This is a genomic window from Alkalimarinus alittae, from assembly GCF_026016465.1.
In the GTDB taxonomy this organism is placed as follows: domain Bacteria; phylum Pseudomonadota; class Gammaproteobacteria; order Pseudomonadales; family Oleiphilaceae; genus Alkalimarinus; species Alkalimarinus alittae.
In genome coordinates this window covers 3,233,872-3,349,214 of record NZ_CP100390.1, presented here as the reverse complement: position 1 = coordinate 3,349,214, position 115,343 = coordinate 3,233,872, and the positions used below count along the sequence as shown (strand labels likewise).

The 115,343-nt window shown below is 43.0% G+C and carries 91 protein-coding genes and 1 pseudogene (2 of these 92 only partly in view); 53 read left to right on the top strand and 39 right to left on the bottom strand.

Annotation, left to right across the window (positions count from 1 at the left end; genetic code table 11):
* A protein-coding gene (locus tag NKI27_RS15125) for an acyclic terpene utilization AtuA family protein (protein ID WP_265046869.1) crosses the window boundary here: on the bottom strand, positions 1-622 show its beginning. The gene continues 1,226 nt to the left of window position 1, outside the view; the window shows 622 of its 1,848 coding nt (coding positions 1-622); the start codon lies at positions 620-622; its stop codon lies beyond the left edge, outside the window.
* A gap of 263 nt (positions 623-885) precedes the next feature.
* On the opposite strand from NKI27_RS15125, the gene NKI27_RS15120 reads away from it, so the two are divergent.
* The 3 genes from NKI27_RS15120 (at position 886) to NKI27_RS15110 (ending at position 5,816) form a co-directional block, all read left to right on the top strand.
* Positions 886-1,491, top strand: a complete 606-nt coding sequence (locus NKI27_RS15120; RefSeq protein ID WP_265046868.1) for a TetR/AcrR family transcriptional regulator — start codon at positions 886-888, stop codon at positions 1,489-1,491.
* Positions 1,492-1,626: 135 nt separating this feature from the next.
* Positions 1,627-5,319 (top strand): 7TM diverse intracellular signaling domain-containing protein, encoded by a 3,693-nt coding sequence (locus NKI27_RS15115; RefSeq protein ID WP_265046867.1) that lies wholly within the window; start codon positions 1,627-1,629, stop codon positions 5,317-5,319.
* A complete protein-coding gene (locus NKI27_RS15110) occupies positions 5,316-5,816 on the top strand; it encodes a hypothetical protein (RefSeq protein ID WP_265046866.1) in 501 nt (166 codons plus the stop codon). The genes NKI27_RS15115 and NKI27_RS15110 overlap by 4 nt, the downstream gene beginning before the upstream one ends.
* A 99-nt stretch (positions 5,817-5,915) precedes the next feature.
* Here the strand turns inward: NKI27_RS15110 and NKI27_RS15105 are convergent, their stop codons facing one another.
* Positions 5,916-7,607, bottom strand: a complete 1,692-nt coding sequence (locus tag NKI27_RS15105) for an amidase (RefSeq protein WP_265046865.1) — start codon at positions 7,605-7,607, stop codon at positions 5,916-5,918.
* A 176-nt stretch (positions 7,608-7,783) separates the two neighbouring features.
* Here NKI27_RS15105 and NKI27_RS15100 point away from each other — a divergent pair, with 176 nt between their 5' ends.
* Positions 7,784-10,540, top strand: coding sequence for a S8 family peptidase (locus NKI27_RS15100; RefSeq protein WP_265046864.1), 2,757 nt, complete (start codon positions 7,784-7,786; stop codon positions 10,538-10,540).
* 3 nt (positions 10,541-10,543) lie between these two features.
* Here the strand turns inward: NKI27_RS15100 and NKI27_RS15095 are convergent, their stop codons facing one another.
* Complete coding sequence (locus NKI27_RS15095) at positions 10,544-11,311, bottom strand: substrate-binding periplasmic protein (RefSeq protein WP_265046863.1); 768 nt, start codon at positions 11,309-11,311, stop codon at positions 10,544-10,546.
* Positions 11,312-11,635: 324 nt separating this feature from the next.
* Here NKI27_RS15095 and parE point away from each other — a divergent pair, with 324 nt between their 5' ends.
* Positions 11,636-13,525, top strand: coding sequence for a DNA topoisomerase IV subunit B (parE, locus tag NKI27_RS15090; RefSeq protein WP_265046862.1), 1,890 nt, complete (start codon positions 11,636-11,638; stop codon positions 13,523-13,525).
* 40 nt (positions 13,526-13,565) lie between these two features.
* Here parE and NKI27_RS15085 read toward each other — a convergent pair whose 3' ends face one another.
* Complete coding sequence (locus NKI27_RS15085) at positions 13,566-14,393, bottom strand: mechanosensitive ion channel family protein (RefSeq protein ID WP_265046861.1); 828 nt, start codon at positions 14,391-14,393, stop codon at positions 13,566-13,568.
* Positions 14,394-14,750: 357 nt separating this feature from the next.
* Between NKI27_RS15085 and NKI27_RS15080 the strand changes: the two genes are divergently transcribed.
* Positions 14,751-15,089 carry a hypothetical protein gene (locus NKI27_RS15080; RefSeq protein ID WP_265046860.1) on the top strand — a complete coding sequence of 113 codons (339 nt, stop codon included), beginning with the start codon at positions 14,751-14,753 and terminating at the stop codon, positions 15,087-15,089.
* Here NKI27_RS15080 and lnt read toward each other — a convergent pair.
* The 4 genes from lnt to NKI27_RS15060 all read right to left on the bottom strand — a co-directional run bounded on the left by lnt (position 15,086) and on the right by NKI27_RS15060 (position 19,728).
* Positions 15,086-16,573, bottom strand: a complete 1,488-nt coding sequence (gene lnt / locus NKI27_RS15075; protein WP_265046859.1) for an apolipoprotein N-acyltransferase — start codon at positions 16,571-16,573, stop codon at positions 15,086-15,088. The two genes, NKI27_RS15080 and lnt, sit on opposite strands and share 4 nt — an antisense overlap.
* A gap of 20 nt (positions 16,574-16,593) precedes the next feature.
* On the bottom strand, positions 16,594-17,658 hold the full coding sequence (locus NKI27_RS15070; protein WP_265046858.1) for a lipase secretion chaperone: 1,065 nt from the start codon (positions 17,656-17,658) through the stop codon (positions 16,594-16,596).
* A gap of 10 nt (positions 17,659-17,668) precedes the next feature.
* Positions 17,669-18,613 carry an esterase/lipase family protein gene (locus NKI27_RS15065; protein ID WP_265046857.1) on the bottom strand — a complete coding sequence of 315 codons (945 nt, stop codon included), beginning with the start codon at positions 18,611-18,613 and terminating at the stop codon, positions 17,669-17,671.
* Positions 18,614-18,882: 269 nt separating this feature from the next.
* Positions 18,883-19,728 (bottom strand): SDR family NAD(P)-dependent oxidoreductase, encoded by an 846-nt coding sequence (locus tag NKI27_RS15060; protein WP_265046856.1) that lies wholly within the window; start codon positions 19,726-19,728, stop codon positions 18,883-18,885.
* 285 nt (positions 19,729-20,013) lie between these two features.
* On the opposite strand from NKI27_RS15060, the gene NKI27_RS15055 reads away from it, so the two are divergent.
* Positions 20,014-21,105 (top strand): MBL fold metallo-hydrolase, encoded by a 1,092-nt coding sequence (locus NKI27_RS15055; protein WP_265046855.1) that lies wholly within the window; start codon positions 20,014-20,016, stop codon positions 21,103-21,105.
* A 55-nt stretch (positions 21,106-21,160) separates the two neighbouring features.
* On the opposite strand, the gene NKI27_RS15050 is transcribed toward NKI27_RS15055, so the two are convergent.
* Both NKI27_RS15050 and NKI27_RS15045 read right to left on the bottom strand, forming a co-directional pair.
* Positions 21,161-22,078, bottom strand: a complete 918-nt coding sequence (locus tag NKI27_RS15050; RefSeq protein WP_265046854.1) for a universal stress protein — start codon at positions 22,076-22,078, stop codon at positions 21,161-21,163.
* Positions 22,079-22,496: 418 nt separating this feature from the next.
* A complete protein-coding gene (locus NKI27_RS15045) occupies positions 22,497-24,272 on the bottom strand; it encodes an ABC transporter transmembrane domain-containing protein (protein WP_265049534.1) in 1,776 nt (591 codons plus the stop codon).
* A 255-nt stretch (positions 24,273-24,527) separates the two neighbouring features.
* Here NKI27_RS15045 and NKI27_RS15040 point away from each other — a divergent pair, with 255 nt between their 5' ends.
* Positions 24,528-24,890 carry a Fis family transcriptional regulator gene (locus NKI27_RS15040; RefSeq protein WP_265046853.1) on the top strand — a complete coding sequence of 121 codons (363 nt, stop codon included), beginning with the start codon at positions 24,528-24,530 and terminating at the stop codon, positions 24,888-24,890.
* 414 nt (positions 24,891-25,304) lie between these two features.
* Positions 25,305-26,837: a fatty acyl-CoA reductase gene (locus NKI27_RS15035; RefSeq protein WP_265046852.1), complete on the top strand. Its 1,533-nt coding sequence runs from the start codon at positions 25,305-25,307 to the stop codon at positions 26,835-26,837.
* 141 nt (positions 26,838-26,978) lie between these two features.
* Here the strand turns inward: NKI27_RS15035 and trmA are convergent, their stop codons facing one another.
* Together trmA and NKI27_RS15025 are read right to left on the bottom strand one after the other, a co-directional pair.
* Positions 26,979-28,079 (bottom strand): tRNA (uridine(54)-C5)-methyltransferase TrmA, encoded by a 1,101-nt coding sequence (trmA, locus tag NKI27_RS15030; RefSeq protein WP_265046851.1) that lies wholly within the window; start codon positions 28,077-28,079, stop codon positions 26,979-26,981.
* A 71-nt stretch (positions 28,080-28,150) separates the two neighbouring features.
* The gene (locus NKI27_RS15025; protein ID WP_265046850.1) at positions 28,151-28,870 is read right to left on the bottom strand and encodes a nitroreductase; all 720 of its coding nucleotides are present in this window, start codon (positions 28,868-28,870) and stop codon (positions 28,151-28,153) included.
* 205 nt (positions 28,871-29,075) lie between these two features.
* Here NKI27_RS15025 and NKI27_RS15020 point away from each other — a divergent pair, with 205 nt between their 5' ends.
* From NKI27_RS15020 to NKI27_RS15005, 4 genes are all read left to right on the top strand, one after another.
* On the top strand, positions 29,076-29,615 hold the full coding sequence (locus NKI27_RS15020) for a hypothetical protein (protein WP_265046849.1): 540 nt from the start codon (positions 29,076-29,078) through the stop codon (positions 29,613-29,615).
* A 49-nt stretch (positions 29,616-29,664) separates the two neighbouring features.
* Entirely contained in the window at positions 29,665-30,123 is a 459-nt protein-coding gene (locus NKI27_RS15015) for an FKBP-type peptidyl-prolyl cis-trans isomerase (RefSeq protein WP_406803166.1), read from the top strand.
* A 90-nt stretch (positions 30,124-30,213) separates the two neighbouring features.
* Positions 30,214-31,467 (top strand): DEAD/DEAH box helicase, encoded by a 1,254-nt coding sequence (locus tag NKI27_RS15010; RefSeq protein WP_265046847.1) that lies wholly within the window; start codon positions 30,214-30,216, stop codon positions 31,465-31,467.
* A 142-nt stretch (positions 31,468-31,609) separates the two neighbouring features.
* Positions 31,610-32,353, top strand: coding sequence for a DUF3313 domain-containing protein (locus tag NKI27_RS15005; RefSeq protein WP_265046846.1), 744 nt, complete (start codon positions 31,610-31,612; stop codon positions 32,351-32,353).
* Positions 32,354-32,428: 75 nt separating this feature from the next.
* On the opposite strand, the gene NKI27_RS15000 is transcribed toward NKI27_RS15005, so the two are convergent.
* From NKI27_RS15000 to NKI27_RS14990, 3 genes are all read right to left on the bottom strand, one after another.
* Positions 32,429-33,064 carry a PEP-CTERM sorting domain-containing protein gene (locus tag NKI27_RS15000; protein WP_265046845.1) on the bottom strand — a complete coding sequence of 212 codons (636 nt, stop codon included), beginning with the start codon at positions 33,062-33,064 and terminating at the stop codon, positions 32,429-32,431.
* Between the two features lie 212 nt (positions 33,065-33,276).
* Positions 33,277-36,336, bottom strand: a complete 3,060-nt coding sequence (locus tag NKI27_RS14995) for an AAA family ATPase (protein WP_265046844.1) — start codon at positions 36,334-36,336, stop codon at positions 33,277-33,279.
* Positions 36,333-37,514: an exonuclease SbcCD subunit D gene (locus NKI27_RS14990; RefSeq protein ID WP_265046843.1), complete on the bottom strand. Its 1,182-nt coding sequence runs from the start codon at positions 37,512-37,514 to the stop codon at positions 36,333-36,335. The genes NKI27_RS14995 and NKI27_RS14990 overlap by 4 nt, the downstream gene beginning before the upstream one ends.
* A gap of 252 nt (positions 37,515-37,766) precedes the next feature.
* Between NKI27_RS14990 and NKI27_RS14985 the strand changes: the two genes are divergently transcribed.
* Entirely contained in the window at positions 37,767-39,053 is a 1,287-nt protein-coding gene (locus NKI27_RS14985; protein ID WP_265046842.1) for an FAD-dependent oxidoreductase, read from the top strand.
* 65 nt (positions 39,054-39,118) lie between these two features.
* Here NKI27_RS14985 and NKI27_RS14980 read toward each other — a convergent pair whose 3' ends face one another.
* A complete protein-coding gene (locus tag NKI27_RS14980; protein WP_265046841.1) occupies positions 39,119-40,228 on the bottom strand; it encodes a sterol desaturase family protein in 1,110 nt (369 codons plus the stop codon).
* Positions 40,229-40,633: 405 nt separating this feature from the next.
* Here NKI27_RS14980 and NKI27_RS14975 point away from each other — a divergent pair, with 405 nt between their 5' ends.
* Positions 40,634-41,737, top strand: a complete 1,104-nt coding sequence (locus NKI27_RS14975; protein ID WP_265046840.1) for a VWA domain-containing protein — start codon at positions 40,634-40,636, stop codon at positions 41,735-41,737.
* Positions 41,738-41,896: 159 nt separating this feature from the next.
* Positions 41,897-43,777, top strand: coding sequence for a tetratricopeptide repeat protein (locus NKI27_RS14970; protein ID WP_265046839.1), 1,881 nt, complete (start codon positions 41,897-41,899; stop codon positions 43,775-43,777).
* Positions 43,778-43,936: 159 nt separating this feature from the next.
* Here the strand turns inward: NKI27_RS14970 and NKI27_RS14965 are convergent, their stop codons facing one another.
* Both NKI27_RS14965 and NKI27_RS14960 read right to left on the bottom strand, forming a co-directional pair.
* Positions 43,937-44,395: a DUF1499 domain-containing protein gene (locus tag NKI27_RS14965; RefSeq protein WP_265046838.1), complete on the bottom strand. Its 459-nt coding sequence runs from the start codon at positions 44,393-44,395 to the stop codon at positions 43,937-43,939.
* Positions 44,396-44,405: 10 nt separating this feature from the next.
* A complete protein-coding gene (locus tag NKI27_RS14960; protein ID WP_265046837.1) occupies positions 44,406-45,896 on the bottom strand; it encodes an FAD-dependent oxidoreductase in 1,491 nt (496 codons plus the stop codon).
* 249 nt (positions 45,897-46,145) lie between these two features.
* Here NKI27_RS14960 and NKI27_RS14955 point away from each other — a divergent pair, with 249 nt between their 5' ends.
* Both NKI27_RS14955 and NKI27_RS14950 read left to right on the top strand, forming a co-directional pair.
* Positions 46,146-47,450, top strand: a complete 1,305-nt coding sequence (locus NKI27_RS14955; RefSeq protein ID WP_265046836.1) for a BamA/TamA family outer membrane protein — start codon at positions 46,146-46,148, stop codon at positions 47,448-47,450.
* 21 nt (positions 47,451-47,471) lie between these two features.
* Positions 47,472-49,292: a DEAD/DEAH box helicase gene (locus NKI27_RS14950; RefSeq protein ID WP_265046835.1), complete on the top strand. Its 1,821-nt coding sequence runs from the start codon at positions 47,472-47,474 to the stop codon at positions 49,290-49,292.
* A 30-nt stretch (positions 49,293-49,322) separates the two neighbouring features.
* Here the strand turns inward: NKI27_RS14950 and NKI27_RS14945 are convergent, their stop codons facing one another.
* Positions 49,323-50,435, bottom strand: coding sequence for a GNAT family N-acetyltransferase/peptidase C39 family protein (locus NKI27_RS14945; protein WP_265046834.1), 1,113 nt, complete (start codon positions 50,433-50,435; stop codon positions 49,323-49,325).
* 199 nt (positions 50,436-50,634) lie between these two features.
* Between NKI27_RS14945 and NKI27_RS14940 the strand changes: the two genes are divergently transcribed.
* The 9 genes from NKI27_RS14940 (at position 50,635) to zapE (ending at position 62,066) form a co-directional block, all read left to right on the top strand.
* Entirely contained in the window at positions 50,635-52,143 is a 1,509-nt protein-coding gene (locus tag NKI27_RS14940; protein WP_265046833.1) for a RimK family protein, read from the top strand.
* A gap of 192 nt (positions 52,144-52,335) precedes the next feature.
* Positions 52,336-53,283 (top strand): acyltransferase, encoded by a 948-nt coding sequence (locus tag NKI27_RS14935; RefSeq protein ID WP_265046832.1) that lies wholly within the window; start codon positions 52,336-52,338, stop codon positions 53,281-53,283.
* Positions 53,284-53,317: 34 nt separating this feature from the next.
* Positions 53,318-54,271 carry a 23S rRNA (adenine(1618)-N(6))-methyltransferase RlmF gene (gene rlmF / locus NKI27_RS14930; RefSeq protein ID WP_265046831.1) on the top strand — a complete coding sequence of 318 codons (954 nt, stop codon included), beginning with the start codon at positions 53,318-53,320 and terminating at the stop codon, positions 54,269-54,271.
* A gap of 441 nt (positions 54,272-54,712) precedes the next feature.
* Positions 54,713-56,614 (top strand): choice-of-anchor D domain-containing protein, encoded by a 1,902-nt coding sequence (locus tag NKI27_RS14925; protein ID WP_265046830.1) that lies wholly within the window; start codon positions 54,713-54,715, stop codon positions 56,612-56,614.
* Between the two features lie 391 nt (positions 56,615-57,005).
* Positions 57,006-57,938 carry a DUF6160 family protein gene (locus NKI27_RS14920; protein ID WP_265046829.1) on the top strand — a complete coding sequence of 311 codons (933 nt, stop codon included), beginning with the start codon at positions 57,006-57,008 and terminating at the stop codon, positions 57,936-57,938.
* Between the two features lie 173 nt (positions 57,939-58,111).
* Positions 58,112-58,621, top strand: a complete 510-nt coding sequence (locus NKI27_RS14915; protein ID WP_265046828.1) for a hypothetical protein — start codon at positions 58,112-58,114, stop codon at positions 58,619-58,621.
* Between the two features lie 184 nt (positions 58,622-58,805).
* Positions 58,806-60,080, top strand: a complete 1,275-nt coding sequence (locus NKI27_RS14910; protein WP_265046827.1) for a DEAD/DEAH box helicase — start codon at positions 58,806-58,808, stop codon at positions 60,078-60,080.
* Positions 60,081-60,116: 36 nt separating this feature from the next.
* On the top strand, positions 60,117-60,809 hold the full coding sequence (locus NKI27_RS14905) for a pseudouridine synthase (RefSeq protein ID WP_265046826.1): 693 nt from the start codon (positions 60,117-60,119) through the stop codon (positions 60,807-60,809).
* Between the two features lie 69 nt (positions 60,810-60,878).
* Positions 60,879-62,066 (top strand): cell division protein ZapE, encoded by a 1,188-nt coding sequence (gene zapE, locus NKI27_RS14900; protein WP_265046825.1) that lies wholly within the window; start codon positions 60,879-60,881, stop codon positions 62,064-62,066.
* Between the two features lie 4 nt (positions 62,067-62,070).
* On the opposite strand, the gene pdxR is transcribed toward zapE, so the two are convergent.
* Positions 62,071-63,543, bottom strand: coding sequence for a MocR-like pyridoxine biosynthesis transcription factor PdxR (gene pdxR, locus NKI27_RS14895; protein WP_265046824.1), 1,473 nt, complete (start codon positions 63,541-63,543; stop codon positions 62,071-62,073).
* 116 nt (positions 63,544-63,659) lie between these two features.
* Here pdxR and NKI27_RS14890 point away from each other — a divergent pair, with 116 nt between their 5' ends.
* From NKI27_RS14890 to NKI27_RS14880, 3 genes are all read left to right on the top strand, one after another.
* Entirely contained in the window at positions 63,660-64,241 is a 582-nt protein-coding gene (locus NKI27_RS14890) for a pyridoxamine 5'-phosphate oxidase family protein (protein WP_265046823.1), read from the top strand.
* Between the two features lie 353 nt (positions 64,242-64,594).
* Positions 64,595-65,635 (top strand): AraC family transcriptional regulator, encoded by a 1,041-nt coding sequence (locus NKI27_RS14885; protein ID WP_265046822.1) that lies wholly within the window; start codon positions 64,595-64,597, stop codon positions 65,633-65,635.
* Between the two features lie 207 nt (positions 65,636-65,842).
* Positions 65,843-68,434 carry a LuxR C-terminal-related transcriptional regulator gene (locus tag NKI27_RS14880; RefSeq protein WP_265046821.1) on the top strand — a complete coding sequence of 864 codons (2,592 nt, stop codon included), beginning with the start codon at positions 65,843-65,845 and terminating at the stop codon, positions 68,432-68,434.
* Positions 68,435-68,449: 15 nt separating this feature from the next.
* Here the strand turns inward: NKI27_RS14880 and NKI27_RS14875 are convergent, their stop codons facing one another.
* Positions 68,450-69,322 carry a helix-turn-helix transcriptional regulator gene (locus tag NKI27_RS14875; protein ID WP_265046820.1) on the bottom strand — a complete coding sequence of 291 codons (873 nt, stop codon included), beginning with the start codon at positions 69,320-69,322 and terminating at the stop codon, positions 68,450-68,452.
* Between the two features lie 185 nt (positions 69,323-69,507).
* Here NKI27_RS14875 and NKI27_RS14870 point away from each other — a divergent pair, with 185 nt between their 5' ends.
* The 4 genes from NKI27_RS14870 to NKI27_RS14855 all read left to right on the top strand — a co-directional run bounded on the left by NKI27_RS14870 (position 69,508) and on the right by NKI27_RS14855 (position 72,821).
* Positions 69,508-70,488 (top strand): DMT family transporter, encoded by a 981-nt coding sequence (locus NKI27_RS14870; protein WP_265046819.1) that lies wholly within the window; start codon positions 69,508-69,510, stop codon positions 70,486-70,488.
* A 62-nt stretch (positions 70,489-70,550) separates the two neighbouring features.
* A complete protein-coding gene (locus tag NKI27_RS14865; RefSeq protein ID WP_265046818.1) occupies positions 70,551-70,958 on the top strand; it encodes a PilZ domain-containing protein in 408 nt (135 codons plus the stop codon).
* 255 nt (positions 70,959-71,213) lie between these two features.
* Positions 71,214-72,272: an RICIN domain-containing protein gene (locus NKI27_RS14860; RefSeq protein ID WP_265046817.1), complete on the top strand. Its 1,059-nt coding sequence runs from the start codon at positions 71,214-71,216 to the stop codon at positions 72,270-72,272.
* Between the two features lie 243 nt (positions 72,273-72,515).
* Positions 72,516-72,821: a hypothetical protein gene (locus NKI27_RS14855; RefSeq protein WP_265046816.1), complete on the top strand. Its 306-nt coding sequence runs from the start codon at positions 72,516-72,518 to the stop codon at positions 72,819-72,821.
* An 18-nt stretch (positions 72,822-72,839) separates the two neighbouring features.
* On the opposite strand, the gene NKI27_RS14850 is transcribed toward NKI27_RS14855, so the two are convergent.
* Both NKI27_RS14850 and NKI27_RS14845 read right to left on the bottom strand, forming a co-directional pair.
* A complete protein-coding gene (locus tag NKI27_RS14850; RefSeq protein ID WP_265046815.1) occupies positions 72,840-73,217 on the bottom strand; it encodes a hypothetical protein in 378 nt (125 codons plus the stop codon).
* A gap of 318 nt (positions 73,218-73,535) precedes the next feature.
* Positions 73,536-75,086 (bottom strand): hypothetical protein, encoded by a 1,551-nt coding sequence (locus NKI27_RS14845; RefSeq protein ID WP_265046814.1) that lies wholly within the window; start codon positions 75,084-75,086, stop codon positions 73,536-73,538.
* 675 nt (positions 75,087-75,761) lie between these two features.
* Here NKI27_RS14845 and NKI27_RS14840 point away from each other — a divergent pair.
* The gene (locus NKI27_RS14840; RefSeq protein ID WP_265046813.1) at positions 75,762-76,202 is read left to right on the top strand and encodes a hypothetical protein; all 441 of its coding nucleotides are present in this window, start codon (positions 75,762-75,764) and stop codon (positions 76,200-76,202) included.
* An 86-nt stretch (positions 76,203-76,288) separates the two neighbouring features.
* On the opposite strand, the gene NKI27_RS14835 is transcribed toward NKI27_RS14840, so the two are convergent.
* The gene (locus tag NKI27_RS14835; protein ID WP_265046812.1) at positions 76,289-76,918 is read right to left on the bottom strand and encodes a LysE family translocator; all 630 of its coding nucleotides are present in this window, start codon (positions 76,916-76,918) and stop codon (positions 76,289-76,291) included.
* Between the two features lie 149 nt (positions 76,919-77,067).
* On the opposite strand from NKI27_RS14835, the gene NKI27_RS14830 reads away from it, so the two are divergent.
* The 9 genes from NKI27_RS14830 (at position 77,068) to NKI27_RS14790 (ending at position 86,811) form a co-directional block, all read left to right on the top strand.
* Positions 77,068-77,526: a hypothetical protein gene (locus tag NKI27_RS14830; RefSeq protein WP_265046811.1), complete on the top strand. Its 459-nt coding sequence runs from the start codon at positions 77,068-77,070 to the stop codon at positions 77,524-77,526.
* Between the two features lie 174 nt (positions 77,527-77,700).
* Positions 77,701-79,050, top strand: coding sequence for a TolC family protein (locus NKI27_RS14825; RefSeq protein WP_265046810.1), 1,350 nt, complete (start codon positions 77,701-77,703; stop codon positions 79,048-79,050).
* A complete protein-coding gene (locus NKI27_RS14820; protein WP_265046809.1) occupies positions 79,047-80,555 on the top strand; it encodes an efflux RND transporter periplasmic adaptor subunit in 1,509 nt (502 codons plus the stop codon). Before NKI27_RS14825 ends, NKI27_RS14820 begins: the two co-directional genes overlap by 4 nt.
* 16 nt (positions 80,556-80,571) lie before the next feature.
* Positions 80,572-80,970, top strand: a complete 399-nt coding sequence (locus tag NKI27_RS14815) for a copper-binding protein (RefSeq protein WP_265046808.1) — start codon at positions 80,572-80,574, stop codon at positions 80,968-80,970.
* 79 nt (positions 80,971-81,049) lie between these two features.
* Positions 81,050-84,166, top strand: a complete 3,117-nt coding sequence (locus NKI27_RS14810) for an efflux RND transporter permease subunit (RefSeq protein WP_265046807.1) — start codon at positions 81,050-81,052, stop codon at positions 84,164-84,166.
* A 2-nt stretch (positions 84,167-84,168) separates the two neighbouring features.
* Entirely contained in the window at positions 84,169-84,750 is a 582-nt protein-coding gene (locus NKI27_RS14805) for a cupredoxin domain-containing protein (RefSeq protein ID WP_265046806.1), read from the top strand.
* A 75-nt stretch (positions 84,751-84,825) separates the two neighbouring features.
* The gene (locus NKI27_RS14800) at positions 84,826-85,476 is read left to right on the top strand and encodes a DUF3047 domain-containing protein (RefSeq protein ID WP_265046805.1); all 651 of its coding nucleotides are present in this window, start codon (positions 84,826-84,828) and stop codon (positions 85,474-85,476) included.
* A gap of 88 nt (positions 85,477-85,564) precedes the next feature.
* Complete coding sequence (locus NKI27_RS14795; protein ID WP_265046804.1) at positions 85,565-86,509, top strand: DnaJ C-terminal domain-containing protein; 945 nt, start codon at positions 85,565-85,567, stop codon at positions 86,507-86,509.
* Complete coding sequence (locus NKI27_RS14790; protein WP_265046803.1) at positions 86,506-86,811, top strand: chaperone modulator CbpM; 306 nt, start codon at positions 86,506-86,508, stop codon at positions 86,809-86,811. Before NKI27_RS14795 ends, NKI27_RS14790 begins: the two co-directional genes overlap by 4 nt.
* A gap of 81 nt (positions 86,812-86,892) precedes the next feature.
* On the opposite strand, the gene NKI27_RS14785 is transcribed toward NKI27_RS14790, so the two are convergent.
* The 6 genes from NKI27_RS14785 to NKI27_RS14760 all read right to left on the bottom strand — a co-directional run bounded on the left by NKI27_RS14785 (position 86,893) and on the right by NKI27_RS14760 (position 94,337).
* Positions 86,893-87,435, bottom strand: a complete 543-nt coding sequence (locus tag NKI27_RS14785) for a hypothetical protein (protein ID WP_265046802.1) — start codon at positions 87,433-87,435, stop codon at positions 86,893-86,895.
* Positions 87,436-89,886: a CHAT domain-containing protein gene (locus NKI27_RS14780; RefSeq protein WP_265046801.1), complete on the bottom strand. Its 2,451-nt coding sequence runs from the start codon at positions 89,884-89,886 to the stop codon at positions 87,436-87,438.
* 49 nt (positions 89,887-89,935) lie between these two features.
* On the bottom strand, positions 89,936-91,351 hold the full coding sequence (locus tag NKI27_RS14775) for a hypothetical protein (protein WP_265046800.1): 1,416 nt from the start codon (positions 91,349-91,351) through the stop codon (positions 89,936-89,938).
* A gap of 34 nt (positions 91,352-91,385) precedes the next feature.
* Positions 91,386-92,747: a transglycosylase SLT domain-containing protein gene (locus tag NKI27_RS14770; RefSeq protein WP_265046799.1), complete on the bottom strand. Its 1,362-nt coding sequence runs from the start codon at positions 92,745-92,747 to the stop codon at positions 91,386-91,388.
* A gap of 87 nt (positions 92,748-92,834) precedes the next feature.
* Positions 92,835-93,422, bottom strand: a complete 588-nt coding sequence (locus NKI27_RS14765; protein ID WP_265046798.1) for a hypothetical protein — start codon at positions 93,420-93,422, stop codon at positions 92,835-92,837.
* 165 nt (positions 93,423-93,587) lie between these two features.
* The gene (locus tag NKI27_RS14760) at positions 93,588-94,337 is read right to left on the bottom strand and encodes an ETEC_3214 domain-containing protein (RefSeq protein WP_265046797.1); all 750 of its coding nucleotides are present in this window, start codon (positions 94,335-94,337) and stop codon (positions 93,588-93,590) included.
* Between the two features lie 112 nt (positions 94,338-94,449).
* Between NKI27_RS14760 and NKI27_RS14755 the strand changes: the two genes are divergently transcribed.
* On the top strand, positions 94,450-95,259 hold the full coding sequence (locus NKI27_RS14755) for an ion transporter (RefSeq protein WP_265046796.1): 810 nt from the start codon (positions 94,450-94,452) through the stop codon (positions 95,257-95,259).
* A gap of 127 nt (positions 95,260-95,386) precedes the next feature.
* Here the strand turns inward: NKI27_RS14755 and NKI27_RS14750 are convergent, their stop codons facing one another.
* Positions 95,387-95,650 carry a hypothetical protein gene (locus NKI27_RS14750; protein ID WP_265046795.1) on the bottom strand — a complete coding sequence of 88 codons (264 nt, stop codon included), beginning with the start codon at positions 95,648-95,650 and terminating at the stop codon, positions 95,387-95,389.
* Between the two features lie 264 nt (positions 95,651-95,914).
* Between NKI27_RS14750 and NKI27_RS14745 the strand changes: the two are divergent.
* From NKI27_RS14745 to NKI27_RS14725, 5 genes and pseudogenes are all read left to right on the top strand, one after another.
* Positions 95,915-96,598: pseudogene (locus NKI27_RS14745) on the top strand (VC0807 family protein); the annotation flags it as partial.
* A 268-nt stretch (positions 96,599-96,866) separates the two neighbouring features.
* Positions 96,867-97,868 (top strand): low-specificity L-threonine aldolase, encoded by a 1,002-nt coding sequence (gene ltaE, locus NKI27_RS14740; protein WP_265046793.1) that lies wholly within the window; start codon positions 96,867-96,869, stop codon positions 97,866-97,868.
* A gap of 105 nt (positions 97,869-97,973) precedes the next feature.
* On the top strand, positions 97,974-98,615 hold the full coding sequence (locus NKI27_RS14735; protein WP_265046792.1) for a TetR/AcrR family transcriptional regulator: 642 nt from the start codon (positions 97,974-97,976) through the stop codon (positions 98,613-98,615).
* 48 nt (positions 98,616-98,663) lie between these two features.
* Positions 98,664-99,740: an efflux RND transporter periplasmic adaptor subunit gene (locus tag NKI27_RS14730; RefSeq protein WP_265046791.1), complete on the top strand. Its 1,077-nt coding sequence runs from the start codon at positions 98,664-98,666 to the stop codon at positions 99,738-99,740.
* Complete coding sequence (locus tag NKI27_RS14725; RefSeq protein ID WP_265046790.1) at positions 99,737-102,880, top strand: efflux RND transporter permease subunit; 3,144 nt, start codon at positions 99,737-99,739, stop codon at positions 102,878-102,880. Before NKI27_RS14730 ends, NKI27_RS14725 begins: the two co-directional genes overlap by 4 nt.
* Before the next feature lies 1 nt (position 102,881).
* Here NKI27_RS14725 and NKI27_RS14720 read toward each other — a convergent pair whose 3' ends face one another.
* Entirely contained in the window at positions 102,882-103,460 is a 579-nt protein-coding gene (locus NKI27_RS14720; protein ID WP_265046789.1) for a cupredoxin domain-containing protein, read from the bottom strand.
* 236 nt (positions 103,461-103,696) lie between these two features.
* On the opposite strand from NKI27_RS14720, the gene NKI27_RS14715 reads away from it, so the two are divergent.
* Entirely contained in the window at positions 103,697-104,851 is a 1,155-nt protein-coding gene (locus NKI27_RS14715) for an alpha/beta fold hydrolase (RefSeq protein WP_265046788.1), read from the top strand.
* Positions 104,852-104,858: 7 nt separating this feature from the next.
* Here the strand turns inward: NKI27_RS14715 and NKI27_RS14710 are convergent, their stop codons facing one another.
* From NKI27_RS14710 to NKI27_RS14700, 3 genes are all read right to left on the bottom strand, one after another.
* Entirely contained in the window at positions 104,859-105,356 is a 498-nt protein-coding gene (locus tag NKI27_RS14710; protein ID WP_265046787.1) for a LabA-like NYN domain-containing protein, read from the bottom strand.
* Between the two features lie 84 nt (positions 105,357-105,440).
* Positions 105,441-106,493, bottom strand: coding sequence for a 3-deoxy-7-phosphoheptulonate synthase AroG (gene aroG / locus NKI27_RS14705; RefSeq protein WP_265046786.1), 1,053 nt, complete (start codon positions 106,491-106,493; stop codon positions 105,441-105,443).
* A gap of 69 nt (positions 106,494-106,562) precedes the next feature.
* Positions 106,563-107,399, bottom strand: a complete 837-nt coding sequence (locus NKI27_RS14700) for a DMT family transporter (protein WP_455168463.1) — start codon at positions 107,397-107,399, stop codon at positions 106,563-106,565.
* 237 nt (positions 107,400-107,636) lie between these two features.
* Here NKI27_RS14700 and NKI27_RS14695 point away from each other — a divergent pair, with 237 nt between their 5' ends.
* Positions 107,637-108,476: a hypothetical protein gene (locus NKI27_RS14695; RefSeq protein WP_265046785.1), complete on the top strand. Its 840-nt coding sequence runs from the start codon at positions 107,637-107,639 to the stop codon at positions 108,474-108,476.
* A gap of 11 nt (positions 108,477-108,487) precedes the next feature.
* Positions 108,488-109,294 carry an AraC family transcriptional regulator gene (locus tag NKI27_RS14690; protein WP_320109468.1) on the top strand — a complete coding sequence of 269 codons (807 nt, stop codon included), beginning with the start codon at positions 108,488-108,490 and terminating at the stop codon, positions 109,292-109,294.
* 7 nt (positions 109,295-109,301) lie between these two features.
* On the opposite strand, the gene NKI27_RS14685 is transcribed toward NKI27_RS14690, so the two are convergent.
* From NKI27_RS14685 to NKI27_RS14670, 4 genes are all read right to left on the bottom strand, one after another.
* Positions 109,302-111,236, bottom strand: a complete 1,935-nt coding sequence (locus NKI27_RS14685; protein ID WP_265046784.1) for a methyl-accepting chemotaxis protein — start codon at positions 111,234-111,236, stop codon at positions 109,302-109,304.
* Between the two features lie 94 nt (positions 111,237-111,330).
* Positions 111,331-112,968, bottom strand: a complete 1,638-nt coding sequence (locus NKI27_RS14680; RefSeq protein ID WP_265046783.1) for a methyl-accepting chemotaxis protein — start codon at positions 112,966-112,968, stop codon at positions 111,331-111,333.
* A 189-nt stretch (positions 112,969-113,157) separates the two neighbouring features.
* Positions 113,158-114,261 carry a putative solute-binding protein gene (locus NKI27_RS14675; RefSeq protein ID WP_265046782.1) on the bottom strand — a complete coding sequence of 368 codons (1,104 nt, stop codon included), beginning with the start codon at positions 114,259-114,261 and terminating at the stop codon, positions 113,158-113,160.
* 107 nt (positions 114,262-114,368) lie between these two features.
* A protein-coding gene (locus tag NKI27_RS14670) for a hypothetical protein (RefSeq protein ID WP_265046781.1) crosses the window boundary here: on the bottom strand, positions 114,369-115,343 show its 3' portion. The gene runs 3 nt beyond the window's last position; 975 of the gene's 978 nt are visible here — the last part of the coding sequence; its start codon lies beyond the right edge, outside the window; the stop codon is at positions 114,369-114,371.

The window sequence follows — 115,343 nt, the reverse complement described above, 5'->3', positions numbered from 1 at the left end:
AATCATCCATAGGCCAGTTGAATTCATGAATCAGTGTGCCAAGTACGACGGCACTATCAACCACTCGACCAGTAATAATAATGTCGGCATCAGCTTCAAGCGCTGCTACCACACCCGGAGCCCCTAAATAGGCATTCATGCTGACGAACATCGGAGGAATCGACGCCCCTGTATTCATTTCGACTATCCCTTGTTCTTGATATTGTTTCTTTTTATTAAGGATGTTATCGCCATTTATAACTGCTATTTTTAGCTCGACACCGGCGTCATCCGCTGCTTGTTGCAGTGCATCTCGACAGGCTTGAGGGTTGACACCTCCAGCATTGCTAATCACCTTTATACCTTTAGCTTTAATATCTGCTAATAAAGGCGTCATGACGGTTTTAACAAAGTCCGTTGCATAGCCTGCCTTGGGGTCTTTCATTTTTTGGCCGGCCATGATTGACATTGTGATCTCAGCTAAATAGTCAAACACGAGGTAATCAATATTGCCTTTTTCAACTAATTGAGCTGCGGCTGTTTCTGTGTCCCCCCAGAATGCCGAGGCGCAGCCAATGCGAACTGTTTTTGCATTGCTATTGAATCGAGAGCTTATGTTTTCAGTTTTGTTTTGAGTGCTCATAGCGTGCTTGTCCTGTTTATCATTTGGCTCTGTTAATAAATTCCCGTTTAGTCTGGCGTTAACGATACAATAGAAAAATAAACCAAGCAAGCGCTTGGTTTGTAAAAATTATGCAATGTCGTTAATATAGCCAGACTGAATACGGTCGAAAAGCTAATAAGACTCTAGTTTGCCGTGCATTTTGGTGTTGAGTGAGAGTGACAAATTTGACGTTTTAACGTAAATTTAGCGCGTGACAATGTGTTTTATAAGGAAGCAATAGGTTGAAGTCAGAAAGAGAAGTATTGGTTGAGGAAGGGTTTGTGACAAACCCTGGCAGCGCACGTGGAAGGCTTTTAGTTAAGGCTGCTCATCTTTTCAAAGTAAAAGGGTATGAGCGAACCACTGTGAGAGATTTAGCCAATGAAGTCGGTATTCAATCTGGCAGTATTTTTCATCACTTTAAAACCAAAGAAGAAATTCTTAAGGCCGTTATGGAAGAGGCCATTCGATACAATACTGAACGCATGAAGCGCGCACTCGAAAAAGCCCCGACAGTTAAGGATAAACTGCTAGAACTGATCAAGTGCGAGCTTACCTCTATTACGGGGTTTACCGGTGAGGCCATGACGGTTTTAGTGTATGAGTGGCGCAGCCTTTCCACAGAAAGTCAGGCACATATTTTATCACTCCGAGATACCTACGAGCAGATGTGGCTAGATACCTTAAATCAAGCAAAAGAAGAAGGATTAGTTAAAGGCGATACATTTATAGCGCGTCGTTTTTTAACGGGTGCACTGAGTTGGACCACCACATGGTTTGATGAGCGTGGCGGAATGAGCCTTGATGAGCTAGCTGAGCAGGCGCTCTTGTTAGTGCTAAAGTCTTGATTTATTAATGACTAGCCGTCTCAATGCGTAACCGTTCGTTAAGAATCGTATAAGAGTGTATAAACCCCTCCAGAATTTTTCTTATTGTCTATACTGAGTAATTAATCTATTTACTTACATTATAGGGGTGGCGCGTTGCAAACGCGGTTACTGGAGTTTTGCCAAGCACGGCTCTCATCTTATTTATCAATCTTGTTTTTTTCACTGACTCTATTGCTTAGTTCTTCAGGGGTCATGTTGGCCTATGGCTCAACATCTATAAAGTTGCAAGATCATACTGAACTTGAGCGTATCGGCTCAAAAGTGTTGTTTCTTAAAGATAGTGAAGGGCATCTTACGATCGATGAGATCATGCAAGGTACTGTCGATGATAAGTTCTTTCAGGTTGATAATAACCACGCCAATTTCGGTTTTGATAAATCAGTCTATTGGATCAAGTTCAGCGTTCAGTATCGGTCGAAAAAATCGGTACTACCTAAAGATTGGTGGCTTGAGTTTGAGTATCAAATGCTTGATCGGGTTGATGCGTATATTGTGTCTTCAGATGGTAGTATTATCAAACGTCAAAGTGGTGATTTGCGACGGTTTGAAAACAATCCATTTGACTTTCCTCATGCGCTATTTCACGTGCCGCTATTACCGCAAGAAACAAAAACGGTCTACATCAGAGTGGATAGTGATAGCTCTATACAATTAGGTCTTAATGTATGGTCGACAAAAGGGCTAATAGATCACATATCTGAAGAGCGCCTGCATCAAGGTATCTTCATTGGCATTATGTTAATCATGCTGTTTTATAACTTGTTTGTTTACTTCTCAATTAAGGATATTGCTTACCTTTATTATGTACTAGCGATTGCAGCATTTGTAGTGGGTCAATCGGCACTCAACGGGTTGGTTTGGCAGTATGTTGACTGGAAAGATCTGACGTGGAACAACACGGTAATGCCGTTCACGCTCAATATAATATGGTCATTTTTAATGTTGTTCTCCCGCTCGTTTTTGCAAACTAAGCAACGAGCGCCCATGATCGATGCCATCATCAAGTTTTGCATTGTTGCGTCTATTTGGTTAGCTGTTATTTCATTGATGACGGACTATAACTTCAGCATACAGTTATCAACGCGCGTCACTATTGTTTATGCCATTGTATTAAGTATTACGGGTATTGTTTTATGGCGTCGAGGCCATAGAGCTGCTCGTTATTATACGTTTTCTTGGGTTGGCTATATGGTGGGCGTTTTAAGCTCCATGCTATATCTGTTTGGTGTTTTGCCTCACAACTATTTTACAAGTAACGGTATTCAACTGGGCGCTTTTGTTAATGTATTGTTACTATCACTCGCATTGGCTGATCGTATTAATACGCAAAAACGGCAAACTGAAGTTGCACGTCGGAAAGCGTTAATTGCCCAGAAACAAGCGGTTGATGCTAATAAGCGCGCTTTGGCTAACCTAAATAAATTTAAGATGCTGTATGAGAATGCATCGGAAAGTATTTTTCAGTGCACGCTAGACGGGCGCTTTATGAGCGCTAACCCCGCGTTGGCTAATATTTTTGGTTATTCCACTGCAGATGAGATTATTGCTAATGTAGAAAACATTGCAACGGACTGCTGTGTAGACCCGAAAGAGCGGGAAAAGTTTGAAGCATTAATCTTAGTAAATGGGCGGGTGAGAGCGTTTGAATCTGAATACAAACGACGAGACGGGTCTTTGTTTTGGGGCAGTAGTTCTGTCCGTTTGGTGAAAAATGAAAAAGGCGAGCCTGCTTACTTTGAAGGGTCATTAATTGACATTACTGAGCGTGTCGAACGTGAACGTGCAGAGCGTGACCGAGAGGCGGCTCAGGCTTCTACATCTGCAAAAAGTGAATTTCTGGCCAATATGAGCCATGAAATTCGTACTCCTATGAACGCTATTATTGGCTTTTCGACACTGGCGCAAAAGACCGACTTGACGGTTAAACAGCGCGATTACATTAACAAAATAGAGAATTCATCTAAATCGTTATTAGGCATCATTAATGACATCCTAGACTTCTCCAAAATTGAAGCGGGTAAGTTAGATCTAGAGTGTGTTCCCTTTGATATTTACGATGTAGTTAATGACCTAGTAACACTGCTCTCTCACCGCGCAGCAGACAAAAATCTTGAGCTAGTGGTGAATGCAAGCCATGGCGTGCCATCAGGTCTGATCGGTGATTCACTAAGGCTTGAACAGATACTGGTTAACCTCACGAATAACGCCATAAAATTTACCGCAGAAGGTGAAGTGGTGGTACGTATTAGTGAGGTGCAGTCCCTTGACGATAAAGTACTACTGCAGTTCTCTGTTCGTGATACCGGTATTGGTTTAAATAAATCTCAGCAGCAAAAGTTATTTAAGCCCTTTAGTCAGGCTGACGGTTCCACTACTAGGCAGTACGGTGGGACGGGTCTTGGTTTAAGTATTAGTAAACAGCTAGTCGAAATGATGGGGGGCGAAATTTGGGTAGAGAGTAAAGAAGGCGAGGGCAGCACCTTTGCGTTTAATGCCTGGTTTGATACCCAAAAAGAAAAGACATACGAAGATATTTATTCATCCAAAGAGCTCAATGAACTTAGTGTGTTGCTGGTCGATGATAAAGACGCAGGTCAAGAAGCGATGCTTGAGATCTTATCGTCATTTAAGTGTAAGGCGCATTGGATACAGCCAGACTATACGTTGATTGATAAACAAATTAGTGAAATAAAATATCAAAGCTTTGATTTGGTGATTATTGATCGACAGCTTAATGCCATGCGGAGTATGGATGCCGCTATTGGCATTCGAAGCATTTCAGAATTTACTGAAGTCCCCATTATGGTGATGGCGCTTTCAAACGAAGAAGATCTTATTGAAGATGCAGAAAATCATCACTTTCACCCCATGATTAAGCCTGTCACGCCGTCATTGCTGCTTGATACGATTCAAGAAATATTAGGCTATACCGGCCCTAAGCATTCTAAAAGGTTAGCGTTAGAGGAAGGCGAAAAGCAATTGGTGTTGCTGCGTGGACATAAAGTATTGTTGGTTGAAGACACACTGTTTAACCAAGAAATAGCGACGGAGTTTTTGAGACAGGTCGATATTGATGTTGCGCTAGTTAATAACGGGCAGGAAGCCGTGGATTTTCTCTCAGACAGTAATAATGTCGCGACCATATCATGTGTATTAATGGATGTTCAAATGCCGATTATGGATGGCTTTGAGGCTACGCGCCGTATTCGAAATCAACTGGGGTTAAAAGACCTGCCAGTTATTGCTATGACCGCGAATGCGATGAAGGGAGATAAGCAGAAGTGCTTGAACGCGGGCATGGATGACTATATTAGTAAGCCTGTCGCTCAGGATGTATTGTTTGGCAAGTTACTTAAATGGATTGCCCCCAATGCGCCTGAGCTGGAGCAAGATCCAGCACAAGCACAAGCAGAGCAGGCACTCAATCAGCCCGGTGAAAATCATGCAATAGACCTGACCAAGGCGCTTGAGCAAATGGGGGGCAATCGAGAAATGCTCAATCGAATGCTGGTTAAATTTAAAGATGAGCACCATGAGGCTGTAGCAGAGATTATAAATGCTTATGACACAGAGGATTTTGCATTGGCCCACCGCTTAGCGCACAGCCTTAAAGGCATGGCTGCAAGTATTGCGGCTGAAGATCTGCGAACCCATGCGGCTGAGTTAGAAGAGGCTATTGAGCGTGGTGCTTTATCTACGCATGTTGAAAAAATGTTTTTTAATACCGAAAACGCACTAGTAGAAACCATTAATTATATTGCCCAGCTTGAAGAGGTGGAGTTATGAACTTAGACGTTGTTGATTCAACAATTGATGAAGATATTGACGAAGTTGACGATACACAAAGGGACGCGTCAAAAGCAGATGAGCAGCAGTTAAGTATTTTATTTGGTACTTATGCAGACATCATGTTTATTCTGTTGCCGTTTTTAGTAGTGGCTATTTTTAAACTATGGCAAAGTGATGTTAAATCAATTTTAACCAGTTATGACCTGTCTATGGCAGCCGCTATTTTGGGTGGGCTCGCCGTGGTTAAGTTTGTGGTGGGGTTGCTGATAGACCCTAAAATGTTGCAATACAAAGAGCGATTAGTATTTCTGATTTCTGGAACGGTGTTTTTAGTCGTGGTACCTGGGTTGCTGTTTGCTGTGTTGGTTATGCTGGCTGACCCTGTACCGCAGTTTGCGATGTTTGTGCAGCCGTTGTTGTTAATATTAGGTGTCGTTGCGTATTCTGGTTCCGTCGTGTCGACGAATGCATTATTGAATAAGAAGGAAGACTGATACAGTTTTGTACCTGTTGCTAGGGCGCCCTAATATTTTTAAGGGCGCAGTGGTTTAAATAGTACGTTATGGTGGTCGATCAGTTATGCTAATTACCCGTCAAAAAAGAGAAAAATGAACCTTAGGTTTTTGTTTTTTAACGCCGTTTTCAATTACTCTCCCCATTCGTAGTAATAAACTTTCCTCCCATGGTCGACCCATTAATTGAACGCCTATCGGCAAGCCTTTCTCAGTGTATCCCGCGTTAATGGTTAGTGCAGGAAAGCCGGTAAAATTTGCTGTAGTTGCAAATCGCATGATCTCAGTTAGATCAGATAAATTGGATTCACCATCAGGTAGTGCTTTACTGTTAATTTCTGGTGCTGGAATTGCCGAAGAGGGAGTGATAATAACATCGACATCTTCGAATGCGTCCATAAATGCTTTGATAGCTAGCCCGCGTATTTTTTGTGCTTTAACGTAGTCTGTTGAACTAAAGGTTGAGGCAATCGCTAGATTTACACGTGTATCCAATGCAAAGCGACTTGCGTCTTTTTTGTATTCTTCTTCGACTGCCGTTAACATTTCGCTCGATATGGTCACCATATGGGCTATTCGCTGAGCATCTAAATTATCGATAGTGATTTCATGTCGCGTAGCACCTTGGCTTTCAAGTATCTTGAGTGCTCGAGTACACCGGTCAACCACCTCTTTGTCTGCATGGTTGAACCAAGGTGTGTATATCCCCACACGTAACCCTGTTAAATCGTTTTTGAGGTAGTCTTTAAGGTGAACATGAGGCTGCTCAAGTGTAACGTCGTCTTGAGTATCTGGGCCTGCTGTTACGCTATAGCCAAGTGCAACATCATCGACTGTAGCGCCTAATGGACCAACATGCGCGACACTCCAGCACAGTGGTGCTGCGCCAAACTCGCTTACTCTGCTCCAGGTAGATTTAAGCCCGACCACGCCGCAAAGAGCCGCAGGAATTCTAATAGAGCCACCACCGTCAGCCCCAATTGAAAGAGGGCAAAGCCCCGCCGCAACAGCAGATGCAGAACCACTTGAAGAACCACCTGTATGATGAAGGGGGTGGTATGGGTTTCGACAAACACCAAAATGAGGATTAGCCCCCGTTACGCCAATGCCGATTTCGTGCATATTGGCTTTGCCTATGAGTAATGCACCTGCCGCACGGAGTCGCGCGACGACGGTTGCATCATGAGGGACTGAGTGATCTTGACCATAGATGTGAGTGCCGACAGTTGTGGCGTATGGCACCATATCAATTTCATCTTTAACTGCAACGGGTACGCCATCGAGTAGGCTCAGCGCTTTACCTTTATCGATTCGTATTTGTGACGCTTTAGCTTGGTTTAAAATATCTTGCTCATTAACATTAATAATCGCGCGTAGAGGTGTTTTACCTTCGTTTGAAACATTAATCGCGTGTATGACTTGCTCTGCAACCAAAACAGGGCTAGTGGAGCCGTCCCGGTAAGCTTTTGCAAAATCAAAAATAGTTTGAAAATGAAACCCTGGCTGCTCAGACATGGGTAGCGGTTGGGTATCGAATATATCAAGGGTTTCTTTGGCATTGGATGCCGAGATAGAGCGCCCCTTGGGGTACTTGGGGGTCATAATTGGCGCGTCGTCTACTGTGAGTGCCCGTAGTTTATCTACGCCTGCTTCTTTAATTAGTGGGCTCTCTAAAACGCTTCGAGAATAGCCGTTTTCAAGCAAGGTTACTAATGTTTTTAAAGGTAAACCCCAGAGGCGGGGTACTCGTAAAGATTTCAGGTCGTAAGGCATGATAAGGCACTGTTTGTTAAATTACAGAAATGGGACAATAAAGTTTGTATTTTGGTTTAGAATAGACGTAATTGTTGAATAATGCTACGAGCATAGACGCGCAAATTGTGTTGAATTATTTGCGCGCGATGCTGTCGAATACAGGTCGGTTGGCCGTGGCAAAGCATGAGGTAGGTATGACAGAATTCAAAAGATTTTCGAGCTTCGTGCTGACGATAGTTTGCACCGTCATTGTGGGCTGTGGAGGGGGCGGTGGTGGTGATTCTGAACCGCTAACTGTGGGTACAGATACGCCCACAGCTGCACCGACCACTTTTTCTGTATCGGGCACCATACAAATTCCTGCCGGTTCTGTTGCAGATAATGATGTCATGCAGTCCCAACTGAGGTTAATACCTAACAATAACGCACCATCAGAAGCTCAGAGTATTAGCAACCCATCGGTTACAGGTGGTTATGTTAGCGCTATTCCGGGAACTTATACAGACGCCCGCTTTACCTATGACTCAGACCCTAGGGACATATTTTCAGTTAAATTACTAAAAGACCAAATCGTGACGCTGGTTGCGTTTCCGGCTGACACGAGTAGCACGGTTGATTGGGAAACCACTTTGGTTGTTAGAGCTGTGGATGGCTCCTCAAGTGGGGACACAGAGGGACCTGATGCAGATGCAAAGTCCATAAAAGTGACTGATAGCAAGGAGTACTTAATAGAGGTTTATGCAAACGAAGGGCCTGTACTGTACCTATTGACTGTTTCTCAGGGCGTTGCAGATGCTAAACATTCTTTGTTGATGGCATATGACTTTGTACCCGGAGAAGTACTAGTAAAGCTGAAAGAAAAACCTTCATCAGGTGCTAGCGCATCAGCGTTGTCTTCATTCAGCGCATTTCAAGCGAATCAGCGAGCTAAACATCAACTTGAAATGATCGAAGGGTTGTCTCATCTAGGGGGTAGTTCAAAGCATGGCATGAAGATGAAAATAGACCTCTCGGCAGCTAATGCCAGAGCGAGTCGGTTATCCACTCAACTTCAAGACTGGCCTCAAGATCAACAAGAAAAATGGCAGACATTGGAATATATTGAAGCCTTAAAAGCACGAGATGATATTGAATGGGCAGAGCCTAACTATATACGCAAAGCGTTTGCTGTATCGACAGGCGATCCGAAACTCGACCCGCTTTATCCTGCTCAATGGCATTATTCGTTAATTGATGTGCCTGCTGCATGGAGTAAGTCACAGGGAACTGGTGTAGTTGTGGCGGTTATAGATACAGGGATTGCAAGTAATCATAATGATCTGAAAGCCAATATCCTTCCTTCAGGTTATGATTTTATTTCTCAAGACTCGATATCTGGAGATGATGAAAGTGGTATTGACAATAATCCAGAGGATGAAGGGGGGAGCTTTCATGGTTCACATGTAGCGGGAACAATTGCTGCTGTAAATAACAGTGTTGGCGGCGTCGGTGTTGCCTATGAGGCGGATATTATGCCTCTGCGAGTGCTAGGTACTGATGGTTCAGGTAATGATGCTGATATCGCTCAAGCCATTTTATATGCAGCGGGATTGGATAATGATAGTAATACTAAGCCAGCAAAAAGAGCAGGCGTGATTAATTTATCACTGGGTGGCCCAGGCTTCTCGAACTCTCTCAAATCAGCCGTCGATGCGGCGTTTAATCAAGGTATTATTTTGGTGGCTGCAGCAGGTAACGAAAACTCATCGGCTCCGTTTTATCCAGCCGCATTTTCCAATGTAGTTTCTGTCAGCGCAGTCGGTCAAACAAAAGAACGCGCCCCTTATTCAAACTTTGGTGACACGATTACTGTTGCTGCACCGGGTGGTGATATGTCGCAAGATGCCAACGGCGACGGAAATGCCGATGGGGTTTTGAGTACGATTAATGCGAGTGTTTACGCTTGGTATCAGGGTACATCAATGGCAGCACCTCATGTCTCGGGCGTTGCTGCGCTGATGAAAGAAGTTGACCCTAGTTTAACGGGGGCGGATTTTATTACGCTACTAGCATCAGAGGAGATTACTGATGATCTTGGCGCTAGCGGTAAAGATAATCAATACGGGTACGGTCTTATCAATGCTTCAAAAGCGATGGAGAAGGCGGGGGCAACAATCCCTGCATTTTTATCAATAAACCCTCAAAGTATCAGTTTTGATGGGTTAAATACCAAAACATCACTATCTATGAAAATGGGCGGTAGCGGGTCAACAATAGCGGTCACATTGGTAACAGATATAGATAACGGCAATATGTTAGATGCTCCTTGGCTAACGGTTAGCGAACAGAGCGTTGATGGTAATAAGCTGGGAAACTACTTAGTATCAATTGACCGAGCAGGGTTAGCTGTTGGCTCCACGTACTCAGGAACGATAAACGTAGCGTATCAAAAAGATGGTGTGCCAGAAACACCCAAAACCATCTCAGTGCTTATGACCGTTCCTGACCCTAATAAAGTCGCTACTGTGGGTGAGCTATATGTAGGACTGATAGAGCGATCAAAGCAAGAGGCTGCAGAAGATGCGATTCTTGAAGGGCAAGAAAACGTCTTAATAGAAATATTTGCTTTTCAGACCGCGCAACAAAATAAAGGCACCTATAGTTATGCTTTTGAAGACGTTCCTCAGGGTGACTACTACGTTTTTGCTAGCACCAATATGGACCAAGATGGGTTAGTGAGTGATGTGGGCGAAGCCCAAGGTGATTATCCTGTCGTCGGTGCTGCGTCGTTGATCGAGGTTCGAAGTGCAGATATTTCAGGTTTAGACTTTAACGTAGGTTATCAGAATGTGGTTGAGGGGGTATCGGTGGGTGGTAACGATAAAAATCGCATTATCAGAAAAATTCCTGATTCATTTATCGTTGTTGATGAGCGAAATGAAGACACTAAGGGCATTCAACGGCAGCAATAATTTTTATTGAATCCAGTCTTTCACCCCATATTTATCGAGTATGGTTTGTAGCTCACCTGATTGACGAAGCTTCTGAGTCCCTTCGTCAATTAACTTGACGAGCGCCTTGCTAGACGCTTTGGCTGGAGAGCAGGCGATATAAATATCAAAGGACTCGCCAAGCTGACCTGCAGGTATAATTTGGTCTACCAGCTCCATTTCTTTTAGTTTAGCCTGCATTACTAGAGGTGACTCAAGGGTGGCGGTTATGCGTTCTGCCATTAATTTTTTAATATTATTCTCTAATGAATTCTCTGCGGTAAGAAGCTGGTAATGCGCTTTGTTCTTTTTTATAAATGCGGTAAATTCATCATTGTAGGCATAGCCACCAATCAACCCGAGTTGGATGGATGTTATGGACTGCAAGTCTGTATAGCGCCATTTCTCGTCTTTTTTAACATAAAAAACGGCGCTATCTACGCCCCAGCTGACATTGGGGAAAACAAAGTCGGGCGTGTCTTTACGGTTTCCGCCTACAACGCAGTCATGTAATCCTTTTCGTACAAATACGATGGCTCTTTTCCAGGGTAATGTCTGATAATCAACGGTATGGCCGGCATCACCAAAAATACGGGTAGCAAGTTCAATCATATAGCCGGGCGTTGCTGACTCTGGGTTGCCATTGATAGGAAACCAGTTGTCCGCCCTAATGGTGACCGTTTCGGCGTGCGAGAAATTTGATAAAAATATTAGGGCTAAAGTGACAGATAGCAACCACCGCTTTGTTTTCATAAGTTCGCTTCCACGGTAGATAATTTAGCGATAGGGTAATGAACTATTATATGGCGCATTTTAAATATGGTTATACTTTATGAATGGCTATAATTGAGTATAGTGAAAAGTCCGATTTATGCGGCTTTTAACGAGGATAATTATAACGCGTAATACGTGTCGTAACGAGAAACAAACTTGATGAATAGCCTGAATGATGAATAACTAGGGCTTCGATATTGCCTTTTCAGCGTAATTCGATAAGCTAGGGGGCAGTTTAATTTCTAAAAGCGGTCTTTCAGACCTGTCTACGTTTGATATCTACAGGGTGCCTGTTCTAAGCATATGACAAACAACAACTACAATGCAGACTCGATTGAAGTACTCAGTGGTCTTGATCCGGTGCGTAAGCGGCCGGGAATGTATACCGACACCACTCGACCTAATCACCTTGCGCAAGAAGTTATCGACAACAGTGTCGATGAAGCGCTTGCCGGACATGCCTCCAAAATTGACGTTGTTCTATATGAAGATGGTTCACTCTCAGCCTCAGATGATGGTCGAGGGATGCCCGTTGATGTTCACTCCGAAGAAGGCGTTCCCGGCGTAGAGCTTATATTGACCCGTTTGCATGCAGGCGGTAAATTTTCAAACGAAAACTATAATTTCTCGGGTGGTTTGCACGGAGTAGGTGTATCGGTCGTTAACGCACTCTCTACGAAGTTAGAGGTGCTAATCAAGCGTGATGCCAAATTGCATCGTATTACCTTTGCCAACGGCGACAAAACCTCAGACCTCGAAGTGATCGATACGGTAGGGAAGCGCAATACCGGTACTACGGTTACCTTTCACCCTGACCCAAAATATTTTGATTCAGCTAAATTCTCATTAAGCCGTTTGCGGCATGTGTTACGTGCCAAAGCCGTATTATGCCCAGGCTTACACGTCACCTTCCTGAACAAAGCAACCGGCGATAAAGATGAGTGGTTTTATGAAGATGGTTTAAAAGACTACCTTCGAGGTGCCACAAATGAATATGAAACCTGCCCAGCAGAGCCTTTTACCGGCTCGCTAGCGGGCAATACCGAAGCTGTTGATTGGGCGGTACAATGGTTGCCTGAAGGCGGTGAGCAGATTCAAGAGAGCTACGTTAACCTGATACCCACCGCGCAAGGGGGAACTCATGTCAACGGCCTTCGTACCGGCTTGCTTGAAGCCATGCGTGAATTCTGTGAATTCCGAAATTTATTGCCTCGTGGTATTAAGTTAGGGCCAGAAGATATTTGGGATAAGTGCTGTTTTGTGTTATCAGCCAAGCTACAAGATCCACAGTTTTCAGGACAAACCAAAGAACGTCTCTCATCAAGAGAGGCTGCAGCCTTTATTTCAGGTGTCGCAAAAGACAGCTTCAGCTTATGGTTAAACCAGCATACTGACGAAGCCGAACGGCTAGCTGAAGTGTGCATTTCAAGCGCGCAGCGAAGACTAAAAGCCAGTAAAAAAGTGGCTAGAAAAAAGATCACCAGTGGCCCCGCACTGCCGGGTAAACTGGCTGACTGCTCGGGCACAGATACCATGCGATCAGAGCTGTTTTTGGTAGAGGGTGACTCAGCGGGTGGTTCTGCCAAACAAGCACGCGACCGACAAGATCAAGCGATCATGCCGTTGCGAGGTAAAATTCTGAATACATGGGAAGTCGATTCAGACCAAATACTAGCTTCTCAAGAAGTTCATGATATATCTGTAGCCATTGGCGTTGATCCCGGTGCAGAAAACCTTGAGTCATTACGCTATGGTAAAATCTGCATACTCGCTGACGCCGACTCAGACGGGCTGCATATCGCAACCTTGCTATGCGCGTTATTCTTAAAACACTTTAGGCCACTTGTTGAAGCGGGTCATATCTACGTGGCAATGCCACCGTTATATCGTATTGATATTGGCAAAGAAGTTTACTACGCACTAGATGAAGGCGAACGACAGGGCATTCTTGATCGAATCGCCGCTGAGAAAAAACGCGGTAAAATTCAAGTTACCCGATTTAAAGGTCTAGGTGAAATGAACCCCTTACAGCTCCGCGAAACCACCATGGCACGAGATACTCGACGCTTGATTCAACTGGGCATCGAAGATGATGACGGCACAGATGAAATCATGGATATGTTACTCGGAAAGAAAAGAGCCTCAGACAGAAAATCGTGGCTTGAATTAAAAGGTGATATGGCAGAGGTTTAGGTCAAAAGCAGGGCAGACACATAGGTCTGCCCCTACGATATTAAGCTTCTTTTTCTATGATCAGCTTTCGGTGTGGGAAGGGGATTTCGATGCCTTCGGCGTCTAGGGCTTTTTTGACCTGCTCTGGTACGGAGTAAAGAATGTCAAAGTAGTGTTCGCCTTTGCAGAACGGTCGCACCAAAAAATCTACTGAGCTATCATTCAATGCTTCAACTTCAACAAAAGGAGCTGGGTCTTTAAGGATGTGAGGGTGGTTGTTTAAAACCATATCAATGACTTTTCGAACGGCTTCGGTATCTTCTTTGTACGCAACACCATAATGCATGTCGACACCGCGAACGTTGTGATGTGAGTGATTAACAATTTGACTGCCCCAGATTTGGCTGTTGGGAATAATAATATGCTTATTATCAAATGTTTTTAGTATCGTGGTGAATAGGTCTATTTCTTCAACGTTGCCAAAGCGATCAGCCGCATCAATAAAATCACCCACCTTATAGGGCCTAAATAAAAGCAGCATAACGCCGGCTGCTAAGTTAGAGAGTGTGCCTTGGAGCGCTAAACCAACAGCTAAACCAGCAGCACCAAGTAAAGCAACGATGGAGGCAGTTTGTACGCCAAAGCGATTGAGAACTGCGATAGCAACAAAGGCAAGAATAATATACTTGGCTAAGCTACCTAAAAAGCGGAATAACGTATTGTCGAGGTTGTCGTATTTCTCGCCTGCTGTATTGATTATCTTACTTGCCTTACCGGCAACAAATAAACCAATCAGCAATATACAAATAGCAAACAAGACATTGGTTGCGCCTGCTATTATATCGGGTAAATATTGGTTTATATTGACTTCTTCTATGAGTTCTTCCATGTTTTCTCCAGCCCACAGGCGCGTTTTTATTGTCTGGTTGAGTGTTTTTTAGAATGGTGTGAATAAGTCACGTCTCGAAATATAACACTCCCCATTTTTTTGGACAAAATAATCCGTTATGTTTTTTATTCTACAAACTTATTAAGTCGAAACGCTCTCCAAGCGACAGTGGTTGACTGTAAAACCAATATCTATTGATTAAAGGGGTCAGACCCGAATGGCACTTACTTTGATTGACCCCTTTAATCCAAAAAGGCTCACTCACAAACATTTTTAGATGTTTGGGTCACTACGGTTATTCATGACGATTATTATTCGCAGCGCTCTTTGGTGGCTCCTCACCCGCGGCAATATTTTTTGCTCCATCCTCGCGCAGTATATGAATTTAATCAGGATGCGATTAAAGGTGATCGTAGTCAGTTAGGGTTAGGTATTGAGTGGTTTGGGGTGAACTTGTGGGATGCAATGATTCCTATCGGTGTGTCTGTAGTCTCGATATATGCAGATTATGCAGACAAACACGCTATCGGCCACGGACTGCAGTTGACTCTAAATAACAGTGCGTCTATCGGCTGGGTTGATCGCGGTGAGAGTAATGGTGAGTTTGTTACGCTAGATTTTCTTAAACTGCGTGAAGATAAACACGAAAAACTAGAGCAGTATAAACAGGACCCTTGGAAATGGATTTCTGGCTAATGGTCGGTGCGAAGGGTGACCTTGTCTCTTTTGAACAGTAGCGACAAACAAAATAGCAGTATGCCTAATAGGTTTAAAATACTGCCATATTGATAAAAAAAAGTGTGTTCCCCTTTGGCTATCTCTAAGCTGAATGATTTTTCCATCTGTGTGTCTAACATGCTTAAAGTATCGAACAATATTTCGCCTTTGTGATTGATGACAGTGCTCACACCACTATTATTAACACGGATTAGCGGGATACGGTATTCGATGGTTCTCAGCAAGGCTAAAGATAGATGGCTGAGTGCGCCTACTCGGCCAAACCAACCATCGTTTCCGGGGTTTATGATGATATCTGCACCGTCATCAACATACGGCTTAACAAGGTCAGAGAAGAGCACTTCGTAACATATCAATGGTGCGAGTGAACGGTCTTTGTAATTGAATAAAATAGGCTCTATACCGGCTATATAGTTTCTCGCGCTAGGAAAAAATGGCGATAAATAATTTTTAAAGGGTAGGTATTCAAAGATGGGTACTAGCTTTTGTTTGCGATACTCCGCAAGACGACTGCCATTATTAGAAATGAAAGTAGCAGAGTTATAATGACCGCCCTCGGCATTTATATTATTCGCATAATGAAAGCCTGAGAGAATAATTAAGTGTGCATCAATCTCTTGTGCTAATTTTCGAATACGGTATCGTTCATATTGGTTGTCATACCAAGAAAAATCGACAGGCACTTCTGGCCAAATAACGAGTTCAAGTTGTTCTGATACTTGCTTGAGTTTGTGGGTCTGTGAAATAAGGTGTGAAAGTTTGTCTTCTGAATGGGCTAGGGGTTGTATGTAGCCAAATGTTATCTTTGTGGTGTTGGTTTTTGCTTCTTCAGAAAGTTTGTATTGGCCATAAGAGAGTACCATCATCGGGATAAAAATAAGCATCACTATCGTGATGTATGCGCGGTCTTTTTTATGGATGAAAATGCTCGCAATACTCGTATTAAAAATGAAATAAAAAAATAATAAAATCGGTAATCCGCCAATATCCGCCCATTGTAAGAGTATCGGGTATTCAAATAAGGCGTTGACTGGCGCGGCAGGTAATACGGTTGAAAATAAACTGATCAGAATGGCAAAACATAAAGGAATTTGAAGCAAGCTTAATGAGCTTTTCCACAGCCTAAAGTAAGCAATCAGAAAGCCAGAAAGTGCATAAGGTATTGCTAAAGTAAAGCAAGCTAGCGTAATGCTTAAAATGCTTATAAATGCTGACGATTCAGAAAAAATAGCCAAAGATGGAATGGCCCACCCTAAAGCGGCTAGCCACCAAATCCACGCCCACACCCCTAAAGCTAACGCTGATTGAATAGGGTTTAAGCTTGCTGTGGCAATGAGTGCGGGGGCAACTGCAATGCAAACCAGTAATGGGAATTCGCCGCCAGGAAAGCTCACTAAAATCAATAGGATTGAAATAGTTATAAGCAGCGATTTACTGATCAAAAGTGATTCCTTTTCGGTATTTAATTCTGAGCTAAACGGTCTTTTGCATTCACTCTTAGAATCTCATTCTCTTTAAACATAGAGGATTTAAGCTGATCTAAAGCCTGATTGTAGGCTTCTTTTGATGCAAAGTTTACACTCATGCGCTCTTTTTTCTGAAGGTATGCTTGATAACGGTTATTCCACTCGTTTCGGGTGGTTTCTAAATTCACAAAACGCTCTACTGTTTCATTGTCATAATGTTTTGACCATTCTTCTTGTAGCGTGTATATATCCGCATTATTTGTTCTTAGATCATCAATTTTGGTTCTAATTGCTTCACGTTCGCGTTGTTTATACATCACCTTTTTATGGTTTTCTGGCAGGGTACTTTCAAGTGCACTTAATTCAGCTTGGCGTTCTGCATCACTGAGACTTGTGTTGGCATTTAAACGTAATTTACCAACGGTGTACCAGTCTCGGGCTTCTTCATCTCCAAAAAAGGCTGATGCGGCTTCGTTCCCTAGGTGAAAAGAGCGTAATTGGCTACGTGTTTGGTAGGAGGCTTCTAAGTCGTCTAAGTTTCCAGGTGTTACTTGATATAAGCCGCTATTAATTTCAGTTTGTAAGGCGGCTTGGTACACCAGATAGTCATCGAATAATTTAAGGGCCTGGCTTTGAGCGGGTTCTGTAAGATAGTCTGCAATGCCTTGCTTTATTTGCATGATAAGTTCAGCTCTAGGCACTTCACCCGATACATTTAAAAAGTAATCAAATAATTGCTTTACAGGTTTTTCTACAATCAGATTTCCGTTGTCATCGATACGTAAATTCCCATGAATCTGGGTCCCTTTTAAGCTTTTTATATTTTTAATAACAGGTATTTCACCTGCGACATCATGCTGTTCAAGACTTGTTTTTTTCGCTGTTTCTAGGCGCTCATCGATGCCTTTTGACAGGGTTAATAATGGACTTTTAAGGGGGCGGTCATTCTTAGAAACGTTCTCAAATGGCGAGTTAGATACTTGGGTCTTGAAAACAAGACCCAAACCTATAACAGCCATGAACAAGCCAAGAATAATACTGCTTTTATATTTCTTGTTCATAGCCTACTCCTTATAGTCCAGCTTCTTTCAGACGATTAGCATGGTTGACAAAGATCTCAACAGGGTCTGTTGTTAAGTCGTTGGTCATACCTAATAAACCGTTAGAGGAGTCTAGATGGTTCAAGAAATAGTCGTCTCTTAGCACTTGCCCTAAGTGAGATGTGCACGTCGCTACTAGGCCATCGTTAGGTCGCGGGTAAAGTGACCCTGTATAGGCAAACAATAGGTCAGATGGGTCAATTAAATCAGTTTGGTGTGCTGTTTGATCTGAACGCCCAGACCAACTGTAATAGTTGATGCCATTAACGGTATAGTCTCCCTCTCCACAGCTATCAGGTGAAATAGAACCGTCTGGATAAGCTGCATTGAACGCATTCATTCCTTCAGTGCTCATGCTGCTAAGAGATGCAGTAACGTCATTTGGATTTTCATTGCCTCCTAAAAATGAAATCAGATTTGCAAGGAAGGGCAATACTGACGCAATGACTTTTTGATCGCCTGCACTAATTGCGTCGGCAAACTCAACACCGTTGTTAACGCCAGCCACACCAGTGACAGATGCCACCTTGCTAGGAATGATAGCTGCTGCATATCGAGAGGTTGGCGAGCCATGGCTATGACCAATCAAGTTTACTTTTTCTGCCCCTGTCTCTGCCAAAATATCTTCAATTTGAACGATTAATTGTTCGCCGCGTTCTTCAGGAGAGTTTGCGGCTGAAACCACGACTACGTGTACATCGGCGCCTTCTTTTTCAAGGGCTTCTGGAATACCGTACCAGTAATCTACAACACCCAGTATTGAGTCAAAGCCCATAAAGCCGTGCACCAATACGATTGGATATTCTGTTTCAGCATAGTCATGTGCACCGCCGCTTGCTAATGCAGCAGTAGATACACCTAGACCAAGGGTTAATGCCGTGGTCGCAAGCAGGGTTGTTGGTTTTAACAATTTCATGTGGATCACCGTATTTTATTTTTGTTTGGTGTGGCTGGTTTTGCTATAGCGTTGAGCGTATATCCTCCTGTGAGTACCCTCTTGGATTGTCATTCCAACAGTTATAAAGGGGCTCATAAAGTGAGTTATCTAACAACGCTAAAGCGACTACCCGAGCCTACTTTTAAATAATGGCACTATTGTTCTGTAAGTGAAATGGCTTTTTGAGGTGAGGGGCGGCGGCGCTATGGTCAATGGTGATATTTACACGAAAGCGCCTGGACTTTGAGTTACTTGGATTGAAATTTTGAGTAAGCTTTGGCTAGTTTGCTATCGGCTATAAGGTGGAATAGGGTGGTAAATTTACGCGCGATTGCGCGTGTCAGCTTTGCTCTAAATCCCGGTGTTATCATGTACTGCCTTGTTTTTAAGCCTTTCATAATGCCGTTTATTGCGTCTTCTACTGATAATACCCCTGCAAAATCGTTCATCATTTCTGTTATAGGGCTGCCATCTATTCTTTCCTGTTTGAGTAGGGGGGTGTCAATTTCTCCTGGGCAGATGACGGAAACCGATATTCCTTTAAGCTTCAATTCTAGCCTGAGCACTTCTGCTAACCCGACGACACCAAATTTAGACGCGGCATAGGCTGCATGAGTATAGCTACCAACAATACCTGCTAGTGATGCGACCAGTATTAAATGACCACCTGATTGCATATGCTGCAAAACACTAAAAGCAAAGTTTCGGCTACCTATTAAATTAACGTTAATGACTTGCTCAAAGGTTTCATAAGACAGCTTTGAAAAGGTAGCGGTTCTTAGAATTCCAGCTGAATTAAGTGCAAAGTCAGGAACGCCTACCTCGCTCACAGCTGAATTCATGGCTTTGTCCAAGGCTTTCGGGTCAGCTATATCAACAATATAACGTTCAATTCTTTGGTCGTTATGCACGATTAGTTGGTTTAAATATTGGACTAAATCATCGCTGCGGCCGTGATCAAATATTGCAATGTTAGCGCCTTCTTGAATGAGTTCTTTGGCGATATTAAGCCCCAGACCACTCCCGCCGCCAGAGATAAAGGCTGTTTTTGGTTGACCGTATTTCCATGTTGATCGCTTATTATTCTTGTTCATTCTTGGTTCCTGATTTGAATATTTCATCGAAAATTGCTGCTAGGCTAATAAGTAATAGTGTAATTCAAAACAAAGGCTGGTCATTGACCAGATACGAATAAAAATTGATATTTTACGAATGATTTTAGAACGAGCTGATGTGAAAGTGTCGCTAGCCTTTCAGCTAGGGGTGAGGGGGCGATGTTCGTAATCAATCAATAAGTTGTCGCTAAATATCAATTATCTGACAATCTGAATACCTATAATAAACTCAACTTAACGACCAGTGATAAAGGCAATTTTTTTATGACGCATCAAGCTGCGACACAAGAACAACTAGAAATGCACGGCATTACAAAGATTAGTCATTTCAATAAAGCTCGAATCGATCTGTCTCCTCGAACCCGTTTAGAAACAGTTCGGAAGTCTTCAGAAGACTTCAGACACTATATGCTGAACCTAGATAAGCCTGTAGCATTTTATCAAAGCATCGATTTGATTCGTGTACCGTATCCAACAAAGTATGGGTTGCTGAATGCATCTAAAGTCTGGAGCCCTTTTATGCACATCATGAACCGCATGTTCGTGGTCCAGTTTGAGACGCCGGTTGGTCTAAAGACGCTATTATTTTCGCCGTCTGACATTCAGGGTAATGCTGAGACGCCTTTCTTTAAGAACTTGGATGCTGCTTGGGGGCCATTAGCCAAACCAATGGGCAAATTTATGGCGCCTATTTATAACGATGTTGAGCAAGCCCTAAGTAAGGTAGGTTTGAGGCCCGAAGATATTGATTTTATTTCTTATGATCACTTACATACACAAGATATTAGGAAGTGGCTTGGTTCCAACAAGCAGAAAGGGTACTTTCCTAATGCTAAGCTGTTGGTGATGCAGCAGGAGTGGACTTCAACCCAGTCGCTTCTACCACCGCAGCAACAATGGTACTGCCCGAATGGCATTGACGGGATAGATCCAGGCAAGGTCATTTTGCTTGATTCAAGTGTCATGTTAGGTGAAAGTGCGGCGTTAGTTCAAACACCTGGACATACCGAGGGAAATCACTCTTTGGTGGCAAATACACCAGATGGCCTATTCGTGACGAGTGAAAATGGTGTCTCAGCAGAAAGCTATTCTCCTCAACACTCTAATATTTCAGGTGTTCGTCAGTTTGCGCGTTCAACAGGCATGGAGGTCGTGTTAAATGGCAATACTCTAGAGGGTGGATTAGATCAATATATTTCAATGGTGATGGAAAAAACGATAGCCGGCCCGTCTAAGCGAAATCCGGATTTTAGTAATATTGCGCCTTCGTCTGAGCTGACTTCGTATTGGGGGTTTCCGGGTTTGAAACCAACCTTTTATGTGGGGCAGATGAAATTCGGTACACTAAGTAAATAGACGCATATATTTGAGAAATCGCGGCTCCACGCCGCGATTAATTTATATATAAATATTATTTAACAGGAGGGCTAAAAGAGTCTGGTTTTATAGCTAGCACTGAGCAGTCTAATTTTGACAGTATTTTCTCTGCAGTATTACCGATAAAGAACCCTTCTATGCCTGTTCTGGCAACCGTACCCATCACGACAGTGTCAATGTCTAGTGTTAAAGCGAGGTCGCTCACGACTTTATCAACATCGCCTTGAATAAAGTGATTTGCAGAGGGCGTGTTATCTAATTCGTACTCGCTTAAAAACGCCTTCCATAATTGCTCTTGTTGAATATGGAGATCTTTCACCGCTGATTCGGCTTTTTCGATAATGGCATGTTGGCCGCTCTCTTTTAGTAAGGATGCGTAGGGTACGTGCCAAGCGTGTACCACGTGGAGTTCGGCGTCAAATGCTTGTGCCATTTCTTTCGCCAGTCCAATAATTCCGCGATTAAGGTCGATGTTTTCTGGTTGGTCTGGGTCTATATCTACTGCCGCTAATAGCCGTTTGCATTGAAAAGACTTAGTCGGCTTATTTATCCAAACCGGAACAGACGACTTTCGAAATAGTTGTTGATCATTACTACCAAAAATTGAAACTCGGTTATGGCCCTTATCATCAGTCGGCTTTATGATTAAATCAAAGTTTTCTTTAACCGCTATGGTGACGACTTCAAGCGCACCTAAGGAGCCAGTAATGACTCTGATTTCGTGGTCTTCTGGGTTAGCGTTAGATTCTTTTAGTTGTCTTTCAATGGTGCCTTCTTGAATATGAATGTATGTCTGTTGCAAGCTGGCGAGTGGCGATGATATAGGCTTCAGAACACTCACGAAGCAAATGGTAGCGTTATGAAGCTTGGCTAACGTTAAGGTTTGTTTGATAGCTGATTTTGCATGACTTATTGGGTCAAGGTAACAGAGTATTTTCTTGATTTCTTTCATGTTAGGGACCTATATCCACGTATACATAATAAAAGCGAACAGGGGTTGAGGGTTACAGGTTAATCGCCATTATTTGTGATGTTAATATGTGGAGCAGCGACGTTTAATGGTGCTATCCTGCGGTTTATTTATATATAGCTAAAGTGTATCGTCATATTGATTACAACATAAATAAAGGATGCCGAGCAAGCGTATTGGAGAGATAAACACTCGAAAAAAACAGGGTTAAAATTTTTTGATTTATATCACTCCAAAACCCAGTGTTTGGGTGCTTTTCTTGCTTTTTTAAAGGCTAAAAAGATTGCGAATCTAGACGTGGGTCATTGCAATTTTAGCTAGTTAACAGGATAACTAGCATTGGAGGCATTTAATCGATAAACGAATCACTATTTGAGTGGCGGAGACCCAACTCTAAAGGTTACATCTGCCTAAATTGCAATTCAACAAGCCGCTGATATAGCTCACTTGTTTCCATTAAATGTTGATGGCTTCCTATATCGATCAACTGGCCATTATCAAGCACTGCAATTTTATCGGCATGTTGAATCGTGGATAAACGATGAGCAATGATGAGCGTGGTCCGGCCTTTCATTAGCGCTTGAAGTGCTTGCTGTACATGATGTTCACTTTCGCTATCTAAAGCACTGGTTGCTTCATCTAACAATAGTATTTTAGGGTCTTTTAGTATCGCTCTAGCGATGGCAATACGTTGTCGTTGACCGCCTGATAGCCTCACGCCTCTTTCGCCTAAAAAGCTTTTATATCCTTCGGGTAGTTTCAATATGAATTCATGTGCATGGGCTTTTTTGGCCGCGTTTATGACGTCTTCATCACTCGCATCGGGGTTGCCGTAACGGATGTTGTGGAATACATCATGGCTAAATAAGGCGGGTTGCTGAGGAACTAACGCCATCTGTTTACGGAGGTCATTGGGGTCAATTTGTCTAATGTCGGTTCCCCCCAGAGTGATTGAGCCTGACTGTGGGTCGTAAAATCGTTGTATTAACTCAAACAGTGTCGTTTTTCCTGCACCTGATGGTCCTACTAATGCGAGTACTTTACCTTGTTCCGCAATAAGCGATAACAATGTCGTGGCAGGTTGATTAGGGCGAGAAGGGTAGTGGAATGTGACATTTTTAAATGTGATCTCAGCAGTGAGGCTAGCCGTTGAGATACTATGGGATTCCGGCGGGAGTATATGGCTTTTTTCTTGTAAAATTTCTACTAGCCGTTCAGTCGCGCCTGCGGCTTGTTGAAGTTGGCCAAATACTTCAGAGATGGTCGCTAGAGAAGAGCCGACTAATATGGCATAGAACACAAATGCTGCTAAATCTCCTCCCGACATTTGGCCAGAGATTACGTCACTTCCGCCTACCCAAAGCATGCCTGTAATAGCACTGAATACAATAAGGATTACCCCCGCTATTAAAGTTGCACGTTGCTTTATACGGTTTTTACCAATAGCAAAAGACTTTTCAACTTCAATAGAAAACGAACGCTTTTCTTCAACTTCACGAGTATAGCTTTGCACAGTTTTGATATGCTCAATGGCTTCACCTGCATAGCTGCCGACATCAGCCATAGAGTCTTGGCTTTTGCGGGAGAGCGCTCGTACTCGCCGGCCATACACGAGTAGTGGAATCAACACAAAAGGAACAGATGCCATAACAATCAGCGTCAATTTAATATTGGTGGCAAATAGCATGGCTAAGGCCCCCAAAAATATTAATGCGCTTCGCATAGCCATTGAAAAAGACGACCCAATAATACTTTGAAGCAGTGTGGTGTCGGTGGTGATGCGAGACATAATATCGCCGCTGCCGTGTGTTTCGAAGTAACTGGGGTGCAAGGTGATAACGTGATTAAAGACAGCAAGTCGAATATCGGCGCTGACTCGTTCGCCTAGCCACGAGACCAGATAAAACCGAAAGAATGTGCCTGTCGCAATCAGTACCGTAATACCTAAAATGAAGAAGATTGCCTCTCTGAGTTGCTCGTATGACTGCTGAGCAAACCCATCGTCTATCAGTATTCGTACACCTTGGCCTACAGACAACATGACGGTAGCGGTGAATATAAGCGCGATAAATGCAGCCATGACGGTGACTTTGTAAGGCTTAATAAATCCAATAAGTTCTAACAGAATAGTTAAACGTTTAGTGCTCTTAGTTGTTGAACTTTCAGTGCTGGCCATAGTTGGCTCAGGCGTTTGGGTATGATTGTGATCGGAGGTCATGTGCGTCCTGATGATTAAGTATGAACAGACGGGCTTAAATCAGCGGTGTTGTCGTTTTGACGCGGTCTGCTGAGTGTTATGAATATTAGCATACAGTATCGTTAGCGTTACTCAATGCTTCTTAGCAGGCATGGTTTGACCAGCATTTATTTAACAACGGGAACAGCCTATACTTTGTACCCTTGAATCCACCCAACAAGGTTGCTTTTTGGCATGCGTAGGACTGATAAAAAAATAGATAACAACGTGAGGAAAGCGCTAACGTTAGCCTGTGAAAGTGCACTAGAACGTGTAGAGGGCTTTAAGTGGCTAACACATACGGCTAAGTATGACTGCTTTCCAGGTAGTCTTTTGGTGGTGTGTGTGTTTGACACTCAAGCATCGCTTACCCAAGCCTGCGAAGAAGGGCAAGATGTGTATATGCGCAAACTCATTCAAGGATGCTTGCTTAAAATAGGCGTAAAATTTAAACACGTTCAGAAACAGGTTAAGTTTGATACCGAAGAAGCTTGTGAGCGAGAACATGATGCTAACTGGAGTGCACGCATTGCGCAGGACTCACTTCGGTTACATTAGGCGTTGCTAGGGCGTTAGAAGGTCAAACTTTAGGCAAAAAAAGCGGTACATGATGCCGAACGTTGATCATGTACCGCTATAGATTAGGGCTAAATGTAGGGGGCCCTGATATGAAACGTTGAATAAAACGACATAAACGGCCTGAAGGTTTATGTCGTATCACTCTTGATTCGATGAGTTTATATTAAGGGAGAGGGGGGCGTAGTGTAATCGTCCGTATGGCGTATTTGTGGTATCCGCCCCCCGTTATACTCATTCGGTTTTATAAACATTGTTAAAATAAATGTACTGCGCTGTTGGTCACGGTAAAATCGTTTAATGTTGCTAGCATTGACCTCAACGTAACAGCTAGTCGAGATATCAGTCGTTATCGGAACGCTGATGTGAATTCCGCTATTTAGATGGTTTGGCCGTATGATGAATAAACGTGAATCAGAGATAAAAAAACAACTCGCGAATAAGCGGCTGCTTATTACAGGGTGTACCGGTTTTTTAGGTAAAGTATTACTTGAGAAAATTATCCGTGAAGTGCCAGAGGTTGCGAGCATTACCTTGCTGATTCGCGGGAGCAGAAGCTATCCAACGGCCGAAGAGCGCTTTAAGCATGAGATCGCCTCTGCATCAATTTTTGATGCTCTGCGAGAAAAAGATTCAGCGGCATTAGACCAGATATTGAGTGAGAAAGTTCGTTGTATAACAGGTGAGATTACTGAAGAAAATTTCGGGTTGGGGTCAGTAGAATGGAATGATCTTTCTCAGCAGGTCGATATCATTATAAACTCAGCTGCCAGTGTGAATTTTAGAGAACCGCTAGACCAAGCGCTCTCGATTAATACGCTTAGCTTATTTAATTTTATCAACTTTGTAGACGCCGCAGGCAATGTACCGCTTGTTCATGTTTCGACTTGCTATGTTAATGGGTTCAATGAAGGCCAAATGGGCGAAGGCATTGTAGGCCCTACAGGTAAGCAAATTGCCAAACATAAAGATGGGTACTATGACGTTGAGTCATTGATTACTGAATTTCAACAAGCCATAGAGCAAACTAAAAAAGCAAATAATGATAAAACCAAACTAGCTGAAGAGTTGACTGAGCTTGGCGCTCGCATGGCGAACCTTTATGGCTGGAACGATGTTTACACCTTTACTAAGTGGATGGCAGAGCAAGTGCTACTTCATCATTTTAAAGGTAAAACCTTAACGATTCTTCGCCCATCAATCATCGAAAGTACCTATCAAGAACCTGTTGGTGGTTGGATCGAAGGTGTAAAAGTTGCGGATGCAATGATTATGGCGTACGCGCGGCAGAAAGTAAGTTTTTTCCCCGGTCGAAAAGATAGCTTGATGGATATTATTCCTGCGGACTTTGTATCAAACAGCATACTATACAGTGCTGCAAAATCATTTAAGGATCCAGGTGACAGCCTTATTTATCAATGCTGCAGTGGTGCTGCTAACCCGATTACTGTTCAGAAGTTGATTGATTATGTGATTGAGGAAGGGACAGAGAATTACGCACGATATGATCGTTTGTTTTATGCTAAACCTGAAAAATCGTTTAATGTCATGAATAAGTCTATGTTTCAGGCCGCGATAGGCTTGGTTGTTTTTCAGGCAAATGCTTTTTATAAAGCTAAAAAACTACTGGGTTTAAAACCTTCAAGTAAGGCAATAGATAATCTGCAGGTGGTTAAAACTCTCTCCAAAATTTATGCTTTTTACGGTGATATGAATGTTGTGTTTAATAACCATAAAATGCTGAATTTAGTAGAAGAGTTTGGTGAAGTGGATAAGGCGTTATTTCCTGTTGATGCGACACTTATTGATTGGAAACATTATATTCGCGAAGTGCATTTTGCGGGGCTGCAAAAATATGCACTAGAAGATCGAGAAGTGATCGAGTTGCGACGAAAAAAAGCGAAGGAGTTGGCTAATAACGCGGCATAGGTTTTAATTGAACTGTGCCTACTTGAATATAAATAGGGGGCATTGTACGAGCCCCGACGTACATTTAACATCGTACAAAACGCTTAAATAATGTCGATAATAAAGGCTATTATCGACATTATTTGTTCGATACTGTTATGGCTATTTAACCTTGCGAATTAGCAAAATACCACACTCAACATGGTCTGTGTAAGGGAACTGATCAAACAAGGCAAAACGCCTAATATCGTGTGTTGTTGCGAGTATTTGTAGGTTGTTACATAAGGTTTCTGGGTTGCATGAAATATAGATGATATTGTCATATTTCTGAACCTGCTTAACGGACTCATCATCAAGCCCTGCTCTAGGTGGGTCCACTAAAACGGTATCAAATTGGTACTCGTTGAGTTCGATACCTTCTAGGCGACGAAATTCCCGTTCACCTTGTAGCGCTTGTACAAACTCTTCGCTAGATAAGCGTGCAATAATCAGGTTATCAATGTTATTTTCTTGAATATTATATTGAGCAGCATTGACTGATGTTTTAGATATTTCTGTGGCTAGAATTTTTCGGTAATGTCCTGCGAGTGCAATTGAGAAGTTTCCGTTTCCGCAATAAAGCTCCACTAAATCAGAATCTTTATTCGGGTTGGCGATGTCTGAACATGATTGAGCCCAGCTCAGCATGGTTTGGTTCATTTTACCATTAGGCTGAGTAAAGCCGCCTTCGATTTGTTTGTACTTATACTGCTGCTCATTAACGGTTAGCGTTTCAATGACATAGTCTCTATCCAGAACAACTTTTTGCTTTCTGGCTCGTCCAATAATCGACACGCCGAGCTTTTCTTGAAGGGATAGTGCAAGCGATTTCCAGTTATCATCCAGTTGACGGTGATAGATTAAAGTAATCAGGGCATCGCCGCTTAGGGTGGTTAAGAACTCTGCTTGGAATAAGCGGTGCTTAAGTGCGTCTGTACTATTGAGCTCTGCTAATAGGGCAGGCATTAATCGATTGATCAATTCAGAGGCAATAGGGAAGTCGACCACTTCATAAATGTTTTTATTATTGCCTTTTTCGGTCATTGCATAATGACATCGATCGCCTGTATGCCAGACTCGAAACTCAGCCCGTAGGCGGAAATGGCTAGGGTTACTAGCAAACACTTCTAGTTCAGGAACGGTAAATTCAGCAAATTTTAGTTTGATTCGGTCAGTTTTGCTTGTAAGAAGTGCAGGGTATTGGCTGGTATCGATAGTATTCATTTAGCGGGCGCTTACAAAAAGTAGAGTAAATAAGCGGGTAATTATACGCCAATTTACTCTATTCAACCGCACTATTTTTTAGGGATTAACAATTCATCTAAATCTATCTTTTTAGGTTTGTAGTGGTTGACCTTGTTATCTTCTGGATAGCCTAACGCGAGTCCGCAGACAAGTTTATAATCTTTAGGGACAGTAAAGTGCTTATCAATCGGCGAGCGCCATATACCAAGCGCACCCTGAGCGCAGGTACCCAAGCCTTTATTGGTGGCAGAAAGCATTAAAGACTGCATCAAAATACCCGCGTCAAGTAAGGCTGTATGCTGCATACCTGGGTGAATAAAAAGAAATATAGCAACGGGGGCATCAAAAAACGTAAAGTTCTTTGCCATCTGCTCGTCTCGGGCTTTTTTATCCTTTCGTGCTATGCCTAAGGTTTCATAAAGGCCCATCCCTGTGGCTATTCGACGTTCTTGAAATATGGGCGGGTACTTGCCTAGCATTGGTTTATAGTCACTATCGGGTAGCGCATCACTGGTGATTGCCGAGATAATTTTTAAGGGGAGTGGTTGCTTCTGAATTTTATTGGATTTGTGATACTTAGCGAGTAGCTCGTTGCCTAATTGCTTACAGGTGTCGCCGGTAGCCACTGCCAATTTGTAGGGTTGTGTATTTGAACTAGAGGGAGACTCGAGTGCTTCGCTCAGAATTTCATCTAATATTGCCTGGTCGACGGGTCTATCTGAGAATGCTCTAATACTTCTACGACTCTTTAATACTTCCGTAAAATCCATATATGTGTTCCGAGTTCTGACTGTGTTTTAAGGGCTTAAAACATCATAGTGTAACCTTACTAAAAGGTCGTTGACTAGCGCTCTAGCGTGTTAGAGCGGCCAATAAAGCTAGGGATAGATAGACAAGGCTTAACTAAAGTACTATATATTCACCCGCATATAGATAGAATAATGCCCCTCAGGGTATATCACAAAGGATACAGGCATGCAGTTTAAGGGAATTTTGTTTTCACGGACCCACAAAATCAGTGTATTTTTACTGGCCTCATTTATTGCCACCGCCACTTGGGCGTTTGGTTTTATGATCGGCGAGTCTCAAGTTAATGCTATGCTCGCGATGACGTTTCCCTATGAAACGCGCATGGGGGAGAACTACATCAGGTTAACCGAGCCGAAGCCTTATTTTTATGAAAAAACACAGCAAGTGGGCATCGCACTAAATATATCCCTTAAAGACGTTGCTAGTGGTCAAACCGCTAATGCAAAAACGTTAATTAAAGGCGGAATTCGATTCGATAATAAGGCTCAACAGTTACAGTTAGTGAAACCTCAAATTGCCAGTTTAGATTGGCAAGACGCTACCGCGGGGGTAAATAAAGATTTGCTTAATCAGGTAACGCAGCTGGTTGGCCAAGATTTACCCGTTATTGTTTTGCTTGATATAAAGCAGTTAACAGGGAGTGCATTCACGCCAACTTTGAGTGATATCAACGTTAAGCGTTCAGGTATTGAAGTTATATTTTAGATTTGAAACTCTGATTTTTAAAAGGGGGACTATTGTGACTCAGGTTATTATTGCTGTGGTCGTTACGCTACTCGCTGTATTTTTAGTGCGAAGATCGCTCGTTAACAAAAAACTTGCTGCTGAGAATAAAGTTAAAGGGGCTGAGTTTTTGGTGGACAATGCCAAGAAGGAGGGGGTTAAAACAACTGCTTCTGGCTTGCAATACCAAGTGTTAAATAAAGGTACAGGGGTTGTTCACCCTAAGCGAACTGACCGTGTAAAAGTACATTACCACGGCACACTCATAGATGGCACTGTGTTTGATAGCTCTGTTGCCCGCGGACAGCCGATTGATTTTGGTTTAAATCAAGTGATCAAAGGTTGGACTGAAGGGTTGCAACTGATGGTAGAAGGCGAGAAAACACGTTTATTTATTCCTAGTGAGTTAGCCTATGGCGATTCTGGCGCGGGTGCTATTGGGCCCGGCTCAGTGTTGATATTTGAAGTTAAACTATTGGGCATTAACTAAACAATTTATCATGACTTTTGGGTGTTCAACACTCAGTCTTCTCTTAATATCTGATACACTGCGCGCATAATAACTTGTGGGTAGTGTGTTATGAATTTCTTGTCTTTAGGTTTAAATAAAAAATTGGTCGCGGCCGTATCATCACTTGGCTACAGCGAGCCGACTCCTATTCAGGTCGAAGCGATTCCCGCTATTTTAAACCACCAAGATATCATGGCGAGGGCCCAGACGGGGACTGGCAAAACAGCCGCATTTGCCTTACCTATTCTTCATCAGTTAGGCGAGAATAACGCTGAACTCAATACTCAAGTTATCTCTTATCGTCCTATCCGTGCATTGGTTTTGACACCGACGCGAGAGCTCGCGCAGCAGGTTCATAGCAGTTTTGAAAACTATGGTCAGAACACATCATTGCAAGCTTGCATTGCTTATGGAGGAGTGAGTTTAAACCCGCAAATTAAGGCGCTTAAACAGGGCGCTGATATACTGGTGGCGACGCCTGGCCGATTACTTGACCTGATGTTTAAGGGGATGATTAAACTAGACCAGTTGCAGGTATTGGTGTTCGATGAAGCTGACCGTATGTTAGATATGGGGTTTAGTGATGAAATTAACCGTATCCTGAAGCATGTGCCGTCTAATCGACAAACATTGCTCTTTTCGGCCACGTTTGACCAAGCCATTTTTGATCTTAGTAAAACGCTTTTACAGTCGCCTACGTTAATTGAAGTCGATAGTCGTAATACGGCTGCGCAACAGGTCGAGCAAGTTGTTTATGCCGTTGATGCAGACCGAAAGCGCGAGCTGGTATCACACCTGATTGGTTCAAAAAATTGGCATCAGGTACTGATATTTACTCGGACAAAGCAAGGTGCAGACGAGCTAGTTCGAGAAATGTGCAAAGATGGCATTAAGACGCAATCAATCCATGGTGACAAATCCCAAGGTGCGCGTGAGCGAGCGCTAGAAGAATTTAAGCAAGGGAAAACCCGAGCACTGGTGGCAACAGATGTAGCCGCAAGAGGACTGGATATTGAGCAGCTAAAGTTTGTGATTAATTATGAGTTGCCGTATATACCTGAAGACTATATTCACCGGGTAGGGCGTACCGGTAGGGCGGGGTCGTCAGGTTTGGCAATCTCATTGTTAAGCCCAGATGAAAACTGGCTGCTAGAAGAAATTGAAGCCATTTTAGATGCACGTTTGCCGCAGCAATGGTTACCAGGCTACGAGCCAGATTTAACTAAGGAAGTGACGGTCTCGCGCAAAAACACTCGCACAGCTCAAAAGCGTCGCGCCAAAGACAGAGCATTTGGGAAAAAGACATCTAATCGACGACGTTAACGTTTATATGTTGGCACTAGGTTGTCGTGTTGTTTTTCTGAAAAGCGCTTTGCGTCGCAGTGTTATCCTTATTGATCTTTTACTATGACTGTTTCTACTGGTTTAGGCTCCATTGATAATAAGAAACGATAAGGACGTATTGATGCTTAATCTTCTTAAGTTACCGTTGGCTGTAGGGGTAATGTCGACCATGACGGCGTGCGGAATGTTTCAGCCAAAAGCCCCTGATGTCGATCGCCCTTATTCAGGTTTTATGAGTGACTACCAGCCTTTGAATAGTGTTGAGGTTGAAGAGCGAGAGTTTATCGCGTCTAAAGCTTGGATTGCGCCAGGTGCAAATCTTAGATCATATAAAACTATGATCGTTGACCCCATAAAGCTGGATGCGACAATTCAGCAAAATCTTCAGGTCACTCGCGACACTATGGATGCCATTAGGGCCTATATGACTGAAGCGCTGACACATAAGTTAGAAGAATATTATCAAGTGTCGGAGCAGGCGAGCGGTCGAACGTTAAGAGCCAAAGTAGCGATCACGGGGTTAGAAACACGAGATGAACCGCTGCGTTTTTATGAATATTGGCCAACAGCAATGGCGTTTACTGGAATGACCAAGTTAATCGGTATAAGAGATGAAGATATATTGTTATTTGTTGAGGCTGAATTTGTTGATGCAGATAGCAGAGCTGTTGTTGCTAAAACAATGGTGGGAATGGTTGGCCATGAACGGCTTGAAAACGAATGGGAGGCGGTGTCGCTAAATAAACTTACAACATCTATTGATCAATGGATTGAGCAACAAGTGGTATCGCTTAAGCAGGTTTCCGACAAAAACTATATAGTGAGCCATTCACCTGTTGACGAAGAGCTTATTACGGCTGAATAACGCTTATTGGGGCTCGGCTACAGACTAGATAAAAAAATGCCCAACTAAGCGCTGGGCATTTAAATTGATGCTAAATCATGCTTGCTTGCGACTACGGCGGCTAGCAAGACCTAGTAAACCTAGACCAAACAGCGCTAAAGATGCAGGCTCAGGCACTGACGCAGCTTTCAAACTTACATTATCGATGAACCCGCCTAACGTATTCTCGTTACCTGTTGCAGAGAAGGTAAGTGTCATTTCTGCAGCGGTTGCGGTGAGGAACCCTGTAACCAATGTCCAAGGCATTGGCGCAGTGCCATCAACATTAAAGGCATAAGTGAAAGGAGATAGGTCTGGAGACTCTCCCCAGCTAACGTTGATGCCGTTATCGTTAGTTGATGCGGTACGTGCTTTATACCAGAAGTCTAACTGATACGTTTGGCCGATAGTTAACCCAAATAAGTCCTGAGACATTGAGCTGTTACTGCTGCCATGATGGCTATCTAGCTCAACGTACTGACTTCCATCTTGAGCAGACGTGACGACATTTTTTTGAATTTCAATGCCTGAACCGTCTGATGTATACCAACCATCAATTGTGCTAAATACGCCCCATTGACCGTTATTTAAGCCTTGATCTGACTCAAAGCTACCATTTGTGATAAGGCTAGCGTTAGCCGAAGCTGCTAAAAGACTGCTCGCAACAATGATACTTTTTATTGTGTTTTTCATATTATTCTACTCTCATGGAATACAAATGCTATCTGCGCATTAATGCGTCATTTGTAATACTAAAAGCTATAAATGTGCCAATCATAAAAAAACTTTATAAAACAATACTAAAGCTAGTTTATAGCATGCGTTAAAAGACAGAAGTGTAATAAAATTCGACATCTTAAGTTCTATGTGTAAGTTATAGTAGTGTAGATTTTTAGAGTGTAAAGTTATTCTCCTTTTACAAAGATGTGACTCCCACTAGCGGAGCTGTGTACGTCTATACGTAGAGCCATCTGGTCACGTAATTCACTAACGTGAGAAATAATACCAATCATCCTGCCACTACTTTGAAGGTCAATTAGCGTTTTTATCGCGAGGTCGAGAGACTCTTGATCTAGGCTGCCAAACCCTTCATCAATAAATAGCGTTTCTAGTTTAATTCCGCCTGCATAGGCTTGTACAACATCAGAAAGACCTAAAGCAAGGGAAAGCGCCGCCATAAATGATTCGCCCCCCGAGAGCGTGGCCACTGACCTTGTTTTGCCGGTGTAGGCGTCTTCAACTTCTAGCTCTAATCCAGACGCTTTATTGCCTTTTGCCCGCTCTTCTTTTCGTATTAATAAGTATCGACCCTTGCTCATGTTATTGAGCCTGTGGGAAGCCTCAATGAGAACGTCATCTAACAGCACGCTTAAAACAAAACGCTGTAAGCTGATCTTGTTGCCTGTTTGACCGTTAGCAACATCGCTGAGTGTGCCGTAAACCTTATACTCGGATTCTAATGCATGGTTAGATTGATGCGCCTGATCTAATTTAATCAGCACGTCAGTGAGTTGACGGTGACGGTTATCTATATTCTTCCAGCTTTCTAGCGATTGCGCTGAGGTTGCTTTAAGTTGACTTTTCTCGGCTTCTAGCGCTTCCATGTTGGGCGTTTTTTGTTGATCTAGTTGCTGTTGTTGCTGCTCCAATGTGGCTTTGCAACCACTGAGTTGATGGCTGTACTGTTCTATTTCACTTAATAATTGTTGTTGCTCAGATTCAGTTTTTTGTGCATTAATAAAATCATCTTCGTCTTTAAATGCGCTTTGACTGAGTGCTGTTGTCCAGTTTTTATGTGCTTCAGCCAGTGCTTGGTCAATTGCTTTTTTCTGTATTTGCTGTTGTTCGCTGATTACCTGTGACTGCGTGACTTTTTCTTGATTGGCATTAAAGGTTGCTAATGCGTGGTCATAGGTCATAGTAATTGACTTAATCTGCGCATCTAATTGCTCTATTTGATGCGTCAGCGTTCCTGTCACTCTGTACTCTTCAGGAAGCGCTTGTTGAATATGCAGTTGATTTTGTGCTGCTATGGTCTGCTCTTGCTGTGCTTTCTGTAAAGATAGTCTGGCTACTTCGATCTGTTGCTCTAATTGTGATCGCTGTAATGTTAAGGCTTGAAGTTCCATTTCAAGTTGGGTTTGTTCTTTTTGTTGCAACTGAAACGTTTCGACTTCGTCGTTGAGCTTTCGCCAGTCAGCACGAAGTTGATGCGTCGGGTGATGCTGGTTTTCACCTAGCTCTTGTTGCTGTTCAATAATTAAGGCTTCGATATTTTGTTGCTGTGTTGATGTTTGTGTAACGTCGTTTTGGGCGCTGGTTAATTGTTGTTGTAGTGTTGTTTGAATAGCTCTTGCGGCTTCAATCCCTTGCTTGGTGACAGGGCTTGCTTGACCAAGCGTGTTGGCCGGTGTGGGGTGTTCTTGGCTACCGCAGACAGGGCAGGGCTGCCCCTGTTTTAACTCAGCCGCCAAAATAGCGGCTTGGCTACTGTGCCATGTAAATTCTAACTGTTTAACCTGATTGACTTGAGCGTCAAACTTGGCTCTGCAGGTGTTAAGGTGTTCTTCTCGTATGATACGCGTTTGCTGAAGTGCTTTTTGTTCTTCAAATCGTTTATCTAAATTAGCGCGTTGCTGACCTAATATCAGCAGACCATCTAATTGACGTTGTTTTTCAGGTAAAACCGCAGAAGCTGCCTTTAAGGTGTTGATGCGATTTTCAGAAGCACTAATGCGGGTAATGAGTTGTTTTAGCTGTGTTTGCTGGTTCTCAAACGCAGCGCTGGCAGTCTCAAGTGCCGTTTGTGTTGTTTGGCTTTGTTTTATTGCTTCGGCTAGCTGGTTAATTTTAGGCTCTAGCTTACGTAAGTCGGCAAGCTGTTCTTTTAATACATCGAGAGACTGGTTATTTTTCTCTGCTTGATCGAGTACAGACTGGGCTTGAGCTAATGCGTTTTGGTGCTGACTCAGATTTTGTTCAGTTGTTTTTATGTCTTTGTCTAACTGCGCCTGGGTTAGAATTGATTTGCTCAGTGTCGCTTTTAAGTGCTCAATTTTTTGTGCCGTCTGAGCACGGGTCAATAGGTGCTTTTGAGCATCTATGTGGACTTTTTTGGCGTTGAGGTTATCAAGGGCTTTTTGAGTAGTATCTAGCGCTAAAAAGGCTTTGGTCAGTATCTTTCCCGCCTCTAATGCTTTTTCTGCTTTCGCGAGCGCCTCAACGGTCTGATTTTTATGTTGTGTCGCAGATTCCAATTGTGGTGTAAGCGCAGTAAGTTGTTCTTGAACTTCTGCTTCAGTATTTAGGTCTGCCCCTTGAAGTATGCCTTTAATTTGGTTTTGTAGGTTTTCTACCTCTTTACGTATGGAGGCGGCCTTGGTTTTAAGGGTGTCTTCAATGCGCTTATAAATTTGGGTTTGAAAAAGCTTACTGAATATTGCTTCTCGTTGGCTTGAGTCTGCCATTAAGAAGTCTCTGAACTTCCCTTGTGGGAGCACCATGACTTGTCTGAATTGTTCTACGTTAAGGCCGGTTAGTGCTTCTATGGTTTGGGTGGCTTCTTGTGCTTTTTGCGGGACTAAAAGCTGGTCGCCCTCAGGCTTTAATTGCCATATTTGTGCTTCTGTTTGGTGGGGGGTGGTCCCTTCGCCTCTAGATTTTGGGCGCTCTTGTGTCGGCGCACGACGCACTCGGTAGTGTTGCTCGCCGAGTGAAAAGTCTAAGGTTATCTCTGTAAGCAGGTCGGGTGCGGCATGGTCACAGCGCATATGCGAAGGGTCGCGCTCTTTCCCTGTTGTTTGGCCATACAAAGCAAAGCAGATCGCATCGAGAATGGAGCTTTTTCCCGCGCCTGTTGGCCCATTGATCAAAAAAAGCGGGTTGTCGCCCAAGCTCGTAAAGTCAATCTCTTCTTTTTTAGCGAAAGGGCCAAAGGCTTGAATGAGTAGTTTATTCGGTCTCATTGCTTCTCCTCCTGTTTATGAAGGCTATCAATGACCGCTTCTAGTGCACTATATTGTTCTGCTGATAAGCTATTGCCGGATACCTGATCAAAAAAGTCCTGAAACATCTCCAGTTCACCCCGTTTCAGCTTTTCTCGATTCATTGCTTTTCTCTCACCCACGGCCATGATGCCCGGCTTTTCAAGGTGTAATACATTGGGGTAAACAGTTCGTAGTTTACCCATCGCGTCCAAAATGGCGTGGGTATCTGTCAGCCTGATCATGACATAGTCATCACTATCGGGGTCTGTTTTCCCGTTATCGATGATATCGGTAAGCGCTCCTTCAATGACTCTCATATCTCTGAGTGGTTTGAGAGGAAGTGGTGTTATGTGAGCTTTGCCGTTATCGTCAAGCTCCACGAGGGTGACGCCTTTTTTCTGGTGTTGTTCAGAGAAACTGTATTTGAGGATTGATCCCGAATAACGAATATAGGGTTCGCCTCTGTATTGAGGGCTATGTAAATGACCGAGTGCCACGTAATTAAAATCGGTCATGGGAGTATAGGAGACTCGATCTGCGCCACCAATAGAAAGTGGCCTTTCTGATTCCGACTCTTCAGCGCCATCAACAAAGCAGTGGCTTAGTAGGACATTGACTGAGTTCTCAGATTTGTTGGCCTCTGTTGCGGGTGAAGGTAAGGGGATCGACTGTTTTATAGTATCAACCAATAATGAATGGGCTTCATCGTGGTTACGGACAGGTGTGTCGTAGTGATGGCGCACTTGTTCTGGGTCGTGATAAGGAATGCCGTAAAAATTGACTAAGAGTCCTGACTTACTCTTTATGACGACAGGGTCAGTAATGGCATTAATATCACCAATGATATGTAATCCTGCCTGTTTTAATTGCCTAGCGCCAAAACGTAGGCGCTCGGCGCTATCATGATTACCTGAAATAATGATGACAGGCACGTTCATTTCATTACAGACTTGATTAAGCACCTCATCTAATAAATCTACCGCCGCTGCAGGGGGAATAGATCGATCATAGATATCCCCAGCGATGACCAATACGTCGGCATTCTCTGATTGTATATAATCTATTATTTGCGAGAGTACATGACGCTGATCTTCAAGCAGTGAAACATTATGAAACTGCCGGCCGATATGCCAATCAGAGGTGTGGATGAATTTCATGGGTGCTGATCTAACCTGTGTCTAGGATAATAACGGGGTATTAATAGTTACATATTAAGCGATTAATGAGGGTAACATTTTGATTGGTTTTGCCCAATTAAATAATGAGCGCACGTTTCTATTTAAAATGGGGTGAATTTATAATCTTTGATTTATTAATAAGCTGAATAGAACCCAATGATAAAAACTTGCTAACATGACTGTATTTATCGACGCGTGTTAATGGCAGATTAAAGCAGAGTGAAGGATTAGATGACGCAAGAGCAAAAGAATATAGCCGTTGTAGGGAGTGGTATTGCAGGCCTCAGTGTTGCTTGGTTGTTGGGTAGAAAACATCATGTGACGTTATTTGAACGCCATGATGCTCCGGGCATGGGGGCGTTTAACCTCAGTTTTAAAGATGGGGAAATTGAAGAGCGAATTGATGTCCCTTTACGCGCTTTTAATACCTGCTACTACAAAAACCTAGTCGCGTTTTATCAAGAGATGGGCGTTGAAATACAGCGAACAGACCACTCAGCGTCTTACTCGTCTGATAGTAATAAAAGTGTTTATTTTGGTTATCGCTACGTTGAGTTGGGTAAACGCGCGTTTCCTGTTTTTGCCGGTTTAAGTAAGGTGAACTTGAAATCCGTGAGAATCGCGAGAGATGCGGCCCGCTTTTTGGTCTTTGCCAAACGAGATCGCAAAAAAGGCCTAACCGAAGGCTTAACTATCGAGCATTACCTCCGCGCCAATCAATACTCCTCAGCGTTTATTGACGACGTCATCTTGCCATCTTTTGCGGCGATATGTACCTGTTCATATGCTGCAGTAAAACAATATCCCGCTGAAATTATTATCGACTTTTTAGCCAATGGAATGCTGTTTAACGGCATTTGGCGAGCTAAGCGGGGCGCTGAAGATGCTATTCATCGAATGCTTGAAAACTGTAACACGTTACACTGCAATGCAGAGGTTGAGAGTATCAGCAAGCAGAATGAGCATGTAAAAATAGTGGAAGCAAATGGGCGCGAGCACGTGTTTGATCATGTGGTTATCGCGGTGCAGGCCAATCAAGCAGTGAAAATGATTTCGGGTGATGAGTCAGCTGCTAAAAAACTGCTAAGTAAGGTGCCTTACGAACGAAGTGAAGTAGTCGTGCATGGTGATACCGCATTAATACCCAATAAAGACAGTGATCGAGCCCCTGTTAATTTTTTGCTAGATCAAAAACAAAGCAAACCGATGGCGAGTATCTGGTTAAATAAAATTTACCCCTCTCTCGCAACCGCGGCCCCATTGTTCCAGACCTGGAACCCATTGCTGGAACCTAAAAAAGAGACGGTTCTAGGGCGGTCACACTTTGAACGGCCCACGGTGAACCTTGAAAGTCTTGCTGCCATCAAATCCCTTAACTTGCTTCAAAAAGAAAACGACCGCCAAATCTGGTATTGCGGTTCGTATGCGATGCCAGGAATCCCATTGCTTGAGAGTGCGGTTCAGTCGGCGATGGGTATTTCTGAACAGTTGGGGTGCGATGTGCCGTGGAAACGCTAGAAGGTCACTCTTCAAGAGCAACCTGAAACTCTAAACACCTCTTCTCGCTGTCATTTATTGAATAGCTATCCTTTATGGGTGAAGGGGAACATTTGTTGTTTGAGGAGACCGTCGGGTACGTAATCGCCTTTAACGCCATACCCCTTAGGCCATTCCTCCTGTCCTTTTACTGCTGAGCCAAATAGATAATCAATAAATGAAAAATGGGCTGCATAGTTCTTATCAATACCTGCTTCATCTGATGCATGATGCCAATGATGAAACTGAGGTGTTACAAAGATGTATTTCAGCCAGCCAAAGTTAATCTGTACATTTGCATGATTAAACACTGCTTGGAATCCTACTATAACGACATAGGCGTTGATGACATTCTTCTCGAAGCCTAACAGAAAGATGGGCGTTAAAACGAAAGAACGTGTGATTAATAACTCTATAATATGTTGGCGAGATCCTGCCAGCCAGTCCATATGCTTTACACTATGATGTACGGCATGTAACCGCCAGAATAAAGGAACTTCATGGTAAATTCGGTGTGTTGCGTATTGCGCTAAATCTGCAACTAGAATGACAACAAATAACTGAATAACAAAAGGCAGAGAGGTAATGATCGCCTGTGTATCTTCATTTACAGCCCAGCCAAAAAAACGATTTACAAACTGGTTTGCTACCAATAAAGCAAAACCTATAAGCAAATGGTTTAGAAAAAAATGGTCAAGGTCTGTTTTCCACTGCGGGCGTAAAACGGGTTGGTCTCTAAATGGTAATAGTTTTTCTATTATTATAAATATAAGCGTGGAGCCTAATAAGTCCAAAATAAACCAGTCCAGCCCCAAATACGGCGTGTTGTCCGGGAAATCTCCAACTTCAACTCGATGGCCACCTAATGCGATGCAGGTAAATACGACAATAAGTGAAAATATACCTAACCGTTTTCGCTTATTTCTCACAACATTGAGCAAACCTAACGTGCCTGAGATCAGTAGAGCAACAAACATAATCGATCGAATAATAGCTACATCATAAGACTGCCGTAATTCTGGGGTTGTTAGGTATTCAGGAAAATGGAACGCTAAAACGCCTAAGAGGGAAAGTACTGATAAAAAGCTAGCAATTGACCCACTCAATACACCTTCACCGACTCGAACTTCACGAGCCCTAAATATCCTTTTTAACATTGATGCAGATCCTTAGTCTTTAAAATAGAAAGCTGTGCGTCCAGCTAATGCGGACAATGATGAATATACCGATGACGGAGCAAGATGGGAACAGTTTAAGCCATTTAGACTAGGCTGGGCAGAAGTAAAGCGCTCAGATTGGTTAGTATTTAGGAATGTCGGTTATTTTTACATTTTCTGAGTTGAGAAAAACCTATGCTCGTATTTAAAACTTAAAAAAGCCATTAAAAACAAAAGAATATATTTTTAATTTGTTAATGGCTTACTTTTTGCTTGTAAACTTGTTGTTCATGAATTTACTTCTACTGTGATAGGTTTCACATCGGGGTTGTGAGCAGAATCACTATAGGTTGCTTATAGCGAATTCAATAGTGTACTTAATAAAAGTTTAAAGGGAGCTTTGCTATGAAAAAATTATTTAGTGCTGCAACGGTAGCACTTACACTAGGTTTATCAACTTCGGCATTTGCTGATTCAATCGACCCTGTCAGCTATTCTGATACATTGAGTGTTGGCGAAAGCGTAACGATTACTAAAACAGTGATTGTCAACGATGAGGCGCCTTCTACAGGTCTTATCGATGTTATGTTTTTAATGGATACCTCTGGCAGCATGGGGAGTGAGATTAACCAAGCAAAAGCCGCTATTGGCGATATCATTTCAGGTTTGGGTGCGTTTGGTGATGTTGCGACAGGTGTTGGTTATTTTTCTGACCCTGGCTCTGCAGGTGTTCTGTCTGACCTTTCTACTACTTCTACCGATACGGCTTCGGCTTTATCAAGCATTAGCTTGTGCGATGGTGGTTGTGGCGGAGACTTCCCTGAAGAAGGTATTTTTGCAACTTATGATGCGGCTACTAATGCATCATGGCGTCCAGGTTCAACGCGTTTTATCATTGCATTGAGCGATGCAAACTTTAAAGAGTCGGACGGTGTTACTTTAGCTGACACTAAAACTGCTTTGAATGACGAGGATATTACATTCATTGGTATTAATTACGGTAGCCTCTATTCCGGTATGAATAGTACTTCATCGGGTGGTATTGCAGCTTCTGAATTGTCTGATGCAACGGGTGGAAGTATTATACAGTCAAGTGGTTTAGATACTGCAGATTTGGTTGATGATATTACTGACGGGGTTACAGCTGCTTTTGAAAATTATTCTGAAGTGTCTGTAGGCGATTTAGGCGCAGGTCTACCAGGTGTAGATGTAAGTGTTACATGTTTAACGGCTGATACTGGAACTTGTGTAGGTGATACAGCAGTAGGTGACTTTGATCGTGAGTTAACTCGTACCTTTACTTATGAAGTAACGTTCACAGCACTTGAAGAAGGTGTTCATGCTTTTGATACTTGTGCATTAGTTGATGGAGGTTGTGTAGCGACTGAAGCAGATACCATTACAGTTCGTGGTGCGACAGCAAGTGTTTCTGAGCCAGGTACTTTAGCATTAATGTTGATGGGGTTTGCTGGTTTAGGTTTAGCTCGTCGTCGTACAGCTAAAAGCTAAGTTGTTTTGTCGCCTTTTCTATTAGGTGGCAGTGCTTGCTTAAGTGTTTTAGTGACGAACAAAGAAAAACAGCAGCCCAAGGGCTGCTGTTTTTTTATTTGCTGTTTACCTATACTGTTTAGCTCTACCCCATGTCCCCGATTATGTGGACCTCAAAGCATGAGAAATATGTATATGTTATTTTTTAAATACCGCCCGAACCAGGATGTGAGTGACGGATTTACTTCTGTAGCATTGCGTCTATTTATTATTGTTTGTTTATCCCTGCCGCTCACTACAGTGCAGGCACTTCCCATATTCAAAGCTGATAATAGTTTTGCTGAATACTCAGATCGATCAAGCACTAACGAGTTGATTGTGCTAAAAGGCCGAGAGGGCGCCGGCGAATTTAAAGATGTTAATCATTTATTACAGCAAAAGCGTTACGATTTGCTATTAGAGAGAGCCAACAAGCTTATTAAGGCCGGTTCAAAAACAGGGCTAGCCTATGAAGTAAGAGGGGTTGCATTATTTTTGTCTCGAGACGCAGACGCAGCGATGGCCGATTTTAATCAAGCGATAAAGTTGGAACCTAATTACGCAGGGTCTATTACCAAGCTTGGTATTGTCCAAATGGAGACTGGGTTACTTGATGAGGCTGAAAAAACGTTATTAAAATCAATTGCTGTAGACCCAGAAGAGCGAACGGCTAGTCAACGTTTGGGGATGTTATATGAGTATCAACAGAAGAATGAAAAAGCGATTGAATATTACCGTCTTGGGTTAGAAGGGATGTCTCCAAATTATTTGGGCGTGTCGTTAGGTCTAGGTAAGGTGCTGAATATTGAAAAACGTTACAGGGAAACGGTTGACCTACTCGTTACGCGTATTCCTATTGTATCGACTGTAACTGAAGGGCATATCATCTTAGGGTCTGCTTATCTTGGATTAGGGGATAATAAAGCAGCGCTAAAGCGTTTTAAAAGAGCTTATCGTCTAAACCCTCAGTCACGTGAAATAGCACTTGGCATGGGAAGAGCCACAAGAGGTGTGGGTGACTTAGATGAGGCGGTAGCGGGTTTTCAAAATATGGCAGCAGCATTCCCTGACTGGTTGCCTGCACAAATGGAGTTAGCAGAAACGCTACTTCAGTTGGGGCGTTTTGATGAAGCTAATGGCGTTTTTACAAAGGCCATAGCGTTAGGTGCCAATAAGCTCGCAATAGAAAAACGAAAAGCCCAGTATTATATTAGTATCAAGAAACACGCTGAAGCCGAGCGTATATATCGTACTTTGATTAACGATAGAGCGGCAGACTCAGCTGTGTTTGCTCAGCTTTCTGAGTTACTTCAAGCGCAAGGTGAGCTTGATAAAGGTGTTGATGTACTAAAACAGGGAATGAAAGCGCTTCCTGATAATCAGTATCTACAATTTAGATACGGAGCATATTTAGCATCATTGCGTGACTATAAAGAAGCGGTTGTTGTGTTTCAGGCATTAAGGGATAAAGCGCCGAGTGACCCCATGGTATTAAATGCGCTTAGCTTGGCACAGTCTAAAGCTGGAGATACGGCAGGTGCAGTTAAGACAGCGGAACATTTATATGAGTTGTTTCCTGGTGGTTCAAGAGAGGGTGTGTTTTATGCGTCTAGGTTGGAAGCGGACGGGCAAGTTGAAAAGGCTGAAAAAATATACAGAGGCGTATTAGAAAGTACGCCTGATAATGTCGTCGTCTTGAATAACTTAGCTAATATCTTAGCTCAAAAAGCAGAGTATAAAGAAGCTGAATTATTGGCACGAAAAGCCAACCAGGTTGTGTCTGAGAATGGAAACTTGATGGATACGCTGGGTTGGATTCTTTATCAGCAAAAACGATATAAAGAGGCAGTAGACGTTCTTGTTGCGGCAAGTAAAGTCGCACCAAATGTAGCGGTTATTCATTACCATGCAGGTAAGGCACTGGCGGCTTCCGGTCAAAAAGATAAGGCCGAGATTGCATTTTCAGCTGCACTGAAACTGGACAATAAAGCGTCTTGGGCTAGTGATGCGCAAGGCAAATAGTCCGTAATAGTTCTGTGTGCAAGCGTTGCTGAATGTCCTCGACGAAGGGTAGACCGATGTGTCTGCCCTTGTTTTTGACCTAAACGCTCGCTTTGAACGGAAGCTAAGTGTTTACTCCCACTTGAGCAATTGAAGGTTATACCAAGTGAGTATCCATCTTTATTGCTTGACCACAATAACGCCTTTTTCTGCTAGTTCGTTTCTAAATGAACTTGTCCTGAAATAGTTTACAAAAAGGTCTGTCAGCGCAGTAAGTGATGAAGAACGTACATTTAGACGATTTTCTTCTGGTACGGCGAGCACTTCAAAATAATCGAGGAAGTGGAATACGGTGCTGCGGCTTTTTGCGAAAATATAACCGTCATATTCATACTCTATGGTTGTTCCAGAAAGGTTATTAACGGCTTCCCTAATATATGGCCAAGCTTCTTCTAATGGCATGGCTAGTTCAAAGGGTTGAATGCTATGTACAAACGTGACGGCCTCTGTTGACGCGCAGTTATGAAGGGGAGGGCACCAATATAATGAACGATTGGGGTCTGATTCTTCTAACGGAAACACCATGCATCCGCTCAGTGGCAGTAGCGCCAGAGCAGAAATAAGTTTTATTATTTTCATTATAATCTCTTTATTTTAGTGTGTGTGAGCCTACGGCTCTAGCAAGTGCTGGCGGATAGTCGCGCTCTTTAGCGAGATTTTCGGCAAGTGAGGTGACTTGCTCTAAAGGTAAGGCGTTGGTGACGGGAAATTGTTGAGATAACACTTTTGGTTCAAATAGCTTTTCGGAAGTAAAGAAAGACTCTTCTTTTAGTCTATCAATGATGGCATTGGCTACGGTTAGTGCAGAAGAGGCTTTAACTATTTCTGCCCTTGCATAGTGACGGCCTGCAAATGATACGTCGGCAGCACGGAGTGATGGGTCATCTCCTGGAATTTGCTGAGCGCCGAACATAGGATTGCCGCCTACGGTTGCACTTTTAAAGCGCGGGATAAATTGGGCTACATGCTCGATGGCTTTAGCTGTTCGCCGCTCAATTTCGTTGTGCTTCCATTTGTCGGTTAATTTTCGATTAAATAAGCTGTTAAGCATCGGTTGAGCACTTTGCTCCGTCGATGCAACAAGACCTTCTTTAAACAAGGTAATCTCGTTGGTCATACCATGTAGTTGAAAGTATCCATCAGGGTAAGGTGTCAGCTGTGCCATTCCATCAGGCGTCCCCCGTTCACCATGAAAAATAACCTCAGGCCATTCGCCCTGACAGGATGACCAGTGAGCAATGTAGGCGGCTTTAAATTCAACCATTCGGTTTCGTTTAAAGTCGAGCATGTCATCTAGCATCCCGGTGCGATAGCCGCAGGCATTGATTAAATAATCAACTGTAACCGATTGATTAGGATGGCCTTCAGATTGGTATTCAATTTTCCATTTAGCCTGTTTTTGCTGATACTGAATATGGGTTACGTTTGTGCTGGTTAAGACGGTACAGGATTTTAGTTGGTCGAGGGCTAGGCTAACGGTAGAGGCAATACGGAAAATGCTCAGCCCGTATTCTTGCACCAGCACAAGAGGTAGCTTGAACTCATCAAGGTTGAGGTTTTTGGCGACAGGAATCATCCAGTCATCTAACGTTAATGGCTTTTTCGGTGTTTCTTTCTTGGCTAATGCTTCTAAGGTATGGCGGTCATAGAGCTTAAAATAGTCGTTCGCAGCGCCGAGCACATTGTTCTTAGGGTCTTGCGTTATTAATGCCGCATACTCTGTTTGCAATTTCTTCAAGCGCGGAAGCAGGTCATTTGGTGAACCGCTATCGCGTGCGGGAATAGCAATGACAGTGGGTCTTATATTAGCGGTCTGAGGATATACTCTAAGTGTATCGATGGACTGACGAAGTAGGGTAATGCACTGCTCATCTGAAATGTCTCGATAAAGGTTTCCGCCCGCATGTAAATGGCAAATAGGCGGCCCATTGACTAGCGTTTTACCTGCCTCAAATAGCACAACATTAATACCCAGCTCAGCGAGTCGCAATGCCACTGTAGAGCCGGCCATACCTCCCCCGACGATACCGATACGAGGAGTAGGTGTTGAAGTGGATGTTTTAGGATCGGTTTTGATCATGCTATTTGGTAATTTGCCCTATTAAGGTTTTTAAGTGGGGTCTGATTAAAATAATCGATGCAATTTTACTCTTTTCAGGTGTTTATTTGAATGAATATTCTAAGTCATCTAGGTTATATGACTTAGAGGCGTTAAAATATTATTCTTTATTAAGCATCATTGAGTATGTGTTCTAAGCTATGGGGTCTTTACTGCTTTAGTTTTTCAACATGTGTCATGACACTGATAACACAACCTTAGAGATTCTAAATGCCTTTATTTATCGCCCTTATCGCCCTTTTTTGGGGGGGATCCGCCCCCTTGTTTGCCTCGACTTCAGCTAATGTTAAACGTTCTGTTGATCGAGTTGAAACGGCTGATAAATCGGCCGAAAGTTTAATTTTACCTTTTGCGTTCTCAACGGAAACGATGGGGTTAAACCTAGGGTTAGGAATGATGGCCAGTGGTTATTACCAGGACCAGATGACGGTTGGAGCTGCCGGATTTGGTGGGGAGGTGAGTCATGGCTTGGGAGCAGGATTATGGAACTTTAGGTTACCCGGAACTGATCGGCTATATTTCAGTATTGTTGGGATGGCAGGGTATTACCCTGATCAGCGGGCATATGGAAACCCAAAATCTGAGTTCCACTCATCACCAGTGGCAGGAAGTAACGATTCATCATTAGACGATTATATTGAAGCAAATGGTTCATCAAATTGGTGGGAAATGAAGTTAGAGTTCTCACTACCTATGGGGGCCACAAAAGAAAAAGGATTTATTCACTATAAAACACGTAATGGCCTTTTAATTTCTGAGCCTAGCGGTGGAGAAGAGTGGAATCCATGGGCTAGTGGTGCCTCAGTTATTGTGTTAAGACAGTTTAACCGCTACCAAAGCTTTGAACAGCAAAACCGTTTTTTAGACGGTGCCGTTCATGCCATTGAGCTAGGCTTGCTCTACGATAATACCGACTTCCCCTTGAATCCATCTACAGGGTCTAAGCAGTATATTTCTATTAGTCATGATGCCGCATGGTTTGAATCAGATCATCAGTGGACGTTTGTTGAGTTCGATGCTAGTAAGTATTATTCCTTTGGTGAGTCTGAACATGCTTATCAGAGGATCATCGCGTTGAACTTCTGGACGGGATACTCACCCACCTGGGAGGTAGAGTATAGCGATGAGGGTCAGCAGCGTATAAAGAGTGCCCCTCCCTATAATGAAGGCGCAACCTTGGGTGGTTTCTATAAAATGCGGGGCTATAACCAAAATCGCTTTCATGATAAAGCCGCCATCTACATGTCAGCGGAATACCGGTACACTTTAAAATATAACCCCGCGGCAGGTGTAAAATGGCTCCGATTCTTAAAATTAGACTGGGTACAGTTAGTACCCTTTGTTGAAGCGGGCAGGGTTGCTCCAGAGTATACCGCTAAGACGCTCTTATCTGATTTGAAATATGATGGGGGCGTTTCTCTTAGAGCGATGATGGCCGGTTTAATTGTTCGAGCAGATGTTGCAGGGTCAGAAGAGGGTGGAAGCCTTTGGGTTATGATTGATCACCCTTTCTAATACCTACGACCGAATAAAAATATGGCTTTTACTTTACGAAATTATCAACGTGATGCCGTTCAGGCGACCATTCAGCACTTTAGAAAGAGTGATGAATCAGCGGTTATTGTGTTGCCGACAGGCGCGGGTAAAAGCTTGGTGATTGCTGAGCTAGCCCGATTAGCCAAGCGTAAGATTTTAGTATTAGCCCATGTAAAAGAGCTGGTCGAACAGAATCATGCCAAATATGAGAGTTATGGGCTTACGGCCAGTATTTATTCAGCAGGGCTAAAGCAAAAAAGCACATCTGAACAAGTGACCTTCGCGAGTATCCAATCGGTTGCTCGCAATTTGGATGTCTTTTCTGAAGCCTACTCCCTTGTCATTATTGACGAATGTCATCGTGTTAGTGGCGAGGTTGATGAGCAATCCAATGAAGGCATAGCAGGTGACGAACAAAAAAATACCTCGAAAAACGAAAGCCAATATCTTCAACTTATTCGCAAATTAAAGCAGCATAATGCAGGTTTGAAAGTACTGGGGTTGACAGCAACACCTTATAGAATGGGCATAGGGTGGATCTACCGGTATCATTATCATGGGTATACCCGAGCAGATGATGCGCGCCCATTTACCCATTGCATCTATGAACTTCCGTTAAATTACATGATCAAAAATGGCTATTTAACACCACCGAAGGTTGTTGATGCGGCCATTACTCATTATGACTTCTCTAGCCTTAATGCGAATAGCAACGGGCACTACAATGAACGTGAAGTCAATGAACTGCTGTCTCGCTATCCACGTGTTACGCAAGGCATTATTGAACAGGTTAACGCGCTGGCTGAGGGTGAGCCTAAGCGTCAGGGCGTAATGATTTTTGCGGCCAGTGTTAACCACGCAAAAGAAATAACGGGATATTTGAATTCAGATAAAACGGCATTGATCACCGGCGATACACCCCATCAAGAACGCAATGATCTGATTAGAAGGTTTAAGTCTCGCGAGTTAACGTTTTTAGTGAATGTCGCGGTATTGACCACTGGGTTTGATGCCCCCCATGTTGATATGATCGCTATCTTAAGGCCGACACAGTCGGTGAGCCTCTATCAGCAAATAGTCGGGCGTGGCTTACGGTTATCAGAAGGCAAAACGGACTGTCTGGTGATTGATTATGCAGGTAATGGCTTTGATTTATTTTACCCAGAGGTTGGCGCGCCTAAACCGACGTCTGAAAGCGTACCGGTGATGGTGCATTGTCCCAGCTGTGAGTTCGCGAATACGTTCTGGGGAATAACCGATGAAGACGGACATTTGATCGAACATTATGGTCGTAAATGCTGGGGATATGAGCAAGATGATGAGGGCGTAAAAATACCCTGCGATTACCGCTTTCGCTTCAAAGAATGCCGTCATTGCGGTGCAGAAAATGATATCGCGGCACGAGAGTGCAACGCTTGCCATGAAGCAATGATAGATCCTGATGAGCAATTGAAAGCCGCGCTTCGTCTTAAAAATGCCATGGTCATACGGTGCGCAGGCGTTACCTTTGAAGACAGTAATGGGCGGCTAAAAATTGTTTATCATGATGAGGATGGGGTTGAGCTAAAAGAGTTATTTGATCTTACTCATAAAGGTCAACGGCATATTTTTAATGTGCAGTTTGGGCGACGATTTAAGCAAGGCGCAGCACCTAAACAGTTTGCATCTGTTGAACAGGTCATTATGGCAGCCGACGCCTTTACTGCTCCAGACTATGTAGTCGCCAGAAAGGTCGCTAGCAAAAGCGCAGGCCCCGTTTGGCGCGTAAAAGAACGAATATTTGATTATCAAGGGAACTATAGAAAGGCTAACGAAATCTAGCCTTTCTCCTTGTATGCCCTGAGAGAGTGATCAGTCAGAGGGATACAATATAATCGCGGTGCGCAGCCTGTTTGCGCCAAAAGACGACATGGGTTCGAAGTCTTGCAGCGCTATGGGTAGATATTGGCAGTCAAGCTGATCTTGGTGTTTGTCGTCGGGATCAGGGTCATGCACATAAAAGCAATAATCGTCATAGCCGCTTACAGCAACCCAGTGCGGTGCTTTTTTTCTATCAAAGCGAAAGGTACTGATTAAAACAATAGGCACCGCGCCTTTGTTGCAGGCGTCAATCAATGTTGCCTGTGTAATAGTCTCATAATGAATCACTATATTTTCGGCTTCACTTTGACGTACAAACTCATGGTGAACCCTTTCAATAATTGATTTTTTATCTTCGCTGCGTACACCGTCAACAAATAATGGTTGTTGCTGATTGATCCAGGCTTCAACTCGAAATCCTCGTTTTTTGGCCGAGAGTGCAAGGCCAAGAGGGTGGCAGCCGCCATGCCCTGATGTCATGAAAATAGTCGTCGCCTCACGCCAAATCTGTAGTTCATCATTTTGGCTGTGAGAGTAGTGGGTGTCTAAGCCAGACATCGCCATCATGAGTGCCGCGGGGCCACAGGTAAAGGGTGTGCTTTGGCGGCACCAGGGTAAGGCGGTATGAACCGAGGCTTGGTCTTTGTAACGGATACGCTTTTGCATGCGTAATGCGTCACTGTGGTCTTCATAATAATCGTGTAATACGCCAAACTTTATAAACCCGAGTGACTTATAGAGCGCAATTGCGCCCGTGTTCGTAGGGTTAACCTCTAGTCGAAAGTAAAACGCGCCATGCCGCTTAGCTTCTTCTTCTCCCGTTTTCATGAGCTGATTAGCTATCCCTTGGCCACGAGAAGCTGGGTCAACGGCAATTGAGTACAGTCTGGCGAGCCGCGTGCCTCGATGAAAAATAATTAGAATATAACCCACGCAGCGCTCGTCAGACATGGCGACGTTAAATACCGCTTGCTCGTTTAATATAAAGCGACGCATGCTGCGTTTGCTTAAGCGATCAGACGTAAAACACTTCTGCTCAATTTGCAGTAATGACTCTACCTGTTCCAGTTCTGCAGGCTCTATAGTGATCTGCTTTTGACTCATCTTATTGTTTGCTCAGCAAGTGTTGAGTAGCGAGAGTTATTTTATGGGGCTACATTTGTTAAGCCCTGATATGACTGTCTAAGAATACTCCTGCCGAGCTGAAGAAAGAACGAAAATATACAAATTATTTTGCATAAAGAGGATTGTTTGTGGCCGAACTTAGTCGCAGAATAAGCGCTTCATTAGGAACGGAAACGCCATGGCTGATACGCTAATAATTATTGAGAATAAATCTGATTGGGAAGCCTACTATCCCAGCGAAAATGTCGTTACATTCGAAGAGTACCTAGACGGTAGTTACAATACGGGTGGTGAAGACGCAAGTAATAAGCGGGCAGAAGGGAAGGGTGAGCGCCTTAGGGTTATCAACCTATGCCGAAATAGCAGTTATTTATCAGCTGGGTATTATTGCTCCTTGCTGGCCGAAGCCAGAGGGCATGGGGTTATTCCCTCAGTTCGCACGCTCAATGATCTGAGTAAACGCGCACTTTACCGTTTGGAACTGGATTATATGCCGGGACTACTGGCTAAAAAAAGTCCGCCTGGTGAAACTAACGGGGCGCTTAAAATAGTTAGTTTTTTCGGAACAACCATTAACCCCGAATATACTGAGTTGGCACGAAAGCTGTTTGAACATTTCCCTTGCCCAGTATTAGAAATCTCGCTTGTTTATGACAAAGGGTGGAAGGTCGATATGCTCAAGATTCGAAGTCATCATAGTCTTGATGACAGCGATGAAACCGCATTTGCTAATGCGCTGGATGAGTTTAGCCTTAAGGTCTGGCGTAAAAGACGTTCTAAAAAACAATTTCGTTATGATTTGGCTATTCTTATAGATGAAGAAGAAAAGTTCCCTCCGTCAAATAAAACAGCACTTAAGCGGTTTATTGCCGCGGGTAAGTCATTGGGTATTGATTGTGAGCTGATTACTCAGCGAGACTATCTTCGATTACCTGAATACGATGGTCTTTTTATTCGTGCAACGACATCGATTAATCATTACACCTATCGTTTTGCTAAAAGGGCTGAAATGGAAGGGATGGTGGTGATTGATGACCCAACATCTATTTTGCGCTGCACCAATAAGATTTATCTGGCAGATCTATTTCGCAATAACAAGGTGCCAGCCCCGCAAACGGAGTTATTGTTCAAAGGCAAGCCGCTTCAAATAGAGCTATTAGAAGCTAAACTCGATTACCCTATGGTGCTTAAAATACCTGATGGGGCATTTTCGGTTGGCGTGGAAAAAGTGAGTAATAGAGAAGCGCTTCAAGCCGTGTTGGCGCGACTGTTTGAAAAGTCCACGCTGATACTCGCGCAGGAATTTCTGTATACCGAATTTGACTGGCGAATTGGTGTCTTAAACAACAAGCCTATCTACGCTTGTCGTTACTATATGGTGCGTAATCACTGGCAGATATATCAGCATGGAGCGACGAAAACTGCTTCAGGTAACTTTGAAACCTTACCTACTTTTGAGGCGCCAAAGGCCGTTTTAGATGCGGCCATTAGGGCAACCCGACCTATCGGAAATGGATTTTACGGTGTCGACATCAAAGAAAAAAATGGCACTGGCTACGTGATCGAGGTTAACGACAATCCTAGTATTGATAGTGGCGTTGAAGATCACTATTTAGGCGATGAGCTGTATAAAACTATTTTTTCAGAATTCTTGCGAAGGATGGAATTAAGAGGCAGTAAAAAATAAGAAATTAACAGCTGATTTAAGCTGAGTGGTTTGCGTAGGATAGCGTGTGAGTAATTTATGGTTTAAAGTGACATCTGAGTGCACAGTCGGACTCTTATTTTGGGGTACGACTGTACGCTGATTTGTTGAGTTTTTTGGTATATCCACGTAAAATTGGCCGCACTTTGTTTATGATTATGGTTGAGATACTGTATGTTGAGCTTTCTTCCTAGCTGGTTGCGTGGTGTATTTGCATTTATATTGGTTATCACCAATACCTTCTTTTGGCTTCCTTTTCTGCTATTAGGTACTTTTCTAAAGCTAGTACTGCCCATATCGATCATTCGAAAATCGATGACCTTATTATTAATAGCCATAGCAAATAGTTGGGTTGCCTGTAATAGCGCCATTCTTTCACTAACACAACGCATAAATTGGCAAATATCGGGTGTTGAAGCACTTAAGAAGGATGACTGGTATTTTGTGAATTGTAACCATCAGTCGTGGACTGATATACCTGTCGTGCAAAAGGTGCTTAATAGAAAAGTCCCAATGCTCAAATTTTTTCTGAAGCAGGAATTGATATGGGTGCCGATTATGGGTGTTTGTTGGTGGGCGCTCGACTTCCCATTTATGAAACGGTACTCCAATGAGTACCTAAAAAAGCACCCAGAAATGAAAGGTAAAGATTTAGAAACAACGCGTAAAGCGTGTGGTAAATTTAAGACAACGCCAGTGGCAGTCTTTAACTTTTTGGAAGGTACTCGGTTTACCCCCGCAAAGCATGCTAAGCAGCAATCGCCTTATAAAAATCTACTAAACCCCAAGTTTGGTGGTGCTGCATTTGTGATGGGAAGCATGGGGGAGCAAATGCATACCATGTTAGATATTACAATATACTATCCAGAGGGGCCTCATGGTGTTTGGGGTTTACTTACGGGTAAAATTCAAACCATCGTGGTTGATGTAAAGAAGGTGGCTATTCCTTCAGCTTTAAGAGGTAAGGATTATTCTCAAGACCCTGAATTTAAAGCAGCGTTTCAGGTGTGGATAAAAAATATTTGGCAAGAGAAAGATGAATTAATCGAGCAACTTAAAGTTAACGCGGCAAAATCTAATGCTGTATCTATGGCTAGCGGGTTGAATCAACTTCACCAATAAAACGCTACGTCTACTCAACTGATACTGGAATAACTTGAAATCGACTAGAGGTTCAAAATCGTCAGTAAAGAAGGTCACCAAAAAAGGTGACCTTCACCCAAGAAACCCTCATCGAGGGCGCTATGATCTTATGGCGCTGTGTAAAGCCTGTCCGGAGTTAAATCGCTTTATCAAGCCGAACCCCAAGGGTGATAACACGATCAATTTTAGTGATGAAAAAGCGGTTCTCTGCTTGAACAAAGCCCTGCTAGCTCATTACTACCATGTCACGAACTGGACCATTCCTAACGGTTACCTGTGTCCTCCTATTCCTGGTCGAGCAGACTATATTCATTACGTAGCAGACTTGGTCATACAAAGTGCTTTGGCTAAGCCCATTAGGGTGCTAGATGTGGGGACGGGAGCCAATTGTATTTATCCTATTATTGGAAGCCAAAGTTACGACTGGGAGTTCGTCGCTTCTGATATCGATCCTGTCTCAGTAAGCGCTGCAAGCACTATCGTTAATGCTAATAAGGTTTTAAAGGGTAAGGTGGACGTTGTACTTCAGAAGAGTACCGATAACATATTCCAGGGTGTTATTAAATCGGGCGATCGGTTCGCTTTGACGATTTGCAACCCTCCTTTTCATTCTTCTTTAGCCGAGGCTAAAGCGGGTAGCCAACGTAAATGGAATAACCTCAATAAGCATTCATCAGGCACAGGTCTAGCCAAAAATAAAATAGAGTCAAAGCTTAACTTTGGGGGGCAGAAAGCAGAACTTTGGTGTCAAGGTGGTGAAATTGCATTCTTAACTCGCATGGCGCAAGAAAGTGTTGGATTTGGCCATCAGGTGGCTTGGTTTACCAGTTTAGTCTCTAAAAGCGAAAACGTTAAACCCATAAAAGCCTTATTAACTCAGTTAGGCGTTAACGAGATTAAGGTTATAGAAATGAGCCAAGGGCAAAAGATTAGTCGTTTAATTGCTTGGTGCTTTCCGCATAAATGATATGAAATATGCAAGACCGCCCGCGTTAATGTTTAAGAAAATCATTTTTAGTATAACGCCATTACTCACTGACGGTTTAGTTTTCGGCTCAAAATCAGAAAGCTTAGCTATCATTTTTTGACGTACAACTGTAAACAAATATTAATGTAACTCCTTTCTCTCTTGTTGAGATACTGTCACCAAATTATGACATTGATCACAAAATAAAGTGGCTGCTCTTCACATATACCGTTTATGACAAAAATCCTTCCTATTTTGATAATGACTAATTGAGTCAAAAAAAGCCAAATACGCAGCAAGTTCCTCCAGGCCAAATTTGTTGCTCCACAGGACGGGCACATAACTTATTTTTAAGGTTGGTCAGTAAGTTGTAGTTTCTGTGGAGGGCTTTATGGGATTTCTAATAATAATTTTGGTAACAGAATTCACAGGATGAAAAGCATGAAAGTAACAAACTTTAAATTGAACCCCTTGAGGGCAGCGGTAATAGGGGCGGCACTTATGGCCGCTAATAACGTGGCGATGGCAGCGCCAGTAACTAAAGCGTTAGATTTCGTATGTCCATTTCCATTGATTGGTGATCAAACGATCACTGCTACTATTACTGCAGACTATCCAGAAGAGTTGATTCTAGATGAAACCGGTAACGCAGTGTTGGGTGAGATTTTTATAGACACGATTAGCCTTATTCCTGACAAAGCGCGTTTGGGCTTAAGTATTGTTGATGCAACCACTATTACGGGTACCGCTACTAGTGTAAATACGTTTAAAACGGTTGTGGGCGATATTACTAATAACGCACACCTTGTCCTAGAGACGACCACTATCCCAACAGGTGAATCAGGACCATTTGACGTACCGGCATCTGGCTATGCAGCCGCTCAGGCATTTGATACGTCTCATACTGGTACGGTTTCATTGGCCGTCGATGACCTTGTTTTGGACTTAACTAACCTTAAGGCGAACGGTCAAGTTGCTCCTGATCCTGTAGGTCAATTTGTTGCTGATTGTGCACTGGTGCCGGGTCAACAGAATGTACTTACTAGCTTTGAAGTTAGACCTGATATTATTATCCCAGAAGTGCCCGCTGATATCGAAGTTGATCAAGCTGCAGTTGACTTTGGAACGATTCAGTTAGGACAGCAGACAAGCAAAACTATTACCATTACTAATGCGGGTGAATTACCACTTGTTATCAGTGCGATGAGTATTGGTGGCGTAGATGCTTCTTTCTTCTCTCATGATAATAACTGTTCAACGATTCCTGGCATGTCAACTTGTACTGTTACTGTGACTTACAATGCGTCAGAAGAAGGCACTCAGAATGCTGTGATCGTTATTGAGTCAAATGACTTAGATGACCCAGCTCTTGAGGTGGCATTGACGGGTACCGGTGAGGTAGAAGTGTTCCCTGAAATTGATGTTGTTCAGTCTATTGACTTTGGAACTATCGAAGCAGGCACAAGTGCCGTTAAAGTGCTTACCGTTAACAATATTGGTGGTGCAGCATTAACAGTAACAGGTTTAGATGTTGCTGGTTCTGGTTTCGTTAAGACTGCCGATAACTGTACAACCGTTGCCGCAGGCGCTAGCTGTTCAGCAGAAATTACTTACACTGCAAACGAAGGTGCAAGCACAGGTACTGTTACCATTTCATCTGATGATGCGGATGAGCCAAGCTCAGTGGTAGCACTATCTGGTGTGGGCGAAGTGATTATTGTTGACCCTTGTGAGTTAGATCCTGATAGCTGTGTTATAGACCCTTGTGTTGAAGACCCTGCTAGCTGTGAAGTCGACCCTATTGGCGTTGAGCTGAACTACAATGTGAGCGGGTCATCTTATATCGCTGCAAACCACGGTACGATTCCTCTAAACGGTATTATTACCAATAATTTCGATCTAGCGTCAGGTACGTTTGTCGGTAATTTACTACTTGATCCGACTCAAGGTAGCTTTGAAATTATTAAAGGTTGGAAGACTTACCTAGCAACAGCTCAGATTGAATTTGAGCCGGTTGGCGAGACCGTAGGTACATTGATTGATGGTAAGTTAACAGCGGTTTCTACTGCTTATGTTAAGTTGCCAAAAGTTACAAAAACTATGTTTGGGTGGATTAACTGGAAAATTGGTGGTGGAGAAAATTGCCGCACAGTAGAACCAGTAACATTCACTGTAACCTCGCTTGATGGAGAAAACTTTAATCCATTGTTAGGCGGAAAAGTTACAGGTACTTATGATATGCCGGCTATTGAAAACTGTGGGCTATTAACCAGTATCCTTAGCAAGAAGTTAGAAGGTGCGGGTAATACCATTGAATTAGATATGGCCCCTATCTTAGATTAATTCGCTTTCTCCTTAAGATAGCTCATCAGGCTGAATTAGCCTGATACTTTAAGCGCTTTCCCGTTCGGGGAGGCGCTTTTTTTGTTCAATAGATGCCCACCTGCTTCACAATCCTTCTCTTTTACTGAAAACACTGAGATTAAAATCTGCTCGCTGTAACTGGCCCCGTTGAATTCCTCTCGTGATTATTTTGAAGTGGCTCACAATTCGTATTAATGGTGGTCACAGTTACCGTTTTTAACAAAACTACTTCCTATTTTAACAATGACTAATTAATGCAAAAAAAGCCTAATAGCATTGTGATAGCTTAACTGACATGTTTTTAGATCAGTGGGTAGATAAGCATAAGATACATCAAAAAATAAAATAAGCTTCAATCATGGAGAGTAATATGAAAGGCCTGAAGAAAATAGCGTTAGTTGCGGCGATCGCTGCAGCATCAACAGCTCATGCAGATATGGTTTCATTAGATGATACTGTATTGGGTAATACAACCGGTCAAGCGGGTTTAACGATAGATATTCACTCAGCAGAAGTAAAAATGGGTGCCGTCGATTATAAAGATGGTGGTTTTATATCTATAAAAGACGTTAAGCTTACGGGTGGCACCGGTGCATTTGGTGGTACTGGAGATGGCATCTTAAATGACATTCAGATCATGGTGGATGTTGTTGGAGATGGCTCTGACCTAGGCAGAAACAACATGGGTGAGACATTGATTGATTTAGCGTCAGTGGTTGTATCTGGCGGTGGTGCGGTGAGTGGTCATTATGACGCACCTGTTTTATCAGATGGTGACTTATTGATTTCTGTTAGTGCTACTGACTTTACCAACCTTCTTAACCAAGTTGATTATAGCTTAGATATAGGATCTGTTGGTCTTGGTAAATCAACTGAAGAAATTGGTAATATATCAACTGGAACCGTACTGATTTCTGACTTTAAAATTTCAGGTTACTTTGGTCCAACAGAAATTTTTATTGATAGCGATGGTGGCGGCATGAATATTTCGACGTACTTCAATGCTGAAGGTTCGTTGAAGGTTCCTTTTATGGGTGTTGAAACCAAAATTGCTATCCATAACAGCCGTGGTGCTGACAAGGTTTGGTTAGCGGTTGACGATAAAGGCCATTCAATGGCACACGCACAGCTTAATGTAAACAAAGGAACAAGTGCTAAAGGTATAAACGGTTTAGCAATTGAGTTGCAAAACTTTGAAGCGGATATCGATTTTGAAGATATCACTATTGGTGGCTCTGCTATTGGTAGCGTATATTTGACGGATCTAAGAATGACGGGTACAGCATTAGTTTACGGTCACTAATGACTGCTTTACTCTAAGGGTTAATGACAAAAGGCTTCCATAGGAGGCCTTTTGTTTAATCGAAATCTATCAGAATGCTATAAATATTACCGATGAGAATAGATAAAAAAATAACCATAAAACAGATGTCTGTCCTATGTGCGCTGTTGATGGCAAGCCTCTCGGGTATGCTAATGGCCAAGGACCTCGAATCGCAAGTAACGCAGCAACAGGCTGAAGCGGCAGAGCAAGAGTCACAAACAAATCTAAAATACCTGCTCGCTAATGTATTGAAAAAATCTAAGTCCCTAGAGGACTCTTACGGAGACTTTTCTCCCTATGGTGCGGCTCTTTTTCGGGATGGAAGCGTTAAATATGTTTGGTACGCTAAGCCTGGCCAGGTTGCAAAAAATCCCGATAAAATCATTCCACTTATTTGGCAAACGCTGAATTCACAGGTTAATACCGGTCAAATTGCGGGTGTTGCTGTTGCCTATAAATTTAAAAAAATAAACGATGAGAAAATGTATTTAGGTGTGGAATTGGAATACCAAACGGGGTTTGCTGAATCGTTTGCCGCTGAAATATTGAATGGGCCAGATAATAAACTGGAGTGGGGTAACAGTAATGTCGCCCGAGCTGAGCCTAAACTGTTTACATTAAAAGAAATGGGTGAGTCTGCTGACTTGCCGTTGTCAAAGTAGCCGATAGATAAAAATAATGAACCGTTTAAAAACAGAATAAAACGTGTATTTTTAGCTCCTCTCTTGCTCTGGGGTTTGTCTTATAATTGCTATTTTCATAGCGCTGAATACTATTATCCTGTAAGCTGCACGGCCGCCGCAATGGTGGCTTTTTATTCTGTATGCAGTAACACGAGAACATTCTATGAGTTTTGATTCCCTGGGTCTATCAGCCCCTATTCTTGCAGCCGTAGCCGAACAAGGTTACGACACACCTTCACCTATTCAGGAGCAAGCCATTCCGGCTGTACTTGAGGGTAAAGATGTAATGGCGGCAGCCCAGACTGGCACAGGGAAAACCGCCGGATTTACATTGCCTTTATTACAACGGCTTTCAGAAGGCGAGCGGGCTCAAACAAACCAAGTAAGAGCATTAGTGTTGACGCCTACACGAGAGTTGGCTGCACAGGTTGGTGAAAGTGTTGCGACCTACGGAAAAAACTTACCCATAAGGTCTGCTGTCGTTTTTGGTGGTGTTAAGATTAATCCACAAATGATGAAGCTGCGTAAAGGGGTCGATGTGCTGGTGGCAACGCCTGGCCGACTGCTTGATTTATATAGTCAAAATGCAGTTAAGTTTAAGCAGCTTGAAATACTTGTGCTAGACGAAGCCGATCGTATGTTAGATATGGGCTTTATTCACGATATTAAGAAAATCTTGGCTCTTTTGCCTAAAGATAGACAGAATCTCATGTTCTCGGCCACTTTTTCAGATGATATTCGCAAGTTGGCTAAAGGGTTGGTGAATGACCCAGTAGAGATTTCTGTTTCTCCTCGCAACACGACTGTTAAAAGCGTTGAGCAGTGGGTGTACCCTGCAGACAAGGCTAAGAAATCAGCCATGCTAATCAAACTTGTACAAGATAATAAATGGCAGCAAGTATTGGTATTTAGTAAAACTAAACATGGCGCAAACCGCCTAACTAAACAGCTTGAAGCCAAAGGCATTACCGCAGCCGCGATACACGGCAATAAAGGGCAGGGCGCTCGCACAAAAGCGCTGGCCGATTTTAAGAGTGGTACTGTTAGAGTACTTGTAGCAACCGATATTGCTGCTAGAGGGCTAGACATTGATCAGTTGCCACAGGTGGTTAACTTTGACTTACCTAATGTACCCGAAGACTATGTTCATCGAATTGGTCGTACCGGACGAGCGGGTGCCAGTGGTCAAGCGGTATCGTTAGTATGCGCTGATGAACTTAAGTTGCTGTCAGATATTGAACGTTTGATTGGCGAGTTATTACCACGTAAAGAAATTGATGGATTTGAACCCGTTAACCCGCTTCGTGTGACCCGTTTAGATACTCGCCCTATCAAACCTAAAAAGCCGAAAAAGCCTCGACCACCTAGAGTTGACCATAAAGATGGTCAACGATCAGGTGAAAATGCGCGCGGGCATAATCCTTGGAATAAAAAATAATACAATACTAATATTGATCAGATTGAGTAATTATCTATGCGTCTCGACAAATTTATATGCACTTGCACTGGGCTTAGCCGTATTCAGGCTAAGCGTGTGATCGGTAAAGGTCAGGTTAAAGTTAACGGTGTTGTTGAAAAAGATCAAAAAGTCAAAATAAACGATAGCCATGAAGTCGTTTTTGATGGGCGGAACCTTCGCTTCTCAGGCCCGCGGTATATTATGCTGAATAAGCCTGATGGCGCGGTTTGTACATCGTTAGATGACGATTACCGATCAGTATTTGATTTGTTTGATATCGAGCGAGTAGAAGACTTATTAATAGCGGGCCGTCTTGATGCCGATACTACCGGGCTGCTGTTGATTACCGATGACGGAAAGTGGTCTCATAACATTACGTCACCAAAAAAGCAGTGTAAAAAACGCTATAGAGTCGTGCTAGCCGAGGCGATACCTGACGAAACTGTAGAGCGCTTTGCTGAAGGTATTATGCTTAAAGGCGAGAAGCAGCCTACCTTGCCTGCAGAGCTTGAAATACTGGCTCCCACTGAGTGCCTGTTAACCATACATGAAGGCAAATACCATCAGGTTAAACGGATGTTTGGAGCGATGAATAATCGTGTAGTTGAGTTACATCGAGAGCAAGTGGGTGAAATTGTTCTGGATGATGATTTAGCGTTAGGTGAATGGCGCTATTTGACAGATGAAGAGATACAGTCTGTTGGATAATACTTCTGTCTAGTCATGCTGTATTCCAGTGCTGATGCTCAACAAAAGGTATAGTTAAAAAGAAAATTGATGTGCAGAGTCCTGCTCATCAATGGGTTTCTTCATAATATGTATGTCACGTCTTTAAGTCCAAAGCAGCAATACCGGTCACTTGTTGAGAGTGGCTCGGTCATTGATGACTCTGCCCAATATAGTGCATTAGATTCGCTTGATGACCTTTATCGCCAGTTGGATAACGCGTCAGAGCAAACAATGAATATTCGAGGCCTGTATTTATGGGGTAAGGTCGGCAGGGGCAAAACATTCCTGATGGATCTATTCTCTGGCTCTCTTAAGTCGGAATACTGTTTGCGTCAACACTTTCATCATTTTATGGCCTCAGTTCATCTGCAGTTAGCTCAACTTTCAGGTAACTCAGACCCGCTTAGGTTGATTGCCGAAAAGTTAAGCTCAGAATATAAAGTGTTGTGCTTTGACGAGTTTTTTGTGTCAGATATTGGCGACGCCATGCTGCTAGGCCATCTCCTGAAATACCTGTTTGAGTTGAATGTTGTATTAGTGGCGACCAGCAATTCTCGGCCTGATGATTTATATCTTGACGGTCTACAGCGTTCAAGGTTTCTATCGGCTATAGAGGCGATTAAAGAATATACCCTCACCATTCATCTTAGTGGTGAAGATGACCACCGAGAACGGTTGTTAACTCAGCAACAAATCTATTTTGTTGAGCCCGCTAGCTTAGCGTTCAATACTGATACCATCATGGCATTGTTTGATCAGTATGATCTGCCCATGGCTAGCTCTAATGCTAAGTCGATAATGGTTTTAGGCAGAGAAATTCCTTACGTGTCGCGCAGCCCGCAGGCTATCTGTTTTGAGTTCTCACAGCTTTGCGAAGGGCCTAGAAGCCAGCTTGATTATATTCAGCTGGCTAAGGATTTTAGGACCGTCATTCTGATTAACATACCCTCCTTAGGGGGGAGTAGCTTTGAACACATAAAAGCGCGTGGTACTGAAGATGGTAGTGTGGGGTCTGGCGAGACGGGAGAGCGGAAAGTTGTTCATTCAAATATGGATGACGCTGTTCGCCGGTTTATCGCGTTAGTTGATGAACTTTATGAATGCAAAGTGAAGCTTTATCTGGTTAGTGAAGTGCCATTTGATCAGCTATATACCGAAGGGTGTTTGATGTTTGAATTTGAAAGAGCGCGTAGTCGTTTGATTGAAATGGCATCGGTTGAGTATCACTCCCTATAACATCTTATATAGAGCGCATGTCTTCTATGTCTAAGATTTTTTTCAACGCAGCCACACCTTGCTCTCTTTGATGTTCCGTCGTATTAGCAAACCCCAGCACTAACCCTGTCATAGTAGGATTCTCGTTAAAGTAAGATGAGAGTGCAGAACTGCCAAACCCCTGTTGTTGAAACAGCTGCTTTAACGTTTGATCATCTATGTTTGGAATTTCAATGGCTAAGTGCATACCCGCACTTTGTAAAATGGGCCTCACTTGCTCGGACAGTTCATTGTTAAGAAGGCTATTAAGGTGCTGCCATTTATCTTGATATAACAGCCTCATTTTTCTTAAATGACGAATAAAGTGCCCTTCGCCTATAAAGTCTGCAACAACAGCTTGTGTAAGTAATGGCGACTCTCCACCCATAAAACTTTTAGCTTTTATAAATACCTTGGCTAATGGTTCTGGTACCACTAAATAACCGAGCCTCAGGGCTGGAAACAGTGTTTTACTAAAGCTCCCCATATAGATGACCGGGGTTTCTTCTGCCATTCCTTGTAAGGCTGCGATGGGTTTATGGAAGTAATGAAACTCACTGTCGTAGTCGTCTTCGATTAACCATGTATGTTGTTGTGATGCCCAATCTAGCAGTTTTAGACGTTGAGAGGCAGGCAGAATACCGCCTAAAGGATATTGATGGGTTGGGGTGACGTACATCAGCTTTGGCTGGCGTGCATTTATGTTTTTATTTTTCTGTAACGCATCCAGGTCTATGCCGTTTTCTCCCATTGGGCATGATATTAATTTCGCTCTGCGGGCCAAAAATGCCTTTCTTGCGCCCATGTAACCAGGGTTTTCAACCAGTACTGAATCACCTTCATTGAGTAATACTTGAGCACAAAGAGAGATGGCTTGCTGTGCGCCTTGGGTAATGATGATTTGTTGCGGGGTGCAACGTACGCCGCGAGACAGTTTTAAATATTCCGACAATGCTTCTCGTAACGGGCCATAACCTTGATTACCGTCGTACCCCATTAGGTTTATTCGGCTTTGGTGCCTACGTTGTATTTGTAGCCATGATTTTTGTGGGAAGGATGCTATATCCGGTATGCCGGGTGTAAAAGGCAGTATTTTACCGTGCTCGGTTAAGGGTGTTTTGTTGAGATATACACCGAACTCAGAAAGTTCAGGGAGGGGGCCTTTATGGCCCCAGTTGACCTTAGATGGGCCAGAGATATCTGTTGGGAGGTCTGGCGCAACAAAAACCCCTTTGCCTTGAATGCCTTCTAAAAACCCCTCTGATTTTAACTGGTCCAGCACTATGGTAACGGTGTTTCTACTGATATTAAGCTCTGCCGCGAGGCGGCGGGAAGATGGTAAACGAGTGCCTGGCGATAATCTGCCGGTGTATATCCAGTCGGTTAACTGCTGCTGAAGTTGTTCTTGTAAGGGGCGGTCAGCGCAAAACGCGAAAGAGGAAAAGGATGGGGCTTCCATGACTGGCACCATATATTTTTATAAATTGGATCTTATAAAGATACCAGTTTGGCGTAACAATCACCATATCAACATATGCGATGGAACATAAACTAATAGTGGTAAGGAGTCGGGTGGTGAGTGAGGTTAAGTTTACAGAGCACAGTAAAGTTAGAAGAGGGGCGAAGCGTGCAAGCTACGATAAATCAAAAATATTTCAGCTGATTGATGACTTAAAACTTGGTCATATTGGCTTTATTGTTAATAACCGGCCTGTCGTCATTCCGATTACCATTTGGCGAGTGGAGGAAGATTTATACTTACACGTGGCAAATAAAAGTCGAATACAAAGGCATCTAGAGGGGGGTGGTGAAATAAGTGTTTCATTTGCTGAGTGTAACGAGTGGGTGATGTCTAAGTCCGCTTATCACCATAGTGCTAACTATCGTTCAGCTGTGTTGTATTGTACAGGCAGTAGAGTGGTGGCTGAAAATGAGTTTGATCGTGCCTTTGAAGTGGTTATTAACCAAATTGAAGAAGGGCGCTGGGATAACGTTAGAGCGCCGAATAAACGAGAGCGAAAAGCGACCGCATTGATGAAATTATCCATTAATGAAGGCTCATATAAAGCGCGTACCGGAGGGCCTGTCGAAGAGCCTGAGGATTTGTCCTTGCCTGTATGGAACGGTACAAAACCGGTGTGTCCTTTTCATCAATAAGAACAGGCTCTTATTGATGAGTTTGATCGAAAAGGCGTAGTGTGATCCAGTTCATGTTTTGGGCTATTGGCTACGCCGCTATGTTTTTTTTAATTACATATATTGGTTTTTAACTGGTTGTTAATAAAGTACTTTATGGTAATGGTACTTATTAACCAGAAGAACCCCCTTCTTAGGGGGGGTTAAGCTTAGTCCTTCCTCGCATTAACCTGATTGTCAGAAAAATAAAAAGAATGTGATCGCCAAAGCTAACTATGAATGTTTAAGTGTGACAGATACCACTTAAGTAGTTTTGGTTGCTTGATAAATCAATGGCGGTTTTATTGACCTCACGTTAGTCAGAAGGAGTTCGTATGCAGGATGCTTTGACTTATGATGTCCCTCTAGTTTCTACAAGGTATGCAGAGCGCTTTTTAAAGTTTTTGAAAACTAAACGAATATCAGAGGAAGTGATTACTGCTCATAGTGCTTCTGCCAAAAGTTTAATGACAAAGCCAGATAGCTATCTATCTGTAAACCAAGTTATTCCTCTGCTTGAGACGGCGCAATGGCTGCTGAATGATGAGCAAGCTGCATTTGAGTTTGGGCAGCAACTTGATTTAGGTAGTCATGGACTGTTCGGGTATATGCTCATAAGTCGAGAAAATCATTCTCAACTTATTGAAACCGTTGTTAAGCATCTGAGCGTTAGCTTACCGTTATTTGATATGGAGGTTTTGCATATAGGTAATGATGTATCCGTTCGCTTGCACGATACTTGGGACCTGGGCCCTGCAAAATCATTTATAGCTAAAGTCTATATGGGCAGTATCTATGCAGTTTCGTCTGCTATTTGTAGAGAAATGCGTTTTGATTGTCAATTTGAGTCAGATAAATCTCGGGCTGAGTGGGAGGGTTTAGCACCCAACACTGAATGGACTTTCAACTCAAAATATAATCAAGTTACCTTTCCTAGATTAAGACAGGTCGAGCATCGGCAAACAGAAAGCCCAGAAAAACGAAAGGTTGTTTACTCGCTTGCTCAAAATCAACATATTGCTAAGTCAAAAGAGCTTGGGCTAAATGATGATAAGTACGGCCATTACGCGGCAAAGGTGAGAGAACACATTCTTAAAGCACCGGGTCATACAAGTATTGAGCGGAGCGCAGAAAGGCTGAGTATGAGCTCACGATATCTGCGTCAGCAACTTGCAGAAGAGAACACTTCGTTTAGAGAAATTAGTAATGACGTTAGGCTGGGGTATGCAGACCTTTATTTGCGTGAGACCCCTATGCCGCTATGTGAAATTGCGAATAAACTCGGGTTTGGCGATCAGGCTAGCTTTACTCGCGCGTACAGAAGTTGGACGGGAAAAACACCTGGCGAAACACGTAAAGCGTCGAAATTAAGCTAACTTACCGAACACTTGATCGCCTTAATATTGAAGAACATAAGAAGTAGTTCACAAAGTGGTCATAGATAATATTTTTATGGGTTAAATGGTGCGATACTCATAATTCAGAGTACGCTTGTTCCATAATTTTTAATATACGGAAGCCTAGTTTGCGATATAGTTGGAACGATCGATAAAATAAAAAACAAACAGTACTGTAAAATAACCATGAGCTATGAAATTCAACGGAATGAGCTACTTAGCCTGCTTGATAAAGGGTGCAACTACCCATTAACCCTCATTGTTGCTGCCCCAGGGTTTGGAAAAACAACCCTTTTAAATCAGTGGCAGGAAAGAGGCGTTAATCATACAGTCATTAGGCTAGATCTAACCCGCCGTGATAATGACAATCTGTCTATTTTCAAAAAGATATTTAATGAGTTGAAAAAAAGTACCCCCTTGTGGGATGCGCCTTTTTTCAACTTTTTTAAGTCTGAGCAGTTTATATCTGAAGCTGCGATGGTGGACATCCTTATCCAAGCGTTTAATTTAGTCGAGGAACCATTTGTTATTGTGATTGATGACTTTCATGTCATCAAAGACCCCTTTATATCCTCCGTTTTTAGCGAATTGGTAGAGGTGCTTCCTGACCATGTCAGTATAATCTTATCGAGTAGAATGCCTCCTGAATTTCCTGTTAGTCGCTTGAAACTTGAAGAGCGAATATTAGTTTTAGACTATAACGATTTAAAATTAAATAAACATGAAATTAATCAGTTAGGTGAAGGGCTTAGCGGTAAAGCACTAACTAATGAACAACTGGTGACGCTATACACGCAAACCGAAGGGTGGGTGGTGGGTGTAAAGTTGGCCTTGTTAACATTTCTGAAATCTGGCGATTCTGCGTTAAGTTCATTTAACGGCAACCAGCCTGAACTGCTCAATTACTTTGGTTATGAAGTTCTGAACCTTTTGACAGGCGGCGTAAGAAAATTTGTACTGACCAGTGCGTTATTTGAGAGTTTTAATGTTCCGCTTTGTAATGCTGTGATAGGCCCTGATAGCGCAATTATTATTGATAAACTGGTCAGGCAAGGCTTATTTATAATGCCTGATCAAAATGAGCAGGGGTCATTTCGTTTTCACTCATTATTACAAGAGTTTCTTCAAGGTCGATTGTTGATTGAAGAAGGAATGGGCTATATCAATAGTGCATACCGTAGTGCTGCAGAGTACTTTTTAAGTCAGAACATGTTAGCAAAAGCGATTGGTTATGCATCGAAGTGCGAGGCGCTAGACTACTATTATGATGTATTAGCACAGAGCTGTAACCAGTGGATTAAGTCGGGCGAGTTTGAGGCGGTGTTAGGCGCGTTAGCAGGTATTTCAGATCAAGTACTGGTGGAGAAGTATTCGCTCTCAATACCGTTGGTGTATGCCCTTATATTCTCGCGAAAGTTTAATCAAGCGCACTATTATCTTGATTTGCTCGGTAATGCTGTTGACCCAATAGAGGTTGATGTCCCGTTTCTTAAGGCTGTCTTGGCTCTTTTTCAGCGTGATGCAGAAGCATTTGATGGCCTTAGTTTTGAACAGTTTACTAAGGTGCACACCAACGATGATATGCGAGTCGTGTCTATGGTCACTGTAGCCTACATTTTCTTGTACAAAGGGCAGCTAGAGTCGGCGTTGGTTGCTGCTAATGATGCAAAGTCCTTTGCATCAAAAGTGGGTCACAAGTTCCTAGAAAGCTATGCCGATTTGATTGTTATTCTCTGCGATCGATATATGGGGCGAGGCCTTGAAGCTATTCAGTACATGACTGATGTATATCGCCATGTAGATGAGCGGGTTGAAAGTCCGGTATGGGTTAACCTTGGTACCGGTATGATGGTCGTTTATTATGAGCAAAACAAAATTGATCAAGCTATAGCGCTCTGTCAGAAACTATTACCTTGTGTAAACTCATCTTGTGCAACAGAGGTTGTTGCGAACGTATATCTCGGCTTTTCGCGTTTATTACATATTAAGGGCGAACAACTAAAAGCATTTAAATTGCTTGACCAGTTGAATCGAATCTTGGTTTTTGGCCGCTACGATCGCTTTCAAAGTCAAATTGTTCAAGAGTTAATGAGGCAGGCGATTACAGATGAATCATCGACATCTGTAGACAGCATTGCTGAAAAATATGGCCTGCTATCATGGATAGAGCAAGAGGTGTGGCGCGATGAAGCGTACTACCAAGAAAGTAAAGAGCGATATAGTCTTGCGTCTGCTTACTGGTTAACATCCAAAGGCCGCTATGACCGTGCTAGCGATATATTAACTAAGTTAGTAACAACACTTGAAAAACAAGGCATCAAGACCCGTGCGCTGATTGCACGATGTAATTTGCTTGTCGTAAATTATCTACAGGGCAATCAAGATGTCGCCATCAATCAGTTGAAAAAAACATTAGACCAATATGGGCTAGTCTGTTTTTCCCGATCAGTGTTTGATGAAGCACCAGGGCTTGATACCGTATTTAAGCAGGCCATAAGGCAAAATAGGCTTGAACTTCCTATTGTTTATAGTGAACAATTTGAAGAACTATTGAACGAAACTAGAAGCGTTGATGACGTTGCGGTAAATCCCAAAACGCTGTTAACAGGTAAAGAAATGGAGATATTTGAGCTGTTAGCAGCAGGGCTACCCAATCTTGAAATTAGTAAGCAGACAGGGATAGCGCTTTCAACGACCAAATGGCACTTAAAGAATATTTACGGAAAACTGGGTGTTTCTAACCGCAGTGCAGCAATGATGGTTGCCCACCAACGGTAAGGCCAAAAGCAGGCCTTATCGGCACATTGATCTATAGGTGCCAGGTGTTACACCAACCCATTTTTTAAAAATCCTATTGAAGTGACTCTGATTACTAAAGCCTTGCTCAACGGCTATTTCCGCGAGCGACTTTTGGCTACTTAACGCTTGCTTAGACTTTTCTAGTCGAATATAGGTTAAGTAATCATTTGGCGTGTATCCAGTTGATGCCTTGAACATTCTCAATAGGTGATAATGACTTAAGTTGGCAAGTCCAGCTAGATCAGTTAAACAAACCGCTTGGTGAGAGTGCTGGTGAATATACTCTTTTAATTGTCGCAGTGTCGCAGGGCTTATTCCGCCGGTAAGTTTCAACTGTTTTTGGGGATAGTAATGCTTATCTGACAGTAAATGTTTAAATATCAGCTGAATAGTTTGCTCTTGAGCCAGTTGAGAAGGAGGTAGATGACCATTGATTGTGGGCACAAGAAAAAGCTGTCTAGAAAGCGATAATAAAATCGCATCATCATGAAATGTTAGCTCTGGTACCTCAATGGTTCTAGGGTCTATATCCAGCGTTGTTGACGCAAATTGTTTTATAGACTCATCTGAGAAATAAAAATGTGCAAAAACGCAAGGAGCGGTAATCTCCCATTGAGACTGATGGTGTTGAGGAAGCATACACAAACTGCCCGAATGACCGACTTTTTGGCTCGCATCTATGCGCCTAGCCCCTTCTCCCCCTTGCAGGTAAAAGCTTAGTGTATGAGTACGATCTGCATGATAACTTACGTGGTCGTCTGAGTTAGACCAATGGGCGGTTTTAAAGTGTTTGTTGATCGTATGCTGGGCGAGAAGGTGTGCATTAGATCTGCCTAATGTATCGAAAACCGATTCTTGTATTTTCATCCACGATCCCCTTCTCAAAAAACTTCATGTTGAGTGGTTAGTGTGACTAAGTTTAGTTTTCAGTTAGTTTAAACTTAATATCTAAAAAAGTGTTTAAAAACCGCAATATTATACAATACCTTGTTAGTTTTACGCAGTATGCTAAGGCTGTCTAAAAAATGTGTGCGCCGATATGTGCACGATGATTGAAAAGGTGGACGATACCTAAAGTAGGTGAGCGAGCCGTAAATGATGTTGAGGTATTTATGACGGTTTCTTTGTACGCTATTACGGTATTGGTTTGGGGGAGTACTTGGCTAGCAATATACTTTCAGCTAGGCGATGTACCCGTCACAGTGTCTATTTTTTATCGGTTTGGGTTAGCCGCGTTAATACTATTGCCATTAATGTGGCTAGCGGGAAAACTTCAAAAAACTGACCGCTCTGATCACTTATATATGGTGCTGCAGGGAGGCTGTTTATTTTCGTTTAATTTCATCTGCTTTTATACGGCCACACAGTATGTGACCAGTGGTTTAGTTGCTGTTGTATTTTCATTAGCGACTGTCTTTAATGCGGTTAATAATCGATTTTTTTGGGGTGAACATATTCCCATGCGAGTTTTAGTCGCCGGTGGGTTAGGTACTTGTGGCCTGGTATTACTGTTTTTACCAGAACTTGAAGGGCATGGTGGTAGTGGTTCAATATCTGTTGATACCTTAAAAGGGTTAGCGCTATCGGTTGTTGGCACCTATTCTTTCTCGCTAGGCAATATGATATCAAAAAGACATAGCCTTAAAGGTATTAAACCGCTCACCACCAATGCTTATGCTATGACCTATGGCACCCTCATTTTAGCGGTTATCTTGTTGTTAACTGCTCAGCCGTTAGTGATTGACGTTAGATCGCAATATCTAGGAGCACTGTTTTATTTGAGCATTTTTGGTTCTATTGTTGGCTTTACTACTTATTTGACCCTCGTTGCGCGTCTGGGGGCAAATAAAGCCGCTTATGCTACTGTTATGTTTCCGGTGGTGGCCTTAATACTGTCAAGCTGGTTTGAAGACTACCATTGGCAAATGAGTAGCTTTATTGGGTTAGGTCTGACGATGGTAGGTAATATTGTTATCAATGGCGGCTTGAAGAACCACAGAGGTTTAGTACTATCTAATAAAACGCCAACCTGATAACAGAATCAAGAATTTGTTTTGGCTAAACTGCTTAATCATTGACAAAGAGGGCTCTGCTTTTGAAAAACGATCTTCGCGCTAGAAAAAGAATGCCAACGGCGAATTTAAGCTCCTCCGTACGCGTATCTAAGGGGTTGTTAAAAAGTATTTGGGAAGACGCAAGACCTAAGGATTTCTCGCTGTTTGGTATGTGCTTGAAGACGAATAGACCCTTTAATACCGGAGATAAGATAACGGTATCTTTAACCTTAGAGATGGATATGGGCGGGATTACGATAGATCAAATTACCGCTAAAATTATTAGGGTTAATAAATTAGTAGGTTTTTATGAGTACGGTATAGAGTTTGATAAGAAAATTGTTACCAATCCTGATAACCCTTTAACGCTTAATATGATGCGCATAGAAAACTTCCTCACTAAACAAGAAGCACTTTCTGCAAAAATAGCCCAAAAAGCGGCACTATAAAGACTGCGTACCTTCGTCATTTTAGTAAAAAGTTACCAAAATGACGAACGCTTCCGTTAAAAATAATCATTACAATTCAATCTATTAAATAATTTGCACAGTCGTACATACTATTTGCACACTGTTATTACTTGCCGTAGCCATACGCTTTTTTTTAGTCTAAGAGGTTCTACTTAATGTAGATACCAGAGCGACGGTGTATGTGCTGTGCCGTACTTTCATCGTTTCATTTTACAAATAAAAATAAGAGAAAAAATGAAAATTAAGCGAGTCTCGTCAAGCTTGTTGACGTGTGCCGCCCTGATTTCGTCGGGTAATCGAGTCTTTGACCTTAACCAAGATGGTATTGCGCAATACGGTTTAGTGGCCGATCACCTGCAAGATATTCGTGAACAGGCCTCGACCCGTATATATGAGTCTGTCATGAATTCGGCAGAAGCGTATTTACAAATGTGGCAGCGAGCAGAAGCGAATACCAACACCGCTTATATCGACCCTCTTGAGCCTTTTGTGAAAATCTACAATCGCAAAGCAGGTCGATGTATGGATGTGCCAGGGCACGATAATAACTTAGTCAACGGCACTAATATTCAACTGTGGGATTGTGATGATGAGTCATTTGATCAGCACTGGATCTACAACAAAGCGCGTCAGATGTTTGAAAATAGGGCTGATCGAACTAAGTGCTTAGATAACCGAGGACAAGCCTATAACAATGGTGAAGTCGTTATCTGGGATTGTGAAGACAGTGATAATTTACGCTGGACCTACAACATGAATACCTTAGCCAGCAAACACGACAGCAACATCGTTGCAGATGCCTATGAATACGGCAACGGGGGCAATGTTGGGCAGTGGGAATACAGCGGTCGTAAATGGCAGGAGTGGGAATTAAGACCGATGACGGCCATTCATAGTTGGGTTGATTTCCGTGATAAGCGTAAAGGAAAGTGTCTTGATGTAGCGGGTGGTAACAATGCCAACGGCACCAAAGTTCAGCTCTATAGCTGCAACGGTAGCCCCGCACAGCAGTGGTACTTTGACCCAGTGAAGGGGACCCTAAAAAGCCAGTTAGCCGGTAACAAATGCTTAGATATACCCAATGGTAATACCGGCAATGGTACCCAGCTACAAATATGGGATTGTCAGGAGGGTAATACTAACCAGCAATTTAACAAAAACGGCAATGTCTTCAGTGCACGTACCAATAGCAACCAAGTGATTGATGCAGGTGGTACTGACAGTGGTGATCCGATTGTATTATGGGAGCATCACGGTGGAGATAATCAAAAGTGGCGCGCAGGGTTGAATTAAGCAATTAGACTCTTTAAACCCTAATAAAAACCTCAAAGCGGGAAACTGCTTTGAGGTTTTTTATGTAAAAGGGCTATTTGCATTCTAAGGTTGGAACGGACCTATTTTATCTGAACTCACAACGGATAGAGGTGGTTGGATATAGATAATTCGTATTACTTCTTTGTGCCAAAAGGAGTCATTCAGCCTTTATAAAACAACCTAAGTTTGTTCCCTTAGCTGGTATTCAGCTATGCTTGAACCATGCTAGATGCTATCGATACAGCCTACTTATGGTTGTGTAAGCAGCGTAATTTTTCTGCCAATGCCGACATTTGGCACCTGCGTTTTCATTGGCACAACGTTCGACAGGAACTGCTCAAGTCGCTCCACAAAAAAGATTACACCTTTATGCCTCTGAGTATGGTCACCAAGGCTAATGGCACGACATTGCATCTGTGGTCATCACAAGATGCCTTGGTATTAAAAATACTAACGATGACCTTCTCAGATGCTTTGGCATTATCAGCTCTCTGTGACTGTCTTTATTATTTAATTATTTTAATTTAAACAATACCGGTGTTCAATTTACTCTAGCCCCATTGATTTTTCTGACCAAGTGTAAAGCCTCCGAACTTTTTCGTTCAGCTTGTCTATTTCATCGAACTCAAGTTCATTAAATATATGTTCAAAAAAATCTTCAAAATTCCATACATACCCAAGGGCTCTTGTGAAAATCATGTACTGTGCAAATTCTAATTTTATTTGAGCTAAGTCACCATTTTCATTTAATTTATTTTTGGCCAACTGAAATATACCAATTATCATTGTTAGCTCTTCGCGAGTGCACATAGTTATGCACCAAAACTCATCATATTCAAAATTTAGGATAGCCTTTATTATCCGAACAGAAAGATCTAGCTCATTCAAAGATAACTCGCAATATATGGCATTTTTACTATTCATAGAATCTTGAGTCTTATTAAATAACAATTGATATTTTCTACTGTTCGAAAGACTAGATTGACCCATACTCTGGCAAGGGGTAAATGCGAACGTTGCTGCACAAAGTCCTGTGCGTAGTTGCGCTGGCCGTGCTTATTTGCCTGTTGTTGCCTCGTAGAATACTATGTTGCGATACATTGGAAAGGTTTAATCGAAGTAATCGCGCCATCCTTGGCTCCTATGGTTACTTAACGATTAAACATAGCTAATGATTTAAACAATACCAGTTTTCAATTTACTTTGAGCCCATTGGTTTTATAATTTTTCAACATATAAATATTATTGGCCGTTGTAGAAGTTATATAGATTTATTAAATTATATTCGAATTTCTTTCGAACATCGCTATTACAGTCATAATCGCTCATAAACTTTTCAAGACTGCTAAAGACCTCAAGAACCGCCTGTTTTTCTTTTTTGACACTATCTTTTCTTTCAAATAAAGTCGCAGACCGAGCTTCAACTATTAATGCTCCGTGCTTGAAACAAATATCAGTACATGCTTCCTTAAATTCTTTGTTAAGTTTATAAGTATCACTAACCTGATAAGGATCCACTCTAGTTACTTCCGAACCAAGTCCATCAGTTATCTTGTAGCCAGCCACATTAACGGTTTTGGTTACTTTAAAGGCACCAGGGTGAAAACACTGTTTTGGACTATTCGAGTAATTTAACATGTAAAAGCCCACCATCTCTTCAATTAAGTTTAACCACTTTAATCCGGCAATTTTGTCCATAACCTCTGCGTGAGCGCTGCGCTTGAGATGCGGTCTCATGTAGCGGCTATCATCAGCTCTGATATTTCCGCGATAAACTTGGTCCAGATAACGCCCTGCAGGATAAAAACAAAGTGGGCATACGCTTGGTAAATTATTATTGTTAAGAGAAGCAGGATTATCACATAAAAATACAGCTGTGTTAGGATCTTGTGAAGCTAGACTATCGTGCATTTCAATCTTACTGCTCCCGCCACCTTGATAATAGAAAAACACGCCTTCACTCTCTACAGCAAAATAGAATCTTTCCTTATCTTTTCTGCTCGCTAACCTAGTAAATAGAACCTTTGCATTATCACTGCTAAATACTTTACATTCTTGGCTGTTATCTTTTACTTGAGACAAGGTAATTTCAGAAATCGGTCTTGTTTTTATGGTGTCGTATGGACTACTTTCCCTCATATGAACATTCTCTCGAACAATTTTTTCTACTTCTTTGGCCACAAGGAATTGAGGGGTTTCGGAGCGAGCTATTGTTAATGGAGCGATTAATTTATGAGTAAAGTTACTATTAAATTTTTGATATCCATTCAATTGTAAAACAAACTCATCTGAAACTTTTGCTCGGGAGAACACTAACTGTCCGTCATTATTGCTTCCCAGCTCATCTGTAAAAAACTTCTGTTGCGAACCTTTTGCCTCAAGTATGAAACTGTTTTTATCGACAATATGCGCTCCAATATATCGGTCGATATCTTTATAACTTGACGCCTCATAAACAGGGTAAAATTTTTGTTTTTGAGAAACAATGAAAAGATGCTTACCTCGTAATTGCACAGGTTCTATAAGCACTTCATAGAGAAAACCTGTTTTGTGTGAGAATATATAACCGACGATTCTACCGAATTCATTCGACCATATAAGCGCCTCAATTTTTTCTGTTTCAGTTGAAACTAGCCAACTTCCGGAAAAAAAATCTGGTTGATAATCCCTGTCAACGAGTAAATTTATTTTCGGATTAATCTCTGAGTTTGCATGGACAAGACTGGCTGAATTCAATAAAAACACTATTAAAAAAGCCATAAATACGCGATAAGTAACCCCCACTGTATTCACTTACAACTACTCCTTTTTTGATTACTGTATTTTTACCATGATTTTAGAGTTGCTATTGATTGACTATTTATATATTGCTAAACAGCTTCTTTCTTAACTAATAACTAAACAACTTATACTCAAAGCTCGCCAGCCTAAAAATAAAAAACATCTACCATACCTAGTAAAAATTATGCAACACAACCTAGATTTTATGCAAATTAAAAACAAATAACAGGACACACATGTTGATTTTTCGAATAGAAATCCTGCGGGGTCAGAGCCGTTGATTTCATATTTTGATTGATTCACGAAGATTCCAACGTCCAACTCAGTAAACCAGCAATAGCCGTGAACGTCGTCGACTGTCTCCTGATCGCTCATTGCAGACCTACCTACTTTTGCACAAAACAGATGTTTTTCAAAGTTAGCAGAAATTGTAACTTCCAACCCTAGTATGCAAATAGCCTGTAAAAGTTTAAACGCCAAAGAGACTTCGTAGCCGTGATGAAGGGAGGCACGACTGGAATCAAGGAAAGGTTGCGGTGGATGAGCTGTCCAAACCCTGATTCCGCTTCGCTGCGTCAAGGCTACAAGGGCTTTGTGTTAGCCATTTAGGGTTGTCTTGATTGTTGTCAGTCTTGCTTAAAGATTTAATGCCTGTCTTGTCATAAAACGCTATAGTAGTAGCGGCTTATGCTGATAAATATATCTCAACATACAGGTGCTAGCATTATGCGAGTTAAGTTAGACAACGGAAAAACATACGATATAGCAGCCATGTTTAAACCCACCAAAGTGAGCCGATCTGAGGCTTGGGGGTTTTTTCGTGGAAACTTATCGGCTTGGCCTAAAGGGTTGATGATACCGGTAGAATCAAAGACGACTCTGGCGGGTTTGTTTAAATGGCTGTTGGTTTTTCCGCTTCATACCCTATCGCTATTACTTTTACCCTTTTTATGGCTCTTTGGTTACTCAACCTACGCTTACGCCTTTTTTACCAAGGATGATGCCGAAAAACTCAAAGATTACAGGGTGAACCTGCAGAAAGTATATGAAGATTTAAGTGATATAGAAGACCAAGATGAGTTCAAGCGACGACTCAAAGAAGAAATTGCCAAAATTAAACCCTATTAGTGCCTCCCTGAAACATCGTAATTATTCTTTTGTGTCATCCTCGCGAACGCGGGGATCCATTGTTTAGCGTTGTTTCTGGGCTGGCACTAACTAGATGCCAACCACACTCCAACACCAATCAACAGCGTACCCGCGATACGATTTAAATGCTCCAAGTTCCCTGACTTCATCATAAAGGCTCGCAGAGATTTACCTCCCCCTGCGTAAATAATCAAACAGATAAACTCAAGCAATAATATCAAAAAAATAAGCTGCACTAATTGCATCGTAAGGGGTTGTGAATAGTTTAAAAATGGTGGCAACAACGCGATGAAAAATGCCCAGCCTTTAGGGTTCGCAATAGCCGTTATGAAGCCCTGCATAATGAACGCTTTTTTGCTCATAACCGCATTGCCGTCGTCAGCAATATTTAAAGCCATCTTCCCTTTAGACTGCCACATTTGAATACCGAGATAGATCAGGTAAGCGCCTCCTGCGTATTTTAAAACCACAAACAAAGCAGGGTAGGTCAACATTAGCGCGGCCACACCGACAGCGGAAAGCGAGGCCACTAAAGCAACGCCCACCAATTCGCCTAGCATCATCCAAAGTGTTTTACGCAGCCCAAACCGCATGCCCATGGTGAGCGCAAGTGTCATGCACATGCCAGGGGTAATGGATACAAAAAAGAAGGTGGGGATAAATACGGCAAGAACCGATAATGATAAGTAGGTCAAGTGTCATCCCTTGTGAAAAATAAGAACGATTTAACAATATCATGGCTTCGAATGTCAGAAAAGCCTACTAAAATAGTGTTGACTTGAGAGTAGCACCTAGGTTTATATTGGTGCTACTATTTTGAGATAAATGTTAAGAACTCACGCCCATGCTGTTAGCTAAAGCCCGAAAAATAAGTCACCACATAGTAGGCCCGTTGGTTCTGCTTTGGTTACTATGCCAAAGCATGGTGCTTTGTGCTGGGTTATTGGATAATGGTGGAAGTGATCCGACATTAGCCTCCAGTACACTGCCAATGACGGCCTCAATGAGCGGGCATCATAGTAGTGATCACCATGGAATGGTAATGTCTCAGGCAGGCACTGAGCCGGCACACCATCACGCAACAATCGGTGATACGGTGAGCGCTGATTGCTGTGATGAACAGGGGAGTTATCTTTATAATTCATCGACCTTTTCTTCTATTGTATTCCTACTGTTCTTTCCTCTCTATTGGTTGATCCTTTCATTAAGGCAGCGTCTTAAGCAGTCGACTTATTATCGAGAACCTCCTCCTCACTATAATTACCCCCGAAGTCACGTCGTAAACTGTACATTTTTAAATTAAGCCTCTTCTATTAAGCCCATTCGGTTGATGTTGTGTGGAATTTAATTCCAACGGGTCTACTGAATAGCTGCTTACTCTTGAGTTTCGCCCGTAACTTGGGTTCAGAAACTGATCTAATGTTCAAAACTGCCTTTCTTGGGCATCGTATAACACTGATAAATCGAGATAATACTTATGAATATAAGTATGGCCATGCTGGTGATAGGCATAGGGTTCGCCCCCTTAAGTCACGCGATCCTCACCATCGATGAGGCACAAAAGAGAGCGATAGCGAGTGATCTGGGTATTACCCAAACACTTAATCAATCTCACTCTTCAAAAGTTGAAGCACTCTCTCAAAGCCAGCTGCCAGACCCTGTTTTGGTGGTGGGCGCTCAAAACTTGCCGACTGATACTTTTAAGTTTGATCAGGAACCCATGACTCAGTTTAAGGTGGGCATCAGGCAGATGTTCCCGCAAGGTGACACGCTATCGCTAAAAGAACTCAAGCTTAATGCTCAGGCATCTTCTTTAGAACGTGTGGCAAAAACACGCTATTTAACCGTGACACGAAAGGCCAGAAATCTATGGCTTGAAGTGCTGTATTGGGAGCGTGCCAAGAACATCATTGAAGAGGATGAAGCGCTTTTTACTCAATTACTAGAGGTGACGAACTCTCTGTATAGTGTTGGCAGCGTGCAGCAAAAAGACGTGCTAAGAGCCGAGCTAGAATTGAGTCGATTGAGAGAAAAAATCATCAAAGCAGATCGCCAGAGCGAGATACAGCGTGTGCAATTATCTCGATGGATTGGCCATGCAGCAACCGTCGAGACGTGGCCAGAGCACTTTCCAAACATACATCTACCTACCGAAATAGCGAATCCTTTGGCGTATAGCAATGCCCAACAATATGGTGTTGAAAACAGACAACGATTATTAGAGCAACTTCAAACTCACCCCATGTTATTGAGCCTTCAGCGTCAGGTGGATATGGCGGATAGTGACATTCAGCTATCAAAGCAACAATATCAACCGGCATGGGGCGTAGAATTGAACTATGGCTATCGAGACGGTCAAAATAATGATGGCTCTGATCGCTCAGACTTTGTGAGTGCCATGGTTAATGTGTCGATGCCGCTGTTTACCCATAGTCGTCAGGATAAATCGGTACAAGGGGCGGTATTTCGTAAAGAAGCCCAGCAAAATGCTTATCAAGACAAACTGACTGAAATGGTGGGTGAAGTCCAAACGATCATTAGTCGCTTAGGGCAAGTGGAAGAACAAATGGCGCTATTTAATGAGCAGATTCTGGGTAAAGCGAGACTTCAAGCAGAGTCATCACTCAATGCTTATCAGGCCGATGCAGCGGATTTTGCTGAAGTGATGCGCGCCTATATTAGTGAGCAGCGAGATCGACTTGATTACGAGCGTTTAGTGCTCACAAGACTGCAATTAATTTCAGATTTACAGTTTTATTTTTTAACCGAAACCCCTGAGCTAACGCTAGGTTCTGTTGGGACTTTCGCAGGAGAAACCAAACAATGAAACGTACGGGTATTTTATTCGCAATGATCATTGCGTTAGGAGGTGGCGTAGCCCTCCAAAAGTTTGTACTGAGCAGTAGTCAGTTGCCAATCTTAGGTGACACTGACCATTCTGCCAGTGCTTCTGCACCTGATACAGTTGAAAAAAAACCGCTGTACTGGGTCGCGCCGATGGATAAAAACTACCGACGTGACAAACCAGGACAATCACCGATGGGAATGGATCTGGTGCCGGTTTATGAAGACGATGCCCAAGGTGGCGATGAAGGCACCGTCAAAATATCTCCGATGGTCATTAACAATCTTGGTGTGCGCACAGAAGAAGTCACAAAAGGGTCTATGGATTTGTCGATCAACACTGTCGGCTATATCGATTTTGATGAAGACAAACTTTCACATATTCACAGTCGTGTTGATGGTTGGATAGAGGTTTTAAACGTCAATAGTTCTGGCGATGCGGTGACAAAAGGGCAGACGCTCTATGAACTGTATTCACCTGCACTGGTCAATGCACAAGAAGAATATTTAGCGGTGATACGCAGCGGTAATAAAACACTCAAAAAAGCGTCGCGATCACGTTTGCTTTCGTTAGGGTTATCAAATCACCAGGTGCAGCGTCTTGAGCAAAGAAAGGTGGTTGATCAGCGCATTAAGGTTATCGCAGACCGAGATGGGTTTGTTAAAGATTTGAACGTTCGAGAAGGCATGTTTATTAAGCCAGCAACCGAAGTGATGTCGATTGGCTCGCTGGACTCTGTTTGGGTAATTGCTGAGGTTTTTGAACGGCAGTCAAGCTGGGTTAAAGCTGGACAACGGGTTGAAATGAAAACAGAGGCTTTGCCTGGAAAGCAGTGGAGTGGTGAAGTTGATTATCTTTATCCTGTGTTAGATAGCAAAACCAGAACCTTGCGAGTCCGTATTCGCGTCAGTAACCCAGAGATAGCACTTAAACCCAATATGTACACTGAGTTAACGCTATTCGTCCCTGTATCGGATGAGGCACTGAGCATTCCAAGAGAGGCTTTGATTAAAGGCGGGACGCACAACCGCGTTGTCACTGCTTTAGGGGATGGCATGTTTAAGTCAGTATTAGTTGACGTCGGCATCGAGTCAAATGGCCGCGTTCAAATTATGAAAGGGCTATCAGAAGGCGATATCGTGGTGACTTCTGCTCAGTTTTTGATTGATTCTGAATCCAATATCGATGCCGAAATTGCACGAATGGAATCGCGTGAAATTATCCAACATGAGCAGTCAGAAAGCGCTTCAAATCTATTCAAAGCGACTGGAAAGATAGAAGATGTGATGGCTGATATGGCCATGCTAACGATTACCCATGACCCGATCAAAGCATTGGACTGGCCGACCATGAGAATGGACTTTGAAGTGGCCGATGATATCGACGTAAACGCCTTTGAGGCAGGACAGTTGATTGAGTTTGAACTTAAAAAACAAGGCGATTGGGATTACCTGATCACCACGATTAAACCCGTTAAAACGCAATAAAAAACGTCAGGAGAATATGATGAACGTTATAAGCACGAGAAACGCATTAAGAAATGTCATTTCAACATTGGCCGTGAGTGCCATGTTATTACCTGCCGTGACCTTGGCAGATTCAGAACATGGTCACAGCAATATGAAAGAGCAGGGTCATATGATGAAACAGGATCATATGAAAAGCCAAGGCATGCGAGAAGTCATGGGCACAGGCCGCATCAATAAAGTGATGGCCGAAAAGCATATGGTCAATATTGTTCATGAGCCGATTGCAGAGATGGAATGGCCAAAGATGCGAATGAACTTCAAAACCGCGGAAGGCGTTAATTTAAATGATTTAAAACCAGGCCAGGAAGTGACGTTTAAGTTGCAGGTCAATAAAGATAATAGCTACGTCATAAAGCAGATTGACGTTAAGTAATGGTTATCTGGTTTTGTAGCCTTGATGCAGCGAAGCGGAATCAGGGGTTATTCCGCTTCAATTATCTTCGGAGTTAATAATGATTACTGCAGTAATTAGAGGGTCAATCGCCAAGCGATTTTTTGTCATATTGGCAACGGCTGTTCTGTTGGGAGCGGGGCTGTTTGCCGTTCTAAATACCCCCATCGACGCATTACCCGACTTGTCTGATGTGCAGGTCATTATTAAAACCAGCTACCCAGGGCAAGCGCCGCAGGTGGTTGAAGATCAGGTGACGTACCCACTGACAACGGCGATGTTATCGGTTCCCGGAGCATTGACCGTCAGAGGGTATTCATTCTTCGGTGACTCGTATGTCTATGTGATATTTGAAGATGGCACAGACCTTTACTGGGCCCGCTCTAGGGTGTTGGAATACCTCAATCAGGTAGCAGGTGATTTACCTGCGGCTGCAAAGCCTCAATTGGGGCCCGATGCCACGGGCGTAGGTTGGATTTACTCCTATGCATTAGTAGACCGAACCGGGCGCAATGACTTAGCGCAGTTACGCAGTATCCAAGATTGGTTTCTAAAGTTTGAGTTGCAAACCGTACCGGGTGTGTCAGAAGTGGCAACGATAGGCGGCATGGTTAAACAATACCAGGTGGATGTAGACCCTAATCGTTTAAGAGCCTATAGCATCCCGTTGGCACAAATTCGTACCGCTATTCAGCAGGCTAATCAGGAAACAGGCGCCTCGGTCGTTGAAATGGCAGAAGCCGAGTATATGGTACGCGTATCAGGCTATCTGCAAAGTATTGATGACCTTGAAAAGGTACCATTGGGGGTTAACAAAAATGGTGTCCCACTGTTATTACGCGATGTCGCAGATATTACGCTAGGGCCACAAATGCGCCGAGGTATCGCTGAACTTAATGGCGAAGGCGAGGTAGTGGGTGGCATTGTGGTGATGCGCTTTGGCGAAAATGCACAAACCACGATAGATGGCGTTAAAGCAAAATTAGAAACATTAAAGGTGGGCTTACCTAAGGGCGTTGAAATTATCCCCACCTATGACCGTTCTAGTTTAATTAGCCGAGCGGTTGAACATCTGTATGAAAAACTGCTTGAAGAGTTCATCGTCGTTACCCTTATCTGTACCTTATTTCTTTTCCATATTCGTTCATCTTTAGTGATTATTATCAGCCTGCCAATGGGGATCTTGGCGGCATTTATTGTGATGTATCAGCAAGGCATGAATGCCAACATCATGTCACTGGGGGGCATTGCCATTGCCATCGGTGCCATGGTCGATGGCGCAATAGTGATGATTGAAAACGTGCACAAACACATGGAGAAAACCAAACTCACTGATGAAAATCGTTGGCGAGTGATTAGTCAGGCCTCCTGCGAAGTGGGGCCACCTCTGTTTTTCTCTTTGATTATTATTACGCTGAGTTTCTTGCCGGTGTTTACGCTAGAAGCCCAAGAAGGCAAGTTGTTTGCGCCGTTGGCTTATACTAAAACCTTTGCCATGGCAGCCGCTGCCATGCTGTCGATTACCTTGGTGCCGGTTCTGATGGGCTACTTTATTCGAGGTAACGTCACGCCTGAGCATAAAAATCCGCTCAACCGTTTAATGGTTGCTCTGTATCGCCCAGTCATTCGCACCACACTTAAATTTCCCAAATCGGTTCTATTGCTGTCGTTGGTTGTATTGGTGGTGGGCTTGTGGCCGGCGACCAAGATTGGTAGCGAATTTATGCCTCCTCTCGATGAGGGTGACCTGATGTATATGCCGACCACGTATGCCGGTGTGTCGGTGGGCAAGGCGAGAGAGATTCTTCAGCAAACCGACAAGCTAATTAAAACAGTACCTGAAGTCGAGACGGTTTTTGGTAAAGTTGGACGAGCCGATACGGCAACAGACCCCGCTCCATTAACCATGATCGAAACGGTTATTCAGTTTAAACCGAAAGATCAATGGCGTGCTGGCGTGACCATAGAAACGCTGAAACAAGAACTAGATAGCTTAGTTAAGTTCCCCGGGTTAACCAACGCTTGGGTCATGCCCATTAAAACCCGTATCGACATGTTGTCGACCGGTATTAAAACCCCTGTTGGAATTAAAGTTTCGGGGCCCGATTTAGCTGAAATTGAGAAAATAGGTAAGCAATTAGAATCCATATTGCCCGAGGTTCAAGGGACCGCATCGGTTTACTCTGAGCGGGTTGCTGGCGGGCGCTACGTTAATGTAGATATAGACCGAGAGCGAGCTGCACGGTTTGGTCTTAATGTGGCTGATATTCAAAATGTGGTTCGCACGGCTATCGGCGGAATGAATGTGACTGAAACGGTTGAGGGGCTAGAGCGTTACCCCGTTAATATCCGGTACCCCCAATCTTATCGAGATTCTGAAGAGCAGTTAAAGCTGCTACCGATCGTCACTGCCACAAAAGAGCGTATCGCCTTGGCTGATGTTGCCAATATTTATGTGGCAAACGGTCCTCCAGCGATAAAAAGTGAAAACGCACGTCTTAACGGCTGGACACTGGTCGATATTGATGGCCGTGATCTGGGCTCGTATGTTGAAGAAGCACAAAAAGTGGTGACTGAACGAGTTGATGTACCGGCCGGTTATTCCATTGCTTGGTCGGGTCAATATGAATACATGGTTAGAGCACAAGAACGATTGTCGGTTGTCGTGCCGCTGACCTTGGCGATCATCATGTTGCTGCTATATATCAACTTCAGAAATGTGGTTGAGGTACTGATTATTATGGGCACACTGCCTTTTGCCGTTATCGGCGGTTTATGGTTGATGTATCTACTGGGTTACAACATGTCGATTGCGGTCGCAGTGGGTTTTATTGCTCTGGCGGGTGTCGCCGTCGAAATTGGTGTGTTGATGCTGGTCTACCTCAATCAATCGTATGAACGCATCAGGCATGACGTGGCTAAAGAAGGGCGGCCATTGACCAAAGCGGATGTGCGCCAAGCGGTATTGGAAGGCGCAGGGTTAAGAGTTCGCCCCATTATGATGACCGTTTTTGCAATAGTGATTGGCCTAGTGCCGATCATGATGGGCAGCGGCACCGGGTCAGAGGTTATGCAACGTATAGCCGGCCCAATGATCGGTGGCATGATCAGCACCGTGCTGCTTACCTTATTAGTCATACCGGCTATTTACACATTATGGAAATCCCCAGGGAAATAAAGATGAACAGAACGTTAAAAAACAGTATTGCACTGCTGACATCCGGTGCATTTATAATCGTTTCGGGCGCGGCATTGGCCGGCGCAGGGGAGGCTGGGCATGGCCACGATAGTCCGCCTAAGTCCTCACATCACAATGGAGAAGGCTCGCATCATCAACAAATGATGAATCATAGTGGTATGGTAGGCCATGAGCATTCTATGGAATCATTAGCTGGCAAGCCGGGAGTAGAGAGTGATGTAACTCGAACCATCAATGTCACGGCAGATGACTCCATGCAGTTTACCCATGAGCCTTTTGACATCAAAGATGGCGAAACGATTAAGTTTGTTGTCACCAATAATGGCGCTATCCCACATGAGTTTTCGATTGGCACTAAAGATGAGCATATGGAGCATGGTGAGATGATGATGGCTAACCCTAATATGCACCATGGCCCAGGGGGGAATGCGATTACCGTTAAACCGGGTGAAACGTTACCGCTGATTTGGACATTTGAAAATGCCTGGGAGATCGAAGCTGCTTGTAATATTCCGGGTCACTATCAAGCGGGAATGCATAGTGCGGTGTCGATTCAGGAGTAACACTCAGAAGCGGTCGATATTGAACCGACTGTGGTAGTCTGAGGTCTATACTAGACATCTATGGAGGTATCAAACATGAAACGGTGGTTACTGCTTGTTATCTTCATTTGTGCATTTATGCCCTCAGTTTCGTTGAGTGACGAAACTATTCCGGTAGGGCTCTTCTCGTCAGGCTCACTTGCTGGTTGGGAGCCAAAGCAATTTGAAGGCGAGACAACCTACCGCATTGAAGTCTTAGATAATCATCAAGTCTTAATCGCTCATAGTGAAAACGCCGCATCAGGTTTATTCAAAGAAACGACAATAAACCTAAAAGACTATCCCTACTTAAATTGGCGGTGGCGAATTGACCGTAAACTACCAGAACATGATGAGCAACAGAAAGCGGGTGATGATTACGTTGCTCGGATATATGTGATTCGATCTGGAGGGCTCCTCTTCTGGAGAACAAAAGCACTTAACTATGTATGGTCAAGTCGCGCTGAAAAGGGGAAGACTTGGCCTAATGCCTTTGCCCCAGACAATAACAGGATGATCTCCATACGTTCCAGTCAAGATAATACCCACCAGTGGTATAGTGAAAAACGTAATATTTATAACGATTTTAAAGACTGGTTAGGAGAAGAAATTGTCGAAATTCATGCTATTGCCATAATGACGGATACCGATAATACAGGGGGTGAAGCAACGGCATATTATGGCGATATCTATTTCTCTAAAGAGTAGCGTTTGTTTGGTGTAAATACACTATACTGAATGACGCGGAATCAAACTTTAAACGCGCGTTGATGACTGATTTATTTAGGAAAAATGCATGGAATTTAAAGACTATTACAAAATTCTTGGGGTGAAGCCCGATGCCGAAGCCAAGGATATAAAAACGGCTTATCGAAAGCTCGCGCGAAAGTATCACCCAGATATGAATCCAGATGAGGGGGCAGAAGATAAGTTTAAAGAAGTCGCTGAGGCATATGAGGTATTAAAAGACACTGCACGACGTGCGGAGTTTGATGAGCTGCGCAAATACGGTGGACAATCGAGAGGTGGGTTTCAGCCACCGCCAGGTTGGCAGCAGTCAGGTGGCAGGGGGCATGAGAGTCATCATTTTGAAGGCGATTTCTCTGACTTCTTTAACGCTGCGTTTGGAGGGGGGCGTCAGAGTGGTTTTAGGGATGCCGGTCAGCATACTAGAGGGCAGGATGTGGAAATTGAAATGCCTGTTTTCTTAGAGGAAACGCTAGCCGATAACGTCAAAACAGTCGAGTATCAACTCCCTGTATTTGATGGCAGGCAAGTCGAAAATATTAAAAAACGACTCAAAGTAACCATACCCAAGGGGGTCTCTGACGGTGAGCGAATTCGAGTAAAAGGTCAAGGTAAGCCAGGTACAGGTAACGGTGCAGCAGGTGATCTTTATTTACATATACGCCTAGTCCCGCATCCACTGTTTGATGTGCAAGGCCATGACCTAGTGATTACGCTACCCGTTACGCCATGGGAAGCCGCTCTAGGCGTCAAAGTGACCGTGCCTACACTAGAAGGCAGTATCAATGTCACGATCACACCGAATAGCCCATCGGGTAAGAAGCTCCGCATTAAAGGTAAAGGGTTAAAGGGCAAAAGGGTGACGGGTGACCTGTATGCTATTCTAAAAGTGGTAATGCCCACTACGTCGAATGAAAAATCCAACGAGTTATGGCGGCAGCTATCAGAGGTGGCGAGCTTTGACCCTAGAGCAGAATGGAGTGCAAAAAAATGACAGAAATATCATTTAGCCTGCGACTCAATGAATTGTGCCAGCTTGAGAGTATCGAGCCCGACATCGTCATCGAAATAGTTGAGTATGGCATCGCTCAACCCGTCAAAGGTGAAAATACCGCCGACTGGGTATTTGATACCACCACCGTTCACTGGATCAAGAAAGCCGTTCGACTCCATCAAGACTTAGAAATAGACTGGGTCGCCGTCGCCATGGTGATTGATTTAATGCAGCAGAAAGAATCATTACTTAGAGAAAACGAACATTTTCAATGCCAGTTAAAACGGTTTCTTGAGGATTAGTAGAGAACCCTATTCATATGGCGTTAGCCCGCTTTGGCGTGCTTGATGGTGAGTGGCTATCACTGTTAGCCACTGCCTTAACTAATGACCTTCTACGGATTTCAAAAAATCACCCAGTAACGTTTCCATTAATCTATTTCTAGCTTGGAAACAGGCATCGTCTGCTTTACTGGTGTATTGTGCTTCGCTATTGTGAATCCAAGTATAGCGCTCTGCTTGCTGACTTTGTTGGCTAAAAATGTTCATGTCTTGGTTATTTTTTACGGTCAGGTTGGCGTTATAGTTACAAGTAAACGTCCCTGATCCAAAAGCGTGGTCTAGCAGCTTTTCGTATTGATCAAACCTTAAGTACATTCTGTAATCATCCTTAACCGTCGGGGCGCTGGCGGTGGAAACGGTCATGCCTGATTTTCTTTCTAGCTCTTCGGCTAAGTTGACACGAATCTGAGTCAAATAGACTGACCAGTCTATTACTTCAGAGGGCTTTAAAGGCGCTACCCACACCTGTTTTGGCTTGCTGGCGGGGTTAAGGTTCACTTCAAAGCCATATTCATGGTAATCCATGGTGCCGCAGCCTGATAGAAATAGGGCGAACAGAATCAAACCATAGTTAATGAGTTTCATTTAGTTGGCTCCTGTTAGTTGAAATGCCGCCCAATAATAAGGATGAGCATTAAACTGGTTTAATATTTTGCGCTGAGAGGCATTCAAAGCCTGTCCTTTATTATTAGTGGCAAGCCGTTGGTGAAACTCCGTCATTAGCTGTTCTGTTGCGCTGTCATCAACTAGCCAGAGTGATGACACAATCGAACGGCTACCTGCGAACAGAAACCCGCGAGTAAAGCCTAACAGGTCATTACCATTGGCTACTTCATTGAGCCCTGTCTCACAGCCGCTTAACACCACTAGGTCGTTGTTGAGCTTTGCTCGGTAAAGCTCCGCTACTGTCAATCGTTGAGTCTCTTGATTATCACCAGCGAGAAGCAGGTATGAATCTAACGGTGCCGAATTTTCATACACCCCATGTGAGGCAATATGAAGGTAGCGGAAGTTAGAGGCTTCATTAAGCAAGGTGGATTTTGTCGCCATCGACTGAAGAAGTAATTTTTTTGTGCCATAAAGGTTGGCCACCTGCTGAGCCTCTTGCTCTGCGCCCGGTAAATCCTGAGTAGGGTTGCCCAGTATTAGAATAGAGTCGTTTCGAGAGGTCGGTTTGGCAATATATTGGCTCACCGCCAGACTGGGTAGCTGCCTGATTGAATGATACTTTTCGAGTAAGAACTGTTGGCCGTCATGCAGTGCAGACATCGGAATGTAGTGCAGTGACTCATCTAATACCAAGACTACTTCATCACTCTTGATGAGTCCTTCTATAGGCTTCCAAAGTGCCCCATATAGTTGTTGAGCGGTTTGCTGATATTGGGCGCTATTGGTTTGACTAATATCGGTTCTAAAGCGCTGAGTTAACTCGGCAAGATCAATGGTACCCAGTGGAATGACCTTGATATCTTCGCGAGTGGCAACGAAGGCGTACCACTGGTCTTCTGTTTTAAAATACTCAACCAGTGTTTCACTCTTGTTGATAAGCTGCTGCAGACCGTTAAATTCATTTTGGTCAACGGCTAGTAAAGACGCCATTTGCGGTTGGGTTTTGCGAACAGTGGCTACTTTTCGCTTTAAACCCCTTTGCACATTGCCGCTATTGGATACCCATGCTGGTTCGTTGGTGTTGGAGGTGATGTCAGTTTGAGTTGTTAAGACAGAAGATATGTCAGTCCCACGGTTATGAAGCTCTTCATCTGCAAGCATGTCTATCATGGTTCTAGCCCTAGAACGCTCAGCCACGTTAAAGGCCGGCTCTACCTTTTTCTGCCTGACTAAGACATCAACCAGTGTTTGGTAGACTTGGGTTTTACTCCCAGTGAACCCTATCTTCATAGACTCGGTAGAGATATTTCCGCGAGTTGATTCAATGACATCAATAGACTGGTAGAGGTCTTTTTCGGCTGTTTCAAGCTGCCCTTGAGAGGCATAAAAACGACCGCGTTCAAAGAGTGACAGCCAGTGGAGCTCGGTCATTTTAGCGAGTTCAGGGTTATCGATAATTTTGGTGAACTCCTCTTCGGCACGCTTACTGTCCTGTTTTAGTATGGCTAATCGTGCATTTTGTAACTGAATACGCAGCTTACCTGCATCTTCAATTTCGCTGCCCATTGCGGCATCAGCCCCAATATCAAATAAATCACCCGATTGAAAAAGTAAGCCTAAAGTAATCATGCTGCCTGCGGTTAGATAGGTAGCGGTTTTTCTGCTCTCACTGACATAATCTAACTCGTCTGCTTGGTCTAGCTGTACCTGAACCATCCGCATATACGCTTCTCTAATTTCGTCGGGCTCTAAAACCGCTTGTTCAAGGTCTAGCTTAGTATGTAATTGTTCTAGGATAGCCAGTATGCGCTTGGCCTCAGCCTCATTGCCTAATTGAATGGCAGACAACGCCGTAATACCTGCGGTGACGATAACATCGCCACTCCATGGGGAGCGAGGTGAAAAGTTAACAGCATGTATTTTCAGGTTTTCTAGACCACCTGAGTATTCGATATATTCCGCTAAGGCTTCAGAGCCATACTTATACGCTTGTGAAAAGTCATTCAAACGATACCATGCCTCCATTTTTAAGCGCTTGTGTCTTGGCTTTGTAAAGCGCCAAAATGACATGTCGTGTTTATTGGCTTGAAAATCCCAAGGACTACCGTTGTAGAGCGTTTGCAACCCTTCAGTGTATCCAGATTTCCCATACATATAACGAAACTGAGATTGGCTCAATTCATCGATGCAAGAGAAAAATGCCTGAAACCGATTGGTTGAGAGATAGAGCTCACACACGGTTAAAAAGTCGGCTTCATAGTCTTTGGCTGCGGCCACCTCTGTTGGGTCTTCAAGCATTCTTAATAGTTCTTGAGGCGTTTTTTCAGAAAAGAAAAACTGACCTTTTGGAGGTTCGGCGTGTGCTGGTGGTGCGATCAACAGTATTTGACAGAACCATAGCAGGGGGATGAATATTTTTTTGATCATAATGATTACCAGTTACCTAAACAAAGTGGTTCGCAACGATTCAACGGTGCTATTTTTGGGTGGTAAACATGAGTACAGCTTCTGCTGTTTCTGCTTCTTTATTACTATTCTTTTTCATAACTTTCTTCAAACCTCGTTGGCCACGAGTTCTAATAACGCCTTGCTTAACATCGCGTGCAAGGATGTAGTATCCATTTGATGGGTCATAAACATAACTGGGTAGGGCATCGACAACATCATCATTGCTGGCAATAACCTGAATGCTTTCGACTCCGTAAGGTTCGCTGGCTTCAAATTCACCGAGTGATATCCACTTATTCGCATCGTCTGCATTAACGTAATAGACAAAGCGTCGATTGCCTTGCACTTCATTTATGTCGAGCAGATAAGAAAGCTCTTGTTGCTCGTTTTTGCTGTGACCCACGATGTAGAAGTAGCCGGGTTGATTAACTTTGATGAGAAGCTCAATGGTATCGCCCCCGTTGAATAACAGTTGTCGACTACCTTTATTGGTACTGAGTTGAACCTTAAAATCACTACTAATGGCGTAGCCTTTGTGCAGCAGTGCATCGAAATCAAGTGCGACAGGATCTGTTCGGTAATGTTGGTAGCTAGCAGGCGTTAATTCGATAAGGCGGGTTTTAAGGGTGTTTCCTTGTTTGTCGGTGAGTGAGTAGGTGACTTGAATACCCTGATCGTGAATTTGATACGAGCCAGAAAAAAAGTATTTAGCTTGATCAGGGTTTGACACGGTTTGAACCAGAGACTGAAGCTGAGACAATAAGGCATTGGCAAACGGTGTGATTTCTCTAGAATTTTCTAATGTAGCAGGGCGCACATAGATACGGTTTTGGTTGATGCCTTTTGATAGTAACCGAGCCGCTAACTGAAGCGAATTAACGCGTTTCTCTAACGAGATCAGCTTACGTCTAAGTTCTTGTTTCGTAATCGCAGGTGAAAAGTCCACGTTGTTTTGCCCTGACATAAAGGTAATGACTGTCAGGTATTTTTCATACTGCTCGTACTGAGACAGGAGTTCAGCGAGTTGATCATAGTGTTGCTCAATGGGCAGTTTTGCCATATTTTCTAATTGCGTATTGATTGACTGTTGTATCGATTTAATTTGCTGCTGATAGTTAGCTAATGATTTAGTCGTATCCATTTTGGCGGAACAATACTGCTGCTTAAGGGCCGCATAGCAGTCGAACTCCACCCCTATCATGGGTAGGTCGGTGCTGGAGTGTGTCGTCGAGTTAAAGTAACTCTCGCCTTTATCGTTTTGGTAAACTTCTGAGCTACTTTCAATTTGTACAAAAATACTACTGGCCAAAGAAGATAGTGCTTCCTCTCTGGCGAGTTGAAGTGACTCACCATAGCCTTCACCTGTTATTAGTTTGGCGTTAGCCAAGGGTATTGATAGCAGTAGTAATAACAGGGCATATAGTTGAGTTTGTGCGAGCTTCATAATGGGTATTCTGATCCTAATCGCTAATAAAAAACTAAAGGGAGTATTTAGTAATTCGTTTATGTACCTTAGCCAGATACTTCTGGGTTTCTTCGTAAGGCAAATTTTTAATCAGGTGATCATAAACTTGCTGAGGTGTCATTGCATTAATGTGCTCTAATGCAGGTTTTAGTCTCCGCTTGCCAGTAAAGGCTTTGGCAACGTTGCCCGCTCCAGTGTTGTAGGCGGCAATAGAACAATATAATCGACTTACAGGGTCTTTAACCCCTTTAAGATAGCGGTAATACAGAATATTGAGATATGTCGTGCCGATCTCGATATTCTGTTCGCTATTGTAGAGATATGATGGTGATAAAATCTTAGGCTTGCCAAAGAGTTGTTGCGTGGCGTCTTGCCCGGCAGAGCCCGGCACGATTTGCATTAAACCATAGGCAGGCACACCTGACTTTGCCATAGGGTTAAATGCCGATTCGGTTTCGATAATCGCAAACACTAACGCATTGCCTACCTTTGCTTTCTTGGCATATTGCGCAACGTGTGGCTCTAGTGCTCGGGCAGATTTAGGGAGTTTATTCTGTTTTAAATCAGCCATGACTTTAGGCTTTTTAGGTTCAGCCTTTTCGTTTTTGCCTGGCTTAGGTGCTTCTTTTTTAGACTCTTCTTTAGGCGCTTCGGGTATCGATAACGGCACTTCCAGAGTAACGACTTTTTTACCCTTTGAATTGACTGTAACTGTCTGCTTTTTATTGGCGACCATATGGTCAACGATCTTATCGATCTCTTTGTCGCTAACTTGGTCATTGCCCGTTAAATAGGGCAGCAATATAGGGGCTGCTTTAACTTTGGCCGTTTTAAGGTTGGTGATTTTCTCTTTGCTACGCTTCTCGACGGCTTGTGCTATCTCATCTTTTTTAAATGCTTGGGCTTTGTTTTCTTTTATGAGTTTTTTGAGTGTCTTTTTTAGAGATACGTCTGCCGCTGGTGCTTTCTCATCACCATTTTTTTCTACTGCGGTTGAAATAGAAATAGTTTTCTTTTCAAAATCGACACGCTTCTTTTGGGTGTCGTTATTGGCATATTCAACCCATACTTTCTGGGATGAAATTTCGGGCTTATCCCAGACTTTGCCCACTTTAGCTTGATACTTAGCGGTTTCTTCCTGATTGATAAGCTTGAATGCTTCAAACTCCTCCAATAATTGCTTTTCAAAGGCTTTGTATTCTGCGTCTTGAGACGCCTGAAACTGTTGAAACTCTTTTTGTTCTTGTTCAGGGGATTGTTCAAAACGGTCGACGGCATTATCTAGCTCATCAAATGGATCGCTGGCCAGAGCCACAGGGGATAAAACCACCATTAGTGCGGATAGGGCAAAAATGCGAGACGAAACACCTTTCATGATGAGTTCCTGATATTGAATAAACGTAGATAGAACCAAATTTTAATTAGGGAGGTTGGTCCTCCCTAATTAAAATACTAAGCGGAATTAGCCGTTACCCTTGTCCAGCTCTGAATCAAGCTCTTGCTGCGCTTTATAGGCTTTAAATTCCTGGAACAAGACAGACTCATGCTGTGGTGACAGTTGGCGAGTCGAACCTTTAACAATTTCTTTGTAAAGCGCTGCTGTTGTAGCAGGAGACATAGTGACCATTACGCAAAGTTTTTGAGAACCATCCGGAAAGTCAATGTAATCGAGTTTAGTGGCGCGGCTTCCTGAAAGCTTTTGATTAGTAACCTGTTTTGATACTGACTCAAACGTGCTACCTGAAGACGAACCGTCAGCGGTATCGGTAAGGTTTTGGTAGGTTTTATCCATAGCCTTAACTTGAATATTGATCTGCTTTGCAATCTCTGCTCGGGCTAGGGCCGTCGCTTTATTTTTAAGAATGTTCATGTCTGCCGTGGTCTGCACGCATTGAGTGTCGGCAAAGCCATCTTCAATAATGGGCATGGTGACCCAATCCGGTAGTTTCGATTTTGAGGCCATTTGCTCGGTGTCAGCGGGCTGGTTTGAGGCGCATGCCGTGATAAATGAAGCGGCAATGGTGGTTAATGCTATTTTTTTAAGACTCATTTATTGCTCTCCTGAGAGTAATGTAAAACAGGTTTAGTAATATTTTAAAGGGATTAACTTACTAATAACTCTAGCTTAGTTTCTTTTAATTTCTAATAACCTAAGCAAACCAATCTAAAAGATCGATCACTGCAAACGTCGAAATATTGCTGATATAACAAATCATTACAACGTCCCAAAATAACTTTTAAACTCCGCTGCCGTGAGTAGGCTTTTTTCTATCAGTTCTAGCGATATACTGCCTTGTCCAAAAAGGTTGGGGCGGGTGTTTGATCTGAGGGAGGCTTGCAGTGTTGTAATTTCTTCATCAGAACCATGGACTTCTTTTTCGTACAGGTCTGCGATTGCTTTAGGGTGATCGCCTGTGCCGTAGGTAGTGGTTCCTATATAGGTATTGACGAAAAGGCCGGAGCGACCGGAGTCTAAGATCTCCATGTAATAGCTCGAGGTCTTGGAGTGGTCGATGACATAGTGAGTGGGGTTTGCGGGGTAGTCTGAATAGGTAAACTCAGACAGCTCAAAGGTTTCGCTATCGGTTTCTAACACCGGCAGCTGAAACCCTTCTATTAACGGCACCACGACATAAGCCGCAATGCGATCTTCACGATAAAACAGCGTGAGAAAATATTTTTCATGATAAAAATAGTTCGCCACGGTGTCTTCATCAATGGCTCGGGAAACTTGCGGACTGCCGACAAGCCCTTCAACGTAAGCTACCGTATTACCCACATGAATCTTACCCAAGGTTTCGTATTCTAAATCGTTGGTAAATAGAATCAGAATGTTTTCACGAGCTTCGTTAATCAGTGAAACCGCTTCAGTATATTCGCCCAACGCTATTACAAGCGCTAGAAACCCCAGTAAAATAGTTTTAGTTTTATCGTATTTTGCGGGTTTAGTAGGGGATTCAGACATTAAAAGCCTCTTGATAATGGCGTTAATGGAATAAGGGGGTAATACTGATTATAGTGTTATATTGAAATAGTTTTTTCAAATTTAATCCATGAACCATGGTTAGGTTATATTAATGCCGAGTGCTCGAAGCCATAAAGAAACACTGTTTGAAATCATATTTGAGTCGGATACTCATAGTGGTAAGTGGTTCGATATCGCTTTAATTATTTGTATTGTGATCAGCGTAGCGGCAGTCATGCTAGACAGCATACCTTCGATCCGCGAAGAGTATCGTACTGTATTTCAGTGGTTAGAATGGACCTTTACGATTCTGTTTACGATTGAGTATGCGGTGAGAATTTACTGTGTACCCAATCGTATGCGTTATATTTTTAGCTTTTATGGTTTAGTCGATTTAGTCGCTATTATCCCGACGTATTTAGGGTTGTTCATCACCGATGTGCAATATCTATTGGTTATTAGAATATTACGGATACTGCGGATCTTCCGAATATTAAAGCTAACGCGATATATTAGTCAGGCAAAACTGTTAACTGATGCGTTATATAGAAGTCAGGAAAAAGTCACCGTATTCTTCTTTTCGATATTTTCATTAGCCGTAATATTCGGGGCTGCGATGTATATTGTCGAGGGGGCTGAGAATGGGTTTACGAGCATCCCCAAGAGCGTTTACTGGGCTATTGTGACCATTACGACGGTAGGCTACGGTGATATTTCACCGCAAACAGGTTTAGGGCAAGTAATTGCTTCAGTCATTATGGTCACCGGTTATTCGATTATTGCAATTCCAACAGGCATTTTTGCCGCTGAACTTTCTCAAGTGATCAGAAAAGAAAAGTTGAGCAGAGTGTGCCCTGGCTGTAAAAAAGCAGGGCATGAGGCTAAAGCAAATTACTGTGATGATTGTGGTGCTAAGCTTTGATTTACGTTGGTATGTTTTAACAGATAGAGATCGCGGCAAAGTGCCGCGAATGTTTTGATTTTATGGCTCGACTATAGACAGGAGGGTAACCACAAAGTAGCTCCCGCTAAGTTTTACTGCTGACCCGCTAGAAGTGTTTGGCGATGCTCTTAAATCCATCACGAACTTCTTCTGCTAGAAGTTTTGCTGCCGCACCAATCTCTTTTGAAGCCTCTGCCGTTGCACTACCTATCTCTTTAGCTTTTGCTTCAAGCTTCTCTAGCTGACTTTCAACTTTTTCCCACTCATCGCCTGCGTCCATTTTAGCGAGCTTTAACTTTACTCGAAGCTCATCCCGCTCTTGCTTTAACTCATCAACGATATCTTCGAAATTTTTATTCCGTTCACTCATGGTGGTAGTTCCTTGTGGGTTGTTAACATAAAATGGGTAAACTAAAGCTTTAACGTTTACCCGTATACTTAGATGTGGGTAGTTTGTATGAGATAACAAGTCAAAACCGAAATATAATTCATTTATTTTTATCTATGGCATCACACTGGCTATTATAGGTAGTGTAAAGCGTCGCAAAGCTAAGCGGGAGTAATTGAAAGTGAACTAAACTCGTGTTTCAATGTCGAACCAACCCATAGAAACTTGATTGTAGAAAGTAGCAATATGGCAAAAGATACACAGAAAAAAGGCGGCTTATTAGGCAACCTTGCGTTTAACATCATTATTCCGGTGGTCATTCTTAGTAAGTTTTCTGGGGTTGATAGCTTGGGGCCTGCATGGAGCATCGTTGTTGCTCTGGCGTTTCCTATTGGCTATGGTCTTTGGGATCTTAAACAGTCAGGTAAAGTTAACGCATTCTCTATTTTGGGTATCGTGAGCGTCTTTTTAACCGGTGGTATTAGTCTATTAGAGTTAGACCCTCAATATATTGCGATTAAAGAAGCTGCGATACCTGGCTTGATTGGTTTGGCCGTGCTGTTTACCCAGCGAACTAAATACCCGATAGTGAAAATGATCATATTGAATCGAGAAATTATCCGTATTGATGATCTCTATTCTGTCTTGTCTGAAAATAATTACATTGATGAATTTGAGAAACGCTTAAAAATGGCTTCATTTATTGTTGCGGGGTCGTTCTTTGTCTCTTCGGTGTTAAATTATGTGCTAGCCAAGGTTATTTTGATAAGCCCACCGGGCACGCCCGCATTTAGCGAAGAGTTAGGGAAGATGACTGCACTGAGCTATCCAGTGATAGCATTACCCAGTACCGTTATTTTAATGCTGGCTATCTGGTATCTATTCAGTCAAGTAAAAAAACTAACAGGTGAAGACTTTGAAAGCTTTCTTGTGGGCTTTGAAAAGGACGAAGCAGAGAAACCAAGTCTTGAAAAAGTCGATATTGAAAAAATTGGTGTCGAAAAGTAGCTTATACTTTAATTTATTACGACGTGTTCAGATTATTTTTAGAATACTCTTCTGATAGAACGCCTTAGTTTCACTAAGGCGTATGATTATTGCACTCTCCTTTGAACTATATTTCTATGGTTCGTTCTTAACAACATGCATATACCCTGCTATTTGCACTCCTTAAAACCTATTTAAACGGAACTATACAATGATTGATTTTCGTAGCGATACCGTGACGCGCCCAAGCTCAGGAATGAGAGCATGTATGGATAAGGCCGAAGTGGGAGATGACGTTTATGGTGATGACCCAACGGTTAATGCGCTTGAAGCGCGAGTGGCCAGCATGCTGGGCATGGAGTCTGCAGTATTAGTCCCGAGCGGTACCCAGAGTAACCTTATTGCGCTGCTAACACACTGTGGAAGAGGGGATGAATATATTGTTGGGCAAGACTACCACACCTATAAATATGAAGTCGGTGGTGCTGCTAGCCTAGGGAGCATTCAGCCCCAGCCATTAACGGTGGCTGATGATGGCACGTTGGATTTGGATAAGGTGGCTAACGCGATAAAGCCGGATGATTTACATTTCGCGAGAACACGGCTATTAGCCTTGGAGAATACTCATTCAGGAAAGGTTATTTCGAATGCGTATTTAGACCGAGCCGCTACCTTAGCGCGAGATCGGGGGTTAGCGTTTCATTTAGATGGTGCAAGAGTGTTTAATGCGGCAGTTGCTCAAGGCATTGATGTGAAAGAGATTACATCACGCTTTGATAGCGTTTCTATTTGTTGTTCAAAGGGGTTGGGGGCGCCTATTGGGTCTTTGTTGGGTGGTAGTGCGGCGTTTATTAACCAAGCCCGGCGGTGGCGAAAAATGGTCGGTGGTGGCATGCGACAAGCGGGTATTCTGGCTGCGGGTATTGATTATGCATTAACGCATAATATTGAGCGTTTAAAAGAAGATCACGACAATTCGGCGTATTTAGCAACATTATTGCGTGATATACCGGGGGTTATCGTAGAGCAACCCAATACAAATATGCTTTATATCGAACTAGATAGTGCAGTGTTGGGCGCTCGCCTTCAAAATCATCTCGCCAGTCGAGATATTCTAATCTCCGGGGGTAAGCGGATACGCTTAGTAACACACCTTGATATTAATGTGGCTGATATTGAGAAGTTTGTAGCAGAAGTGAAAGCGGTAATCTAGTTTTGTTGACCCACTGAATCACCTATGTGACTATTGGTCATATTATGACTGGCAGTATTTTGTGTAAAATACTGTCAGAAATGGCCAGTTATCAATGGTGGGTGCATGGAATCCCAAACACGAAAAGAACGAGAGTTTGCTCGGCGAGAACAAGAAATACTCCTTGCCGCTTTATCACTCTTCGACAACCCTAGTTGGGAGCAAGTGACCGTCGACCAAATTGCCAAAAAGGCAGACATTGGTAAAGGCACGGTTTACAAACACTTTTCTACGAAAGATGAAATTTACGCCCGCATTGCGCTGGATTTTCATGACCGCTTACTGGCTGAGTTTAGGGCGATTAATCATGAACAACCTGTCGAGCAATTGATGAGGGCCGTCATACGCCAATCCTTTACGTTATACCTCGCCTGCCAGGCTCACGCTCGTGTTAGTTTTTATTGTAAGCGATCTGATTATATTGAACGGCTTAGTCGGTCGTATCAAGAGCGTTTTGAATGTATGGAAAAACAGTTTGAAGCGTTTATAGGACGCATTTTAGATATTGGCATTGAACAAGGTGTTATTCCTAGACGACCCTATGAACAGCTTATTATGGGTCTTGAGGCTACCTTTGATGGCGCTATGTCGATGATTTGGAATACAGATATTAGTAGTCAGTCGAAGATTGATCAAGATGAGTTTGTGACATTTATTAGTGAATATATGATCGCCGGGCTAACAGGATTAAGCGCTGGAGCGCGTTAAGTTTAATCGTAATTAATAAAAATAAGACTATAGGTTTAAAGGGCAAATATGAACCGTTCAATCATTATAGCGATAGTGCTTACAGTGGTCTCAGTAGGGTGGGTACTTTCCGGCTCTAGCGCCACAACCGAGCCTGATTTAGCTGCAACAACCGGCCAGGCGTCGCCTGAAAAATTCAAAGTTAAAGTCAAAACAATTGTGGCTGAGACGGTGACTAATAGCTTATATCTACAAGGCCAAATAGAGGCTGCTAGAGAGATTGAAATAAGGGCTGAAGTGCAAGGTGTTGTGACTCAGTTAGGCCGCGACAAAGGGAGTCGGTTAAAGAAAGGGGAGCGCATAGTCGAATTAGATGTAAGTGACCGGTTGGCGCAGTTAAAAAAAGCTAAGGCTGAACTAGAGGTTAAAAAGTCTGAACGGAATGCCGGGGCTCAGTTGCAAAAGAAAAATATGTTATCTATCAATCAGCAGCAGAAAAATGTTGCAAATGTGCTGGCTGCAGAGGCGGCGGTTAAAGAGATTGAAGTCGAAATTGATAAAACCTCAGTAAAAGCCCCCTTTGATACGGTATTGAATGATCGCTATGTGGAAGTTGGCGACTATGTTTCGCCGGGGGATTCGTTGGCCTATTTAGTGGATGATAGCACTATATTAATTACCGCAGATGTACCTCAACAATATATTGCCGATATTATAATCGGACAAACCGTAAATGCTACTCTGCTTGATGGTCGAATGCTTGAAGGAACAGTCAGTTTTATTTCAAGCTCTGCTGACGCGAATACTCGAACATTTAGAGTTGAAGCAAAAGCTGAAAACGTGACTAACATTTTACGGTTCGGCCAGAGCGCGCGGGTGACTGTCGAAACGGGGGAGCAAAAAGCCCATAAGTTGACTGGCTCTTTGCTTGACTTGAATAGTGACGGTCTATTACAGGTTAAAGGGGTGGATACTCAGCATCGTGTCATTACTCAAACTGTCGATATTATCCGCAGCGAGCGAGATGGGATTTGGCTGCAAGGGTTACCAGAAACGTTCAAAATTATTACTGCAGGGCAGGGCTTTGTAACTGAAGGGGATGAGGTTGAGCCCATAGAAGACACCCCTGATTCGGTGACATTATGACTGACGGTAAAGCCAACCTGATTGATTGGGCTATTAATAGGCGTAGAGCGACACTTCTCGTCTTATTGTTTTTACTGGTCAGTGGTATTTTTGCATACCAGGCTATACCTAAAGAATCAGAGCCTGATATCGCTATTCCTATTATTTATGTATCTATGTTTCATGACGGTATTTCACCGGCTGATGCTGAACGTCTTTTGGTTCGCCCGATGGAGAAGGAGCTTAAATCTATTGAAGGCGTCAAAGAGATGCGATCTTCTGCGGGGGAAAACCATGCATCCGTGACGCTTGAGTTTGATGCAGGGTTTGATAGTCAGTCCGCTTTAGATGATGTGAGAGAGCAGGTTGATAGAGCCAAGGTTAATCTACCTTCTGAAACAGAGGAACCGGAAGTTAATGAAGTTAACGTAGCGCTTTTTCCGGTGCTAAGTATGAGTTTATCTGGACCTATTCAAGAGCGAAATCTATTGCGAATAGCGAGAGATCTAAAAGATGATATTGAAGGGCTTCCTGGCGTTCTCGAAGTTGATATTGGGGGAGATCGTGAAGAAGTCCTTGAGATTATTGTTGATCCCTTAATATTAGAGACTTACAACATCAATTTTGAAAGTGTTCTCAATATTGTTAACCGTAATAATCAGTTAGTTGCCGCAGGTGCAATAGATAGCGGTCATGGCCGGCAGTTGATGAAGGTCTCTGGGGTTATTGAAGATTTAGAAGATATTTTGTCTTTACCTATTAAAGTGGTCAGCGGCACGGTTGTTAGTTTTCGAGATGTTGCGTCTGTGCGCCGGACTTTTAAAGATCCAGAAGGGTTTGCCCGAGTGAATGGTGAGCCTGCGATCTCACTTGAAGTAAAAAAACGGGTAGGCTCGAACATCATTGAGGTGATTAAACAGGTAAAACAGATTGTTGCTGAAAAAAGAGAGTACTGGCCTAGCTCATTGAAGCATACGTATATCATCGATAAGTCAGGCCAGATTGTTGATATGCTAAAAGACCTCCAAAACAACGTATCCAGTGCGATAGTCATGGTGATGATTGTTATTGTGGGAGCACTAGGCTTACGTTCATCGTTATTAGTGGGAGTTGCTATACCTGCATCGTTTTTATCCGGTATCTTGATTATTTATGCGATGGGTTTCACCTTGAATATCGTGGTGCTATTTAGCCTTATTCTGGTTGTTGGCATGTTGGTTGATGGTGCTATTGTAGTGACTGAGTTGGCGTCAAGAAACCAGGAAGAAGGCTTGCCAGCAGGAAAGGCATTTTCACAAGCTTCAAAGAGAATGGCATGGCCCATTATTGCCTCGACTGCCACAACGCTTGCTGTGTTTTTGCCGCTTATTTCATGGCCGGGCACCGTCGGCGAGTTTATGAAGTTTTTACCTATTACCGTGATTATCTGTTTGCTCGCTTCATTGGTCGTTGCCTTGGTGTTTTTGCCAGTATTAGGAAGTTGGCTAGGCGGAAGCCGACAATCTAACAAGGAGGGAGAAACCTCCACTCAAACACTCTTAATGTCAGGCTATGTTAAGTTATTGGGGGCATTATTACGCCACCCAGGAAAGACGCTATTACTTGCGATGATGATTATAGCGGTTACTTATGCAACTTACTCACAGATCGGTAAAGGCGTAGAGTTTTTCCCGTCAGTTGAACCCGAGACTGCTCAGGTGTTAGTTCAAGCAAGGGGAGACCTGTCGGTATATGAGAAAGATGAACTACTTAAACAGGTTGAGCAACGATTTTATGGCATGCCTGAGCTGAAGTCGTTGTATGCAAGGTCATTTAATCGCTCTCAGAGCAATGTTTCTGAAGATGTGATTGGTTCAATACAGTTTCAGTTCATTGATTGGAAGGACCGACGAGTCGCCTCTGAAATTTTGGCCGAAATGAAAGAGAAAACTTCTGACTTGGCCGGCATTCAATTAGAGTTCCGAAAAGAAGAAAATGGCCCATCAGGTGGGAAACCCATCCAGCTGCAAGTGAGCGCGATGATACCCGAGCACGTTCAAGAAGCGGTAACCGTTATTCGAGATAAAATGACTGCGTTAGGTGGGTTTAAAGACGTTGAAGATAACCGACCCTTACAGGGGATAGAGTGGCGTTTACAGGTTGATAGAGGCGCCTCCGCACAGTATGGCGCTGACATCGTATTGATTGGCAGTGCAATTCAATTAATAACCAATGGTTATCGTGTGTCAGACTACCGACCTGATGACTCAGATGAAGAAATTGATATTAATATTCGCTTTCCGAAGAGCGAACGCACGCTTGATAAGTTTGATAATTTTAGTATCCAGACAGAAAAAGGGATGATCCCTCTCAGTAATTTTGTAACCCTAACGCCAGCCCAAAAAACGGGCACCATAAAACGAGTGGATGCCAAAAGGGTTATTACTATACAGGCGGATGTTGAAGAAGGGCAGTTGGTTAGTGAACGGCTACAGTCGTTACAGGCGCAGTTTGAAAAAGGCGGATTGAAGCCTGATGTGAAAATAAACGTCAAAGGCGAAGATGAAGACCAACGAGAAACGGCACAGTTTTTATCCAATGCGTTTTTGATGGCGCTATTTATGATGCTGCTGATATTGGTGACTCAGTTTAATAGCTTTTATCAGAGTTTTCTGGTGCTCAGTGCTATCGTGTTTTCGACTGCAGGAGTGCTAATTGGCTTAATGGTAACCGCTCAGCCGTTTGGCGTGGTGATGGTGGGTCTTGGCATTATTGCCTTAGCGGGTATTGTGGTAAATAACAATATCGTACTGATTGATACTTATAATGCTTATATCAAAGAGGGACTGACACCCTATAAAGCGGCACTTATCACGGGTGAATTAAGGCTAAGGCCGGTTCTTCTGACGGCTGGTACGACTATTTTAGGACTAATTCCGATGGTTCTCTCGATGAATATCGATTTTATTAATCGGGACGTTTCGTTTGGCGCTCCATCTACTCAATGGTGGACACAGCTTTCAAGCGCGATTGCAGGAGGGTTGGCATTTGCGACGTTGCTGACTCTGTTTCTAACGCCGTGCCTGCTAGTGATGGGCGCTAATGTTAGCGCTTACTTTAGGTTGAAAGTGTCAAATCGTTCAACGGTTAAGTCGGCTACTGATGCTTTTTCTTCAAATTAAGTTAAGGAATTTGACTGTGCTGGCGAGTGGGGGAAATAGCCCCGCTCATACCTTGGTTGTGGTGGTTGTCTAAGGCGCAGGCTATCTGGACTGGCTGATTATCAGAAAACTTTACTAGAATTTCTTTGGTGTCGCCAGGTTTTAAGAATACGGCTGGGTGCTCGTTGATGAGCTTAACCATCGGAGACGCGTCATCTGATGATGAATTACCATGGCTGTGTCCTCCTGGTACGCTGATCTCTTGACTACCGTGTTCTAGAAACTCATTAATAAATGCGTGGTCTGCTAATACTTCGTTAAAGTCTAATGCCATGACCATCAGGTGAGGCTCGAAACTGCTATTGGTAAAGACAAATCGAATATTGGTGTCAGTAGGTACGTTTATTTGTTTTGGGACAAATCTTAATGTGCCGACTTCTATGACGACACTTTCATGAGCTGCAGCCTCACCGAATAACGGGTCAGATTGATAATCACCTAATACGGCTTCTGCCGTTAGGCCTGCCGCATGGCTAAATGGCACCGAACTTAATGTGAGTAACCCTGCGAATACGGTGCCGAATGATTGACCTAGGTTCATAGTAGACCTGTATTGAAACAGTGGGTGGATTATCGCTAAATATCCCATTTTATAGGCTGAGATTGCAATAGTGCTAGGCAGTGCATGTTAACCATTTGACACTTTGTTTAAGGGTGTTGCGCACTTTAGTCAATGACGTAGACTTACAGATTACGTAAAATTGAGAATTAGAGACTGTTTTCAAAGCATAGGTGTTTCGGTAGGCCTATTTAAAATTATTATTGTTGAGCTGTATTATGTCTGTTGTAAATACATCAAAAGAATTGAGAAATAAATATAACGAAGTAAGAGCGCTAGTTGAACGTTCAACCAGTAATGCTAAGCAACGATTTTTCCAGACCGATAAACTACTTCAGGCTGAAAAGACACCGTTTGAAATTATTTACCAAAAAGATATCGTCCGTTTACGATACTACCCACCCTTGAAAACCTCTGAAATTATTGTAGATGGAGAGACGGTGAGCGTAGCGAAAAATACCCACAAGATACCGTTGGTGATGGTCGCGCCGCTTGCTGTAAATATGTACATTTATGATCTTTTCCCTGAGCGTAGCCTTGTTAAATACTTACGCGCCAAAGGGTTTGAGCTTTATTTAATCGACTGGGGAAGACCCGGTTGGGATCACAATCACTACACTATTTCTAGTTACTTTGCAGAGCTAATGCCTGATGTCTTGGCAAAAGTTAGAGGCCATAGTGGCTCTAAAAAACTTTCGTTGCATGGCTGGAGTTTTGGAGGACTGTTTAGTGCGTGCTACACCTCATTGGGCGACCCTGATATTGTTAATTTGGCATTGGTCGGAGCGCCGGGAGATTATCATGCCAATGGCGAGTTAGGTAAACAGTATCGAGGTATCTCTAGAAAACTTAACTGGTTAGATAAAAAAGCGGGCTGGCGTGTTCACAATACACCGCGTAGATGGTGGCGTTCGCCTGGTTGGGTTAACTCGTTAGCATTTAAGCTGACAAACCCGATAGGCAGCCTGCAAGGGTATTTAGATTTATTAAAAAATCTGCATGATGAAGAATATGTGATATCACACGCGACCAATGGCGCTTTTTTAGACAATATGGTGGCGTACCCTGGTGCCGTTATACAGGATGTTATTCAATACCTCTGGGCTGATAACATAGTGGCAAGAGGCGAGCTCCCCATGAAGGATGCGCAAGGACGTTTTGCGAATATAAAATCTAACATGCTTTTGGTGGTAGGCAAGCAAGACCCTATTGTGACTAAAGATTGTAGTGTTGCAATGTTAGAGCATGTTGCGAGCACAGATCAGCAGGTTCTTGAAGTTGAGGGTGGGCATATGGGAATACTGTCTGGCAGTAAAGCGCCTAAAACTATATGGCCCGAGGTTGCGGAATGGTTGGCTACGCGCTCTAACTAGCTAGCAATTATTTTATGTGGCTCTGTTTGTTCATCAGTAAAGGCTCATAAATGGGGTTAAATTGGTTGGCGGCGTCAATAATGGATGTTGCCGTCAATGAAGGTACGCCATAGACCTCAAATCGAGTGTCAAAGCGCTGTTGAATCTTCAGGGCCAGTAGATCAAAGTCACCATCGCCTGATGCCAGCACTATTGTATCGACCTCACTGGCGGCTTCGTAGGCATCTAACGCGATACCTACGTCCCAATCACCTTTAGCAGACCCATCACTTCTTTGAATATAAGGTTTAAGTTTGACCTCAAACCCTAACTGCTTTAAAAAACTCTGAAAGCTGCGCTGTTTAGGGTCACCACGATCTATCGCATAGGCATAGGCAGCAACAATCTCACCTTTTTGGCTAACGTCTTTCCAAAATGCCGTGTAATTGAACTGCGCCTGATAGGCTTGCCGAACGGTATAGTAGATATTCTGAACGTCAACGAATAAAGCGATTTTGGCTGACATAGTGCGCCTTGTGTTATTTGGATTTGTTGTTCTAAATAGGTTATGGCTTGCTATGCTAGTAAACCATAACTATCAGGTAATGATCTATTTGGCTCGTTGTGCTGAAGCTTCTGCCAGTTGCGCAATGAGTGCTTTGGTATCGTCCCAACCAATACAGGCGTCCGTAATACTCTGGCCGTAAGTTTCGGCTTTATTGCCGACTAGATTCTGCCGGCCTTCAACTAAGTGGCTTTCGACCATTACGCCAAATATCGTATCGTCACCGGTCTTAATTTGATCACAGACATTGCTGCATACATCCATCTGTTTTTTAAACTGTTTACTGCTGTTAGCATGACTAAAGTCTATCATGACTTTTTTAGGTAACTTGGCTGTTTCAAGCTCTGCGACCACAGCGGCGACACTCTTTGCGTCGTAGTTGGGTTCTTCGCCGCCCCGTAGAATAATATGACAGTCAGCATTACCGGCGGTCTCGACGATCGCTGAGTGGCCAAATTTGGTTACCGATAAAAAGTGGTGTGAAGCTGCAGCGGCTCCAATTGCGTCAATAGCGACTTTGGTGGTGCCGTTGGTAGCATTTTTAAAACCAACCGGGCACGAAAGCCCAGATGCTAACTCTCTATGAACCTGAGACTCAGTAGTACGAGCGCCAATCGCGCCCCAGCTAAGAAGGTCAGCCATATATTGTGGGGTTATCATATCGAGATATTCGGTCGCTGTTGGCAACCCCATATCATTAAGGTCGAGAAGAAGTTTTCGGCCAATACGAAGCCCGTCATTGATTTTAAAACTGTTATCCATAAACGGGTCATTGATCAGCCCTTTCCAACCGACAGTGGTACGTGGCTTTTCAAAATAGACTCGCATAACAATATCAAGATGATCTTTATACTGCTCTCTTAGTTTGACTAATTTTTGGCCATATTCAATGGCGGCTTTAGGGTCATGTATAGAGCAGGGGCCAATGATAACGAGCAGTCGGTTGTCTTCATTGTTGAGTATGCGGTGTATTGCCTCTCTGCCTTGATAGACTGTTTTAGCCGCTTTATCTGTTGCAGGAAATCGCTCAAGAAGTGCAACGGGTGGTAATAGTTCTTTAATTTTTTTAATTCGAATGTCGTCTGTTTGGTAATGCATATCTTATCTCGTGTTATCTCTTTCTAACGGTCTTTCTCGCTGCAGTAATGTGCAAAGTAGAATGAGGCGCTAATTATTATTAGAAGGTTTTGATAAAAGTATACCAGTAACAATCACCCCGCAGGCAGCTATTTGCCAAATAGTCAGACGTTCATCCAGTATAAAAAAGGCAATAATGATGGTGAAGACCGGGATAAAATTAATATAAGCGGTTGCCTGTGATGCAGATATTTTGCTGACCGCGTAATTATATAATCCGTAGGCGCCAATGGAGACCATTATACCTAGATAAAAAATGGCAATAAGGCTGTCGACTGAGTAGTTTGCGGGGACTGGAAACCATAGCGCAGCAGGAAAGAAAAACACTGCCCCGCTCGCTGACTGAAGCGCAGTAAGAAAAAGTGCTGAATAGCGTAATGTAAGGTGTTTTAACAATAGGGTATAACCGCAAGCACAAGCCATTGCTAAAAACTCAAAAAAGTTGCCCATAACAGGGTTGGGTGCACGTTCGGTTTCGCTGCCGAGAAGGCTTAACGAGATGGCGCCAGCAACGGCGACGATAAAACCAAGAACGGTCTTTTTACTGAGCTGTTCTTTTAAGAAAAAATAAGCACCTACTGCCACCATTAAAGGGAGTAAGGATGTGATGACACCCGCTTGAGATGCGCTGGTGTTTTTCAATGCGATGGATTCGAAAATAAAATAAAGGCAGGGCTCAAATAGGCACATGCCTGCGAGGTATTTCCAGTCACCTTTTTGGTACGAGACGTTACCTAGACGACGGAATACTAGCATAAAGCAGAGGGTTGCGATAAGCATTCGAAAAAAAATCACTTGAGCAGGGTGAAATTCAACAAACGCAATTTTTAATGCGATGAAGGAGCTACCCCATAAAAATGTAGCAATAATTAACGCAATAAAGGGGATGTTTGGGGTTAAAAGGGGCGACTGGATTTTAATGATGAAAGCCTTTAATAGTAGGTTGTCTCAAAACATAAAGGCTAGGTTCTTCTATTAGCCTGTTTTCGTTACACTGATTTTATTTGAGTTGAGGTAAACTGACGTTATAGCCTAATGAAATAGAACAAAGGTAGAGGCTTATCTTTTCAAATAGTAATCTATCAGACAATAGTGAATTTTAGTATGCGTTTCCATTCGACTCTAGTATTAGTGATGCTCTTTTTTTCGGTGAGTGCTGAGGCTAACTGTTTAGCTAATGCTCGCTCACCTGAAAATCAACAGCAAACAGCATATGAGCGCATCTATTGCGAAATCGTAGAGCGAGGGGAGGGGAAGCGTCTGCCCCGGTTTGAGGATTTCAAAAAAAATGATGTAATGGTTCAGAGGTTGTTATTGAAACGACCAGCACAAAAGCTAAAAATCGCGTTGCCGTCACCCTCAAAAGCAAAGGCAAAGAAAGGGGCTAATCAAACCAGTGTGTTAGATAAGCCTGCACGACTTAAACAAACTAATAAAGCAAATGAAGTGGCATCGGTTGTGTCGTCTAATGTATCGCTTTCTCGCTGCACCTTGGGAAAAAACCTTATAACCTGTGGTCAGCGCCGCTTTGGGTTGATAAGAAATGAACCTAATGGCCGGTTGGCTAACGGAGTATTAGGTGATCAACATCTAATGGCTCTACCTCCTTTTAGAGGTGATGCCGAAAACGGTCGCGAGGTTCAGTTTTACCTGTCTGAAGTATATGGCCACTATATCCAGAGAATGATTGATATTGGTTTGGGTGCCTCGACCATGAGCTACGCCCGCTTTTATCATACGTTTTATGACTTAAAAGTGAAGAGTGTTGATTTTAGCGAGCGCTTTGAAACCATGTACCGCTTCCTCAAGAAAGACAAAAAAACCATGGCTGTGAAGACACTGCCGAGCCACAAAAGACCTCATAGTCTTTCTCAATGTGACGATATTACCGAAAAGATGATTGTGTGTGATATCGGTAGTGTTAATTGGGTCTATATGAACTAAAGCTTGTATAGATTCTCATCATAGGCGCTTATATTTCAGTGGTTTCTCATGGGCCGCAGGGGTTGGCAATGCTAACAAGCCGAAACCTCGGTTCAGTGCTGAACCTTTGGGTCAATTATGCATCTATTGCTGCGCCTTTAGTGCAACCTGCGGTGGTGTACAATAAAAATGAAGTGGTTGTAAGTTTTCAAGTAGATCAAAAGCTAGTAGGGTTTCATCCTTTAATTATTGAACTATTACTAGGGGTTATTAAGTCAAACGTTAAGAGTCTTACGGCTAAAAACTTTGACTTGAACGGGGTATCCGTTAGCTTCTCTGCACCGGCTTATGCTGAGCGCTACGAGAGGCTGTTAGAGTGCCCGGTCTGCTTTAATCAGCCGCTTGACCAGATACGCTTTGACGCAGCATTATTAGATTTGCCCCTAACCATGACAAACCCAGCGGGTGAGCAATTAGCGACCCATCAATGCGAAAAAGCATTAATGGAAACGGGAGCAACAAAAGCATTAAGTAATGAGATTAAGTCTATTTTGACGCTGTTGATGGCGAAGTCACCGACGGTCGAGCAATTGGCAAGTTCATTTAATATGTCTGAACGAACGTTAAGGCGTAGGTTAAGTGAAGAGGGGACTAGCTTTCGGCAGCTGCTGCAAGAGGTCCGCTTTGATGCCGCAAAACACCACTTATTATACACAGACAAATATATAGAGCAGATTAGCTTTGATCTGGGCTACAATGAAACGTCTAATTTTCGGTCTGCATTTAAAAGCTGGAGTGGGTTATCACCTAAGCAGTGGCGTATCGAAAACAGGCGATAGAGGAGAGTTATTGAGTCTTGAACTGAGACATTAACGCTGAAATCTCAGTGGAAAGCTGCGACAGCTGGTCTGAAAGCTCTCTGACCTCGTTGGCTACTTCAAGCGTTCCGGTGCTCACCTCTTCGACCTGCGTGATATGGCGTGTTATTTCTTCTACAGCCTGACTTTGTTCTTCAGTAGCTGCAGCGACTTGGAAGTTAATATCGTTAATAGAGTCAACAGAATTGAAGATTTCGGTGAGTATGTTGCCTGTCTCATGAATGCTGTCAACGCCTGATTGTGTCATGCTTTCGCCTTGCTTCATTGCATTGACTGCAGAGCTAGCGCCTTTTTGCAGCGCTTCTATCATACGTTCAATTTCGTCAGTGCTTTCGGCTGTACGTTGAGCCAGACCTCTCACTTCATCGGCGACTACTGCAAACCCACGTCCTTGTTCACCCGCTCTAGCGGCTTCGATTGCGGCATTTAAGGCGAGCAAATTAGTCTGCTCGGAGATACCACGAATGACTTCTAAAATGCTACCTATTTGCTCAGTCTGCTTGCCTAGATCAACAATAACCTCGCTGGTACTTATTATTTCATCAGACAGTTGTTTGATTTTAGTAATAGAGTTTTGAACCGCCTGTTGACCTTGCTCTGACTTATCTTTTGTTGCCGCAGCTGAACTAGCCGCTTGGTTAGCGTTTCCTGCAATTTCTTGAACAGTAGCGGCCATTTCAGTGATCGCAGAAGCTACGCTTATGATGTTTGATTTTTGCTGATCGACCGCAGAAGAACTAATTCTCGCATTGTCCTTAACTTGCTCACTCAGCTGCTGAAGAGACAGAGACTTTGCCGAAACGGCTTGAATGATATCTCTTAACTTTTCTTCGAATCGGTTAAAGCTATCGCAAAGTATGCCGACCTCGTCTTGAGAGGTGACTCTAAGCGTATGTGTCAGGTCTCCATCTCCTTCAGAAATTTCTTTTAGTAATTTCGCTGTGGCTTTAATAGGTGATGATATAGTTTTAGCAAGCAGCATCACAATAAAAGCAAATATTGCGATAATCACGGAGGTAAATAATACGACCCTTAATGTCGCACTGTTGAGTGCTTCATATAGTTCGGCTTCAGGAACAATCGCAACCAATCGATAATCAAGATTAGGCACAGGAGATGAAGCAGCAATATAAAATCTATTATTAATGCTGTAGCGGACTCTATTGGTGTCTTCTTCTGCATGCAATTCGTCATTCTTACCACTTAATCCGGGAATCTCACTGATCGCTTTATTGGTAAGCTCTCGATTAGGATGAATAACAATTTTGCCATTGTTGTCGACGAGAAATACATATCCAGTCTTTTCAATTTTATACTGCTGAATGAACTCAGACAGTATGTTTACGTCAATGCCTAAACCTGCCGCACCAATTATGTTGCCGCCTTGCTTAACGGGGTAGTTAACAAAAAGAGTGAGAGGGCCGTCACCCTCAAAATAGTCTAGGCTGAGCATATAGCCATGGTCGCCTTTTAAGAAATCGTAGAACCACTGGTCGCGGTCGCTGCTTTCAGAAACCTGTTTAATGACTCCTTTTTCGGTGTGATAGTTATTACTAATACTAGACACATAAAAAGCGACGCTGGCATTGGTGATTTGCTTGGTTTGCAGTAAAAAGTCGATAGTGTTTTGTTGCTCTTCTTGCGGTTCCCCAGCACTAATCCAACGCTGAAAATAAGCATTCTCTGCAAGCGCCCTTGAGCCATTGATCGGTTCGAAAATCTCTTTTTCAATTTTATTGCCAATCTCTCTTAAAACAGAGGGAAGCTCTTTATGTTCAAGTCGTTCGCTTATTAGCTCGCGGGCAGAGTAATTATTGAAGGCGGCGGAAATTGCCAGTGAAGTAATCAGCACAGTAACAGTGATGGCGGTTATTTTGTGTTGAATGCTGAGCTTTTTCCACATACTAAAGGCCTGCTTTGATAGATCTAACGTCGCTGACTAATCATGCTTTAGTTTAGACCGAATAATAGAGGGTGCTTACTGATTCAGCCGGACTCTAAACTCTAAACTGTGATACTTTGTCTGCCAATACCTGACTGAGTCGCCTGATCTCCTCCGTTGAGTCGCTGATCCGAATAAAGTTTGTTGAACCGTCATCAACTAGGTTAGCGATAGTATGTGTATTGTTGCTGATTTCATTAGCAACGGATGCTTGCTCTTCCGTTGCGGCAGCAATCTGACAAGTAATCGATGTAATTTCTTGCATTGCATTGTTGACTTCATTGAGCATTTTTTCAGCGGTTTCTGCTGATGCTTGGGTCTTGATTGAGTGATTGTGAGCCAAGTCAACAGAGTGTGTAACACCTTGTACGCCATTTTGAATTTGCTCAATCATTGTTTGTATTTCATCTGTTGATTCTTGGGTTCGGGTCGCAAGCCCTCTAACTTCATCTGCCACCACTGCGAACCCTCTGCCTGCCTCGCCAGCTCGTGCCGCTTCAATAGCTGCGTTTAACGCTAAGAGGTTAGTTTGCTCGGCTATGCCTCTAATAACATCAAGAATAGAACCAATTTTTGTTGAGTTTTCAGTTAACTCACTGACCACGTGTTTAGTGTTGTTTAATTCAGTAGAGAGGAGTGTTAGGCCTGACATTGATGCACTGATATCTTGGCTGCCTTTAGATGATTTCTCTAAACCTAATGTTGTTTCATCGGCCGCTTGTTGTGCGTTTTTAGCTATTTCGTCAGTTGAGGCTGCCATTTCGGTAATGGCTGATGCGGAGTTATGCGTTTCAGTTTTTTGCTGGTCTGTGCCGTGTTTATTGATTTCGACAACATCCTTCATTTCTTCTGAAAGCTTATTTAGCTGTAAGCTGGCGGCCATAAACTCTTGGATTGTGGACTGCGTTCGTGCGACAAATTGATTAAAAAGTGTAGCTACCTTACTTAGCTCGTCTTTTCCGCTTTCGTCTAAGCGAAGGGTTAAATCGCCTTCGCCTTTAGCGACATTTTCCATTGCATTGAGCGTTTTGATTAAGGGGCTTCGAATACTAATAATGATGAGTATTAAAATCCCGACTAATGGGAGTGAAAGTAGCGCTACGATAGTGATGTAGCGACCTAAGAATACCCATTGCTGATCCCTCATATCGTCGATGTAAATGCCAGTACCAATAATCATATTCCACGGTGAAAACCCTTTTACAAAGGATACTTTTTCAACCGCACCCTCGTGACCGGGTTTGGGCCATAAGTAATCGACAAATCCTTCTCCATTGTTTTCGACAACATCTACCATTTCTCGGAATAATCGTTTTCCATTGGGGTCTGCGGTTTGATCAAGATTTTTACCCTGAAGTTCTGGCTTGATAGGGTGCATGATTAAGGCAGGCTGATGATCGAGAATAAAGAAATAGTCGTTATCTCCATAGCGCAGATCCCGAATGTCGGATATTGCTCGAATCTTGGCCTCATCTTCAGAAATTGAGCCAGATGTAGCTAAAGTGTGGTATCGGCTTAGAATGCTGTGACTTGCTTCGACGAGGTGCTTGGTTTTTAGTTGGCGCTCGGCGTAGCTAGTATTAAAAAACTCATTAAGCATTACGATGCTTAATATCAGTGTGCCAAAACCTGCAATTGCAATTACGACGGCTAACCGGTAGCCGATTTGAATATTACGTAACCATGAAACCATCAGTCATCCGCCTTGTACTGTCATATTCATGAAATAAATAGGATTTATTAGATTATATTGAAGTATAGCGGATGATTTTTATTTGATAGGGCTATTTGATTAAACAACGAGCTTAGTGATTTAAATCAAAAGTACCTAGAGATTTACATTAAATATCTCTAGGTATTTAAAACAGCGTGTAGTGATGCTTTATTCAACCTTTGAGGCACATTCACCTTGGCTAGGTGTATGCTTACAACGCACTTTTCTCATCAGTGTGAGCGCTTTAGGCTCGTAAAGGCCTTCGTCTCTCAACGATAAACGCGAGTCTCTCATATACTCGTTATAGGTGTTCATATCGGCTTCAGCGACGTTTATCCAATATTTCGTAGGAATTTCTCCATGGGCTGTTTTAATAATATCCAACATGTTGTCTAGCCTAGAAATAGAATAACTTCTCAGTTTTTGGCCATAGCCTTCAGGAAAAACACTGTGGCGTATGACTACTTGTAGGGATGTGTGAAGCAGGGGGTAGTTTAAAATGCCGCCTCCTTCTTCTAGTCCTTTATAGAGTTCCATTGTGTTGAATGCGACTGCGGGTGCAAAGATGATGTCGACACTGCCATTATTGAACATGCCCGCAAAGCTCGAAAGGCTAGCGGCGACGGGTGAGCCTCCTACACGGCGAACCATTTTGGTTGCGGTGGGGTCCCCATTTAAAACGGCCATTTTTTGACCTTGAAAGTGCTCTACATTATCAACGCCTTTATCTCTCACAAAAATGAAAACAGGTCCTAAGGGTAAAATCCCTGCAATCTCATAGTTGTCTTGTCGCATAAACTTAGCTGCTTTTGGGCTTGATAGTGTCGTCAGCAGGGTTCTTAATTCAAGCTCTCCGGGGATCGCGCCAACGGCATTAACTGTTGCAGTAAACTTATTAAAATCACGAACAGAGACATCTGTTAGCATGACTGCATCACACGCTTCGCCTTTAAAGTCGTTTGCGGCGACTTTTTCATCAGTATAGGCCTCTATATTGAGCTTAACCCCCCAGCCTAGGGACTTTGGTATAAGTTGCTTTACCATGCTCACAATGGGGCCACCTGCACCCACTGGATCCCACACACAAAATGTGCGCTCTAAAATTTTATTGGGCTTTGGTTGTGATGATGCCTCCTCTTGCTGAGCTGTTTTTGGCGTAGCCGTTGCAAGACTTGTAAAGGCTAATGCTAAGCTACAGATAACGCATGAAGCTAGAGAAGTTAATGCGTGTTTGGTGTGAGTAGAAGATGCGTTGTTAAATAGGGTTGCCATAATTATCTCTGGTGTCAGCTTGTTAAGCAGGGTGGATATGCTGAGTTAACTCAATAGCGGTAAAGCAATGGTTTTTGCTGCTAAGGGGTTGCTATACCGCTTCTGGTTTATTGCTTACAGCTTTTGAGTGCGGTAATCGCTGCATTCATATTAGTGAGCTTAACGTTACGTTTAAGCACTTTTTTTCCAATCTCTTGGCCATTAATCAGCACATGCAGTACGTTTCCTGATGCCAGTTGTGAAGTCAGGTCACGACTGATAATTGCACGTGTTGAGTTTGCTTTTTGGGTAAATGGAACAAGTGCTTGATTATCGATTTGAATGCCCGTTTTAGGGTGTGTGATGTCGAGAGACATATAAGCGTTTACAACTACTTGCTGCTCTTCGATATCCATCCATATTTGAGACGAGTACTCTTTATTGCCTATTTGTAGCGTGGGTGTTTTGAGTTTACAAAAACCATTACCGGCATCTTTAAGCGTCCAAATGCCATACGAGTTTCCCAGGTTTTTGCTTGAGCGTGAGATCTGTTGAGGGGATGTGGATTCAGTCATCGAGGCCTGGTTGTTAAGCGCTGAAACGGCAGCAACCTCAGTTGTTGCTATGGCATCACTAGCTTCTGTTAATGCTGCATTTGCGTCTGAAATAGGCTCAGATATTGCCTCGCTAGCTGTTGGTGTTAATGTATTCACGTTAGGTGTTGTAGCGGTATCTGGCGCTGAATCTTGAGTAGTATCAGAACGCACGCTGCTTTCATCACCTGATACTGCTTCAGTTGCGGTATACTCAGTTGACACATCTGAGCTGTCAGGTGTTTCGATAATATCTGTATCAGAGTCAATGTTTGCTTCTGTGGTAACCGGCTCAGTTGAGGGTGGGTTGTTTGGCGGTGCAACTACTTCAGTGGTTGATTTTTCAGTGCTTTCTACCTGTTCGATAGGTTGCGCTTGTTCCGGGTTGCTTGCACAGCCTGCTAGTACGGCTAAGCAAAACATTGATGCCCCAAGTCCTTTGCCAATCGCGTGCGAATATAAGTGCTGGTCTGTAAGGTTTTGCTTGGCTTGAGTTTTGACTAGGTTAGG

Excerpts from the sequence above, each read along its gene's own strand:
- NKI27_RS15110 (WP_265046866.1), top strand. The coding sequence starts at position 5,316 with ATGAACTTAGACGTTGTTGATTCAACAATTGATGAAGATATTGACGAA.
- NKI27_RS15105 (WP_265046865.1), bottom strand. The coding sequence starts at position 7,607 with ATGCCTTACGACCTGAAATCTTTACGAGTACCCCGCCTCTGGGGTTTA.
- NKI27_RS15100 (WP_265046864.1), top strand. The coding sequence starts at position 7,784 with ATGACAGAATTCAAAAGATTTTCGAGCTTCGTGCTGACGATAGTTTGC.
- NKI27_RS15095 (WP_265046863.1), bottom strand. The coding sequence starts at position 11,311 with ATGAAAACAAAGCGGTGGTTGCTATCTGTCACTTTAGCCCTAATATTT.
- parE (WP_265046862.1), top strand. The coding sequence starts at position 11,636 with ATGACAAACAACAACTACAATGCAGACTCGATTGAAGTACTCAGTGGT.
- NKI27_RS15085 (WP_265046861.1), bottom strand. The coding sequence starts at position 14,393 with ATGGAAGAACTCATAGAAGAAGTCAATATAAACCAATATTTACCCGAT.
- NKI27_RS15070 (WP_265046858.1), bottom strand. The coding sequence starts at position 17,658 with ATGAACAAGAAATATAAAAGCAGTATTATTCTTGGCTTGTTCATGGCT.
- NKI27_RS15065 (WP_265046857.1), bottom strand. The coding sequence starts at position 18,613 with ATGAAATTGTTAAAACCAACAACCCTGCTTGCGACCACGGCATTAACC.
- NKI27_RS15060 (WP_265046856.1), bottom strand. The coding sequence starts at position 19,728 with ATGAACAAGAATAATAAGCGATCAACATGGAAATACGGTCAACCAAAA.
- NKI27_RS15055 (WP_265046855.1), top strand. The coding sequence starts at position 20,014 with ATGACGCATCAAGCTGCGACACAAGAACAACTAGAAATGCACGGCATT.
- NKI27_RS15050 (WP_265046854.1), bottom strand. The coding sequence starts at position 22,078 with ATGAAAGAAATCAAGAAAATACTCTGTTACCTTGACCCAATAAGTCAT.
- NKI27_RS15045 (WP_265049534.1), bottom strand. The coding sequence starts at position 24,272 with ATGGCCAGCACTGAAAGTTCAACAACTAAGAGCACTAAACGTTTAACT.
- NKI27_RS15040 (WP_265046853.1), top strand. The coding sequence starts at position 24,528 with ATGCGTAGGACTGATAAAAAAATAGATAACAACGTGAGGAAAGCGCTA.
- NKI27_RS15035 (WP_265046852.1), top strand. The coding sequence starts at position 25,305 with ATGATGAATAAACGTGAATCAGAGATAAAAAAACAACTCGCGAATAAG.
- trmA (WP_265046851.1), bottom strand. The coding sequence starts at position 28,079 with ATGAATACTATCGATACCAGCCAATACCCTGCACTTCTTACAAGCAAA.
- NKI27_RS15025 (WP_265046850.1), bottom strand. The coding sequence starts at position 28,870 with ATGGATTTTACGGAAGTATTAAAGAGTCGTAGAAGTATTAGAGCATTC.
- NKI27_RS15020 (WP_265046849.1), top strand. The coding sequence starts at position 29,076 with ATGCAGTTTAAGGGAATTTTGTTTTCACGGACCCACAAAATCAGTGTA.
- NKI27_RS15010 (WP_265046847.1), top strand. The coding sequence starts at position 30,214 with ATGAATTTCTTGTCTTTAGGTTTAAATAAAAAATTGGTCGCGGCCGTA.
- NKI27_RS15005 (WP_265046846.1), top strand. The coding sequence starts at position 31,610 with ATGCTTAATCTTCTTAAGTTACCGTTGGCTGTAGGGGTAATGTCGACC.
- NKI27_RS15000 (WP_265046845.1), bottom strand. The coding sequence starts at position 33,064 with ATGAAAAACACAATAAAAAGTATCATTGTTGCGAGCAGTCTTTTAGCA.
- NKI27_RS14995 (WP_265046844.1), bottom strand. The coding sequence starts at position 36,336 with ATGAGACCGAATAAACTACTCATTCAAGCCTTTGGCCCTTTCGCTAAA.
- NKI27_RS14990 (WP_265046843.1), bottom strand. The coding sequence starts at position 37,514 with ATGAAATTCATCCACACCTCTGATTGGCATATCGGCCGGCAGTTTCAT.
- NKI27_RS14985 (WP_265046842.1), top strand. The coding sequence starts at position 37,767 with ATGACGCAAGAGCAAAAGAATATAGCCGTTGTAGGGAGTGGTATTGCA.
- NKI27_RS14980 (WP_265046841.1), bottom strand. The coding sequence starts at position 40,228 with ATGTTAAAAAGGATATTTAGGGCTCGTGAAGTTCGAGTCGGTGAAGGT.
- NKI27_RS14975 (WP_265046840.1), top strand. The coding sequence starts at position 40,634 with ATGAAAAAATTATTTAGTGCTGCAACGGTAGCACTTACACTAGGTTTA.
- NKI27_RS14970 (WP_265046839.1), top strand. The coding sequence starts at position 41,897 with ATGAGAAATATGTATATGTTATTTTTTAAATACCGCCCGAACCAGGAT.
- NKI27_RS14965 (WP_265046838.1), bottom strand. The coding sequence starts at position 44,395 with ATGAAAATAATAAAACTTATTTCTGCTCTGGCGCTACTGCCACTGAGC.
- NKI27_RS14960 (WP_265046837.1), bottom strand. The coding sequence starts at position 45,896 with ATGATCAAAACCGATCCTAAAACATCCACTTCAACACCTACTCCTCGT.
- NKI27_RS14955 (WP_265046836.1), top strand. The coding sequence starts at position 46,146 with ATGCCTTTATTTATCGCCCTTATCGCCCTTTTTTGGGGGGGATCCGCC.
- NKI27_RS14950 (WP_265046835.1), top strand. The coding sequence starts at position 47,472 with ATGGCTTTTACTTTACGAAATTATCAACGTGATGCCGTTCAGGCGACC.
- NKI27_RS14945 (WP_265046834.1), bottom strand. The coding sequence starts at position 50,435 with ATGAGTCAAAAGCAGATCACTATAGAGCCTGCAGAACTGGAACAGGTA.
- NKI27_RS14940 (WP_265046833.1), top strand. The coding sequence starts at position 50,635 with ATGGCTGATACGCTAATAATTATTGAGAATAAATCTGATTGGGAAGCC.
- NKI27_RS14935 (WP_265046832.1), top strand. The coding sequence starts at position 52,336 with ATGTTGAGCTTTCTTCCTAGCTGGTTGCGTGGTGTATTTGCATTTATA.
- NKI27_RS14925 (WP_265046830.1), top strand. The coding sequence starts at position 54,713 with ATGAAAGTAACAAACTTTAAATTGAACCCCTTGAGGGCAGCGGTAATA.
- NKI27_RS14920 (WP_265046829.1), top strand. The coding sequence starts at position 57,006 with ATGAAAGGCCTGAAGAAAATAGCGTTAGTTGCGGCGATCGCTGCAGCA.
- NKI27_RS14915 (WP_265046828.1), top strand. The coding sequence starts at position 58,112 with ATGGCCAAGGACCTCGAATCGCAAGTAACGCAGCAACAGGCTGAAGCG.
- NKI27_RS14910 (WP_265046827.1), top strand. The coding sequence starts at position 58,806 with ATGAGTTTTGATTCCCTGGGTCTATCAGCCCCTATTCTTGCAGCCGTA.
- NKI27_RS14905 (WP_265046826.1), top strand. The coding sequence starts at position 60,117 with ATGCGTCTCGACAAATTTATATGCACTTGCACTGGGCTTAGCCGTATT.
- zapE (WP_265046825.1), top strand. The coding sequence starts at position 60,879 with ATGTGCAGAGTCCTGCTCATCAATGGGTTTCTTCATAATATGTATGTC.
- pdxR (WP_265046824.1), bottom strand. The coding sequence starts at position 63,543 with ATGGAAGCCCCATCCTTTTCCTCTTTCGCGTTTTGCGCTGACCGCCCC.
- NKI27_RS14885 (WP_265046822.1), top strand. The coding sequence starts at position 64,595 with ATGCAGGATGCTTTGACTTATGATGTCCCTCTAGTTTCTACAAGGTAT.
- NKI27_RS14880 (WP_265046821.1), top strand. The coding sequence starts at position 65,843 with ATGAGCTATGAAATTCAACGGAATGAGCTACTTAGCCTGCTTGATAAA.
- NKI27_RS14875 (WP_265046820.1), bottom strand. The coding sequence starts at position 69,322 with ATGAAAATACAAGAATCGGTTTTCGATACATTAGGCAGATCTAATGCA.
- NKI27_RS14860 (WP_265046817.1), top strand. The coding sequence starts at position 71,214 with ATGAAAATTAAGCGAGTCTCGTCAAGCTTGTTGACGTGTGCCGCCCTG.
- NKI27_RS14855 (WP_265046816.1), top strand. The coding sequence starts at position 72,516 with ATGCTAGATGCTATCGATACAGCCTACTTATGGTTGTGTAAGCAGCGT.
- NKI27_RS14850 (WP_265046815.1), bottom strand. The coding sequence starts at position 73,217 with ATGAATAGTAAAAATGCCATATATTGCGAGTTATCTTTGAATGAGCTA.
- NKI27_RS14840 (WP_265046813.1), top strand. The coding sequence starts at position 75,762 with ATGCTGATAAATATATCTCAACATACAGGTGCTAGCATTATGCGAGTT.
- NKI27_RS14830 (WP_265046811.1), top strand. The coding sequence starts at position 77,068 with ATGCTGTTAGCTAAAGCCCGAAAAATAAGTCACCACATAGTAGGCCCG.
- NKI27_RS14825 (WP_265046810.1), top strand. The coding sequence starts at position 77,701 with ATGAATATAAGTATGGCCATGCTGGTGATAGGCATAGGGTTCGCCCCC.
- NKI27_RS14820 (WP_265046809.1), top strand. The coding sequence starts at position 79,047 with ATGAAACGTACGGGTATTTTATTCGCAATGATCATTGCGTTAGGAGGT.
- NKI27_RS14815 (WP_265046808.1), top strand. The coding sequence starts at position 80,572 with ATGATGAACGTTATAAGCACGAGAAACGCATTAAGAAATGTCATTTCA.
- NKI27_RS14810 (WP_265046807.1), top strand. The coding sequence starts at position 81,050 with ATGATTACTGCAGTAATTAGAGGGTCAATCGCCAAGCGATTTTTTGTC.
- NKI27_RS14805 (WP_265046806.1), top strand. The coding sequence starts at position 84,169 with ATGAACAGAACGTTAAAAAACAGTATTGCACTGCTGACATCCGGTGCA.
- NKI27_RS14800 (WP_265046805.1), top strand. The coding sequence starts at position 84,826 with ATGAAACGGTGGTTACTGCTTGTTATCTTCATTTGTGCATTTATGCCC.
- NKI27_RS14795 (WP_265046804.1), top strand. The coding sequence starts at position 85,565 with ATGGAATTTAAAGACTATTACAAAATTCTTGGGGTGAAGCCCGATGCC.
- NKI27_RS14790 (WP_265046803.1), top strand. The coding sequence starts at position 86,506 with ATGACAGAAATATCATTTAGCCTGCGACTCAATGAATTGTGCCAGCTT.
- NKI27_RS14785 (WP_265046802.1), bottom strand. The coding sequence starts at position 87,435 with ATGAAACTCATTAACTATGGTTTGATTCTGTTCGCCCTATTTCTATCA.
- NKI27_RS14780 (WP_265046801.1), bottom strand. The coding sequence starts at position 89,886 with ATGATCAAAAAAATATTCATCCCCCTGCTATGGTTCTGTCAAATACTG.
- NKI27_RS14775 (WP_265046800.1), bottom strand. The coding sequence starts at position 91,351 with ATGAAGCTCGCACAAACTCAACTATATGCCCTGTTATTACTACTGCTA.
- NKI27_RS14770 (WP_265046799.1), bottom strand. The coding sequence starts at position 92,747 with ATGAAAGGTGTTTCGTCTCGCATTTTTGCCCTATCCGCACTAATGGTG.
- NKI27_RS14765 (WP_265046798.1), bottom strand. The coding sequence starts at position 93,422 with ATGAGTCTTAAAAAAATAGCATTAACCACCATTGCCGCTTCATTTATC.
- NKI27_RS14760 (WP_265046797.1), bottom strand. The coding sequence starts at position 94,337 with ATGTCTGAATCCCCTACTAAACCCGCAAAATACGATAAAACTAAAACT.
- NKI27_RS14755 (WP_265046796.1), top strand. The coding sequence starts at position 94,450 with ATGCCGAGTGCTCGAAGCCATAAAGAAACACTGTTTGAAATCATATTT.
- NKI27_RS14750 (WP_265046795.1), bottom strand. The coding sequence starts at position 95,650 with ATGAGTGAACGGAATAAAAATTTCGAAGATATCGTTGATGAGTTAAAG.
- ltaE (WP_265046793.1), top strand. The coding sequence starts at position 96,867 with ATGATTGATTTTCGTAGCGATACCGTGACGCGCCCAAGCTCAGGAATG.
- NKI27_RS14735 (WP_265046792.1), top strand. The coding sequence starts at position 97,974 with ATGGAATCCCAAACACGAAAAGAACGAGAGTTTGCTCGGCGAGAACAA.
- NKI27_RS14730 (WP_265046791.1), top strand. The coding sequence starts at position 98,664 with ATGAACCGTTCAATCATTATAGCGATAGTGCTTACAGTGGTCTCAGTA.
- NKI27_RS14725 (WP_265046790.1), top strand. The coding sequence starts at position 99,737 with ATGACTGACGGTAAAGCCAACCTGATTGATTGGGCTATTAATAGGCGT.
- NKI27_RS14720 (WP_265046789.1), bottom strand. The coding sequence starts at position 103,460 with ATGAACCTAGGTCAATCATTCGGCACCGTATTCGCAGGGTTACTCACA.
- NKI27_RS14715 (WP_265046788.1), top strand. The coding sequence starts at position 103,697 with ATGTCTGTTGTAAATACATCAAAAGAATTGAGAAATAAATATAACGAA.
- NKI27_RS14710 (WP_265046787.1), bottom strand. The coding sequence starts at position 105,356 with ATGTCAGCCAAAATCGCTTTATTCGTTGACGTTCAGAATATCTACTAT.
- aroG (WP_265046786.1), bottom strand. The coding sequence starts at position 106,493 with ATGCATTACCAAACAGACGACATTCGAATTAAAAAAATTAAAGAACTA.
- NKI27_RS14695 (WP_265046785.1), top strand. The coding sequence starts at position 107,637 with ATGCGTTTCCATTCGACTCTAGTATTAGTGATGCTCTTTTTTTCGGTG.
- NKI27_RS14685 (WP_265046784.1), bottom strand. The coding sequence starts at position 111,236 with ATGTGGAAAAAGCTCAGCATTCAACACAAAATAACCGCCATCACTGTT.
- NKI27_RS14680 (WP_265046783.1), bottom strand. The coding sequence starts at position 112,968 with ATGGTTTCATGGTTACGTAATATTCAAATCGGCTACCGGTTAGCCGTC.
- NKI27_RS14675 (WP_265046782.1), bottom strand. The coding sequence starts at position 114,261 with ATGGCAACCCTATTTAACAACGCATCTTCTACTCACACCAAACACGCA.